The 109,993-nt window shown below is 61.7% G+C and carries 114 protein-coding genes and 1 pseudogene (2 of these 115 cut by a window edge); 60 read left to right on the top strand and 55 right to left on the bottom strand.

Annotated features, from left to right (window positions below):
* From narH to moaC, 12 genes are all read left to right on the top strand, one after another.
* Positions 1–902, top strand: partial view of a nitrate reductase subunit beta gene (gene narH / locus ACYVHK_RS13380; protein ID WP_460532727.1) — the 3' portion only. Its footprint begins 667 nt before the window's first position; 902 of the gene's 1,569 nt are visible here — the last part of the coding sequence; the start codon falls outside the window, past its left edge; the stop codon is at positions 900–902.
* Between the two features lie 73 nt (positions 903–975).
* Entirely contained in the window at positions 976–1,617 is a 642-nt protein-coding gene (gene narJ / locus ACYVHK_RS13375; protein ID WP_460532724.1) for a nitrate reductase molybdenum cofactor assembly chaperone, read from the top strand.
* 18 nt (positions 1,618–1,635) lie between these two features.
* Positions 1,636–2,319: a respiratory nitrate reductase subunit gamma gene (gene narI, locus ACYVHK_RS13370; RefSeq protein WP_460532721.1), complete on the top strand. Its 684-nt coding sequence runs from the start codon at positions 1,636–1,638 to the stop codon at positions 2,317–2,319.
* Between the two features lie 94 nt (positions 2,320–2,413).
* Entirely contained in the window at positions 2,414–3,160 is a 747-nt protein-coding gene (locus ACYVHK_RS13365; protein ID WP_460532718.1) for a peptidylprolyl isomerase, read from the top strand.
* 103 nt (positions 3,161–3,263) lie between these two features.
* The gene (locus ACYVHK_RS13360) at positions 3,264–3,671 is read left to right on the top strand and encodes a ribonucleotide reductase subunit alpha (protein ID WP_460532715.1); all 408 of its coding nucleotides are present in this window, start codon (positions 3,264–3,266) and stop codon (positions 3,669–3,671) included.
* 184 nt (positions 3,672–3,855) lie between these two features.
* A complete protein-coding gene (gene moaA, locus ACYVHK_RS13355; RefSeq protein WP_460532712.1) occupies positions 3,856–4,854 on the top strand; it encodes a GTP 3',8-cyclase MoaA in 999 nt (332 codons plus the stop codon).
* A gap of 1 nt (position 4,855) precedes the next feature.
* Positions 4,856–5,512, top strand: coding sequence for a carbonic anhydrase (locus ACYVHK_RS13350; protein ID WP_460532709.1), 657 nt, complete (start codon positions 4,856–4,858; stop codon positions 5,510–5,512).
* Positions 5,509–6,009, top strand: coding sequence for a molybdopterin-guanine dinucleotide biosynthesis protein B (gene mobB, locus ACYVHK_RS13345; RefSeq protein WP_460532706.1), 501 nt, complete (start codon positions 5,509–5,511; stop codon positions 6,007–6,009). Before ACYVHK_RS13350 ends, mobB begins: the two co-directional genes overlap by 4 nt.
* Positions 6,002–7,201, top strand: coding sequence for a molybdopterin molybdotransferase MoeA (locus ACYVHK_RS13340; RefSeq protein WP_460532703.1), 1,200 nt, complete (start codon positions 6,002–6,004; stop codon positions 7,199–7,201). Before mobB ends, ACYVHK_RS13340 begins: the two co-directional genes overlap by 8 nt.
* Before the next feature lie 21 nt (positions 7,202–7,222).
* A complete protein-coding gene (moaD, locus tag ACYVHK_RS13335; RefSeq protein ID WP_460532700.1) occupies positions 7,223–7,480 on the top strand; it encodes a MoaD/ThiS family protein in 258 nt (85 codons plus the stop codon).
* 2 nt (positions 7,481–7,482) lie between these two features.
* Positions 7,483–7,953 carry a molybdenum cofactor biosynthesis protein MoaE gene (locus ACYVHK_RS13330; RefSeq protein ID WP_460532697.1) on the top strand — a complete coding sequence of 157 codons (471 nt, stop codon included), beginning with the start codon at positions 7,483–7,485 and terminating at the stop codon, positions 7,951–7,953.
* 130 nt (positions 7,954–8,083) lie between these two features.
* Entirely contained in the window at positions 8,084–8,563 is a 480-nt protein-coding gene (gene moaC, locus ACYVHK_RS13325; protein ID WP_460532694.1) for a cyclic pyranopterin monophosphate synthase, read from the top strand.
* A gap of 6 nt (positions 8,564–8,569) precedes the next feature.
* Here the strand turns inward: moaC and ACYVHK_RS13320 are convergent, their stop codons facing one another.
* Complete coding sequence (locus tag ACYVHK_RS13320; protein WP_460532691.1) at positions 8,570–8,950, bottom strand: SirB2 family protein; 381 nt, start codon at positions 8,948–8,950, stop codon at positions 8,570–8,572.
* Between the two features lie 87 nt (positions 8,951–9,037).
* On the opposite strand from ACYVHK_RS13320, the gene ACYVHK_RS13315 reads away from it, so the two are divergent.
* Both ACYVHK_RS13315 and ACYVHK_RS13310 read left to right on the top strand, forming a co-directional pair.
* Positions 9,038–10,978 (top strand): type IV pili methyl-accepting chemotaxis transducer N-terminal domain-containing protein, encoded by a 1,941-nt coding sequence (locus tag ACYVHK_RS13315; RefSeq protein WP_460532688.1) that lies wholly within the window; start codon positions 9,038–9,040, stop codon positions 10,976–10,978.
* 175 nt (positions 10,979–11,153) lie between these two features.
* A complete protein-coding gene (locus tag ACYVHK_RS13310) occupies positions 11,154–11,819 on the top strand; it encodes a transcriptional regulator (RefSeq protein WP_460532685.1) in 666 nt (221 codons plus the stop codon).
* A gap of 173 nt (positions 11,820–11,992) precedes the next feature.
* On the opposite strand, the gene ACYVHK_RS13305 is transcribed toward ACYVHK_RS13310, so the two are convergent.
* Positions 11,993–12,619 (bottom strand): YitT family protein, encoded by a 627-nt coding sequence (locus ACYVHK_RS13305; RefSeq protein ID WP_460532682.1) that lies wholly within the window; start codon positions 12,617–12,619, stop codon positions 11,993–11,995.
* A 188-nt stretch (positions 12,620–12,807) separates the two neighbouring features.
* On the opposite strand from ACYVHK_RS13305, the gene ACYVHK_RS13300 reads away from it, so the two are divergent.
* Positions 12,808–13,245: a hemerythrin domain-containing protein gene (locus ACYVHK_RS13300; RefSeq protein WP_460532679.1), complete on the top strand. Its 438-nt coding sequence runs from the start codon at positions 12,808–12,810 to the stop codon at positions 13,243–13,245.
* Positions 13,245–14,525, top strand: a complete 1,281-nt coding sequence (locus tag ACYVHK_RS13295) for a hypothetical protein (RefSeq protein WP_460532676.1) — start codon at positions 13,245–13,247, stop codon at positions 14,523–14,525. The genes ACYVHK_RS13300 and ACYVHK_RS13295 overlap by 1 nt, the downstream gene beginning before the upstream one ends.
* Positions 14,526–14,567: 42 nt before the next feature.
* Here ACYVHK_RS13295 and ACYVHK_RS13290 read toward each other — a convergent pair whose 3' ends face one another.
* Positions 14,568–15,140 carry a hypothetical protein gene (locus ACYVHK_RS13290; RefSeq protein ID WP_460532673.1) on the bottom strand — a complete coding sequence of 191 codons (573 nt, stop codon included), beginning with the start codon at positions 15,138–15,140 and terminating at the stop codon, positions 14,568–14,570.
* Between the two features lie 201 nt (positions 15,141–15,341).
* Here ACYVHK_RS13290 and ubiU point away from each other — a divergent pair, with 201 nt between their 5' ends.
* The 8 genes from ubiU (at position 15,342) to ACYVHK_RS13250 (ending at position 22,621) form a co-directional block, all read left to right on the top strand.
* Positions 15,342–16,358, top strand: coding sequence for a ubiquinone anaerobic biosynthesis protein UbiU (ubiU, locus tag ACYVHK_RS13285; RefSeq protein WP_460532670.1), 1,017 nt, complete (start codon positions 15,342–15,344; stop codon positions 16,356–16,358).
* Positions 16,349–17,236 carry a U32 family peptidase gene (locus ACYVHK_RS13280; RefSeq protein ID WP_460532667.1) on the top strand — a complete coding sequence of 296 codons (888 nt, stop codon included), beginning with the start codon at positions 16,349–16,351 and terminating at the stop codon, positions 17,234–17,236. The genes ubiU and ACYVHK_RS13280 overlap by 10 nt, the downstream gene beginning before the upstream one ends.
* 2 nt (positions 17,237–17,238) lie before the next feature.
* On the top strand, positions 17,239–17,670 hold the full coding sequence (gene ubiT / locus ACYVHK_RS13275; protein WP_460532664.1) for an SCP2 sterol-binding domain-containing protein: 432 nt from the start codon (positions 17,239–17,241) through the stop codon (positions 17,668–17,670).
* A gap of 14 nt (positions 17,671–17,684) precedes the next feature.
* Positions 17,685–18,092, top strand: a complete 408-nt coding sequence (locus ACYVHK_RS13270) for a putative zinc-binding protein (protein WP_460532661.1) — start codon at positions 17,685–17,687, stop codon at positions 18,090–18,092.
* Between the two features lie 145 nt (positions 18,093–18,237).
* On the top strand, positions 18,238–19,416 hold the full coding sequence (locus tag ACYVHK_RS13265; protein ID WP_460532658.1) for an NAD(P)H-dependent flavin oxidoreductase: 1,179 nt from the start codon (positions 18,238–18,240) through the stop codon (positions 19,414–19,416).
* A gap of 81 nt (positions 19,417–19,497) precedes the next feature.
* Positions 19,498–19,827: a DUF2249 domain-containing protein gene (locus ACYVHK_RS13260; RefSeq protein WP_460532655.1), complete on the top strand. Its 330-nt coding sequence runs from the start codon at positions 19,498–19,500 to the stop codon at positions 19,825–19,827.
* Positions 19,827–21,179 (top strand): aldehyde dehydrogenase family protein, encoded by a 1,353-nt coding sequence (locus tag ACYVHK_RS13255; RefSeq protein WP_460532652.1) that lies wholly within the window; start codon positions 19,827–19,829, stop codon positions 21,177–21,179. Before ACYVHK_RS13260 ends, ACYVHK_RS13255 begins: the two co-directional genes overlap by 1 nt.
* 44 nt (positions 21,180–21,223) lie before the next feature.
* Positions 21,224–22,621, top strand: a complete 1,398-nt coding sequence (locus ACYVHK_RS13250; protein WP_460532649.1) for an FAD-binding oxidoreductase — start codon at positions 21,224–21,226, stop codon at positions 22,619–22,621.
* Positions 22,622–22,637: 16 nt separating this feature from the next.
* Here the strand turns inward: ACYVHK_RS13250 and ACYVHK_RS13245 are convergent, their stop codons facing one another.
* The 10 genes from ACYVHK_RS13245 to ACYVHK_RS13200 form a co-directional block, all read right to left on the bottom strand.
* A complete protein-coding gene (locus ACYVHK_RS13245) occupies positions 22,638–23,315 on the bottom strand; it encodes a Crp/Fnr family transcriptional regulator (protein WP_460532646.1) in 678 nt (225 codons plus the stop codon).
* A gap of 168 nt (positions 23,316–23,483) precedes the next feature.
* A complete protein-coding gene (locus ACYVHK_RS13240) occupies positions 23,484–24,194 on the bottom strand; it encodes an anaerobic ribonucleoside-triphosphate reductase activating protein (protein WP_460532643.1) in 711 nt (236 codons plus the stop codon).
* A 10-nt stretch (positions 24,195–24,204) separates the two neighbouring features.
* On the bottom strand, positions 24,205–24,375 hold the full coding sequence (nrdD, locus tag ACYVHK_RS13235; RefSeq protein WP_460532640.1) for an anaerobic ribonucleoside-triphosphate reductase: 171 nt from the start codon (positions 24,373–24,375) through the stop codon (positions 24,205–24,207).
* A 28-nt stretch (positions 24,376–24,403) separates the two neighbouring features.
* On the bottom strand, positions 24,404–26,389 hold the full coding sequence (locus ACYVHK_RS13230) for an anaerobic ribonucleoside-triphosphate reductase (protein ID WP_460532637.1): 1,986 nt from the start codon (positions 26,387–26,389) through the stop codon (positions 24,404–24,406).
* 287 nt (positions 26,390–26,676) lie between these two features.
* Positions 26,677–28,128: an oxygen-independent coproporphyrinogen III oxidase gene (gene hemN, locus ACYVHK_RS13225; RefSeq protein WP_460532634.1), complete on the bottom strand. Its 1,452-nt coding sequence runs from the start codon at positions 28,126–28,128 to the stop codon at positions 26,677–26,679.
* A gap of 113 nt (positions 28,129–28,241) precedes the next feature.
* Positions 28,242–28,676, bottom strand: coding sequence for an RrF2 family transcriptional regulator (locus ACYVHK_RS13220; RefSeq protein WP_460532631.1), 435 nt, complete (start codon positions 28,674–28,676; stop codon positions 28,242–28,244).
* Between the two features lie 65 nt (positions 28,677–28,741).
* Entirely contained in the window at positions 28,742–31,003 is a 2,262-nt protein-coding gene (locus ACYVHK_RS13215; RefSeq protein ID WP_460532628.1) for a nitric-oxide reductase large subunit, read from the bottom strand.
* 304 nt (positions 31,004–31,307) lie between these two features.
* Positions 31,308–32,498 (bottom strand): NnrS family protein, encoded by a 1,191-nt coding sequence (locus ACYVHK_RS13210; RefSeq protein WP_460532625.1) that lies wholly within the window; start codon positions 32,496–32,498, stop codon positions 31,308–31,310.
* Positions 32,495–33,013, bottom strand: a complete 519-nt coding sequence (locus ACYVHK_RS13205; protein WP_460532622.1) for a hemerythrin domain-containing protein — start codon at positions 33,011–33,013, stop codon at positions 32,495–32,497. Before ACYVHK_RS13205 ends, ACYVHK_RS13210 begins: the two co-directional genes overlap by 4 nt.
* A 174-nt stretch (positions 33,014–33,187) precedes the next feature.
* Positions 33,188–33,496 (bottom strand): LysR substrate-binding domain-containing protein, encoded by a 309-nt coding sequence (locus tag ACYVHK_RS13200; RefSeq protein ID WP_460532619.1) that lies wholly within the window; start codon positions 33,494–33,496, stop codon positions 33,188–33,190.
* 389 nt (positions 33,497–33,885) lie between these two features.
* On the opposite strand from ACYVHK_RS13200, the gene ACYVHK_RS13195 reads away from it, so the two are divergent.
* Positions 33,886–35,067, top strand: coding sequence for a thiolase family protein (locus ACYVHK_RS13195; RefSeq protein ID WP_460532616.1), 1,182 nt, complete (start codon positions 33,886–33,888; stop codon positions 35,065–35,067).
* A 61-nt stretch (positions 35,068–35,128) separates the two neighbouring features.
* On the opposite strand, the gene ACYVHK_RS13190 is transcribed toward ACYVHK_RS13195, so the two are convergent.
* The 4 genes from ACYVHK_RS13190 to ACYVHK_RS13175 form a co-directional block, all read right to left on the bottom strand.
* Positions 35,129–35,527, bottom strand: a complete 399-nt coding sequence (locus ACYVHK_RS13190) for a response regulator (RefSeq protein ID WP_460532613.1) — start codon at positions 35,525–35,527, stop codon at positions 35,129–35,131.
* 168 nt (positions 35,528–35,695) lie between these two features.
* Positions 35,696–36,466, bottom strand: coding sequence for an SDR family NAD(P)-dependent oxidoreductase (locus tag ACYVHK_RS13185; RefSeq protein WP_460532610.1), 771 nt, complete (start codon positions 36,464–36,466; stop codon positions 35,696–35,698).
* Between the two features lie 66 nt (positions 36,467–36,532).
* Entirely contained in the window at positions 36,533–37,102 is a 570-nt protein-coding gene (locus ACYVHK_RS13180; RefSeq protein WP_460532607.1) for a GNAT family N-acetyltransferase, read from the bottom strand.
* 33 nt (positions 37,103–37,135) lie between these two features.
* A complete protein-coding gene (locus ACYVHK_RS13175) occupies positions 37,136–38,062 on the bottom strand; it encodes a LysR substrate-binding domain-containing protein (protein ID WP_460532604.1) in 927 nt (308 codons plus the stop codon).
* 117 nt (positions 38,063–38,179) lie between these two features.
* Between ACYVHK_RS13175 and ACYVHK_RS13170 the strand changes: the two genes are divergently transcribed.
* Both ACYVHK_RS13170 and ACYVHK_RS13165 read left to right on the top strand, forming a co-directional pair.
* On the top strand, positions 38,180–39,205 hold the full coding sequence (locus tag ACYVHK_RS13170) for a zinc-dependent alcohol dehydrogenase family protein (RefSeq protein WP_460532601.1): 1,026 nt from the start codon (positions 38,180–38,182) through the stop codon (positions 39,203–39,205).
* 73 nt (positions 39,206–39,278) lie between these two features.
* A complete protein-coding gene (locus ACYVHK_RS13165; protein ID WP_460532598.1) occupies positions 39,279–40,046 on the top strand; it encodes an alpha/beta hydrolase family protein in 768 nt (255 codons plus the stop codon).
* A gap of 2 nt (positions 40,047–40,048) precedes the next feature.
* Here ACYVHK_RS13165 and ACYVHK_RS13160 read toward each other — a convergent pair whose 3' ends face one another.
* Complete coding sequence (locus ACYVHK_RS13160; protein ID WP_460532595.1) at positions 40,049–40,420, bottom strand: nuclear transport factor 2 family protein; 372 nt, start codon at positions 40,418–40,420, stop codon at positions 40,049–40,051.
* Positions 40,417–41,187, bottom strand: a complete 771-nt coding sequence (locus ACYVHK_RS13155) for a substrate-binding periplasmic protein (RefSeq protein WP_460532592.1) — start codon at positions 41,185–41,187, stop codon at positions 40,417–40,419. The genes ACYVHK_RS13160 and ACYVHK_RS13155 overlap by 4 nt, the downstream gene beginning before the upstream one ends.
* A 335-nt stretch (positions 41,188–41,522) precedes the next feature.
* On the opposite strand from ACYVHK_RS13155, the gene ACYVHK_RS13150 reads away from it, so the two are divergent.
* From ACYVHK_RS13150 to ACYVHK_RS13140, 3 genes are all read left to right on the top strand, one after another.
* Positions 41,523–42,125, top strand: coding sequence for a hypothetical protein (locus ACYVHK_RS13150; protein ID WP_460532589.1), 603 nt, complete (start codon positions 41,523–41,525; stop codon positions 42,123–42,125).
* 139 nt (positions 42,126–42,264) lie between these two features.
* Entirely contained in the window at positions 42,265–43,029 is a 765-nt protein-coding gene (locus tag ACYVHK_RS13145; protein ID WP_460532586.1) for an SDR family oxidoreductase, read from the top strand.
* Between the two features lie 109 nt (positions 43,030–43,138).
* The gene (locus tag ACYVHK_RS13140) at positions 43,139–43,645 is read left to right on the top strand and encodes a 2-thiouracil desulfurase family protein (protein ID WP_460532583.1); all 507 of its coding nucleotides are present in this window, start codon (positions 43,139–43,141) and stop codon (positions 43,643–43,645) included.
* Positions 43,646–43,687: 42 nt separating this feature from the next.
* Here ACYVHK_RS13140 and ACYVHK_RS13135 read toward each other — a convergent pair whose 3' ends face one another.
* Entirely contained in the window at positions 43,688–43,957 is a 270-nt protein-coding gene (locus ACYVHK_RS13135) for a hypothetical protein (RefSeq protein WP_460532580.1), read from the bottom strand.
* 42 nt (positions 43,958–43,999) lie between these two features.
* Positions 44,000–44,326, bottom strand: coding sequence for a nuclear transport factor 2-like protein (locus ACYVHK_RS13130; protein WP_460532577.1), 327 nt, complete (start codon positions 44,324–44,326; stop codon positions 44,000–44,002).
* Positions 44,327–44,739: 413 nt separating this feature from the next.
* Here ACYVHK_RS13130 and ACYVHK_RS13125 point away from each other — a divergent pair, with 413 nt between their 5' ends.
* The 4 genes from ACYVHK_RS13125 (at position 44,740) to ACYVHK_RS13110 (ending at position 49,084) form a co-directional block, all read left to right on the top strand.
* Positions 44,740–46,881 (top strand): catalase, encoded by a 2,142-nt coding sequence (locus tag ACYVHK_RS13125; protein ID WP_460532574.1) that lies wholly within the window; start codon positions 44,740–44,742, stop codon positions 46,879–46,881.
* A 266-nt stretch (positions 46,882–47,147) separates the two neighbouring features.
* Entirely contained in the window at positions 47,148–47,486 is a 339-nt protein-coding gene (locus tag ACYVHK_RS13120; protein WP_460532571.1) for a hypothetical protein, read from the top strand.
* Between the two features lie 205 nt (positions 47,487–47,691).
* Complete coding sequence (locus ACYVHK_RS13115; protein WP_460532568.1) at positions 47,692–48,207, top strand: hemerythrin domain-containing protein; 516 nt, start codon at positions 47,692–47,694, stop codon at positions 48,205–48,207.
* 421 nt (positions 48,208–48,628) lie between these two features.
* Positions 48,629–49,084, top strand: coding sequence for a sensor histidine kinase (locus ACYVHK_RS13110; RefSeq protein WP_460532565.1), 456 nt, complete (start codon positions 48,629–48,631; stop codon positions 49,082–49,084).
* A gap of 514 nt (positions 49,085–49,598) precedes the next feature.
* On the opposite strand, the gene ACYVHK_RS13105 is transcribed toward ACYVHK_RS13110, so the two are convergent.
* The 3 genes from ACYVHK_RS13105 to ACYVHK_RS13095 form a co-directional block, all read right to left on the bottom strand.
* Positions 49,599–50,123, bottom strand: coding sequence for a hypothetical protein (locus tag ACYVHK_RS13105; RefSeq protein WP_460532562.1), 525 nt, complete (start codon positions 50,121–50,123; stop codon positions 49,599–49,601).
* A gap of 385 nt (positions 50,124–50,508) precedes the next feature.
* Positions 50,509–50,883 (bottom strand): hypothetical protein, encoded by a 375-nt coding sequence (locus ACYVHK_RS13100; protein ID WP_460532559.1) that lies wholly within the window; start codon positions 50,881–50,883, stop codon positions 50,509–50,511.
* Positions 50,884–50,929: 46 nt separating this feature from the next.
* On the bottom strand, positions 50,930–51,469 hold the full coding sequence (locus ACYVHK_RS13095; RefSeq protein WP_460532556.1) for a carboxymuconolactone decarboxylase family protein: 540 nt from the start codon (positions 51,467–51,469) through the stop codon (positions 50,930–50,932).
* A 135-nt stretch (positions 51,470–51,604) separates the two neighbouring features.
* Between ACYVHK_RS13095 and ACYVHK_RS13090 the strand changes: the two genes are divergently transcribed.
* Positions 51,605–52,528 (top strand): LysR family transcriptional regulator, encoded by a 924-nt coding sequence (locus tag ACYVHK_RS13090; RefSeq protein ID WP_460532553.1) that lies wholly within the window; start codon positions 51,605–51,607, stop codon positions 52,526–52,528.
* Positions 52,529–52,562: 34 nt separating this feature from the next.
* Here the strand turns inward: ACYVHK_RS13090 and ACYVHK_RS13085 are convergent, their stop codons facing one another.
* Both ACYVHK_RS13085 and ACYVHK_RS13080 read right to left on the bottom strand, forming a co-directional pair.
* Complete coding sequence (locus ACYVHK_RS13085; protein ID WP_460532550.1) at positions 52,563–53,822, bottom strand: putative Na+/H+ antiporter; 1,260 nt, start codon at positions 53,820–53,822, stop codon at positions 52,563–52,565.
* A 256-nt stretch (positions 53,823–54,078) separates the two neighbouring features.
* Positions 54,079–55,410: a chloride channel protein gene (locus ACYVHK_RS13080; protein ID WP_460532547.1), complete on the bottom strand. Its 1,332-nt coding sequence runs from the start codon at positions 55,408–55,410 to the stop codon at positions 54,079–54,081.
* A gap of 160 nt (positions 55,411–55,570) precedes the next feature.
* On the opposite strand from ACYVHK_RS13080, the gene ACYVHK_RS13075 reads away from it, so the two are divergent.
* Positions 55,571–55,942 (top strand): hypothetical protein, encoded by a 372-nt coding sequence (locus ACYVHK_RS13075; RefSeq protein WP_460532544.1) that lies wholly within the window; start codon positions 55,571–55,573, stop codon positions 55,940–55,942.
* A gap of 92 nt (positions 55,943–56,034) precedes the next feature.
* Here ACYVHK_RS13075 and ACYVHK_RS13070 read toward each other — a convergent pair whose 3' ends face one another.
* Positions 56,035–56,628 (bottom strand): TetR/AcrR family transcriptional regulator, encoded by a 594-nt coding sequence (locus ACYVHK_RS13070; RefSeq protein WP_460532541.1) that lies wholly within the window; start codon positions 56,626–56,628, stop codon positions 56,035–56,037.
* A gap of 169 nt (positions 56,629–56,797) precedes the next feature.
* Between ACYVHK_RS13070 and ACYVHK_RS13065 the strand changes: the two genes are divergently transcribed.
* Positions 56,798–57,190, top strand: coding sequence for a RidA family protein (locus tag ACYVHK_RS13065; protein ID WP_460532538.1), 393 nt, complete (start codon positions 56,798–56,800; stop codon positions 57,188–57,190).
* Between the two features lie 161 nt (positions 57,191–57,351).
* Here ACYVHK_RS13065 and ACYVHK_RS13060 read toward each other — a convergent pair whose 3' ends face one another.
* A complete protein-coding gene (locus ACYVHK_RS13060) occupies positions 57,352–58,752 on the bottom strand; it encodes a hypothetical protein (protein WP_460532535.1) in 1,401 nt (466 codons plus the stop codon).
* Positions 58,753–58,942: 190 nt separating this feature from the next.
* On the bottom strand, positions 58,943–59,839 hold the full coding sequence (locus tag ACYVHK_RS13055; protein ID WP_460532532.1) for a LysR family transcriptional regulator: 897 nt from the start codon (positions 59,837–59,839) through the stop codon (positions 58,943–58,945).
* A 257-nt stretch (positions 59,840–60,096) separates the two neighbouring features.
* Here ACYVHK_RS13055 and ACYVHK_RS13050 point away from each other — a divergent pair, with 257 nt between their 5' ends.
* The 4 genes from ACYVHK_RS13050 to ACYVHK_RS13035 are packed head-to-tail and all read left to right on the top strand — an operon-like array spanning position 60,097 to position 63,632.
* A complete protein-coding gene (locus tag ACYVHK_RS13050) occupies positions 60,097–60,723 on the top strand; it encodes a paraquat-inducible protein A (protein ID WP_460532529.1) in 627 nt (208 codons plus the stop codon).
* Positions 60,720–61,352, top strand: coding sequence for a paraquat-inducible protein A (locus ACYVHK_RS13045; protein ID WP_460532526.1), 633 nt, complete (start codon positions 60,720–60,722; stop codon positions 61,350–61,352). The genes ACYVHK_RS13050 and ACYVHK_RS13045 overlap by 4 nt, the downstream gene beginning before the upstream one ends.
* Positions 61,345–63,015 (top strand): PqiB family protein, encoded by a 1,671-nt coding sequence (locus tag ACYVHK_RS13040; protein ID WP_460532523.1) that lies wholly within the window; start codon positions 61,345–61,347, stop codon positions 63,013–63,015. The genes ACYVHK_RS13045 and ACYVHK_RS13040 overlap by 8 nt, the downstream gene beginning before the upstream one ends.
* The gene (locus ACYVHK_RS13035; RefSeq protein ID WP_460532520.1) at positions 63,012–63,632 is read left to right on the top strand and encodes a PqiC family protein; all 621 of its coding nucleotides are present in this window, start codon (positions 63,012–63,014) and stop codon (positions 63,630–63,632) included. The genes ACYVHK_RS13040 and ACYVHK_RS13035 overlap by 4 nt, the downstream gene beginning before the upstream one ends.
* 62 nt (positions 63,633–63,694) lie before the next feature.
* Here ACYVHK_RS13035 and ACYVHK_RS13030 read toward each other — a convergent pair whose 3' ends face one another.
* Positions 63,695–64,588, bottom strand: coding sequence for an SDR family oxidoreductase (locus tag ACYVHK_RS13030; protein WP_460532517.1), 894 nt, complete (start codon positions 64,586–64,588; stop codon positions 63,695–63,697).
* 154 nt (positions 64,589–64,742) lie between these two features.
* Complete coding sequence (locus tag ACYVHK_RS13025) at positions 64,743–65,480, bottom strand: SDR family oxidoreductase (protein ID WP_460532514.1); 738 nt, start codon at positions 65,478–65,480, stop codon at positions 64,743–64,745.
* Between the two features lie 281 nt (positions 65,481–65,761).
* Here ACYVHK_RS13025 and ACYVHK_RS13020 point away from each other — a divergent pair, with 281 nt between their 5' ends.
* The 3 genes from ACYVHK_RS13020 to ACYVHK_RS13010 all read left to right on the top strand — a co-directional run bounded on the left by ACYVHK_RS13020 (position 65,762) and on the right by ACYVHK_RS13010 (position 67,905).
* On the top strand, positions 65,762–66,496 hold the full coding sequence (locus ACYVHK_RS13020; RefSeq protein WP_460532511.1) for a substrate-binding periplasmic protein: 735 nt from the start codon (positions 65,762–65,764) through the stop codon (positions 66,494–66,496).
* 165 nt (positions 66,497–66,661) lie between these two features.
* Complete coding sequence (locus ACYVHK_RS13015; RefSeq protein ID WP_460532508.1) at positions 66,662–67,447, top strand: 3-hydroxybutyrate dehydrogenase; 786 nt, start codon at positions 66,662–66,664, stop codon at positions 67,445–67,447.
* 80 nt (positions 67,448–67,527) lie between these two features.
* A complete protein-coding gene (locus ACYVHK_RS13010; protein WP_460532505.1) occupies positions 67,528–67,905 on the top strand; it encodes a VOC family protein in 378 nt (125 codons plus the stop codon).
* 38 nt (positions 67,906–67,943) lie between these two features.
* Here the strand turns inward: ACYVHK_RS13010 and ACYVHK_RS13005 are convergent, their stop codons facing one another.
* Positions 67,944–68,702, bottom strand: a complete 759-nt coding sequence (locus ACYVHK_RS13005) for a hypothetical protein (protein ID WP_460532502.1) — start codon at positions 68,700–68,702, stop codon at positions 67,944–67,946.
* A 220-nt stretch (positions 68,703–68,922) separates the two neighbouring features.
* Here ACYVHK_RS13005 and ACYVHK_RS13000 point away from each other — a divergent pair, with 220 nt between their 5' ends.
* Positions 68,923–71,004 (top strand): diguanylate cyclase, encoded by a 2,082-nt coding sequence (locus tag ACYVHK_RS13000; protein WP_460532499.1) that lies wholly within the window; start codon positions 68,923–68,925, stop codon positions 71,002–71,004.
* Positions 71,005–71,020: 16 nt separating this feature from the next.
* Here ACYVHK_RS13000 and ACYVHK_RS12995 read toward each other — a convergent pair whose 3' ends face one another.
* Genes ACYVHK_RS12995 through ACYVHK_RS12980 form a run of 4 tightly spaced genes read right to left on the bottom strand, consistent with a single transcriptional unit; the run spans position 71,021 to position 73,331 of the window.
* Complete coding sequence (locus tag ACYVHK_RS12995; RefSeq protein WP_460532496.1) at positions 71,021–71,551, bottom strand: GNAT family N-acetyltransferase; 531 nt, start codon at positions 71,549–71,551, stop codon at positions 71,021–71,023.
* A complete protein-coding gene (locus ACYVHK_RS12990; protein ID WP_460532493.1) occupies positions 71,548–72,168 on the bottom strand; it encodes a helix-turn-helix domain-containing protein in 621 nt (206 codons plus the stop codon). Before ACYVHK_RS12990 ends, ACYVHK_RS12995 begins: the two co-directional genes overlap by 4 nt.
* A 49-nt stretch (positions 72,169–72,217) precedes the next feature.
* Positions 72,218–72,886 carry a glutathione S-transferase family protein gene (locus tag ACYVHK_RS12985; protein WP_460532490.1) on the bottom strand — a complete coding sequence of 223 codons (669 nt, stop codon included), beginning with the start codon at positions 72,884–72,886 and terminating at the stop codon, positions 72,218–72,220.
* A 22-nt stretch (positions 72,887–72,908) separates the two neighbouring features.
* Entirely contained in the window at positions 72,909–73,331 is a 423-nt protein-coding gene (locus ACYVHK_RS12980; protein WP_460532487.1) for a DoxX family protein, read from the bottom strand.
* A gap of 109 nt (positions 73,332–73,440) precedes the next feature.
* Between ACYVHK_RS12980 and ACYVHK_RS12975 the strand changes: the two genes are divergently transcribed.
* From ACYVHK_RS12975 to ACYVHK_RS12965, 3 genes are all read left to right on the top strand, one after another.
* The gene (locus ACYVHK_RS12975; protein ID WP_460532484.1) at positions 73,441–74,328 is read left to right on the top strand and encodes a LysR family transcriptional regulator; all 888 of its coding nucleotides are present in this window, start codon (positions 73,441–73,443) and stop codon (positions 74,326–74,328) included.
* A gap of 204 nt (positions 74,329–74,532) precedes the next feature.
* Positions 74,533–75,867, top strand: a complete 1,335-nt coding sequence (locus tag ACYVHK_RS12970) for a methyl-accepting chemotaxis protein (RefSeq protein ID WP_460532481.1) — start codon at positions 74,533–74,535, stop codon at positions 75,865–75,867.
* 272 nt (positions 75,868–76,139) lie between these two features.
* Positions 76,140–76,334, top strand: a complete 195-nt coding sequence (locus ACYVHK_RS12965; protein ID WP_460532478.1) for a hypothetical protein — start codon at positions 76,140–76,142, stop codon at positions 76,332–76,334.
* A 66-nt stretch (positions 76,335–76,400) separates the two neighbouring features.
* Here the strand turns inward: ACYVHK_RS12965 and ACYVHK_RS12960 are convergent, their stop codons facing one another.
* The 6 genes from ACYVHK_RS12960 to ACYVHK_RS12935 form a co-directional block, all read right to left on the bottom strand.
* The gene (locus tag ACYVHK_RS12960) at positions 76,401–77,003 is read right to left on the bottom strand and encodes a hypothetical protein (RefSeq protein WP_460532475.1); all 603 of its coding nucleotides are present in this window, start codon (positions 77,001–77,003) and stop codon (positions 76,401–76,403) included.
* Positions 77,004–77,043: 40 nt separating this feature from the next.
* Positions 77,044–77,358: a BON domain-containing protein gene (locus ACYVHK_RS12955; protein ID WP_460532472.1), complete on the bottom strand. Its 315-nt coding sequence runs from the start codon at positions 77,356–77,358 to the stop codon at positions 77,044–77,046.
* A gap of 11 nt (positions 77,359–77,369) precedes the next feature.
* A complete protein-coding gene (locus ACYVHK_RS12950) occupies positions 77,370–77,777 on the bottom strand; it encodes a DUF4398 domain-containing protein (RefSeq protein WP_460532469.1) in 408 nt (135 codons plus the stop codon).
* Between the two features lie 17 nt (positions 77,778–77,794).
* A complete protein-coding gene (locus ACYVHK_RS12945; protein WP_460532466.1) occupies positions 77,795–78,166 on the bottom strand; it encodes a DUF4398 domain-containing protein in 372 nt (123 codons plus the stop codon).
* Positions 78,167–78,358: 192 nt separating this feature from the next.
* The gene (locus ACYVHK_RS12940) at positions 78,359–78,544 is read right to left on the bottom strand and encodes a CsbD family protein (protein WP_460532463.1); all 186 of its coding nucleotides are present in this window, start codon (positions 78,542–78,544) and stop codon (positions 78,359–78,361) included.
* On the bottom strand, positions 78,541–78,810 hold the full coding sequence (locus tag ACYVHK_RS12935) for a hypothetical protein (RefSeq protein WP_460532460.1): 270 nt from the start codon (positions 78,808–78,810) through the stop codon (positions 78,541–78,543). Before ACYVHK_RS12935 ends, ACYVHK_RS12940 begins: the two co-directional genes overlap by 4 nt.
* Before the next feature lie 282 nt (positions 78,811–79,092).
* Here ACYVHK_RS12935 and ACYVHK_RS12930 point away from each other — a divergent pair, with 282 nt between their 5' ends.
* The 7 genes and pseudogenes from ACYVHK_RS12930 to ACYVHK_RS12900 all read left to right on the top strand — a co-directional run bounded on the left by ACYVHK_RS12930 (position 79,093) and on the right by ACYVHK_RS12900 (position 83,243).
* The gene (locus ACYVHK_RS12930; RefSeq protein WP_460532457.1) at positions 79,093–79,560 is read left to right on the top strand and encodes a DUF1003 domain-containing protein; all 468 of its coding nucleotides are present in this window, start codon (positions 79,093–79,095) and stop codon (positions 79,558–79,560) included.
* Positions 79,561–79,655: 95 nt separating this feature from the next.
* The gene (locus ACYVHK_RS12925) at positions 79,656–80,198 is read left to right on the top strand and encodes a GbsR/MarR family transcriptional regulator (protein WP_460532454.1); all 543 of its coding nucleotides are present in this window, start codon (positions 79,656–79,658) and stop codon (positions 80,196–80,198) included.
* Entirely contained in the window at positions 80,195–80,587 is a 393-nt protein-coding gene (locus ACYVHK_RS12920) for a thiol-disulfide oxidoreductase DCC family protein (RefSeq protein WP_460532451.1), read from the top strand. The genes ACYVHK_RS12925 and ACYVHK_RS12920 overlap by 4 nt, the downstream gene beginning before the upstream one ends.
* An 83-nt stretch (positions 80,588–80,670) precedes the next feature.
* Positions 80,671–82,110: pseudogene (locus tag ACYVHK_RS12915) on the top strand (TIGR01777 family oxidoreductase).
* 3 nt (positions 82,111–82,113) lie between these two features.
* Positions 82,114–82,311: a hypothetical protein gene (locus tag ACYVHK_RS12910; protein ID WP_460532447.1), complete on the top strand. Its 198-nt coding sequence runs from the start codon at positions 82,114–82,116 to the stop codon at positions 82,309–82,311.
* A 105-nt stretch (positions 82,312–82,416) separates the two neighbouring features.
* Positions 82,417–82,554, top strand: a complete 138-nt coding sequence (locus tag ACYVHK_RS12905) for a hypothetical protein (RefSeq protein ID WP_460532444.1) — start codon at positions 82,417–82,419, stop codon at positions 82,552–82,554.
* A 203-nt stretch (positions 82,555–82,757) separates the two neighbouring features.
* Complete coding sequence (locus tag ACYVHK_RS12900) at positions 82,758–83,243, top strand: nuclear transport factor 2 family protein (RefSeq protein ID WP_460532441.1); 486 nt, start codon at positions 82,758–82,760, stop codon at positions 83,241–83,243.
* A gap of 89 nt (positions 83,244–83,332) precedes the next feature.
* Here the strand turns inward: ACYVHK_RS12900 and ACYVHK_RS12895 are convergent, their stop codons facing one another.
* Positions 83,333–84,385 carry an ABC transporter substrate-binding protein gene (locus tag ACYVHK_RS12895; RefSeq protein WP_460532438.1) on the bottom strand — a complete coding sequence of 351 codons (1,053 nt, stop codon included), beginning with the start codon at positions 84,383–84,385 and terminating at the stop codon, positions 83,333–83,335.
* Between the two features lie 408 nt (positions 84,386–84,793).
* Here ACYVHK_RS12895 and ACYVHK_RS12890 point away from each other — a divergent pair, with 408 nt between their 5' ends.
* Positions 84,794–87,199, top strand: coding sequence for a TonB-dependent receptor (locus tag ACYVHK_RS12890; protein ID WP_460532434.1), 2,406 nt, complete (start codon positions 84,794–84,796; stop codon positions 87,197–87,199).
* Positions 87,200–87,272: 73 nt separating this feature from the next.
* Complete coding sequence (gene ssuE, locus ACYVHK_RS12885) at positions 87,273–87,854, top strand: NADPH-dependent FMN reductase family protein (RefSeq protein ID WP_460532431.1); 582 nt, start codon at positions 87,273–87,275, stop codon at positions 87,852–87,854.
* Positions 87,855–87,858: 4 nt separating this feature from the next.
* Here the strand turns inward: ssuE and ACYVHK_RS12880 are convergent, their stop codons facing one another.
* Positions 87,859–88,323 (bottom strand): GyrI-like domain-containing protein, encoded by a 465-nt coding sequence (locus ACYVHK_RS12880; protein ID WP_460532428.1) that lies wholly within the window; start codon positions 88,321–88,323, stop codon positions 87,859–87,861.
* Positions 88,324–88,612: 289 nt separating this feature from the next.
* On the opposite strand from ACYVHK_RS12880, the gene ACYVHK_RS12875 reads away from it, so the two are divergent.
* The 3 genes from ACYVHK_RS12875 (at position 88,613) to ACYVHK_RS12865 (ending at position 90,174) form a co-directional block, all read left to right on the top strand.
* On the top strand, positions 88,613–89,101 hold the full coding sequence (locus tag ACYVHK_RS12875; RefSeq protein WP_460532425.1) for a hypothetical protein: 489 nt from the start codon (positions 88,613–88,615) through the stop codon (positions 89,099–89,101).
* Between the two features lie 81 nt (positions 89,102–89,182).
* Positions 89,183–89,764: a flavodoxin family protein gene (locus tag ACYVHK_RS12870; protein WP_460532422.1), complete on the top strand. Its 582-nt coding sequence runs from the start codon at positions 89,183–89,185 to the stop codon at positions 89,762–89,764.
* Positions 89,761–90,174 (top strand): VOC family protein, encoded by a 414-nt coding sequence (locus ACYVHK_RS12865; RefSeq protein ID WP_460532419.1) that lies wholly within the window; start codon positions 89,761–89,763, stop codon positions 90,172–90,174. The genes ACYVHK_RS12870 and ACYVHK_RS12865 overlap by 4 nt, the downstream gene beginning before the upstream one ends.
* A gap of 54 nt (positions 90,175–90,228) precedes the next feature.
* On the opposite strand, the gene ACYVHK_RS12860 is transcribed toward ACYVHK_RS12865, so the two are convergent.
* From ACYVHK_RS12860 to ACYVHK_RS12810, 11 genes are all read right to left on the bottom strand, one after another.
* The gene (locus tag ACYVHK_RS12860) at positions 90,229–94,038 is read right to left on the bottom strand and encodes a M48 family metallopeptidase (protein WP_460532416.1); all 3,810 of its coding nucleotides are present in this window, start codon (positions 94,036–94,038) and stop codon (positions 90,229–90,231) included.
* 341 nt (positions 94,039–94,379) lie between these two features.
* Positions 94,380–95,702 carry an LLM class flavin-dependent oxidoreductase gene (locus tag ACYVHK_RS12855; protein WP_460532413.1) on the bottom strand — a complete coding sequence of 441 codons (1,323 nt, stop codon included), beginning with the start codon at positions 95,700–95,702 and terminating at the stop codon, positions 94,380–94,382.
* Positions 95,703–95,732: 30 nt separating this feature from the next.
* On the bottom strand, positions 95,733–97,496 hold the full coding sequence (locus ACYVHK_RS12850; protein ID WP_460532410.1) for an ABC transporter ATP-binding protein: 1,764 nt from the start codon (positions 97,494–97,496) through the stop codon (positions 95,733–95,735).
* Positions 97,497–97,578: 82 nt separating this feature from the next.
* A complete protein-coding gene (locus ACYVHK_RS12845) occupies positions 97,579–99,483 on the bottom strand; it encodes an extracellular solute-binding protein (protein WP_460532407.1) in 1,905 nt (634 codons plus the stop codon).
* Positions 99,480–101,108 carry an ABC transporter ATP-binding protein gene (locus ACYVHK_RS12840; protein ID WP_460532404.1) on the bottom strand — a complete coding sequence of 543 codons (1,629 nt, stop codon included), beginning with the start codon at positions 101,106–101,108 and terminating at the stop codon, positions 99,480–99,482. The genes ACYVHK_RS12845 and ACYVHK_RS12840 overlap by 4 nt, the downstream gene beginning before the upstream one ends.
* Before the next feature lie 170 nt (positions 101,109–101,278).
* On the bottom strand, positions 101,279–102,475 hold the full coding sequence (locus tag ACYVHK_RS12835; protein WP_460532401.1) for an ABC transporter permease: 1,197 nt from the start codon (positions 102,473–102,475) through the stop codon (positions 101,279–101,281).
* Between the two features lie 2 nt (positions 102,476–102,477).
* Positions 102,478–103,542, bottom strand: coding sequence for a microcin C ABC transporter permease YejB (locus ACYVHK_RS12830; protein WP_460532398.1), 1,065 nt, complete (start codon positions 103,540–103,542; stop codon positions 102,478–102,480).
* A 271-nt stretch (positions 103,543–103,813) separates the two neighbouring features.
* The gene (locus tag ACYVHK_RS12825) at positions 103,814–104,488 is read right to left on the bottom strand and encodes a class II aldolase/adducin family protein (protein ID WP_460532395.1); all 675 of its coding nucleotides are present in this window, start codon (positions 104,486–104,488) and stop codon (positions 103,814–103,816) included.
* Between the two features lie 50 nt (positions 104,489–104,538).
* Positions 104,539–105,609 (bottom strand): ABC transporter substrate-binding protein, encoded by a 1,071-nt coding sequence (locus ACYVHK_RS12820; protein ID WP_460532392.1) that lies wholly within the window; start codon positions 105,607–105,609, stop codon positions 104,539–104,541.
* A gap of 337 nt (positions 105,610–105,946) precedes the next feature.
* Entirely contained in the window at positions 105,947–109,069 is a 3,123-nt protein-coding gene (locus ACYVHK_RS12815; RefSeq protein WP_460532389.1) for a transglycosylase domain-containing protein, read from the bottom strand.
* A gap of 407 nt (positions 109,070–109,476) precedes the next feature.
* Positions 109,477–109,993, bottom strand: the end of a protein-coding gene (locus ACYVHK_RS12810; RefSeq protein WP_460532386.1) for an LLM class flavin-dependent oxidoreductase. It continues 863 nt past the right edge of the window; 517 of the gene's 1,380 nt are visible here — the last part of the coding sequence; its start codon lies beyond the right edge, outside the window — the gene reads right to left on this strand; it ends in the stop codon at positions 109,477–109,479.

The raw sequence follows: 109,993 nt of genomic DNA, 5'->3' as shown, positions 1-109,993 counted from the left end.
TCTCCGGCTGCCCCTACAAGAAGATCTATTACAACTGGCAAAGCGGCAAGGCGGAGAAATGTACCTTCTGCTTCCCCCGAATAGAGGCGGGCCAACCTACCGTCTGTTCGGAAACCTGCGTGGGGCGCATTCGCTACCTCGGCGTACTGCTATACGACGCCGACCTGATCGAGCAGGCTGCTTCGACGCCGAATGAGCAGGATCTTTACGACGCGCAGCTCAAGGTCTTCCTGGATCCCCATTCTCCGGCGGTCATCGCCGAAGCACGCAAGCAGGGTATTCCTGAGAGCTGGCTGGAAGCGGCACGGCGGTCGCCGGTATACAAGATGGCCTGCCAATGGAAAGTGGCATTCCCCCTGCATCCGGAGTACCGCACGCTGCCCATGGTCTGGTACATCCCGCCGCTGTCGCCCATACAAAGCGCGGCGGAAGCCGGCCGCATGCCGCACAGCACGGTCGGTGACAGCATTATTCCCGACGTGAAATCCCTGCGGATTCCGGTCCGCTACCTGGCCAATCTCCTGACGGCGGGCAAGGAGCAGCCGGTGGTCCATGCGCTGGATCGCATGCTGGCGATGCGTGCATATAAACGTTCGGAAGTGATTCATGGCGCAGGAGATGCCTCGTTACTGCGTCGGGTCGGGCTGGACCACGACACGGTCGAAGACATGTACCAGACCATGGCGATCGCCAACTATGAAGATCGCTTCGTGATTCCGAGCAGCCACAAAGAGATGGTGGAAGACAGCTTCAATGACAAAGGCAGCTGTGGCTTCACCTTCGGGAATGGCTGTTCAGGTGGTACTTCCGATGGATCGCTGTTCGGTAAGAAACCGCAAGGCAGCGTGATCTTTGTTGACATGCCCAAGTCACGCAAAAAGCCCGTGACAGCGCAAGAGTAAGCGAATGGAGGAGGAGGGTGGTCTTCCGGGAAGCTGAACCACCCCCCTTTTCCAATCGCTTCAGGAGAATGCCATGAGTCTGTACCGTATTTTGTCGGCCCTGCTGACCTACCCCGAGCAGGACATGCTCGATGCACTACCCGAGATCGATGCCGCCCTGGGCGAGTTCGAGGATGCGCAAGCTTTGCTGCAACCCTTGCTCACGTTCCTGCGGGAGCATGATCTGATCGCGCTCCAGGAAAACTATGTGGCGACCTTTGACCGCAACCCCGCGCATTCACTGCACTTGTTCGAGCATGTGCACGGTGAGAGCCGTGACCGGGGGCAGGCGATGGTCGACCTGCTTGAAGAGTACAAAGGCCAGGGCTTCGAGCCCGGCGCGGCCGAGCTGCCGGACCATGTGCCGCTGTTCCTGGAATACCTGAGCCTTGTCTCACCGGACCATGCCGAGAGGCTGCTGGGGGATGCGATCCATGTCCTGGCCGCCGTCGGGCAGCGCCTGGGCAGGAACGAGAGCCCTTATGCAACGGTATTCGCGGTGCTTTGCGAAATGACCGATGTCGTTCCCCAGGAGCAAACCGAGCCGCCGGTGCGCGACATGGACGAGGCCATGGAGACCTTTGGCCCCGGTGCTGACGGGATTGAGCCGCTGCTGAAACCCCAGCTTGGCGGCACGCATACCGTCCAGTTTTTCCCGCGCAATGCGGCTCACTGACCATCAAGGGATACGACCATGAGCTACTTACATCAGTTTCTCTTCGGAATTTATCCGTATATCGCCTTGGCGATCTTCCTGCTGGGAAGTCTGGCCCGATTCGAGCGTGAGCAGTACACCTGGAAGAGCGACAGCTCGCAAATGTTGCACCGGGGTAATTTGCGCCTGGGCAACATCCTCTTTCATATCGGCATCATCGGCTTGTTCTTCGGGCATCTGGCAGGTTTGCTGACCCCGGTGGCGGTGTGGGATGCCCTCGGTGTCAGCCATACCTTCAAGCAGGGCTTCGCGATGGCTGCCGGTGGCGTCATGGGCACCCTCTGCCTGCTGGGTCTTGCCATCCTGCTGCATCGCCGGCTGACGGACCCCCGTATCGCCGCTGTTACCAGGACCGGTGACAAGGTATTGCTGGCGTGGATACTGATCACGCTCTGCCTTGGCTTGTCGACCATCGTGATCTCTTCCGGGCATATGGACGGGCACATGATGGTGCTGCTGATGACCTGGGCGCAGCACATCGTCACCTTGCGAGGGGACGCTGCGGCCTACATTGCCGGAGCCCACTGGCTGTTCAAGCTGCACCTGTTCATGGGTATGAGCCTGTTTGTGATCTTCCCCTTCACCCGCTTGGTCCACGTATGGAGTGGCTTTGGCTCGGTGACCTATCTGGGCCGCGCCTGGCAACTGGTGCGACCGCGTTGAACGTTCGGTGCCCTTACCTTGGGCACCCGCATCGAGCGGTGGTAAACCCGCCGCTCGGTCCGTGCCCGGCTTGTTTGATGTTCAGGAGAGCAACATGGCAGTGCTGATCAATGGTGTCGAACTCAGCGATGCGGATATGGAACGGGAAATGCCGCATCACGCGGACGCGGATAACCCTATGAAAAGGGCGATGACCGCCTTGGTGCTGAAGCAGGTTCTGCTTGATGAAGCGAAGCGGTTGCAGCTCCCCGTAGCAGATGAGGAGGAGGCCATCGAGGCACTGCTCCGGGCCGAAGTGAAGGTCCCGGTTCCCGATACCGCGAGCTGCCGACGGCATTACGAGCAGCATCCCCAGCGCTTTACCGTCGGGGAGCTGGTAGAGGCAGACCATATCCTGTTCCAGGTCACTCCCAAGGTTCCGCTGGCCTTGCTGCGAAGTTTGGCGGAAGAAACGCTGGCCGAGCTGACCGCCAATCCCGCGCTGTTTGCGGAGCGCGCGAAGGCCTTGTCCAACTGCCCATCCGGTGCGGTAGGCGGGAGCCTGGGACAGATTGCACGTGGTGATACGGTGCCTGAGTTTGAGAAGGCCCTGTTTTCCCTGAAGTCCGGCCAGATGATGCCGAGCCTGCTTGAGACCCGCTTTGGGCTGCACATTGTTCGGGTTGTGCGATACGTCGAAGGCCGGGTGCTTCCTTTCGAAATGGTCGAGGAGGCCATCGGTGATGCATTGCGGGCCGCCAGTGAGGCGGCTGCGTGGCGCCAGTATCTCAAGCTGCTTGTGGGCAAGGCCGACATCACCGGGGTGGAATTGGAGGGGGCTGACAGCCCCTTGGTCCAGTAGCCCGTTTCCCCGCCCAGGGCCTGTCTGATTGCAGTCCGCGCATACCGACGGCGCGATGGATTGCGCTTGTTTGACTGATGATTCGTGCGCCTGTGGAGGCACCATGTTGATCACTTCCTTTGCCGACCTTCTTGCTGCAGCCAAAGCTGAACCGGAGCCGCAGCGGCTGCTGTTTGTCTTTGCCGAGACACAACTGCCGGATGGCGCCAATGCCACCCAACGTAGTGCTTATGCCGCAGGCAGCGGTGGGGCGATTGTTCCTGTCATGTGTGTGGACAAGGCACCCTCGGAGCTGAGCAGCTTTGCAGCGCTGCGTGAGGAGTCGCTGCAAATGACGAACGCCTGGCAACTGGTCATTGTGGCGAGCCTTGGGGGCCGGGGAGGGCAGATGCCGAGCGGCGCCGACGCCGCGCCCCACCTGGACCGCATGATCGAGTCGATCAAGCAGGGAAGAATGCAGAATTTCCTGGTATTTGACCGGAGCGGCGACTTGCTCGCGCTGAAGGCCTAAGCCGCATACCTGCTGGGTCTGTACGGCAGCGCGAACTACGCCTGAAGGGGCTGGCCAGCGCGGCTATGGAGGCCCGGCATCGCGCACCAACTGCGGCTTATCCGAAGTATCTAGTCCGATATGAGAATGGTTTGGCCCCCTGTCTTTCCGCAGAATGGGTGTGAGACATACTAGGGCTGCCGCCATGATCGCCGTTCCATACGATCCCGTTCTGATTGACCCGTTTCAGCGTCGCATCGACTACCTGCGCGTGTCCGTGACGGATCGTTGTGACCTGCGTTGTACCTACTGCCTGCCCAAAGGGTTCAAGGGGTTTGAAGAGCCCGAGAACTGGTTGAACCATGCCGAGATGAGCCGTCTGATCGGCCTGTTCGTCAAGCTGGGGGTCAGGAAGGTCCGCCTGACGGGGGGGGAGCCCCTGTTGCGGCGAGGTGTCGAGACCCTGGCCACCCAGGTGGCACAGCTCCCCGGTCTGAAGGATCTCTCGCTTTCCAGCAATGGTACGCAACTCGCGCAAAAGGCCGCTGCCCTGAAGGCGGCGGGTGTTGGCCGGCTCAACATCAGTCTTGATACGCTCAATCCCTCCTGCTTCTCACGCATCACCGGCCGAGACTGCCTCAATGACGTCCTTGCCGGGCTGGAGGAGGCACGCCGGGTCGGGTTTGATCCCATCAAGCTGAATATGGTGGTGCAGGCCGGCGTCAACGAAGCCGATGTACAGAGCATGGTGTCCTTCGCCATCGAAAATGGCTTTGTGCTGCGATTGATCGAGGCGATGCCTATCGGCGATACCGGGCGTAGCGCCGGGGTGGTGAATCTCACGGCGCTGGGCTCACGCCTGGCTCGCGAGTTCCAGCTGGTGCCCGAGTTGAAGAACGATGGGGCGGGCCCGGCGCGCTACTGGAAAATGCCTGGTGGCAGCATGAGTCTGGGGGTCATTACCCCCATGTCCCGGCACTTCTGCGCGGCCTGCAACCGGGTACGCCTGGGTGTGGATGGCACGCTTTACCTGTGCTTGGGTCAGGACGACAAAGTAGCCTTGGGCGTGCAGCTGCGTGCGGGGGCTTCCGATACCGAGCTGATGGCGGCCATCGTGCAGGCTATTGCGCATAAGCCGGAACGGCATGAGTTCACCAGCAACCCCAGCAAGATCATCCGCTTCATGTCGCAGACGGGGGGTTGAGATGCACGATCTCGAGCGCTTTATCGGTGGGTTCCAGCGCTTTCAGCGGCAGTATTTTGAGAGCTCCCCTGGCCTGTTCAAGGACCTGCAACAGGGGCAACGCCCCAGCACCCTCCTGATAGGGTGCTCGGATTCCCGGGTGAACCCGGCGCTGCTACTGGGATGCGATCCGGGCGATATCTTCACCGTGCGGAACGTTGCCAACCTGGTGCCGCCCTGCAATCGCAGGACCAGCCATCAAGGGGTATCGTCTGCCATCCAGTTCGCCGTGGATCAGCTGGAGGTGGCCCGCATCATCGTGCTTGGGCACTCGCAATGCGGCGGTATACGCGCTTTGGTGGATCAATACCTGCCCAAGGAGGGTGAGACCGACTTCATCGGGCGCTGGGTTGGCATCGCGGAGGAGGCCAGGCTCAAGGTGGTCCAGCAGATGCCGAATGCAAGCTATGCGGAACAGCGTCGCGCTTGTGAGCTGGGTGCAATACTGGTGTCACTCAACAACCTGCGCACCTTTCCCTGGGTACAGCAGCATCTTGCATCGGGTCGTCTGACCCTGCATGGGTGGTACTTTGACCTGGATGCGGGCGCCTTGCTGGCCTATTCGGAACGCTCCGATGCTTTCCTGCCCATGGTCTGCCCCTTGGTGAGTTCAACATGACGGCAGTGTTTGGCTTGATTGGGCGCTCAGGTAGCGGCAAGACCACCTTGATCGAGGCATTGCTGCCCGTCTTTGCAAGCCATGGCTTGAAGGTCAACGTGATCAAGCATAGTCACCATGACCTCGACTTTGAACCGCCGACCAAGGATAGCGCGCGGTTCCGCCGTGCTGGCGCGGCCGAAGTGCTGGTGGCCTCGCCTTATCGGTTTGCGGTGCTCCATGAGCTGCGTGGCGAGCCCGAGCCTACGCTGGCAGAGCAGATTGCACGCCTGGCACCCGCGGACCTGACCTTGGTGGAAGGGTTCAAGTCATTCTCCATTCCACGCATTGAGGTCTATCGGCCGTCAACGGCAGTGGCGCCTTTGTATCCCCATACCCCCGGCATACTCGCCGTTGCGAGCGACCAGGCTTTTCCGCTGTCCTTGCCCTTGCTGGATTTGAATACGCCCAACTCCATTGCCCGGTTCATCCTGCAGGCGCTTGAACTCGATGTTTAGCAAGGATGATGTATTGCGCGTGCTGGAACGTCACCCACTTCCAGCACCCCAGCGCGAACGGGTTGGCCTGCAGGATGCCGTAGGCCGGGCGAGTTCGGATTATGTGCTGGCCAGCTACGACCTTCCCCTGTTTGATGCCAGTGCGATGGATGGCTTTGCGATAGCCGTTGATCCTGATGCGCCTAGAGGGCCTTATCGCCTAGCCGGTTGCGTGGGCGTGGGCGATGCCGTTCCCCGGCAATTGGCTGCCGGGGAGGCGTTGCGCGTGGTAATGGGGGCCATGCTGCCCGAGGGATGCCGTAGTGTTGTCCCGCATGAGCAGGTCACCTTGCAGGGGGACCATCTCTGGCTCAATGCCCCGGTGCCTTACGGCGCCCATATGCGGCCACGCGGGAGCGAGCTGTCGGCCGGTACGGTGCTGCTTGAACACGGCACCAGGATCGGTGTCTGGCACGTTGGTGTGCTTGCATCCCAGGGTATACGCGAGGTGGAAGTATTCAGGAAGCTCAGGGTGGGGGTGATCTCGTCGGGCAATGAGATTGTCGATGCTGGCCAGCGGCTGGGCCCCGGGCAGGTCTTTGACGTAAACCGCCCCCAGATACTGGCACTGCTGCGGACACTGGACGTGGAGGCCATCGATATGGGCTGCCTGCCGGATGATGGCGTCGCGAGCCTGGCGCTGCTGAGGGCTGCGGCCGAGGCGTGCGACATGATGATCTCCACCGGGGGATTGTCGGCCGACGATTCGGATCATGTCCGGACGGCAGCCCAGTTGCTCGGTACCGTTAGCCAATGGCGGGTAGCGATTGCGCCCGGCAGGCCGTTCGCCTTTGGACATATCACCGGCAAACCGTTCCTGGCCTTGCCTGGCAATCCGGTAGCCGCTGCCGTCATGTTTCTTACCCTGGTCAAACCCTTTGTCCAGCGTGCCTCGGGGCAGTGCTGTCCTGACGCCGGCGCCATCTGGCTACCCTTGGCCCGCGATCTCCCCGAGCGTGATCGCCACCGCCGCTACCTCTCGGGCCGGCTGGTCATGCACGACGGACGGCATTGCGTGGAGGCGTTGGAGTCCCTGGGCGCCGGCACCTTGTTCAACCTTGCAGAAGCCGACCTGTTGTTCGAAGTGCCCGAAGAAACCCGGGTCGGAGCGAAAGATCATGTCCGATGCCATTTGCTGCATCGGGCGCCGTGAGTCTTATGGGAAGAAGAATCGATGCAGATTGAATTGCTTTACTTCGCCAGGCTTCGTGAACGCCTTGGTGTCGGGGCCGAAAGCCTGAGTTTGCCCAGCCATTGCCAGGATATTGAAGGCTTGCTGCGTCTCCTGCGGGAGCGAGGGGGAGCCTGGGCGGAGGAGCTCGCACCCGGCCGTATTTTCCGGGTGTCGATCAATCAAGAGTTGGTGCAGGGCAACGCTGCCATTCCGGCTGGCGCGGAGGTTGCGATTTTTCCGCCGGTGACGGGGGGCTGACGGTGTCGCTGTTCCGAATCGCGGTACAGCGCGAGGACTTTGATCGGGAGACCGAGATGCGGTGGATTGAAAGCCAGTCATCCGGCCTGGGGGCTGTCGGCAGTTTTACCGGTTACGTCAGGAATGACTGCCTCAATGATGCTGACCTGACTTCAATGGAACTTGAACACTATGAGGGAATGACTGAGAAATCGATCCATAAAATCGCTCAGGAAGCGGCGCTGCGATTCAATCTGGTAGCCCTTACCGTGATTCATCGATTTGGCCGGCTGGTCCCCGGCGATCGGATTGTTCTGGTACTGGCAGCGGCAGCGCACCGCAAGCAGGCGCTGGGGGCGGTGGATTTCATGATGGATCATCTGAAATCAACGGTGCCATTCTGGAAACAGGAAACGCATGGCGCCAGGCAAACCTGGGTCGAGGCCAAGGCCTCCGACGCCCATGCCTTGGCACATTGGTCCCACGTAGTCTGATCGGGCTGGTCCGGTGCAATGCCTGGCTCAGCGGGGTGCAGCTGACGCCAGTCTGCCGCGCTGGGTTTGAAGCCAGGCTTCTCCCGCCAAATCATGGTTGGCCTTTGGCATGGGATTGAGGAGTTGTTGAGTGAGCGATCTGACGCACTTTAATGAGCGGGGACAGGCGCATATGGTTGATGTCGGTCAGAAGCCCGGTACCGTGCGGCGCGCAATCGCCAGGGGGTTCTTATCCGCCAGCGCCGAATGTCTCTCGAAAATACGGTTGGGCCAGCATGGCAAGGGGGATGTGCTGGGGGTGGCCAGGATTGCCGGCATCATGGCGGCAAAGCGTTGCAGCAGCTTGATTCCGCTGTGCCATCCGGTTGCGCTTACCCACACGGCCGTGGATTTCCAGCTAAGCGACGACGGCGTTGCGGTCAGTGCCACCGTGGAATGCGTGGGTCAGACCGGCGTTGAAATGGAAGCGTTGACCGCGGCGAGCATCGCCCTGCTGACCATCTACGATATGTGCAAGGCGATTGATAAGGGCATGTGCCTGCATTCGCTACATCTGGTAGAGAAGCGAGGCGGAAAGTCCGGCCTCTGGCAGGCCGCGCCCAGGCCCTGAGCCGGCTTACAGGCCCGGCAGGATGCTACGGGTGCGCGCAACGGCAACGATATAGCCAACGCTGCACAAGGCCAGCCCGAACCAGACAGCGCGCCTGGCGCGTGGCATTTCCGGCTTCAATGCCTGCTTGCCAAGCAGGATATACAGCACAAGCACGACCAGTTTTGCGGTTAGCCAGGGCTGGAAAAAGGGGTATTGACCGCTCATCCATGCCAACATGATGGCGGCGCACAATAAGGTAGTGTCTACTGCATGAGGTAACCATCGCAATACGCGGATGTGGCGCCATGGCTTTCCCCACAGGGCGAGACTACCCCGTAGAATGAACAGGCTGATACTGAGTGTGGCACACGTGACGTGCAGGTATTTGATGGTGAGATAGTTCATGGGCAAACAGGCAGATCAGAAAGACAGGCAGGCGGCCGAAAAGCGGCGCTGCGGGGATTCTATACCGACCTGCCCTGGAGTAGGTCGATGACGACAAATCAGGAAGTTATGCCGACTTCCGTGGACTTCCCCTCCTTTCGCGACCGGTTGTCGACGCGCATCATCGTGAGCTCGCTTGTTGCGCTTGCCGTGGTGTTCAGCATGGTGTGCTGGACGCTCTGGCTGTCCTGGCAGCTGGAAGGTGCCGGCGCGGCGATCAACGACACGGGCAGCCTGCGTATGCGGGCGAACCGGGTAGGGGTTGAGCTGCTGCAGATCGAGCACCGGATGGATCAGACGGCTGCCCGGGCTGAACTGCAGGCGCAGGAAGATACGCTGGAGCGCTTACGGCGAGGCATGCCTTCCCGCCCCCTCTTCCTGCCCAGCGATCCGGCGATCCGCTTGCAGATGCAAAAGGTGCGGAATGTCTGGCATGGGCAGTTGCTTCCCGCAGCCGAGACGGCGCTGGCAGGGCAGGGGGCTGAGCGCTATCTGCAGCGACTCTCTGCGTTTGTTGAGCAGGCAGATCAACTTGTCCGCATGATCGAAACAGACAATGCGGGCAAGACAACCATGTTGCGCAGCTCCCAGGCCATCTTGCTCGTCATCGCGTGCATCGGCACGGTCGCCATGATTTATCTGCTGTTCATCTGGATCATTTCTCCGGTACTCCGATTGCAAGACGGATTACGGCAGATGGCGGAGCGTGACCTGAGTGTCCGCCTGCCGGTCGAGAGCGCGGACGAGTTTGGCGTGCTTGCGCAGGGATTCAACCGGATGGCGGACGAGCTGGAAAGCTCGTACCGGGTGCTGGAAGAACGGGTAGAACAGAAGACACAGCAGTTGGCCCAGCAGAATCGGGAACTGGGGGCGCTGTATGACATGGCGGCCTTTCTGAACCAGCCCGGCGATATCGAGGCCTTGTGTCGTGGATTTCTCAAGCGCGTAATGAGCCAGTTCAACGCCGACGGCGGCAGCATCCGCGTGATCGATCCCCTGGGCGAGAAGTTGCACCTGGTCGTGTCGGAGGGTCTGTCCTCGGAGCTGGAAGAGGCGGAGCACTGCATGAAGGTGGATGCCTGTTTTTGTGGTGAGGCCACCAAGCAAGGTGTGATTGTCATCCGTGATTTCCGGAAACTGCCCCAGCCCGAGGCCTTTCACTGCTCCAAGGATGGTTTCAAGGGCTTGGCGGTCTTCCGTGTCCTGACCCAGGATGAGGTCCTCGGTTCTTTCTCCCTGCACTTCCAGAATATTCACGAAGTACCGGCAGCAGAGGCCCAGTTGCTGGAAACGCTGGGGCAACATCTCGGCGTGGCCCTGGATAACCGCCGGCTGGGTGCCAAAGCACGCCAATTGGCCGTAGCGGAGGAGCGCAATCTGGTTGCACAGGGCCTGCATGACAGCATCGCCCAGGGCCTGAATTTTCTGAACCTGCAGGTGCAGATGCTGGATCAGGCCGTCAACCGTGCTGACCTGGCCGAGATAAAGGAAATTACGCCCTTGTTGCGCACGGGTATCGACGAGAGTTATCAAGACGTCCGTGAGCTGCTGGTCAATTTCCGAAGCAAGCTGGATCAGGGTGAGCTATATGTGGCGGTGGACGATACCGTGGCACGTTTCAAGCGCCAATCCGGCGTCGCCGTGTCGCTGAGCTTCCAGGAGGAAGACGGCCCCCCCTTACCCCCTGAGCAGCAGTTGCAGGTGCTGTTCATCCTGCAGGAAGCCCTGTCCAATGTGCGCAAGCATGCCAGGGCCAGCCGCGTGGATATCGAGATCAGCAATAAACGTGATTTCGAGATGACGATCCGCGACAACGGCGAGGGGTTTGAAATGCAGGAAATGGCAGAAAGCAGCGAGCAGCATGTCGGCATGCATATCATGCAGGAACGCGCTCGCCGCTTGAATGCTTCGTTGAAGTTGGATTCACATCCGGGCGCAGGAACCCGTGTGAATCTGCTATTGCAGCGGGCAGAACGACAGGCGGCCTAGCCTGTTCACACCGTTGGCATCGGCGCCGGACTGGTGAGGGGGCAGGCCCTGTTGGCTCGCCCGGGGACGCATGGGATCGATGCCTTTGCTCGCGGCCCCGGAGAGTTACCACCTTGCCGGCGAATGCCAATGCGAAAATAGTGTGAACAGCGGCCAGTGGATTTGGAAAAGTGAAATGACGATACGTGTGTTGCTAGTTGATGATCATGGCCTGTTTCGGTCCGGTGTCCGACAGTTGTTGCAGCGGGAGACGGATATCGAGGTTGTTGCCGAAGCCGCCGATGGGGTGGAGGGCATCAAGCGCGCCAAGGAATACCGTCCCGACGTGATACTCCTGGATCTCAACATGCCGGGCTTGTCAGGACTGGAGACCTTGCAGCTGCTGGTTCAGGATCTTCCCGAGGCGGCGGTGGTGATTCTGACCGTCTCGGAAGAGGCGGACGAGCTTGGGCAGGCGCTGCGCGATGGGGCGAAGGGCTACCTGATCAAGAATATCGAGGCGGAAGCCCTTACGGCCGCTGTTCGTCGCGCGGCCAAGGGTGAGCCGGTCATTGCGGACAGCATGACCGCAAAGCTGATTGCGCAGTTCCGGGCTCAGCCGTCAGGCGCGCCGGCCAGCCCGGCAACGGCGGAGCGGGACAAGCTGACCGGCAGGGAGCGCGAAATCGTGCAGTGCCTGGCGCGGGGGGAGAGCAATAAGGAGATCGCCAGACGCCTGGAGGTCGCCGAGAGCACCGTGAAGATCCATGTTCAGAACATACTGAAGAAATTGAATCTGACGAGCCGTGTCCAGGTCGCCGTCTATGCCGTGGAACATGGCATGAATACGGACGCACCTTAGCGCGCCTGTTGCCGCATTCCAGGCCGCTTGCGGCGTTCGTCCAGCCACACCTTGCATTTCATCCGGCGCGGCGACGTATACCGCAGCGGAAAGCCTTATCTGCAAGGCGCTGGCCCGCCTCAACCGCTTGGCATGCCGACAGCGCCCCCATCTACACCGTGTGCAGGGACTGCCTAGAAGGCGGCATAACGGCCGGGTTTTTGATTGATGGCAATGACTGCGTTCATGGCAATCGCTCCCAGTACGGATAGCACCATATGGCGTAGGTCCAGCAGGGATATGGCGCCGAATATGATGCAGGTATCACAGGCCAATTGCGTTTTCCCCGCCCGTAGGCCGTGCTTTTCCTGCAAATAGATCGCCATTACGCCGAGCCCGCCCAGGCTTGCCTGGTGCCGTATCAGCATGAGCAGGCCTGTACCGGCCAGCAGCCCCCCCAGCAAGGCGGCAAATAGCGGGTCCAGTTGCTGGATGTTGATCAAGGAAGGAAGACATTCCGTAAACAGGGACAGCAGGCTGACGGCCGCCAGCGTCTTCATGGTGAAACGCCTGCCCAGGCTCAGGTAGGCAAAGACATAAAATGGCAGGTTGATTAAAAAGAAGAGTACGCCAAAAGGTAAGCCGCTCGCATAGTGGCCCAGAAAGGCGAGCCCTGCAGTGCCCCCCGTGAGTACATGCGCTTGCCTCAGCAGCAGTACGGAGAGGGCGACAAACAGGCAGCCTATCAAGAGCGCCTGCACATCCTCCAGCACGGAATGTGACGAGACGAGGCGAGAGCTGGTCAGGTGTACGACTGCCATGGACGGGCTCGGGTTGGTGGAATATTGAAGTATCGCGCTTATGCGTTGTGGTGACGGCGCTTCCCCGGAATTGATTGATCTGGGTCAAGCAGGCGTACCGACCTCGGACGGGAATAACTTATCGGCCGTCAAGGCCGCTCAGGAAGCATCTCACTAACATGGATGCACCCTATTCCTGGTTTGCTGCCATGTCTGACGCCATTTTCCGCCTGCTTCATGAACACAAAGAGTTTGATACCTTGCTGGCCCGTATAGAGGAGCGGGTGAGGTCAGGCGATTGGGCCAAGGCCCAGCAATATTTCTATGAAGCAGAGCAGGCCATCTATGGTCACTTCGAGCTCGAGGAAGGACAGCTGTTCCCCGCTTTCGAGAAGGCGACTGGCATCCTGCAGGGGCCGACCGAAGTCATGCGGGAAGAGCACCATGCAATTCGGGAGCTGTTTGAAGATTGCCGGGCCAGCCTGTTTGCCCAAGAGGCCCAGAACCTGCTGTCGGAGCTGGATACATTGCTGATTCTGGTCCAGCAGCACAATGTAAAGGAGGAGTACGTCCTCTACCCCATGTGCCGGATGCGGATTCCTGACCTGGACGTGCTGCTCGCAGGTGCCGTACCGGCAGCGCACTGATGCCTGCCCCGCCCAATCTTTCTTTCGATCAGGCGCCTAATCCGGGCATGGTCTTTGGCTGCCTCATGCCGGCACCGTGGGTAGGCGCGGCGGCAGGTATCTGGCTCGCTCTCGGGCCGGTGGCGGGCTTGCCGTCAAGGTTTGCGCCGCTGGCGTTGAGCCTGGTCCATTTGCTCGCCATCGGCATGTTGATGCCCGTCATGGTGGGGGCCTTGTTTCAAATGATGCCGGTGCTGGGCGGTGTTGTCGTTCCAAGAGCCCGCCACATCGCACCCTGGTTGGCACTGGGCTGCCTGACGATCGCCATCTCGTTGAGCCGCGGATTCCTCAAAGGGGAGGCATTCGGCTTTGCCTTGGCGGCGACGCTGGTGCTGGCGGGGCTCTGCCCGGTAGCGATGGCCATTGCCAAGGCAGGGGCCGGCGTCGTCCCAGTCAATGCAAGCACCCGGGTACTGGCAGTTATCGCCTGGGCGCTGCTGATGACCATCTGTCTGGGTGCCGCGCTGGCACTTGCCCTGGGGTTTGGCGTCTCCATGCCCATTTCGGCCATACTGGACCTGCACGTTGCCTGGGGTTTGGGAGGCTGGATTGCCACCTTGATAGTCGGCGTTGCCACGACGGTCCTGCCCATGTTCTGGCAGACACCGCGATTGCCAGACTTCCTGGCCGGGAGCCTGCCCGGCGTCATGTGGCTCCCGCTTGTGCTCGGCGCGTTTGAACTCGGGGGCCTCCATTTGCCGTGGCGATGGCTGGCGATGGCGTGCCTGTTGCTGTTCGCCATCATCGGGCTCTACGGAGTGCTTCGCGCAAAGCGGCACCATGACCCAGCCTGGCCATTGTGGGTATGTGCGCTACTGTCCTGGGTCTGTGCGCTGGTGCTGGGCATGACGCAGGATTACCTGCCAACCGCCTGGCCTGTGGCCTGGTGGATAGGCGCACTGGTTCTGGTGGGGGGCTGTGTACTTCCGGTGAACGCCATGCTGGGAAAGATCGTGCCTTTCCTGGTATGGCTGCGCCTGAGAAAGTGCCTGCCCGCACGGGTCAAGGTGCCCGCCATGCAGACGCTGCTCAGACCCGCCTTGCTACGCGTGCAAACCGGCCTCGTGCTGCTTGCGCTCACGCTGTTGCTTATCCTGCCGGTGGAGCCGGTGCTATGTGCCAGATTGGCCGGTGCGACCTTTGCGCTTTCGCAAGCATGGCTGGGTGTGCTGCTGTTGCGCGTGGTGTACCGGTTTCTTGTGGTGCAGGCCGCGAGCCTTGCCCCTTCCCAGCCCCGTTGAAAGCCGGGCGCAGGGCTTGCCCCTGCTGGCCTGGCATAAGTACTACAGGCCCAGCAGGGGTACCAGGATCAAGCCTGCCAACAACGCCCACAGCAGCCCACCCAGGGAAATGATGGCGTAGCCGACGTCTTCCGCTTCAATACCTTCCTCAACCTGCAATAACTTGGGTATGCCGTGGACCACCAGCAGTAAGGCCGCACACAGGCCGAGCAATCCACACAGCAGGTTGAACCCCATATGGGGAACAGCCAGGGTCAGCGAGGAGAGCCACATCGGGATGGGCGCAATACTGGCCATCAGATAGGCGCGCTGGAAGGGGAGCGGTTTCTCCCGGTTGCCGAGCATGGCCTTGATGGCGAGCCCCATGATGGGGACCGTCAGCAGCTCGGCAAGCAGAAAGACGAGTGCAATGCCGGGATAGCGGGCTGCGGGAACCAAGGCTGAGTAGTAAGTGGCGTGGTCCGCCGCAACGAAGGCGATCATGGCGGCGGGCAGCAGGGCAAAGGGCAGCACGAGGAACAGTGTCAGCTGCGCTACCGAAATCGTCGCTTCACTGAGATCATCCCAGCCTGCATGGTAGGAAAAGAACATTTTGGGGTAGCTGGAAATCTTCATGATGCTGCTCCGTGGCAACGGCTTGTGCTTCAAACACTAGTTGTTGCCCGCGCAGTTTTGCAGCGCGACCCGCAATTTTCTTGATCTGGATCAAGGTGCGTTTCTGCGTACCGGCGGGTGCCAGGCCAGTGCGTTTCTTGGCTGCCGTTCGCTTGATGTCGGATAAGGTGATCCCGTTTGACACTCGCTAGACTTTCGAGCATGAAAAACGCCCTTTCTCCCATGGAACTTGTCGCACCTGCGGGAAGCTTGCTCGCACTCAAGGCCGCCCTGCAGGCGGGTGCCGATTCGGTCTATCTTGGATTGCAGAACTCAACCAATGCGCGCAATTTCGCTGGACTGAATTTCTGCGACGACGATATACGCAAAGGTGTGGCCATCGCCCACGGCATGGGCCGCAAGGTGCTCTTTGCCATCAATACCTTTCCCCAGTCCGGCCGTACCCAGGAGTGGCGGGCAGCCGTCGATACCGCCCATGATCTGGGTGCCGATGCCGTGATATTGGCAGACCCTGGCTTGCTGGTTTATGCCAGGGAACGTTACCCGCACCTGCGCTTGCATCTTTCCGTGCAAGGGTCTGCGACGCATGCAGACGCAATCGAGCTGATGCGCGAGCAGTTTGCCATTCAACGGGTGGTTCTGCCGCGGGTGCTGACGCTCGCCGAGATTGAAAAGCTTATCCGACAGACCAGCGTGGAAATCGAGGTATTCGGCTTTGGTAGCCTGTGTGTCATGGCGGAGGGGCGCTGCCTGCTGTCGAGTTATGTGACGGGCGAATCGCCGAACAACCGGGGGGTGTGCTCACCCGCCAAGTCGGTGCAATGGACCGAGATGGAAGGAAGGCTCGAAGCCAGGCTCGGTGGGGTGTTGATTGATCGCTATGGTCCGGGGGAGTCCGCCGCCTATCCGACCCTCTGCAAAGGGCGATTCGAAGTGGAAGGTAACTTCGATCACGCCCTGGAGGAACCCACCAGTCTGAATGCCCTGGCGCTGCTCCCCCGGCTGGCCGCCGTGGGGGTAAGGGCGATCAAGGTGGAGGGACGCCAGCGTAGCCCGGCTTATGTCGCCCAGGTAGTGGCCGCGCTACGCGCAGCGATCGATGCTGCGCATGCCATGCCGGCCCGCTACGTGGTACGCCCTGAATGGCAGTCAACGCTTGCAAAGCATGCCGAAGGTTCACAGACCACCCAGGGAGCCTTTGACCGACCATGGAAATGAACACCTTCAAGATTGCCGTTGGCCCGCTGCTCTATTACTGGCCACGGCAGACGACGCTGGACTTCTACCAGCAAGTGAGCGCAAGCCCGGCAGATATCGTCTACCTGGGAGAAACCGTCTGCAGCCGGCGACATGAGCTGCGCCTGCCGGATTGGCTCGCATTGGCCGCCGAGCTGACACAGGCGGGCAAGGTCGTCATCCTCTCCTCGCCCACCCTGGTGGAGTCCGGTGCCGAGATTAGCATCCTCAAGCGCTTGGGCGAGCAGCGCGACTACATGGTCGAAGCGAGCGAGCTGGGTATCGTCCGTCAGCTGCAGGGGCGCCCCTTTGTCGCGGGGCCGCATCTGAATGCCTATCACGCGGCCACGCTGGCCTGGCTGGCCAAGCAAGGCGCCACCCGCTTCGTAGCACCGTTGGAGATGGGGTGTGCCGACCTGGGTATTTTGCTTCAGGAAAAGCCCCTTGGCCTCGCCTGCGAGGTCATGGTGTGGGGACGCATGCCGCTCGCGTTTTCTTCCCGCTGCTTCACCGCGCGGTATTTCCACCTGAAGAAAGATGAATGTGGATTCCGCTGTATTGATTATCCCGATGGCCTGCCCTTACGCACGCAGGAATCCTGCGATTTTCTGACCATCAACGGTATACAGACGCAATCCGCCAAATGCCTGGATCTGATCAAGCAGGTCCCGGAGCTCGTGAGGATGGGCGTTGATGTCGTCCGGGTCAGCCCGCAGTCCGCGGGCACGCAGGATGTCCTGCAGGCACTGGATTACCTGCGGAATGGTGCCGCCATCATGCCGCCGGCGCCGCCGCCGGGTATAGACCGTTGCAATGGCTATTGGTATGGCTTGACGGGCAACACCTGGATGGAAGGATAGCAATGGACCTGACTCTCCCTCGACTGCCGGCCGGCCTTGCGCGTGTGGGACAGCGCATACCCGGACCGATTCTGTCACTACATGCTGCCCTGGGGCTGGAGTTGGCGCGCAAGCACCTGTGGTTGACCCCGCCGGCAAAGCTCGATGGCCGCAGCTTCGCCATCACGGTCAATGACCTGGGGCTGCGATTTGCCTTCAGTTGTGAGGCGGGAAGATTCCGACCCCATCTGCCGCCGCGAGTAGATCTGGAGATCAGCGCATCCGCCGCCGACTTCCTGAGTCTGCTGCGCGGTACCACCGATGCAGACACCTTGTTCTTTCAACGACGGCTGCAGATTGCCGGGGACACGGAACTCGGCCTGATCGTAAAGAACTGGCTGGATGCAGCAGAGAGGCCTGCCTGGTTAGGCGGGCAGGTTGGTCAGTTGATGTAGGCCAGGAGACCTAGATGAATCCGCAACATCGCCCTATCGTGTACGCCTGTTCGGGCTGCTCCAGCGTCGCGCAGCTTGCCAATGACTTTGCCATCGCACTGGACCGGCAGAATGAAGCCGAGATGTCGTGCATCAGCGGTGTAGGCGGTGGAGTCCCTGCCTTGGTCAAGTTGGCGAGAAGTGGCCGACCCATACTGGCGCTGGATGGCTGTGCCCTGGCCTGCGTCAGTGCCTGCCTGGGCAATGCCGGTGTGGTGCCCGATGTGCATCTGGTCCTGAACAAACTGGGCGCCAAGAAGCGCTATCACTCGGATTGTCAGGTGGAAGAACGCCAGGTGGTCTGGTTGGTTGTCAGTACCGCCGCGCGTGAATTGCGAGAGAAGGCCGAATCCGCGGACCGTATCGCGGCCCCCCTGGGCTGAAAGATGTTCTTATCCTGCGCTAAAAATTAAAGCAAGCGATTGAATTAAAAGAATAAATTTCCTTCTTGCTGGTGTGTGCTTGACCGTGCTCAAGGTAAATCACACCTGGACCTCTTAGTCTGCCCTCTGGTCAAAACGAAGGTGGATGCACATGTGGTTCAGTACATTGAGGCTTGCTGGCAAGGAACTTGTTCCGGTGGTGCAGGGCGGCATGGGGGTAGGTATTTCGGCCCACCGTCTGGCGGGCGCTGTAGCCGCCGAGAATGCCGTGGGTACGATCGCCAGCGTTGACCTGAGGCATCACCATCCCGATTTGCTGGCGTCGACGCATCGTTGCAGGGATCGGCAACAAATCGATTCAGCCAATCTGGTGGCCCTGGATCGAGAGATCAAGGCGGCCAGAGTGCTGTCGGGCGGTAGGGGCTTGCTTGCCGTGAATGTCATGAAGGCGGTACGGGAGCATCCCGCCCTGGTCCGGCAAGCTTGCGAGAGCGGCGCGGATGCCATCGTGATGGGCGCCGGTTTGCCGCTGGACCTCCCGGAGATGACCGCCGAACACCCCCAGGTTGCCTTGATCCCCATCCTGTCCGACATACGAGGTATGGCGATCGTTCTCAAGAAATGGCTCAAGAAGGGCCGCTGCGCAGCGGCGGTTGTCATCGAGCACCCCGGCTTAGCTGGCGGGCACCTGGGGGCAACGCGTATCGAGGAGTTGAACGACGGGCGCTTTGACTTTGAGCGAGTATTGGCGGAAAGCAGGGCACTTTTTCAAGAGCTGGGGCTGGGGGGTGACGCGCCCAAGCTGATCCTGGCCGGTGGCATAGACAGCCATGAGAAGGTCCGGCATTGGTTGAGCCATGGTGCGGATGCCGTACAGCTCGGTACGGCGTTTGCGGTGGCCGAGGAAGGGGACGCGCATCTGTCTTTCAAACAGGTGCTTGCCCAGGCTGACCCCGCCGCCCTGGTGGAGTTTGTCAGCGTGGCAGGCTTGCCGGCACGGGCGGTGGCCACCCCCTGGCTAAAACAATACCTGCGTAGGGAGGCCGGGCTGCAGGCGGCAGCCAAGGCGGATGTCCGTCGTTGTACTCAAAGGATGGATTGCCTCAGCCAGTGTGGGTTGCGTGATGGTTTGAGCCGCATCGGTCAGTTCTGCATCGACCTCAAGCTCGCCGCCGCGCTGCGGGGCGAAGTCGAAAAGGGCCTCTTCTTCCGGGGAACCAGCCGGTTGCCTTTCGGCAACGCCATCCGGCCGGTACGCGAGCTGCTGGCCTATCTGCTGCATGGTGCCTACCCAGAGGGGCTCGAACTGTGCCAGGGCAACTGAAAAGCTTATCGGTGCTCAAGGAATGCTCTCCGGGCCTGCTTTAGCATGGTCTGGTCTTTAACTGAATCGAAGCGACCTGCCATGAACTCCCCTGATACCAGCCCGACCTTTCTTTTCGATGCCCGGGGCGTAGCCAAACGCTTCCGTCATGCGGCCATCTTTGGGGCGCTTGAGTCGCTTCATGATGGCGAGACCATGCGCTTCGTCAACGACCATGATCCTCTACCGCTGCTGCAGCAGATCGGCGCACGTTACAGAGACCAGATACAGGTGCGTTACGTAGAAAGAAGCCCTGAGCAGGTCGTCATTGATTTTGCGGTGACCGTTCAGGACGCCGAAGATGCCGCGCCGGAGAAGCGGCAGGGCGGATGCGGTAGCCCCCAGGGCGGCTGCGGTTGTAGTGGCGGATAATGGGCGCCGCATTGCCGGCGGAGGGCTTTGTTTCCTGCTGTCCGCATGATGGCGCGCTGATCGGCACCCGGCCATTCTGGAATGCGTCCGACTTGGACAGCGCCTTGGCGCGGAGCAAGAAGGCGGCCGCCCAGTGGGCTGCGGTGTCGGTTGCCGGACGCAAGGCTGCCCTGCTTGCGCTTGCCTCGGCGTTGATCCTGGCGAGCTCGGCCTTGTCGGTTGCCACCCGCCGGGAGGTTGGCAAGCTGGCTGATGAGGCAGACGACGAGATTCTTCGCGCAGCCAAGTGGTGCCAGTTCCTGGCGGAGCGCGCGCCTGTCTGGTTGGAACCCGAGCTCAACGAGACCGGGTATATCCGTCGGCAGCCCCTGGGTGTCGTGTTGGCGGTCACGCCCTGGAACTACCCCGTCTGGCAGATATTCCGGCCGCTAGCCGCAGCACTCATGGCGGGCAATGCCGTAGCGATCAAGCCCGCGAACAACGTGCACCAGGTCAGTACACTGATTGAAACGCTATGTGGGCGCGTGTTGCCGGAGGGCTTGGTACAGTGTCTCTGGCTGGATGACCTTGGTACCCGCCAGGCGGTTGCGCACGATGCGGTTGCCATGCTGGTCTGTACGGGTAGTGAAGCCACCGGACGGCAGCTGGGTGCGCTGGCCGGCCATCACCTCAAACCCGCCGTGCTGGAACTGGGTGGTAACAATACCTTCCTGGTGCTGGATGATGCCGATCTCGCCGCCGCAGCAAAAGCGGCGGCAGTCAGCCGCTGCCTGAATGCCGGACAAGCCTGTACGGCGGCAAAACGCTTTATCGTGCATCACGCGGTGGCGGATGAGTTCACCGCACTGCTGGTCGAGGAGATGAACCGCTTCGTCTACCGCGATACGCTGGCTCCGATTGCGCGCCCCGACCTGCGCCGCAAGCTACAGTCCCAGATTGATACCAGTGTGGCACGGGGCGCCAGGGCGGCCTTGGGCGGCTATATGCCAGAAGGCCCGGGCAGCTACTTTCCGGCGACGGTGTTAACTGATGTTGCCCCGGGTATGCCCGCATTTGATGAGGAACTCTTCGGGCCGGTGGCGGCTGTTACAGTCGGCAGGAACGACGAGGCGATGCTGGCCTTGGCGCTTGCGGCCCGGCAGCGCCTGGTGGCCAGTATCTGGAGCCCGGATTGGGGGCGCGCCGTCGGCTTGGCGAATCGGCTCCCCGAAGGATTGATTTGTTTCAATTGCCGCCCCAGCAGCCGTTTTGAACTGCCGTTTGCGGGAAGTGGTAGTTCGGGTTACGGCAGCACCTTGGGGCGCGATGGTTTCCTGGCATTCACCCGCGCGCAGGGCTGGCTGGGTGAGTGATGCTGCACGCCATCATGTCGCCACTTACTGAAAGAAACCTTGAGATGTCATTGTCGTCCCCACATCCACTGCTTGCTGATCTCGCAGCGGTACTGCCGGCCGCTAGCCTGATAACGGACCCGGACAAGCTGGCGCCACGGCTGATGGATGCAAGAAAGCGATTGCAGGGCCAGGCCTTGGGAATGGCGTTGCCTGCCTGCACGGATGACGTTGTGCAGATTGTGTACCGCTGCCGCCAGCATGGTGTTGCCATCGTTCCCCAGGCTGGGAATACCAGCCTGGTGGGCGGTGCGACACCGGTACAGGAAAACACCTTGATACTGGGGTGCGACAAACTCAATCGCGTACTCGGTGTCGACCCCATGGGCTATACGCTTACCGCCCAGGCCGGTTGCATTCTGGATGACGTCAGAAGCGCTGCCGAGGCGGCAGGAAGGCTATTCCCGCTCTGGTTGGGCTCGTCCGGAAGTGCCAGGATCGGTGGCTTAATCGGTACCAATGCGGGTGGTCTGCAGGTACAGCGCTATGGGAACATGCGTGAGCTGACGCTGGGCATCGAAGCAGTGCTGCCTGATGGCAGTGTATTCAGGGGTTTGCATACCTTACGCAAGCGCAATGCCGGCTATGACTTGAAGCAGCTCTTTATCGGGGCGGAGGGTACCTTGGGCTTTGTGACGGCCGCGACGCTGCGCCTGTTCCCGGCTGAACATGGCCATGCCACCGCGGTGATCGCTGTCCAGACGGCTGCGGAAGCATTGCAGCTGTTCTCGCAGGCCAAGACAGCGCTGGGCGAAGTGCTGACCGCGTTTGAGCTGATGAATCACGCTTCGCTCTGTCTCATGAAGTCACACTTCCCGGCAATCGGCCAGCCTTTCCATGACACGCCGCCCTATGCGGTGTTGATTGGGATCAGCGGTGGCGAACCGGATGCGGTGCTGCAGGAGCGGCTCCTGGCCGTACTGTTGCAGTCTGGCCAGGAGGATGCCGCCATTGCGCAGGATATGAACCAGAGCAAGGCGCTGTGGGCGCTGCGTGGACATATACCGGCAGCACAAACGCGGCAGGGGCCGTCGATCAAGCATGACCTCGCCTTACCCATCAGCGCCATTCCCGCGTTCATTGCGGAGGCGGAAGCGCAGCTTGCGCTGCAGTTTCCTGCTGCGCGCCCGGTGGTGTTTGGTCACGTGGGCGACGGCAACCTCCACTTCAATTTGAGCCTGCCAGACAGTACCGGTTTCGCGAGCCTGGAGCAGGCTGCCAACACGCTGCTTTTCGACCTGGTCGGCAAATACGGCGGAGATATCAGCGCGGAACATGGCATCGGTCGATTGCGAATTGCGGCCGCCGACAAGGGGCACGATCCGATCGAGCGGGCCTTGATGCGACAGATCAAGGCGGCACTGGATCCTGAAGGGCTGTTTAACCCCGGCGTGCTGGTCTAGGTCGAACGCTCACGGCCTAACCGGGGTATAGCCGGCGCTCAAGCTCTGCCGCGTCGTGGATCACGACATCCCGTCCTTCAACCGTGATCAAGCCGGCGAGGGACAGCTGATTGAGCAGGCGGGACAGGGTCTCCGGCGTGAGACCCAGTTTCGAGGCAATGACATTTTTGTTGAACGGCAGATGCATGCGCCCCCCTTCGCGAGGGGTATTCAGCAGGTAACTGACGACCCGTTGCGAGGCGTTCTGCAGGTTGATGGTTTCAATGTCCTGGACGAGGGCATGCAGGCGTAGTGACAGGCCAGCCAACATGCGTCGCGCAAAGAGTGGGTCGTGATCGATCGCTGCGTAGATATCCTGCTTGTCTATCCAGATCAGCAGCGTGTCCTCCAGCGCTTGCGCCTGCACCATATAAGGCTTGTCGAGAAACATGACCGCTTCCCCGAAGGCCTGTCCCGGGGCAAAAAATTCGATGACCTTTTCCTGGCCCGTCGGTGAAGGAATGGCGAGTTTGATTGCCCCGACTGCAACCACATAGAGCCCATTGGCAGGGTCGCCGCGGTGGAAGACATAGTCGTGCTTCGGGATCCGGACCTGTTGGCTGGCCTTGGCCATCAGTGCCAATTGGGATGCATCCAGATTGCGGAACAGGGGCAGGCATCCCAGCAGGGCCTCGATGTCGAGCTTGGTGGCCATCGTCGTACTCCTCAACAAAGTGTGTTGAGAAATACTATGCGCGGAATATACCGACGGTAATCCGCCAAAATGGCTAGACCTTCTGGGTGGGGCTGGCATCCGCGCGCACGATTTTCGCATTGGCGTTCGCCGGCAAGGAGCACCCGCTGTCTTGGTGGTGGGGCTACCCTAGCGATAGTCAAATTCCGCGAACCAGGATCTGAGTTGCTGACGCGCCGCTTCGCTCAGCTGTGCCTCTGGCATCTGTTCGGGGGCGGCACGGAAATTCTGGACTGAATACCGCTGTACACCGCGCTTGGCCAGCATCTCGGCAAGCCTTAGTAGGTCTGGCTCGCTGAGCCAGCATGGGCTCCAGGTCGTGCGGCATTCAAAGGAACAGGCTGCGTCCAGTATCAGCTCAAGGCTTTGCATGGCAGGCGTATGGCTGTTTCTTACCCCGGTGAGGGCATCGTATCCTGTTGCATCGGTTTTGATATCCAGCCCTATCCAGTCCAGCTGCGGCAGCAGCGCGGCAAGCCGCTTGGGATAGATGCCGGCGGTGTGCAGGCCTATCCGGTACCCCATCGCCCTGGCCATGCCGATCATGGCGGGTAGTGCGGGTTCGCTCAATGGCTCCCCTCCCGAGAAAACGACGGCATCGAGCAGGTTTTTCCGGGACGAAAGAAAGTTTTCGATCTGCACCCAGCTATAGACCGTATGCCGATGCTGCAGATGGGGATTGTGGCAGTAGCTGCAGCGCCATGGGCACCCGGAAATAAAGAGGACCGCAGCAAACTGACCTGGCCAGTCAACGCTCGAGAACGGTACCAAGCCGCCGATGGCGGGGGTACCGTGCCCGGCGGTGACCTGCCTGATAGCGACAGGTGGCACCTTGGGCATGGGCGGCTGATCAGTGCGTACTGTTTTCGGTGAAGAACTGGCGCTCGTTGAACTCCCCCTGTTTGCCGGTATTGAAGGAGCTCACAGGGCGGTGATAGCCCATGACACGGGTCCAGATCTCGCAACGGGTGCGTAGTGCGTTGTCCAGTGCGGGTGCGGCTTGAATTGGCGTTTCAGTCATCATGGGTCCTTGGTGGTTGGGGGATGGGTCAGCAGCAGCTGGCTGTCTGGGAGAGCAGGGCCTGGTCGCACTTGGGGCAATATTCGTGTCGGCCCGACAGATAGCCATGTTTGGGGCATATCGAAAAAGTCGGCGTTACAGTGATGTAGGGCAGTCGGAAATTGGCCAGCGCACGCTTGACCAGCTCCTTGCAGGCGCGGGCACTGGAGACCGACTCATTCATATAGAGGTGCAGGACCGTGCCACCGGTGTATTTCCCCTGCAGTTCTTCCTGGCGGGCCAATGCCTCAAATGGGTCGTCCGTGTAACCGACCGGCAGTTGGCTGGAGTTGGTGTAGTAGGGTTGTTCCTTGCTGCCCGCCTGCAGGATGTCCGGCCAGCGCTTTCGGTCCTCACGGGCAAAGCGATAGGTGGTGCCCTCGGCGGGCGTTGCCTCCAGGTTGTAGAGGTGTCCTGTGCTCTCCTGATATTCCGCCATCCGGGTACGGACGTGATCCAGCAGGCGTACCGCCAGGGCGTGCCCTTCGGGAGCGGTGAGGTCGTATTTGTCCTGGCTGAAGTTGCGTACCATCTCATTGATGCCGTTTACGCCCAAGGTGCTGAAGTGGTTGCGCAGGCTGCCGAGATAGCGCTTGGTGTAGGGATACAGGCCCTGGTCCATATAGCGCTGAACCACCTTGCGCTTGACCTCCAGCACATCGCGACCAAGGTCCAGGAGTCGATCCAGCGAAGCGAGCAGCGCCGCTTCGTCACCAGCATGGCGGTACCCCAACCTGGCACAGTTGACCGTCACCACCCCGACCGACCCTGTCTGCTCCGCGGAACCGAACAAGCCGTTACCTCTTTTCAGCAGCTCCCGCAGATCCAGCTGCAGGCGGCAACACATGGAACGCACCATGTGTGGTTCAAGATCCGAATTCAGGAAATTCTGGAAGTAGGGCAGGCCGTACTTGGCGGTCATCTCAAACAGCAGCTCGGTGTTGGGATGCTCCCAGCCAAAGTCGTGGGTGATGTTGTAGGTTGGAATGGGGAAGGTAAATGCCCGTCCTTTGGCGTCCCCCGCCATCATCACCTCGATATAGGCGCGATTGATGGCATCCATTTCAAGCTGCAGCTCGCCGTAGCTGAACCGCATTTCCTGCCCACCTATGTAGGGAATCTGCGTTTTCAGATCGTCCGGGCAGGTCCAGTCAAAGGTCAGATTGGTGAAGGGTGTCTGGGTCCCCCAGCGGCTGGGTACGTTGAGGTTGTAGATCAATTCCTGCATGGCCTGCTTCACCTCTGCGTAGCTCATGCTGTCGCGCCGAACAAAGGGGGCCATATAGGTATCGAAGGAGGAGAAGGCCTGCGCTCCCGCCCATTCGTTCTGCAAGGTGCCGAGGAAATTGACAATCTGCCCGATCGCGGCAGACATATGCTTGGGGGGCGTCGCCTCGACCTTGCCCGGTACGCCGTTGAATCCTTCGGTGAGCAACTGACGCAGTGACCAGCCGGCGCAGTAGCCGCTCAGCATGTCGAGATCGTGAATATGCAGGTCTCCGGCGCGGTGTGCCTTGCCAGCCTCTGCGCTGTACACATGGGATAACCAGTAATTCGCGGTCACCTTGCCTGCAACGTTGAGTATCAGGCCACCCAGGCTATAGCCCTGGTTGGCGTTGGCATTGACGCGCCAGTCACGCAGGTGAAGGTATTCCTCCATGGCGCTTTCCACGTCGACCAGGGTGTGCTGCAGGCTACGGAGGCGTGCGTGCTGCTCCCGGTAGACGATGTAGGCCCGAGCGGTCTTCCACCAGCCCGCCGCGACGAGGGCGGCCTCCACCTGGTTTTGTATGAGTTCAATACTGGGGCAGGGCTGGTCTGCCAGGTAAGGCAGCACGCGCTCGGTCAGCAGGGCTGCCTCGGCGGCCTCGAATTCACCAGTTGCCCTGCCTGCGGCAGTGATGGCGCGGACGATCTTCTCACCGTCGAAAACGGCGATCGAACCGTCACGTTTCATGACTTGTTGGGGATGCATGGACACTCCATCTAGTGATTTTTTTGAAGACTAACACTAGATATTGTGTTTTTACCCTCAGTGGCCTCGTTTGTTGGAAAGGCTTGATCACCGTCAAGCAAGCGTGTGGATAGGTCAGAATTTGCCTTGTCCGGCCCCATCGTATCGCGCCGGTGCCGCCCGCTTTTCGGTCCGGCGCGTACCATTCAAGGGAGCTTGTGCTTATGTCGGATGAGCCCACGCCCATGCAAACGTGAGCCGCATGCAGGGCGTGGGCCTGACAGAATCCCTCCAGGGGTGAGGTGGGCTTAGATGACCTTGGAGTAGCGGGTCAGGGGTTGCCCCTGCTGAAGGTAGCGGTCGAATATCATGGCGACGTTGCGTATCAGCAGCCTGCCACGTGGCAGTACGCGCAGCTGGTCCGGCGTTAGCACCAGCAGGCCATCCTGAACCAACTGCCCCAGTTTCTCGATTTCCCGCGCGAAATAGCTTGAGAAATCCAGGTCCCAGCGCTGGCTGAATGCCTGAATGTCCAGCGCGAACTCACAGGTCAGTTGCTGGATCAGGTTGCGACGGATCTCGTCATCGCGGTTCAGTTGCAGGCCTCGGAAGACGGGCAGGCGATCCGCATCGAGCAGGGCATAGTACTCGTCGGTGGTCCGCACATTCTGGCTATAGCTCGCACCAATCTTGCCTATGCCCGACACCCCCAGTGCGAGAAGGTCGATGTCGTCCCGGGTTGAGTAGCCTTGGAAGTTCCGATGCAGGCTTCCCTCCCGTTGTGCAACCGCCAGCTCGTCATCCGGCAAGGCGAAATGGTCCATGCCGATATAGACATAGCCGGCCTGCGTGAGCTTGTCGATTGCCAGGCTCAGGATATCGAGCTTGGTTTCTGGCGAGGGAAGATCGGCCTCGTTGATCTGGCGCTGAGTCTTGAACAGGTGGGGGAGGTGGGCATAGTTGTAGATCGACAGCCGGTCTGGGCGCAGGCGGATAACGGTGTCCAGGGTGGTCGCAAAGCCGTCCAATGTCTGCTTGGGCAGGCCGTAGATAAGATCAATCGAGATGGACCGAAAGCCGTACTGGCGTGCGGCGTCGACCACGACTTTTGTTTCCTCCACCGTCTGTATCCGGTTCACCGCCTCTTGCACCGCCGGGTCGAAGTCCTGCACGCCCAGGCTCATGCGGTTGAATCCCAGCTCGCCTAGCTTTGCAACCGTGCTTGCCTGCACTTTCCTTGGGTCTATCTCGATCGAGTATTCGCCTTCGTCCTTGTCGACGAATTCGAAATGCTGCTTGAGGCAGGTAACCAGCCGGGTCAGTTGTGCATCGGATAAAAAGGTGGGTGTCCCGCCCCCCAAGTGCAGTTGCTCGACTTTGACCTGGCCCTTGAACAAGGCGGCCTGCATGGCGATCTCCCGCTCCAGGTAGTCGAGGTAGACCTCGGCCTTGGCGCGGTTCTTCGTGATGATCTTGTTGCAGCCGCAGTAATAGCAGATGGTGTTGCAGAACGGGATGTGCACATAGAGCGAGAGCGGACGTGCCTCCGAGCCATCGAACCGTTCCATTGCCTGGGCCTGGTAGGCTTGGTCATCGAAGCCCGCCTGGAACCGGTCCGCCGTTGGGTAGGAGGTATAGCGGGGGCCGTTGCCGGCCAGGCGCGTGATCAGTGCTTTATCAAATTGAAGGTCCTGTACGCTGAAGTTGCCCCCTGCCGGTACGGTGCAAGGTGAGGGTAGGGTAGTTGCGGAGGCGTTCATGGTGCGACCTAAAGGGGAATCGTTATATGCCGTCAGTGTGCAAACCAATTGGAAAAGTGCATTTGATCTGCATCAATGGGGGAGCTTACGCTGGTCTACATTCGTCGGCGGGCTCAGGCGGCTTGCAGTAGCAAGGCCCGGAACATTTGCGGGCTTTGGGTCAGATCGGACAGCGTGTACCGATCCAGGTCGTCATAGAAACGATCCAGTGCCTCGTTGAGAATGTCGCCGAATTTGCATAGTGGCGAGATCTTGCAGCCGTTGTGGCAAGACCGGCATTCGACGCTGGGCACCTGGCCTTCCGCATGCCTGACGACACTGCCCAGGCGAATGTCTGAAGGGGCTTGGGCAAGCCGCATGCCGCCTCGCTGGCCCCTTAGGGTAGTGATCGTGCCGTTCCTCGATAGATGGCTGACAACCTTCATCAGATGATTTTCCGAGATGGCGTAGGCTGTTGCGATCCTGTGTATCGTGACCACCTCTTCCGGATTGATCGCCAGATAGATGAGAGTTCGCAACGTGTAGTCTGTAAAGCTGGTAAGTCGCATGGGATCTCCGCATATTCCGCAGGATGTTTCTCAAGGCCCGCCGGGGCAGGCCCTGAGAAGGAGGATCAGGCGCGAACAGTCTTCAACGTAGCGGCGGGTTGCTTACCCAGAAGCCGTACAGCAAAGGCGGCGAGCGCAACCGCGCCCACGGAAAAGACGATGTCACCTGGCACGCGCAGCCAGACCAGCAGCGTCATCAACGGGGAGTGCATGATCTCCGGGGAGCGGGCATACCAAAGACCGTGGCTGACGCTTGCCCAGGCCTGGTAGACCCCGGCGGGCAGCAGCGAGATGAAAACCATCATGGCCAGGCCGATGTTCAGACACCAGAACGCTACCTGGACCAGCTTGTCGCTCCAGGCTGCACCTGGCGATAGACCACGCAGGCAGAACAGCATCAGGCCGATACCCAGCATGCCGTACACGCCGAACAGGGCGGCATGACCATGGGCGGCGGTCATGTTCAGACCTTGCAGGTAATAGAGGGCAATGGGCGGGTTGATGGCAAAGCCAAGCAGACCTGCACCCACGGTGTTCCAGAAGCCGACTGCGATAAAGAACAGGATGGGCCATTTATACGTGGCGACCCAGGGGGCGGCTTTGCTGCGCTGGTGGTTCCGATAGCCTTCCATGCCTACCAGGGCGAGCGGCACTACTTCCAGCGCCGAAAACATGGCGCCGATAGCGATGACGGAAGTGGGTGTCCCGGTGAAGTAGAGGTGATGGAGCGTGCCCAGAATGCCGCCAAACAGGAAGACAATGGTCTCCAGCACGATGGCGCTATTGGCCGTGGCGGCGCGTAACAGGCCCAGACGAGTCAGTATCAAGGCAATGACGGCGGTCGCGAATACTTCAAAGAAGCCCTCTACCCAGAGGTGTACCAGCCACCAGCGCCAGTACTCGATCATCGAGTAGTGGCTATGCTGTCCCCACATGAGCGAGCTGGCATAGAAGCCACCGATACAGGTCGCCGACAGGAAGACCATGGCGATCAGACCGCGGCTTTCTGCGGGCCGTTTTAGTGCTGGCCAGAGCGCCCTGCCCATGAGGGCCAGCCAGATCATCAGTCCAACAAAGAGCAGGTACTGCCAGATACGCCCCATGCTGGTGTATTCGAGGCCTTGGTTACCGAGCCAGAAGCTGAAGTTGGTACCGAGATGCTGCAGCGTGCCTAGCCAGCCACAGGCGATGGACCCGACGACAATCAGCAGCAGCGCATAAAACAGCAGGTTTACCCCCAGCTTTTGGAACTTGGGTTCATGTCCGGACAGGGCTGGCGAGATATATAGACCGGTGGCAAGCCAGGCCGTGGCAATCCAAAGCACGCCAAGCTGGGTATGTATGGTCCGGCTGACGACAAAGGGAAGGACCTCTGCCAGTGGCATGCCGAAGAAGCCTTGTCCCTCGACGGCATAGTGTGCCGATATGGCACCCATGCCGATCTGCGCCAGCAGCAAGCCAATGACAACGTAGAAGTACTTCCGGGTTGCCTTCATGGAGGGCGTGGGCTTGAGGTCGAAGAGCGGGTCCGATTTTGGGGGCGTGGGGTCGGATTCTTCCTCATGGGCCATATGGAACCAGACCATGGCTGCGATACCGGCGATAAGCAGGATCACGCTGGCGATCGACCAGATGCCGTTGGCCGTGGTGGGTACATTATCGACCAGTGGTTCGTGCGGCCAATTGCTGGTGTACGAGAGATGATCTTCGCCAGGCCGATTGGTCGTCGCTGCCCAGGCAGACCAGAAAAAGAACGCTGGCAGTGCGTCGAGGTCTTCTGGCGCTTTCAGGGAGTTGGCGACCATGGCGTATTGCTCGCGCAGGCCATTCATGGCGGGTTCCGTGCCGAACAAGCCCTTGTAGTGGGCGGCAAGATCCCTGATCGCGGTGGCGCGTTCCTCGCTGACGGTGAGGATGCCGCTGACGGGGTCGTAGGTATTGCGCCTCATCTCGGCCTTCAGGCGCGAAGTCACGATGGCTTGCTCATCGGCGGAGAGCCGGTCAAAAGGGCGGTGATTCTGCTGCAGTGCCAGTACGTCGCGCAGCGCAAGGGTTTCGCGATGCAACCAGTCGGCGGACCAATCGGGAGCGACATAGCTGCCGTGCCCCCAGACCGAGCCCAGTTGTTGCCCGCCCGCAGAGAGCCAGGCCTCTTGCCCGTGTTGTACTTGTTCCCCGCTGAAAAGCAGTGTCCCGTTGGTGCTGACGATCTTGGTGGGGATGGGCGGTGCTGATAAGTAGATCTCCCTACCTATCCATCCCAGGACAGCGAATGACAGCAGGAATATAACCGCGAGCAGACGCCAGAGGCGGTGCGAGCTATTCATGATTGCTTTCCTATTAAGGTGGAGTGACTCGCCTGGTGGTCCTTGCTCCCGTTTGGCAAGTATTTGTTGCATTTCAAATTAAACATTTAATGCAAACCGATGCCTTGGTTTGCACCGCCAGACGCCTCGATGCTGACGGGGCCCGGAGCGTGATCTAAATACCTATTTAAAATGCACCTTAATACTAAGCCTGTGCCGCCCAACCTTCCTTGATGCCAATCAACTTGATCAAGGAAGGCGATGTGGCGGGTTGCAGCGGTGCACCTGGGGTGACAAGCGGCGGGGGCTATTGAGGCCGCAGCGCTCAGCCTGGCTTGCCATCAAGCCTGGGGCGCCAGTAGATAGGCAGCACTCGGGCTGCCCAGGCAAGCAGGAGCACCAGCCAGATGCCTGAGGCGATATGGAGCATTGCCGTTGGGAGTATCGCCAAGGCGACGGCAACCCGCACGACGGCCACGCCGTGCAAGCCCAGATAGATGGCCCAGTAGGTGTTGTCGGCACTGAGGGCGCGCCCGCCATGGCCCAACGTTACCCGGGTGACAAAGCCGACCAGCATGGTGCAACAGAACCCCAGTGCCAGGGCATGCGCGGGTGCAGCGCCCACCTGTACGCCCAACAGCGACAGCCCCTGAAGGGCAAGTGCGGGGGAAAGCCAGGCAAAGGACAGGTGCAGCATGGCAAGCAGGCGGTTACCGAGGCTGGCACGCAAACCCCAGCGCCAACTGGTATAGGCCAGGCTGATCGACAGCAGGAAGGCGATGGCCGCGCCGGCGAGGGGCATGTCCCAGGTGCAGCTTATGGCTAGCAACAGGCAGCCGGCCAACCAGAGGTTGAGCAGTGCTTTGGGGCGCCATGCCGCAATAGCCGGCAGGGCGGATTGCGTGAAGAATGGGATCATCCGGTGCGATACGGTCAGGAAGACCGGCAGCAGGAAGGCCCATAGCGAGAAGCTGCGTGCAGCCAACCATAGCATGCCCTCGCCCGACCTGGCCCAGAGCAGCGCCACCATCAACGTCACTGCCCCCATGGTCATGGCGACCATCAGGCAGATGGCGTGGTATTTGACCGCGGCCTTGCTCTGGCGTATGCACGCTAGCCACTTCAACGTGGCGACGCTCCATATGAGCTGCATGGTTAGCAGGCCCAGCGCGGGCCAGCCGCCACCTGCCGCGAAGCCGGCGAGTGACAGCAGCACGCCGAGCAGGTAACCCGCGGCCAGCGGCAGGTTGCCCCCGGGGGCCGTCACGTTCAACCACTTCGGGCCGGCGGTAAAGATGAAGCCCAGCATGAAGAGTGGAAAGATACCCAGCGGCATCATGAGGGCATGCACCAGCATGGACGGATAGGCGTTGTTGGCAGGGTGCATCAATAAGGACGACCACCAGGCGGCCAGGCTGAGGATGGCGAGTACGCCCGCCCCGAAGTAGGCGCGATGGGGGACCGAGAGCAGGCGCTGCCAGGCCGAGTCCTCCGCCGTATGTACGATCAGGCTCATAGGGCTGGCGCCCGTCGTTGGCTCATACGCAGGCCCAGCGCCTGTATCACTGCCGGCGACAGGCTGCGCGCATCGGGATAGATCTCCCGCTCTTCACGGTTGGCATGCGCGATGTAGCGGCTTGCGAACTCATTCACAAGCGGTGGGCGTACCGTGGCGCGCTGGTGGGCGATGGCCTCCAGCCATGGGCGGACGGCGAGCCATAGCTTGGCGAGCGCATCGTGCTCGTTTTCAAGGTCGTCTATGGCATTCGTCAGTTGCGGTTTGCCTAACACCCGTAAGGCAGGAAACAGGTCCGCTTCCTCATCGGCGTGATGGAGCGGCGCCGCGACATCGAAGTACCGCAGAATATTGCCCGCAGCCGCACGGGCTTCATCATCGATTCCGTACGTCGTGAGGTGCTTATCCAGGCGGACTGTCAGGTCTGCGAAGCGCCGTACCTTTTCATGGCAGGCCAGCAGCAGCGCGATCGGGTTTTCAAAGCTGGGTATGGTGCCTTGGTACGAGTCCAGCATCGGAGTGCTCCAGTAACAAGTCTCACCGCCCATTTTTGCATTCCCAAGCCCGGACGTAACTGATCCATATCAAGCATTTGCGCGAGACTGACCGCCGGCTTTACGCCGCTTGTCGGGGCGGGGAGGAGCAGGAACGATGCGTTTCTTGTCTGTCATGGGCCTGTCGCCGCCCTGCTAGGTCGCGCAGGTCAATATCCAGTCAAACATGGCCTTGACCATGGGTGAACGGGTGTCGCCGGTCACCCGCGACAGCCACCATGTAGTGCCTGCCACCCTGGGGTAGTCGGGCAGAATATGTAGCCGGTCCAGGCTCAAGTGCTCGTCGGCCAACAGGCGTGGCACACAGGCAATGCCGCGGCCGCGCAGGGTGGCATCCAGCAGCAATCGACCGTCATCGTAGATCGCCTGCTTGCGGAAGGCCCCCAGCTCTTCGCGGAACAGGGCGGCGGTGTCGTCGCGGGTGAAGCTTTCTTCCAAGTACATAAATATTTCCGACCAGACTTGGAAGTGACTGAACAAAGGGCACCGTTTGGTGCCCTTTTGTTAGCTCAAAAGTCGTGGTCATGCGTCGGCCTGTAACGGCCGCCCTACAAGCCTTGGCTGAGGTGAAGCAGCTGAGCCGTTAAAGTAGTTCGGGGGCCGCATAGGGCCCCCGAAAATTACTGACTTTGATAATTCATTACTGACTTTAATCTTTCAGAACACGGTGGCGGGATAGGCGGTATGGATTGCCTACCTTCCGGATGGTAGGATTATGATCATCATATGAAATGAGGCGGCGGGTGCTGCTGGCTACCGATGGGTAGTGGTGGTGAGCACGCCGTCTTGTCTTTACCTGCACCGGCCTGCCTGGGCCGTATTTGGAGAACGCGATGCGCACAGAAGTGGTGATTTGCAGCCCGGTTCGTACCGGCATAGGCGGGTTTGCCGGTTCCCTGAAATCTGTACCGACCAGCGAGCTGGGCGCGCATGTGGTTGCGGCCACGCTCAAGCGTAGCGGGCTTGATCCGGCCAAGGTAGATACGGTGGTACTGGGGAACGTGATCCAGGCCGGCAACGGCATGAACGTGGCGCGGCAGGCGGCGGTGAAGGGTGGCTTGCCGGTGACGGTGCCTGCCATGACGGTGAACCGTGTTTGTGGATCGGGCGCGCAGGCGGTGGTGACGGCTTATGGCGAGGTGCTGGCGGGGCTGGCTAGTATCGCCATCGCCGGTGGGGTGGAGAATATGGACCGCGCGCCGTATCTCTTGCCTGGCATGCGCCACGGTGCCCGCATGGGCAATGCGGAGTGCATCGACTCCATGCTGTTCGACGGTTTGCATGATGCTTTCTCGACCAAGCACTCCGGCTGGCATAGCGAGGATCTGGTGACCAAGCTGGGTCTGAGCCGGGCTCCTCAGGATGCCTACGCAGCGCAGAGCCAGCAGCGCTTTGCGGCGGCCCAGGAGGCGGGGTATTTCAAGGACGAGATCGAGCCCTTGCTGATCGAGGGCAAGAAGGGGGCGGTCAGCTTTGCGGCGGATGAGGGCAACCGGCCCGATACCACGGCCGAGACACTGGCACGGCTCAAGCCGGCATTCCGGCCCGATGGCACGATCACCGCCGGCAATGCGCCGGGCGTGAATGCGGGTGCTGCGGCGATGGTGGTGGCGGAGCGCGCCGCCGCGCTGGCGGCGGGCTTGACGCCGCTGGCGGTGATCCGTGGTGTGGCGGTGACGGGCGTGGAGCCCGGCATGTTCGGCTTAGGGCCAATTACTGCCATTCCCAAGGCGCTGGCGGCAGCTGGGTGGCAGTTGGGCGAGGTGGATCGCTTCGAGGTCAACGAGGCGTTTGCGGCGATTGCGCTGGCGGTGCGGGATGAGCTGAAGATCGACCCGGCGCGTTTCAATATCGACGGCGGCGCGATTGCCCATGGACATCCGATCGGGGCGACCGGGGCGATTTTGATCACCAAGGCGATCCATGCCTTGCAGCGTACGGGCGAGCGTCGTGCCGTGGTATCGCTGTGCATTGGCGGCGGGCAGGGGATTGCGGTTTGCCTGGAACGGGTGTGATGCGCTAGCTGGAAATGACAAAGGGGCCGCTTGGCCCCTTTTGTTTTTTCGCTGGCAGTGATCAGGCAGGGATCAGGCCGCGTTTGGCGAGCATGGTTGCCATCTTGGTCTGCAGCGTCTCGCCGTTGAATGGCTTGACGATATAGCTATCGGCACCGGCCTGGGCGGCCACCACGATGTTCTCGCGCTTGGCTTCCGCCGTGACCAGCATGACCGGCTTGTCCTTGAGGATGGGCGAGGCGCGGATGTGCTTGAGCAGTTCCAGCCCGTCCATCACCGGCATGTTCCAGTCGGTTAGTACGGCATGCACGGTCTGGCCGTTCAATACCTGCAGTGCCCGTTCACCGTTTTCGGCTTCGATAAAGCGCGAAAAACCCAATTCACGGAGCAGATTGATCACGATACGACGCATGGTCGGAAAGTCGTCGACGACGAGGATGGTGAACTTGTCTTTATTCATGCGGGAGGGATGGGTAAAGCAGGACAAACGAAGGGCGCGAGACTAACTGGTCTGAGGCAAGCGCTCAATCGGTTTTTTGTGAGATTGTGTAGGCGTGGGTCGCGATCCTGCCCGCAGGCGGCCGGCAGGGCGGGGGAGATGTCGGACCTGTGCCACACCCTGTCCCGATCAGGCTTCCAGCCCGCCGTCCACGACGAGGCTATGGCCCACGACATAGGACGAGGCGGGTGAACTCAGCCAGAGGATGGCGTTGGCGATTTCCTCGGCTTGCGCCAGCCGGCCGATGGGGATGGCCCCGGCGATCGCAGTCTGCTGCTCGGCCAGTTGTTCCGGCGTGAAATGGGCGGTGCGGCGCTGCCGGCGTGGGGTATCGGTCGGGCCGGGGCAGACGGCGTTGATGCGGATGCCGCGGGCGATGTATTCCTTGGCCGCGGAGCGGGTGAGGCCGATCACCGCGTGCTTGGCGGCACTGTAGACCGCTGCGTTCGGCGTGCCGGACAGGCCGTTGATGGAGGAGACATTGACGATGGTGCCGCCACCATGCTCAAGCATGCTGCCGATCTCGGCCTGCATGCTGTAGTAGACCCCGAAGAAATCGACATTCAGGTTTTGTTGAGCGTCTTCCGGCTTGCTCTCGTGCAAGGGGCCAAGCTGGGCCTCGCCGGCGGCGTTGTTGACTGCGCAGTCCAGCCGGCCATGCCTGGCCTGTACAAAGGCCAGCAAGGAGGCGACCGAGGCGGGATCGCTGACATCGCAGGCATGAAAGACGGCATCGCCACCCTGGTCGCGCAACAGTTGCTCGGCCGCCTGGCCGCGTTCGGCATCACGGGCGGTGATCACCACCTTGGCGCCCTGGGCGACAAAGGCTTGCGCGGTAGCGAGGCCGATGCCGGTGCTGCCACCGGTAATCAGGGCGATTTTGTTCTGGAGGTTGAGCATGTGGGCGGGTCAGAGGTTGTGGGTCGGTCAGTCAAATACGGCGCAATGCCCTTCGGGGATTGCGCCCTACGGTGCTTGATCCTTGGTGGCAGGGATGCGGGAATAGACACGGGTATTTCTCAAGTTACCTTGAAGATCGTAGCGTTCGTTACGCAGGGTGCCTTCCAGTACAAAGCCGGCCCGTTCTGCCAGTCGCCAGCTGGCGATGTTGCGATCGTCGGTGGTCAGGAATACGCGGTTGGCGGCCAGTACGTCGAGTGCGTGATCGCTGAGCGTGCGCACACCTTCCGTGATCAGGCCTTTTCCGCCCCAGCCCTTGCGGCACCAGTAGCCGACCTCGAACTGCCGCAGCGGCCAGTTGGCCTTGTGCAAGCCACTGCCACCGACCAATTGGCCGCTGGCCTTGTCGATAAAGAAGGCCATCAGGTCCTCGTTCATCAGGAAGCGGGCGTGGGCGCGGCGTACGTCGCGTTCGGATGCTTCCGGCGTGGGGGCGGGGTAGACCCAGCCCAGCCAGTGTTTGAGGTCCTCGCTGGATTCGGCAATGGCCTGATTGAACATGGCGCCATCACCTGGGCGGGCGACGCGGATGATCAGGCGGGCGGATTCGAGCTGTTCGGGGAGCTGGTTCTGCATAGAGACATTCTAGCGACTTGTTTTTACCTCGCCTCAACCACCAAAAGGCGGCCGGTTGAGAATGGGGGGTATGACTTCGGCCAGGGCGTCGATCACGACCCGGACCTTGGGGGCGAGGTGGCGGGTCTGGGGCCAGAGCAGGTGGACGGCGAAAGTCAGGCTGGTTTCCTGCGGCAGCAGCCGTACCAGCGCGCCTTCCCGCAAGGACTGGTTGGTCAGCCAGTCGGGCAGGCGGGCGATGCCGAGGCCGGCCTTGGCGGCGTCCAGCAGGGCTTCCAGATCGTCAAAGGCCAGTCTGGGCTGAATGGTGGCGTTGATCTGACCGCCATCCGGGCCGCGGAACTGCCATTCGCCCAGGCGGCCGGCGCGACCGTAGAGGATGCCGTCGTGGCTGGCGAGATCGGTCAGGCTTTGGGGTGTGCCGCGCTGGGTGAGATAGCCGGGGGCGGCGACCACCAGCATCTGGTGCTCGCCCAGCTTGCGGACCTTGAGGCCGGGCGTATCCGCCACCGTGCCGCTGCGTACCGCCAGGTCGTAGCCTTCCTCGACCACGTCGGAGCGTCGGTCGCTAAAGCTCGCTTCGATCTGCAGGCGGGGATAGCGCCGGGCGAGATCGAGCAATACCGGGGCGATGCAATGGCGGCCGAACAGCACCGGCATGGTGATGCGCAGCTTGCCGGATGGTGCCTGCTGGCCTTGCGCCAGTTCGTCCTCGGCCTGTTCCAGCTCTGCCAATGCGCGCACGCAGCGGGCGTAGAAGGCCTGGCCTTCGTCGGTCAGGCTCTGGCTGCGGGTGGTGCGATGAAACAGCCGAACGCCAACCCGTTCCTCCAGCCGCGCCACGCTCTTGCCCACGGCGGAGCGGGAGAGGTTGAGCCGCTCCGCTGCGGCGCTGAAGCTGCCGGCCTCCACCGCGCTGACAAAGGCGGCGATGCCGCCAAGGCGATCTGCAGTTGCCATGTTATTGGTTCCGGTTTGTATTCATTGATGCGAAATATCGCCGCAACTGGTGCGAATTGATCGTCAATATCATAGCGCTTACTGACCCCACGGGGTTGCCTTTACAAGGAACGCGAGATGACTACGACGACGCAACAATGGCAGATGCAGGGTCTGGGTGTGGATGCCCTGCAACTGGTGGAAACGGCGGTTCGCCAGCCCGGCCCTGGCGAGGTGCTGGTCAAGGTGGCGGCGGTATCGCTCAATTATCGCGATCTGGCGATGGTGCAGTCCGGCATGGGTTCCAAGCTGGATTTCCCGCTGGTGCCGGGATCGGACATGGCGGGAACGGTGGTGGCCACTGGTGCCGGTGTGAGCCGGGTGACCAGGGGGCAGCGGGTGATCAGCACTTTCTGGAGTACCTGGTTCGACGGTGAAGTGCCACCGCGCAGCACCAACGGCACCGCGCTGGGCGGCCCCCTGCCGGGTGTGCTGAGCCGCTACCTGACCGTGCCGGAAGACTGGCTGGTCCGCGCCCCGGAAACGCTGGACGACCTTGCCGCCAGCACGTTGACTTGCGCGGGGCTGACTGCCTGGTTTGCGTTGGTCGAGTCCGGTGGGGTGCAGGCAGGCCAGACCGTGCTGGTGCAGGGCACCGGCGGCGTGGCGCTGTTTGCCGCACAGATCGCGCTGGCGCGTGGCGCCACGGTGATCATGACCAGTGCGAGCGACAGCAAGCTGGAGAAGGCTAAGGCGCTGGGGGTGCAGCATGTCGTCAACCGTCTTACCCAGCCGGACTGGCCGGCGGCGGTGCGGGAGATGACGGGTGGTCTCGGTGTGGACCATGCACTGGAACTGGTGGGTGGGAGCAATATCAAGCAGACCCTGGCCGCGCTGAAGATAGGCGGGCGGGTATCCGTCATCGGCGTGCTGGAAGGCTTTGAGATGACGGTACCGGCTGCGCTGATGTTCTCGATCCGGCCGGTGATCCAGGGCATAGGTGTGGGGCATCGCGCGGCTTTGCATCGGCTGGCCCAGGCGGTGGACAGCAAGGGCATCTCGCCAGTTATCGATGCCGTCTATGACTTTGCCGATCTGAAGGCGGCGCTGGCGCACGTGGAGCGTGGGGCGTTCGGCAAGGTCGTGGTCAGGCTGGCCGATTGAGGCGAAGGTGGACAGGGCCGGCCTATCCAATCGTTACCTGGATAGTACGGCCCCTCATTAAGGGGGAATTCTGATGGGCAAGGCGCAAGCTCCCCTGAGGGTGGGCACCTATCGTTATGGAGAAGCCGACAGCCAGGCCGGCGATCTTTATCTGCCCGCCGCGACCATGCCACCGGTCGTGGTGTTATTGCATGGTGGCTATTGGCGCATGCCCTGGGGGCGCGAACAATGGTTACCGGTGGTGGATGACCTGCTGGCGCGGGGCTACGCCGTCTGGAATCTGGGCTACCGTCGTGTGGGAGAGCCGGGCGGTGGCTGGCCCGGCACGTTCCAGGATGTGGCGGCGGGCGTCGCGTATCTGGCGCAGATCCAGGCCGCCGGGGTGGGGATCGATCTGACTCGTCTGGTGCTGGTGGGACATTCCGCCGGCGCGCAGCTGGCACTCTGGGCGGCGCGTCCAGATAACGGCGCCCTGCTGAGGCCGAAGGCGGTGGCCGCGCTGGCCCCGGCGCTGGATCTGGTTTCTCTGGCAGAAAGCGGAGAAGGCCGGCTTGCCCTGTCGGCATTGCTGGGTGGCCCACCCGAAGTGGTCCCCGAGCGTTACCAGGCAGCATCGCCGCTGGCGCGGCTACCGTTGGGTGTCGTGCAGCTGGTAGTCTACGGCAGCCGGGATACCGATATTCCGCTTGCGCACTCCCGGCACTACGTCGCGCTGGCCCAGGCGCTGGGGGATACCGCAAGGCTGCGAGTCGTGACCGAGGCAGACCATATGGACTGCCTCGATCCGGCCGGCGGAATGCATGCGGCGCTGTGCGAGTGGCTGGCGGCGCTGCTGGACTGAGTTCAGCTTGCCTGCAGTACCTTCTGGCCCAGAGCCACCGATGCGTTCTGGATGAGTCCGTCGCGCACCTCGTAGATGGCGACCATCTCGATGGTGCCCGGGCCTTCGGGGAAGGTGCGGGTGACGATTTCCTGGTCGATCACGATATGGCCCATGACCGAGCGCTGGATCAGGTGGGCGTGCAGGTTGGGTTCCTGCAGGCGGGCGGTGAGGCGCTCGCGCAGGGCCGGGTGGCCGGTGGCGAGGAGCTTGCCGGGGTGTTCGTACTGGCTGGCGTCAAAAGCATAGGTGGCCAGCAGGGCTTCGACGTCACGGGCGTTGTAGGCGTCGAGCTGGCGCTGGACGACGGCGGCGGGCGAGCGGGGGTCGATCATGGTGTCTTGGATGAACCTTGCGTGTATTGACGGATCAGGGCCTCGATCTTGCCATTGCTACGGAGGGTTTCCAGTGCTTTTTGCAGCTTGGCGACCAGGGCAGGATCGGACTTCAGGTTGAGGGCAAAGTAGTAGGCGCCCTCATCCGTCAGCTTCAGCAATTTCACGACATTGCTGTCAGGCAGGTTGGCATTGCGCAGGTTCCAGGCCATGCCGATCTCGGTATCGACCACGGCGTCCACCATGCCGCCGCTCAGGAGCTTGAGCACGTCGGCGTTTGATTTCTCCGGCATCAGCACATTGCCGGGGACGCCGGCGTTCTGCAGATCCTGCGAGGCCGCTTCACCGCGTACCACGCCGATCTTGTGCTTTGAGAGGTCCTTGAAGTCGTGGATGGTGCCATCCATGCCCCTGCGACCGAATACCCAGGTGGTACGCGGCAGGATGGGGCCTAGCCAGATGAATTCCTTCTCGCGCGCAGGTTTGCGGGCGGTGGTGTAGACCAGGGTGTTGGGGACCGCCTGGGCGGTGGCGTAGGCGCGGGCCCAGGGAACGATGTTGAAGGCACAGTCGAGCTTGGCGGCTTCGCAGGTGGCGTAGAGCAGCTCGGTGGCGATGCCTTTGACCTGGCCGTTGAGGCTGAAATTGTAGGGAGGCCATTCCTCGGTGTAGGCGGTCAGGTCCGCCGCCTGCAGCGGCATGGCGACGCTCAGGGAGGAGGCCAGAAACAGGGTGTAAAGCTTATTGGTGGCTGGTTGTGAGAACATTAGCAAATCCTACTATATGTACTCTAATTGTAGTGTACGAAATTTGCGCCAATCGGTGCGGCGTGTCTCCTTCATGCTGTGCTGTGGGTTGCCGGCCACAGTCCAGGCTTGCGCCTGCCTTGGCGCCTGGCCCGTTACCTGTATGTTCGGCGGAGCGCGGTTGCCGGCCTACCTAAGTAGGGTAGGACAAAGCGGCGAACGATGCCGATCCGGCAGGATTTCCCTTTTGGATCAAATATATACTTGGAGTGGTGGGGCGGATTTCGTTATGCTCGGACAAGACGTCGACTCGCCCGGTTCATTGCCAGGTGCCGGGCCCACACAAGGGCAGACTCATGACGCCAGAGCAGGATGCAGTGGACATTGTCCGGCAGGGCCTTGCCAGTGGGACGCGTGAGCGTGGCTACGCCGATTTCTTTTGCTGGACCCGCAACCGGGACGTGGAAGAGTGGGGTGTGGCGATCACCCTGGCCGATACACTGGCACTGGATGGTCGTGGCTTCTACTCGGAGATACTGAGTCGCGGACGCGGCAATGATCCCCCCGACTGCGAAGCGCGAGACCACCGGGGCCGGCGCGTTGCGCTGGAGGTGACGGAGCTGGTTGATGGCCGGGTGATCCAGCAACTGAAGTATGCCGAACGCGCCTGCGAGCCGTCCGACTGGGCCGACTGGCAGCGTGATACCTTCCTGTCCCAGCTTGGTGAGCGCATTGCCGCTAAGGACAAGCGCTATCCGGAACTGAAAGCCCCGCCCTACGCGGGGGGCTATGTCGTGGTGGTCTACACCGACGAACCCAAACTGGACCGAGACACCGTGGCCGCCTACCTGGACGGCCATTGTTTTTCCCGCCCCCGCTTTATCGACCGGGCCTTCCTGCTGCTCTCCTATGATCCGGTCGTGGTGCGTTGCCCCTACTTTGAACTGCGCTGGGACTGACGCACCGATCAGGCCCGTTCACGCCCCGTTGTCGTGGGCGATCCCTCCTTAATTTGACCGCAAGAAGCGGAGCGCGGCGCGCCCGGGCATCGACGACAGTAGCGAGATTCATCAACGTTACTGAAAGTGCGAGGCTCACATGAAGCAATTGTCCGGCAAAGTTGCCATCGTTACCGGCGCGAGCTCCGGGATAGGGTATGAAGCGGCCCGTCTGTTTGCGCGGGAAGGGGCGAAGTTGGTGGTCACGGCGCGCCGCGAGACGGAGCTGGCGGCCCTGGTGGCCGAGATCGAACACGAAGGCGGTAGCGCCATTGCGCTAGCTGGCGACGTGCGCGACGAACAGCTCGCCAGCGCACTGGTGGAGACGGCGGTGGGCCGGTTCGGTGGGCTCGACATTGCCTTCAACAATGCGGGCACGCTGGGCGAGACATCGCCGGTGGCCGATCTCTCTCGTGCTGCCTGGAACGAGACCCTGGAAATCAACCTCACCAGCGCCTTCCTTGGGGCCAAGTACCAGTTGCCCGCATTGGTTGCGCGCGGTGGCGGGTCGCTGATCTTTACCTCGACCATTGTCGGCTACACGGTCGGCTTGCCAGGTATGGGCGCCTATGCGGCCAGCAAGGCGGGGCTGATCGGCCTGGCGAAGGTCATCGCCGCTGAATACGGGACCCGAGGCGTACGCGCCAACGCCTTGTTGCCAGGCGGCACCGATACCCCCATGGGGCGGGCGGCGGCCAGTACGCCTGAAGCCCGCACCTTCGTGGAAGGGCTGCATGCCCTCAAGCGCTTGGCGACGCCGCAGGAGATCGCCCGGTCTGCACTGTATCTGGCGTCCGATGCGTCGGCCTTCATGACCGGGGCGGCGCTGGTGGTGGACGGTGGGGTGTCCATCAATCGCACCTGATCCTGCTTGGGGGCAAGGCGCGGCATAATAGGAAGTACTGCCAGAAACCGAGGCTTCTGGTAGCGCCCCAAGGGGCCGGATTGAACGGGTAAAACGATGGGAGGGCAGCATGTCGGCGAATGAAATGGCGTATGTGTTGGTCAGCTCCTGTCTCCTGGGCAACCCGGTCCGCTATAACGGGCAAGGCAAGGAGAGCGGGCATCCGGTCCTGGCGCGCTGGCTGGCCGAAGGCCGGGTGGTGGCGGTCTGCCCCGAGGTGGCGGGCGGCCTGCCCACGCCGCGGCCGCCGGCCGAGATCCGCGCGGGCCTTGGTGGCCTGGCGGTGTTGCGGGGTGAGGCGCCGGTCATCGATAACAAGGGCGAAGATGTGACCCTGGCCTTTGTGCACGGGGCGGAACAGGCGCTGGCCGTGGCGCAGGCCCGTGGCATACGCTTGGCGGTGCTCAAGGAGGGCAGCCCCTCCTGTGGCAGCCGTTATATCTACGACGGCAGTTTCAATGGTACCCGGGTGGACCAACACGGCGTGGCCACCGCCTGCTTGCAGGCAGCGGGGATCAAGGTGTTCAGCGAGAATGAGTTTGATCTGGCTGCGGCCCATCTCCTGACCCTGGCCTAGTCGCATCCGCTTCTGGTCCTACGGGCTACGGGTGGCCAGCCATCAACCGGCGCTAGGCCCCCTCCACCACAGCAAAGCTGCAGCGATGGCGGGAACCAGGAAGATCACCAGGAAGATGGGTGCTTCTTCCGCGACCGAGTAGCCGGCCTGGCTGACCCCTACCCACATATTGGCTGCTGCCACCAAAAGCCAGAGTGGAATAAAACACTTGGCTGCGAGTGCGGCGGGTGTGGCACTGCCGGTGAGACGGGCGACCAGCATGAAGATGGCCAGCAGCAACAGGCCGCCGAGGATGATCCATAGGGTGCGCATGGTGTATTCCCTTGCAATGGTCAGTGTTCGCGACGGTTGGTTTCAATGCGTCGTGATGCGCATCTCTCGCACCTTGTCGTTCTCAAAGTCCAGCACAAACCGGCTCGGCCCGGTATAGCCCCGGCCGCCGACATCGGCAAGGATGCTGAATTCCGAACCCTGCTGGCTGATGCTGGTGACCTGCAGGTTCACGTTCGCGCCGATGAACTCGCGCGCACTCCAGCCAAGAATGCTGGCGTGGCCCTGGTAGCGTGTACCCCAATCATCGACTACGCCGTTGGCGGGAAAGTGGGCGAGGAAGGCCTGGGTATCGTTGCGGTTGATCGCATCGAGAAAGGTGGTGAGCGGGTGGGGTAGGGGGCTGTTCATGGCGGGCTCCTTGGGCAAGTGGGTATGGCTTGCAGTTTAGGGAGCTTCGCGATTCAGATAATTGCCTGGAAATTGCCGTGATTGTGCAATTTCGAATAATAAATGGCCCCGGGCGGGTACGGCATGGGATGCCGATCTGTTCTCGTGGCCCGTTGGCCTGCGAGGATTTTGCCTTGGGCTTGCGCCGCCGCTCGCAAGCTCTGTTTTTCTCTGGTGGCGAATCACCTGTCTCCGACATTTACGACGCAATCCTGGCGCGTTGTGTGCGCCAGCGCACCGACGCATTTGCCACGCCTCCCCATTGTTGCCAGCTCCAGGCCGATAAACCGGCGTACGGCTACCTACATTGAACCCTCACCGATTGGACCGCTTGGCTATGCCTTGGCACTGGTTGGCGAGCCGAGGAGATTACGTTGAAAAAGAACACTCAAAGCGACACCAAAGACGCTGATCTGGCGCGCTTTCGCCAGGATGCCACCGGCCAATTCCTCACTACCGATCAAGGCGTACGCATCAACGACGACCAGAATTCGCTGAAGGCGGGCGAACGCGGCCCCAGCTTGCTGGAAGACTTTATTCTGCGGGAGAAGATCACCCATTTTGATCATGAACGTATTCCCGAGCGGGTTGTACATGCCCGCGGCTCGGGAGCGCATGGGTACTTTCAGGTCTACACCTCGCAATCGGCGCTGACCAAGGCAGGCTTCCTGCAGGACCCGACGGTGAAGACACCGGTATTTGCCCGTTTTTCCACGGTGGCGGGTTCACGCGGTTCTTCTGATCTTGCACGGGATGTGCGTGGATTTGCGGTGAAGTTCTACACCGAGGACGGCAACTATGATCTGGTCGGCAATAACATTCCGGTGTTCTTCATCCAGGATGCGATCAAGTTTCCCGATCTGATCCATGCGGTCAAGCCGGAAGCCCCGAACGAAATACCGCAGGCGGCATCGGCACACGACACCTTCTGGGATTTCATCTCCCTGATGCCGGAATCCATGCACATGATCATGTGGGTGATGTCTGATCGGGCCATCCCACGCTCCCTGCGCATGATGGAGGGGTTCGGTGTGCATACCTTCCGGTTTGTCAGTGCCAATGGCAAATCCCGCTTCGTGAAGTTCCACTGGAAGCCACTGCTGGGTGTGCATTCGGTCGCCTGGAGTGAAGCGCAGACGATCTCCGGCCAAGACCCGGACTTTCACCGGCGAGACTTGTGGGATGCGATTGAGGCGGGCCATTTTCCCGAATGGGAACTCGGCGTACAGATTGTGGAGGAAGAGGACGAACATGCGTTCTACTTTGACCTGCTTGACCCTACCAAACTCATCCCGGAAGAGCTTGTTCCCGTGATACGGATAGGCAAGATGGTGCTGAACCGGAATCCGGACAACTTCTTTGCCGAAACCGAGCAGGTCGCATTTCATGCGGGGCATGTCGTGCCGGGCATCGATTTCAGCAATGATGCCCTGCTACAGGGGCGTCTTTTTTCCTACACCGACACCCAGCTGATCCGACTGGGCGGACCTAATTTTCATGAGATTCCGATCAACCGGGCCGTCTCGGGAGTCAGCAACAATCAGCGTGATGGCCATATGCGCCAGGGGATCGATACCGGCCGTGCCAACTATGCCCCCAATACCTTAGGGGGTGGCTGCCCCATGCAGGCCGGTGCTGATATGCAGGGTTTTGTCAGCCACTCTGAAGCTATCGATGGGGCAAAGGTACGCGCTAAAAGCGAGAAGTTCTTCGACCATTTCAGTCAGGCCGCCATGTTCTTTCGCAGCCAGGCCGATTGGGAGCAGACGCATATCGTGAAGGCGCTGCAGTTCGAATTGGGAAAACTGACCGTAGCTGCGATACGTGAGCGGATGGTGGGGATGCTGGCCCAGGTGGACATCGCCTTGGCCGAGCGAGTCGCCAAGGGACTCGGTATCGATATCCCTGAGCATCTGGCCTTGCCTTTGAACATGAGCGTACCGGCGGATGCCGACCCGGCCGAATACCAGCCCTTGCCGGTGGACTCCAGCCTGGCGGACTCGCCCGCAACCAGCATGGCCGATAAGCCATCGTGCGGGATTGCGACCCGCAAGATTGGCATGCTGGTCGCCGACGGGGTGGACGAGCGGGCGTTGGCTGCCATGCAGCAGGCCCTGCTTGCCGCGGGCGCGCAATGCAAGATCATCGCCCCACATGGCGGCACGCTAAAAGGAGAAGGCGGTACGGTGATCGAGGTTGATCATAGCCTGTTGACGACCAGCTCCGTCTTGTTCGATGCCGTCTATATCCCTGGCGGCGCAAAGAGTATCGAAACACTCCTTCAGCACCCGGATACCTTGCGGTTTGTGAGAGAGGCCTTCATGCATTGCAAGGCCATTGCCGCAGAAGGCGATGGTGGCCGGCTGTTCCAGCGGGCATGTAATGATTTGCCCTGGGGGAAGGTATCCGCGCTTGCGCCGGGCATCGTGCTGGAGACACCGGGCGACAAACTGACCGACAAGTTTATCGAGGCGATCGCTGCACACCGTCATTGGAGCCGAGAAGCGGCGGCGTGAGTGAAAGAAAGGTAATGCGCGCAAGGCACTGGTGGGGTGTCTTGCCTCTGCCGGTAAATGTTGCGCGGAGCCTTTGCCGTTTGTACCTGCCAGTCGGTAGCGTTTACATTGCGTCGGGGCAAATTCGGAGAGGTTCCTAGGTTGCCCCGCCTTTACGCTTGGACGGCACACGCCTTGCCAGGGAGATAGCGTCTCTTGGCGTCAGCCGCATTGACCCAGCCCAGGGACACAATGGGTCAATGAAATTGCAGGTAAAGGATGTATTCATGTCTTCCAACCATACCCCCGATAGCAACACACCCCTCAACCCCGATTTTGATGCAGAGGAAGTGGGAGAAACCGACCGTCCGCCTGGAGTAGCTCATCCGGGCGTGAACCGTGATACGACCACCGCCGACTCCCAGGTGGAGAAAGAGGATCATCGATTGGACCAGGATGAAGGTGCTACTTCAGCCGATCCATCTCCTGGCGAGGCCTCACGGTCGACCGCAACGGACAGCCAAAGGGATTCGGGTCGTCAGGCTGAACCCAGCGACGGCGAGACCCAGAGCGGGAATACCGAGCAATTTCCCAAAACCGGCCAACAGAGCCTGAAGAACACCTGACCAGCTTTTTCAGGCGGGGCCACGCCCGCTTGTTTCTGCGAAGTTGCCTGCACGCTTCTGCCCTCCCCCTATCGGTCTGCTACCGGCCATCTGGGTACGTTTGCCCGCCCTGACGACGTCACCGCGCCGAAATGATCATAGGCGCGCCGGTTGCTACTCCTACTACACGACACTCACCGAATGTCGTCCTAACTGGGGTATTGCAATGACTACTGTTCAACCGAAAAAGACCCAATCCACCTCCGGCCGCAAGGATACGGCACCCAACGCCGTCGATATGCTCAAGGCCGATCACAAGAAGGTCCAGAAGATGTTCAAGGACTACGACAAGTTGATCGGCAAGGGGGATACCACCGAACGTTCTGCGCTGGCTGGTCAGATATGTGAGGAGCTTCGGGTTCATACCGAGCTGGAAGAGACGCTCTTCTATCCGGCCATGCGTCTAGACGAAGAAAGCGACAGGCTGATTGATGAGGCTACGGTGGAGCATGCGAGTGCGAAGGAATTGATCGCACAACTCTCGGCCATGAAGCCGAACGACCCACTCTACGACGCCAAGGTGACGGTGCTGGGGGAGTACATCAACCACCACGTCAAAGAGGAAGAGGAAGAGATGTTTCCGCTGGCCAAAGCGAGGAAGCTCGACCTGATCGAGATCGGTGAGGCAATGAGCGTCAAGAAGGCTGCGCTGACCGCCGGCAAGGTCAACAAGCCCTCATGAGATGAGGGGGCCTGGCTTGCCTAGCTGGGGGGCTATCCGTCTTTCCTCCGCCCTGCCGGGCGTAGTAGCCGGATAGGCCCGCCGTCATCGCGAAGCTGGCCTCAGTCTGCCATCAGTCAGAGGCGTGGAGGGGAAGCCGCACAGTCCCCCACCCACCGCCCTCTGATTGGGGGTTTCTGTCCTGCTTGGCAGGCCGCTGCCACTTGCCATGCGGGCGATCCGGCAGGAATGAGATTGCCACCCCAGCGCGGTCTGATACTTGTGTGCGCTGCCGTACAGACTTTGCGTCGCCATTTCCCCATGCTCGCGTATCTGTATTTAATGACCAGCAACGTTGACTGATGCGCTGATAGCTCATCGAAGGGGCTCCGACTTGTCATGCGGAGAATTGGATTCAGGGGTTCAGATCAAGCCGACTGCGATGGAATTTCTAGCCGATGCACTTCATGCGGTTATCGCCGACTGGAAGATGTTGCGTCCGGACCGCGAGATCGATGCGGTTATCTGGATATCGCGGAGCGTCCATTGCGACCTGCTGCGAGTCCAGCAGCTACTCTCGAACCTGTTGGATAATGCGCTCACCTACGGCGCTTCCGAATCGCAGGTGACGGTGAACTGCCTGACCGAGGGTCAATGGCTGACTCTGTCGGTACACAACTTCGGCGCGCCATTTGATCTGGATCGACTCCCGGAAATCTTTCAGTCAGGTGTACGTTTTCTTGACGGCCTGCAACTGGGTGGATTGGGCCGGGGGCTCTACCTTTGCCATGAGATTGCAAAGGCCCACGGGGGTTCGCTGGAGATATCCTCGAACCAGATCGAGGGCACCTTGTTTCGCGTGAATTTGCCCCTGCTTTCTCAGCAGGGCCTCAGCTAGCACTGCCGTCCCCTGTGGCGAGTCGGGATGCGGGCAAGTCTGAATCTCCAATTCGTCTATGCGCTGTGCGCCCCGTGCGTACCCCGTATGACGCTGCATGAGCCGCGGCGAGGTTGGGCCGGGTCTTCTGCGGACCGTTCCGATTCTGTGAGCAGGCGTGGCATCGCATCGAAATCATCCCAGACTTCATTGAGCCATCCATCCCAGGCGTCCTGTACTTCTCCGCCAAATTCCCATTTCGCAGACTTGTTGGCTTGCGGGTTCATGTGACCCATGGCGTGTTTCCTATCTTGGTGATCAGTGGTGATATACAGAAAGGGGCAAGCGTCGTACCTGGGACCGTACGGTCAGAAATCCATGATCGCGGCCTTAATCGGGTGCTTGATCCTGCCCGGAAGCGAGGAGGCGGAAGACAAAAAGATCCAGCCAGCGTGTCTTTCGAAAGAACTGCAAACGCATGGCTGGATTAAATGCCAATCAATGATTCATCCTCGCTTTATCTGGCTAACCGCAACTAGCGCATGGGGCGGTTTGAGCGCTGGTCATCGTGCAGATTGTTGCTCGAGCGAAGCGATGGGGCCGAGAAGGACCGGTTTTCACGCAATTGCGATTGATTCGCGCGGGCGGTGTCTTCGATGTTCTCTGCTACTGCAGTGAAATTCTGCTGGAACGATTCGATGTACGCGCTGATTGCACGATAGAAGCGCATGGTGGTCCGTTCAGAAGTTGCCCAATACAGATGGATTGCCTCTCCGGTAGCCACCCCAAAGGCTTCTGGATAGGAGAGGGCTCGTCCGGTGTTGCGGGTCAGACCGGAGGGCGCCGATTGTCGCTGCGCGTTCTGGTCCCGCATCCGCGAATCCATCTCATCCCTGGTCATGTCTTGCTGCCTGTTCTCGACTTCGCGGTTGGGCTGCATGTTTCCCGTTTCATCCTCGACGGGCGAGGGGCGCGGTGGGTCACCGGCTGGTGGCTTGCTGGTGGGGCCATCGGTACGGGGCGGGTTGGTATTGGGCTGCTGCTGATTGGGTATGTTCATGTAGACCTCATGTGAGTAAGTCGAATCGGAGACGACGGTGATAAGTCGTCCGTGGCTTCATCACAGTGGTGTCTTTTCAATCAGGTGTCAGTGCGCTGTCGCACGTACGCGGGATAGCCGTCGCCGCCCGTTCGCGGGAGAAGGCTTTTTCCGGTTTGGTCTACGGTGTTGTGTATTTGTACCGGCCTGCCTGCTGCGGATTCCGGCGAACTTGACCGGCAATTCCGGTGCTCATTGACTACCGGCACCTAGCTGTGCCGGTGCTGATTGTTCGGATGGTGCAAGCAAAACTAATTCAAAAGACGCCTTGGTAGGCCTGCTAGCAAATAGAAAATGCCCGGAGCGATGCTCAGGGCATTTATTGCACGCCAATAGTAAGGACGGCTTACTTAGTCATGTCGACGTCGTACCAAGGCGTGACATTGATTGGGCAGCGGTAACGAAAGCCGTCAGCGGTTACCGTGACACGGGCCGACTTGGTTTCGTTTGGCTTTAGCCCAAACCCACCCAGCAGTTCATGCGTTTTTTGATCCTGTACATTGAAGCCCACAAACTTACCGGCTTTGTTGGTGACCACGAAATCGTACTCACCCGGTTTCAAGTCGGTCAGGGTTTCCTTCGCGGCGAAGTAACCGTTGTACTCCGTAAGGTGGATGGTGGTCACTCCATCCTTGGTGACGGGCGAGGCCGCCAGTGCGGGGGCAATCATGGCGACAGCCAAAGTCAGTTGGGCAGCAAGCTTGGTAATAGCGATACTCATATTGGCTCCGAGGTAAAGTCGTTGGAACGTTAGCTGCGTGGGCTGTTTACTTGGCCGAAACCTTCGGGAAATCGATATCGGTTTGGGCGACGTTATTGACATAGTTGGTCAGTACATTCAGCGCGACCACCAATACGATTTCGATAACATCCGCTTCATCAAAGCCAGCCTGATGCAGGGCGCTCAAATCGGAATCACTCACACGGCCACGGTCAGCAGCGACACGATAAGCAAACTGCAAAGCAACAGCAGTCTTGGTGTCGCTGCTACGGTGGTCACGCGCCGCAGCAATTTCTGCTTCGCTCAGTTTGGCGACATTCAAGCCCAGATAGGTGTGGGCGGAAAGGCAGTAGTCGCAGCCGTTATATTCTGCAATCGCCAGCGCAATTCGCTCACGAAGCGCGGCATCCAGTTTGCCCTTGTTCAGCGCGCCGTTCAGCGACAGATAGCCTTCCAGCGCAGCAGGGCTGTGTCCTACTAGCTTCATGAGGTTTGGAACAATGCCCAGCTGTTGCTTAACGGCGGCCAAGAGAGGCTTGCTGGCTTCGACGGATTGTTCGATGGTGGGGATGCTGATGCGGCTCATGATGATTTCCTTGGCTAAGTAAATTTCCAGTTCGCATCGCCCAGTGCGTTGCGAGTGACGACACTTTGCCAAAATGCACCAAGCTGAAGAATAGTCGTATTATGCAATTAATTATTCCACCTGAAGGAATTCAAGATGGACAGACTGCACTTGATGGCCGTGTTCGTGGCGGTGGGCGAGGAAGAGAGTTTTTCCGCCGGGGCACGACGCATGGGCATGTCGCCACCTGCCGTGACGCGCGCCATTTCGGCACTGGAAGACAAACTGGGTGTAAAGCTGCTTCTTCGGACGACCCGCTATGTACGGGTCACCGAGGCTGGTCAGCGCTATCTAGATGACGCGCGTCGTATCCTTGAGGAGGTAGATGTGGCTGATGAAGCGGCCGCTGGTATCAATGCTGCACCACGAGGGCATTTAACGGTCACCGCGCCAGTGCTGTTTGGCAAGATGTTCGTTATGCCCGGCATTCTCGAATACCTGAATCGCAACCCGGATGCTGACGTCTCGGCATTATTTCTTGATCGCGTCGTCAACCTGTTAGAGGAAGGCGTAGATGTGGCGGTTCGGATTGGACCGCTGCCTGATTCAAGTATGCGTGCCATCAGGGTAGGCCAGGTCAGGCGCATTCTCTGTGCCTCACCAGGCTATCTCGATCGACATGGTGAGCCCCGAACTCCAGAGGAACTCATCGGAAGAACAATCATTGCTGCCAGCAGTGTTTCGCCGACGGTGGAATGGAAATTCGGGCCGGAGCAAAGCCCTTGTGTGATCAAGTTGAAACCCCGCCTGACCGTAACCAGCAATGACGCCGCGATTGACGCTGCGAGCAGTGGCATGGGAGTTACCCGTTTGATGTCCTATCAGATCGGACCGCAACTGGAAGCGGGTAGGCTGAAGATCGTGCTTTCAGAGTACGAGAACGCACCTCTCCCAATTCATATCGTGCATCGAGAGAGCAAATATGGCTCAGCTAAGGTGCGAAGCTTTATCGATCTGATGGCCGATCGTTTGCGTGCAGACAAGCATCTAAATAAAGGCTTGCGCGCTGGTGCTTATTAGCCGGCCATAGATGATTTAGGTTCTCACGTTCTGATCAAAGTATACGGAATGCCAGGATAGCAACGATGGTTGGTGGCAATGCCGCCGCGAGCAGGCCGATTGGATGCACGGCACCATCAGTGAACTTGTCACGCAAAATTGCGATGCCCGCAGGATTTGGCGCGTTGGCGATGATGGTCAGCCCGCCTCCTGTCACTGCGCCGGCAACCAGGGCGTACTTGAAGTCATCACTCAAGCCTTCTACCAGCGAACCCAGGTATGTCAGTGCGGCGTTGTCGGTCAGCGCCGTCAGTGCCGTCGCGCCGAAGTAGACCGCATCGGCGTTCATTTTCATCAGTAGTGGCTGCAGCCACCATTGCTGCTGCCCTCCCAATACCACCAGTCCCGCGAGGAAGAAGGCCACCAGCAGGCCCTCGCGCAGGATTAGCCTGTCCTGGTGCCGCTCGTAAGCGTTAGCGACACCGAGGAAGAACAGGAACAGGCCCATGAAGATAGCTGGATGATGGGCGAAGATCACAACCCCGAGCATGAAGAGCAGGTGGACCGCAATCAGGGTTTTGGGCACTGCATTGGCTTGTTCGCCGGTAGATTGCGCTGCAAGATCAAGCAGCTCCTTGCGGAACAGCAGGGCCGCACCCAGAGCATTGATGATGACTGCCACGGCCGCTTTCCAACCAAAGGTCGACATCATGAACAGGATGTCCCAGTTCCACTTGGTGGCCACCATGAGGACTGGTGGAGCCGCAAAGGGCGTCAAGGTCCCGCCGATGGAGATGTTGACGAACAGCACCCCCAGTGTGGCGTATTTGAACCGTGTCGAGATCCCGGCACCGAGGTAGCGGTCGCGCAAGACCAGTGCTGCTAGTGTCATGGCAGCCGGTTCGGTGATGAACGACCCCAGCATCGGCACGAAGGCTAGAACGACAAAGTAATGGGCGATGTTGGCAGGCAACGGGATGACTTTGGCCACCATCTTGACGCTGGCCATGGCGAACTGCAGCACCGGTTTGGTACCGGCAATCACCATGATTGCGAACACAAACAGGGGTTCCGTGAAATTGCGGGTATCAATGTATTCCGTCGCCGCCGCTTTGCCTTGCAAGGCGAACATCACCAGCATCAGCACCATGGCCCAGAAACCAAAGACCACCTCTACTTCGCCGAGCAGATGCCAGACGCCTGCATGGCGGGGGCGACTGTGTGCCAGATGCTCAAAGAATTTGGTCGAGAAGGTGTGGATTAGCGCAACGGCGAATAGCGCTGCGCCGACGATTTCGATGGTTGTGGCGTGCATAGTTATCAGTATTTATTTTGGTGATTGGCACAAGCGGTCCGAACAAATTGTTAATCTGGACCGTGAGAGCGAGATATTAGCGCAGGCAAGCTGCGCTCACCTCGCGAGTACTTTGGGGTCTTGCTGACGTCGGTGAGCTCAGAGTTATCCGATAAGTGCATTTGTTCAAATGCATTTGATCGTGGTACTTTGGTGGCCAAGCTTCATCGTAGGCCGGCGACCGACATTACCGACCAGTGCGATTAAGGCAGCGCCTCTATGGCGCTGTCTTTTTGTCAGCTTCCGCCGTTGCATTATTCAACTGGCATGCCGCAAGCGTGTGGTAGAGCGCCGGACTGAAGAGCTTGCTTATCAGCGATGCAATCAGAGTAGCAGCCATGAGGCTGAGTACCATTTCATGCCCGTCGATCATCTCCATCACAATGATGAAAGCGGTGATGGGCGCCTGGGTCACCGCCCCGAGAAAAGCGGCCATGCAAAGTGCGTAGATGCTGGCGCTTGGCACACTGGCGTTGAATAGCGGAACCAGATCATGGCCAATGCCAGCACCGACTGCCAAGCTCGGGGCAAAGATGCCGCCGGGGATTCCGCTAAAATAGGACACCAAAGTGGCAACCAGCTTGGATGGTGCAAAAAACCATGAAGCGCCATCGGGGCTCGCCAGCATGGCCCGAGTGGCTTCGTAGCCAGAGCCAAATGTTGCACCGTTGGTCGCATAACCTAGCAGGGCGACGATCAAACCGCACAACCCCGCAAACTGCACAGGTCGTATTGCCCTCAGTCGCCCCAGCGCACCCGGCCAAGGCCTTGTGGCCCAAAGCAACGCTCTACTGAACAACCCGCCAACGACGCCACAGGTCAGACCGCATACCATCACAGGTAAGACAATGGCGCTATCTACACCCGATACGGCGAAATGGCCAAAGTACAGGTAATTGCCCTGCAAAGAGATTGATACCATCCCGGCAAGTACTATCGCCGTAAGCAATACACCGTTGGTCTTTTGCTCAAATTTTCGGGACAGCTCCTCGATCGCGAATACGATCCCTGCCAACGGCGTATTGAAGGCTGCGGCGATCCCAGCAGCGCCACCAGCAAGGATAAGATGGCTATGCACTACCGTATGATCCCTAGGTAGGAAACGACGTAGCGAATACATGATACTGGCGCCGACCTGTACCGATGGACCCTCTCTGCCGGTTGAAAATCCTATGCCAACTGCTATAGACCCAAGCCCTATCTTGGCAAGGGCGATGCGGACCGAGAGAAAACGCCCCACGTCGGCACCTGCATCTTCTGCATGCAAGGCGGCAATCGTTTGGGGAATGCCGCTCCCTTCCGCCCCACGAAACCAACGTCTGAGCACGTAAACAACCAGCATACCCCCCAATGGAGTTAGCAGCAGCGGTACCCAGTTGGTCTGAACATACAGGTGACGAAACGGATGCCCAAACTGTTCAGTCAGGCGGGCAAACAAAACAGTGACAAGGCCGAGCCCAGCGGCGCCACCCCAGATCACAACCCGCCCCAACCACGGTCCAGGCTCATGCAGTCGATGTTGCCTCAGTGCTTGAATGACGTCTTGCATGGGGAGGGGCACTTTGCATTTGAATAAATGCAATTGTATACCCCCGAGGCTTAACTCTCCCTAAACCGCGACGGTTCTATAGCCATCGCCAAAGTGAACCACGGTGGCACCGTCTCAGGATTGAGCCGAAGTCAGTGAAGGAAAGCGAGGCGACTGGCGCATGAAGTTGATGAAGGACAGTGGCGTCAGGGTGGATGAAGCGGTGACCCACGCGATGAGCATGAAGCTGGTGATACATGGCCGCATTCAACTCGTCGTGCTATCCGATATGGAATTGAAGATGAATACGGACGCGGCCGGCTTAGCGGTGAATCGCCTGGCGCCAGCGTTTGTCATCTCGGAAGCCCCGGCTTTCATGGCGTTCTCCAGGGGGACGCCCGAGGCAACCGTCAACCGATGGTGGCAAGCATTCTCTGACTTCCAGGCTTCAGATGTCCCCGCAACGCTAGCAAAGAAGTGGGGGGACGTTCTGGGCGAGCCAATGGCCTATGCGCCTGACAAGGGTTTTTACCTGACCAGAATAAGCAAGTGAAGTAGAGAGGGAGCGTTGGTGGACAGACGACATACAAGATCTGCCCCTGGCAAGTGTGGCGGCTGTCGCTGACTTTCTCTGGATAGTGTGGTTTATGCAGGTCTCAAAAGGCCCTTGGCCAGGCATTGAAAAGCCTCAATGGCTTTGGGCAATGCATGCTTGGCATCGTCACTTGCAGCCACCCAAAGTGCAGCATTGAGTGCGGCGCCGCTCAATAGCCGGGCGGCGGCTTCGGGATCAACGGGTTCGAGGGTGCCTTGTGCAATGAGGCGCTCCACGGCTTGTTGGGTTACTTGAAGGCAACTGCTCTGGCTGGGCCATCGCGATGGGTCGCCTAGTACTGCGGGGCCGTCGAGCAGGACGATACGCTGTACTTCCGGATCCACCGCCATCTCGATATAGGCCGCGCCTTCCGCAAGTAGCCCCGCCCAGCCGTCGCCGGTTGCGGCGCCAGCCTCCCGGGCACGGTTCGCCATCTCGCCATCCACCTGGGCTACCACGGCGGCAAACAGCCCCTGCTTGTTGCCAAAGTTATGGTACAGCGCCCCGCGCGTTAGCCCTGCGTCTGCGGTCAGTTCGTCCATGGATGCTTCCGCGAAACCCTTTTCGGCAAATGCCTTGCGAGCCGCTGCGATCAGCTTGGCCCGGTTTTCTTCCATTGTGTCGATACGACGTCTTGCAACCATAGCTCACCTAAATCTCAGATACGGTGCGTATCTGAATTGACATACGAAGTGTATGTGGCATCATTCCACATACGAGCCGTATATTAAATCACGTTGCTTCCCTTGGCGGCCCAACTGTCAGCATCAGTTGGATCCTGGCCTGGGTGGCGACATCTGAAAGGATCAAGACATGTCAAAGCGCGATGCCGTTTTTCCTGCAAATCGCCACGCCCTCTATGAGGCGCACGGCTATTCTGCAGCAATCCGCTCCGGCGATCTGCTGTTTGTCTCCGGGCAGGTTGGTAGCCGTCCCGACGGCTCGCCGGAACCGGATTTTGCGGCTCAGGTCCGGCTGGCTTTCGCCAATTTGAAAGCGGTGCTGGAGGCGGGGGGCTGCACCCTGGATGACATCGTCGATGTGACGACTTTCCACACCGACCCAGAGAAGCAGTTCGAAACCATCATGGTGGTGAAGGGCGAGGTGTTTCCGACGGCGCCTTATCCGAACTGGACTGCGATCGGCGTCAACTGGCTTGCCGGTTTTGATTTTGAAATCAAGGTCATTGCTCGTATTCCTGACTGAATGGCGTCATGGGCGCTTTACTTGCCGATCTGCGCAACGGATACGGCCTGGCAGGCTTTCAATACGGCGCAATGCCCTGCGGGGATTCGCCCTACGAGGCTGAGGGACGGGCATTGCATTGGCATGGAGGAAGGCAACGCTTTACCCGATGCATAAGCCCCTCACGCTCCCTGGTCGTTCTCTTCCTTCCACGCCAGCAGGGCTTCGATCACGTCATCTACGCCTGAGGAGAGCAGGGCATCCAGCGTGTCGTAGTCGCCGGGTGTTTCGTCCGCCATCAGCGCTTTCAGGCTGGTGTAGAGGTTGTCCCACTCGTCCTGGTTGTAGTACAGCGCCCCGAACCGGCCCGCGCGGGTGAAGTAGTAGTGGGTGTGGGCGTTGCTGTCGTGCAGGTAGGCGCCAAAGCAGAAGAAGCGCTGGTTGATGTCGTCGATTTCCGATGGCTTGAAGTAGTCCTCAAACTCCGGTCTTCCGCCCCAGACGTGGTCGATCGACGCGGCCAGGCCGGCCGCCGTGGGCATATAGCCGCCGTCGACATTGCTATACAGCGTAATCGAACCCCATTCTTCGCTATCGCGCATCTGGAGCGCGCCGGTGTTGCAGAGCAGGTCGCGCAGTGATGCGGGGATCGGGCAGTTTATCTGCGACTCGATTTCGGCCAGGTGGGCCTCGGTTTCCCGAGCGTTGATAGTGAGCTGGTTCCAGTCGTAGTCGTCTTCATCCTCCGGCGCTACCTTGAGCAGCTTGTGCATGGCCTTGAAGCGCGCAATGGCTTGCTGCCAGGTTTCGCCTGCCTTGCCGTGACGTAGCTTCTCGATCGGAGCGCCTTGCTTGAATGCCTGATAGTCCGGGGATGCAATGGCCGCCTGCAATGCGGGATTGGTGATGCTGACGTAGTACTCGTCCTCCGCCTTCTTCTCCAGTTTCAGCAGGGCTTCGAAGTACTTCTTGCCGTACTTGGCCGGATCTTGCAGGTAAGCTGCCTGATACACCGTTGCGCTGGTCTCGTAGTAGTCGATGTAGGGGTCCAGGTATTCGCTGTAACCGGACTTGATCTTGAAGCACCGTTCGATCTCGGCCACTGCCAGTTTCAGATCGCCAGCGCAGAGTGCTTCCAGCGACAGCAGGGCATGGCTGGACCGGAACAGGGCGCGCAGGCTGATATAGCAGCTGCTATAGAGCAAGTCCTTGTCTTTGGTCATGAAGGTGTCGAGTACCGTGCGTACGGTCTTCAACAGCACCTGATGTAGCGCCAGCGAGCTGACCGTTTGCTGATGTCCCAGGTAGTACCAGGCCCAACCCAGGTACTCGGGGCCATTCACGGCATTGGGTGGAACGCCTAGATGCTCGATGGCGATACGTTGTTTCAGGAGCAGGACGTACTGCTTGTAAAAGTATCCCCAGCCGTCGTAATAGTCGTTCTTGAGCTCGTTGAAGCTGGTTTGTTCGAGCTTGGCTCTCGTCTGCTCCAGCAGCGCCTCGCACTGGTCGAATTGATGCGCCGCGGTCTTCTTGTCGGCGGCGATGAGGAGGTCGAGTATGGCTTCGTAGGTCTTGTGCATGATGTGATGTGGGCCGGGCCCGTGCAGTACAACCAGCGTGCGCTCTTGATTCAAGGCGCTGGTGCCGGGTAAAGCAGGGGTGGTTGGCGCTATCGGCAGGCTGTTTGCCGAGATGATAGCAGCAGGTAAAGGGCCTGAACGATACAACCACCATGCCGCTGGGACAGTCGTGGGTGGTGTTCTTCAGCCATTAGCGCACAGGCTTGAAAACCTCCGCCAACCAATCCACAAATACCCGCACCCGTGGCGAGAGCTGGCGGTGGTGGGGATAGAGCACCGATACCGGCATCGGTGCAGGGCGCCAGTCGGCCAGTACCTCGCATAGCTCGCCGGAGTTCAACTGCGCTTCAAGATGGTAACGCGGTGCCTGGATCAGGCCCAGGCCGGCGATGCAGCAGCCGGTGTAGGCCTCGGCATTGTTGACGGCGGTGGCGCCCTTCATGAGCACCAGCCGGTTGACGCCATCGACGATGAACTCGAAGGGGTAGGACTTGCCGGTGACGTTGGAAAAGTAGTTCACCGCCGTGTGGTCCTTGAGGGCTTCCAGCGTGGTCGGCTCACCGTGCTTGTCCAGATAGCCGCGGCTGGCGACGGTGACCTGATCCAGTTGGGCGATGCGCTTTGCCACCATGCTGGAATCGCGCAGCTCACCGGCGCGCAGTACGCAATCCACGCCTTCGCGTATCAGGTCGATGGTGCGATCACCCATGCCGATATCGAGCTCCATTCGTGGGTAGCGGGCGTAGAACTCCGGCAGGCGGGGGATGACGAAGTGGTTGGCGAGGGTGGGCTGCATGTCCAGCCGCAGCTTGCCTTTGGGATTGGCCGCCATGTCGCTGAAGACCGATTCGGCTTCTTCCAGATCCGCCAGCAGGCGTATGCAACGCTGGTAGTAAGCGTCGCCATCCAGCGTGGTGCTGACGCTACGCGTGGTTCGTTGTAGCAACCGCACCCCCAGCCGCAGTTCCAGTTGCTTGATAGTGTAGGTGACGGTGGCGCGGGGCAGGTCCAGATCGTCTGCGGCGCGGGTAAAGCTGCCGAGTTCGACGATGCGGGTAAAGACCTGCATGGCTTGGTAGCGGTCCATGGGCGGGGATGCTGGATTGTTGTGGATGGTAGAATAAATAGAATGAAACTTGCCGGCTTGTCTAATTTGTTGCTAACAAATGCGCCGGACGTTGCAGGCATGTTGTGGGGCGGGAACGAATTATCCCGGGCCGGCCAAGTCGAACCCCAAAGCGCAAAAGGCGTTTCAAGGCCGCTGGCTGGTTTATAAAGGGACAGCCGGTCCTGCAATTGACGCATCACCCTATACGGCAGAGGCCGAGCTGTTGAAAACAATGAATGACTACACGCTCGATTAAAACCTTCCCCGATCTGATCGCCTGCGAGCACTGCGATCGGGTCTATCAGCGCGCCGATCTTGCGCCGCATGAGGTTGCGCGCTGCGAAGGGTGCGAGGCGGTGTTGTACCGTGCCGAGCGTTTCAATATCGACCAGTGGCTGGCGCTGACTTTGACCGCCGCCATCGTGTTCATCCTCGCCAATACTTATCCGGTCATCCGGATCAGCATGCAGGGCCAGCATAACGAGGCCACGCTGTGGCAGTCGGTCGAGGCGCTGGGGCGCGGGCCGACGGCGCTGATCGCGGTTCCGGCAGCATTGACGGTGATCGTGGTGCCTTTCCTGCAGATTGCGCTACTGGGCTGGGTGTTGATCCACGCCCGGCTGGGCCTGCGCTCGCCGGGTTTTGCCTTGTCCATGCGCGCGCTCAGTGCGCTGCGGCCTTGGGGCATGGTGGAGGTCTGCCTGGTGGGCACGCTGGTTGCTATCGTCAAGCTGTCGAGCTATCTCTCCGTCGTGGGGGGGCCGGGCATCTGGGCGACGGCAACCCTGACGGTGTTGCTGGTGATCATCGCCAACCGCGATACCCATTGGTTGTGGGATATTAGCGCGCGGGAGTTGCCATGAGCCGGCCGCCCTATGCCCGTGAGCTGAAGGTGACGAGCTGCCGCGCCTGCGGGCTGGTCTGCGAAGACGTGCTGCCGAAGGATGGGGCCGCGATGCGTTGCCCGCGCTGCGACGCGTCGCTCTACCGGCGCCAGCCCAATAGCCTTGCCCGTTCTGCGGCCTATCTGATTGCGGGCATGGTGTTCTACATCCCCGCCAACGTGCTACCGGTGATGTACACCAGCAAGTTCGGGCAGGGGACCGACAGTACGATCCTGACCGGTGTGATGGAGTTCTACCACGACGGCGCCTGGGATATTGCGCTGATCATCTTTGTCGCCAGCATTGTGGTGCCGTGCACCAAGTTCCTGGCGATGGGTGTGCTGTTGCTGACCAGCTACCGGCGCAGTACCTGGGCGATGCGCGAGCGGGCGAGGCTGTACCGCATGGTCGAATTCATCGGCTACTGGTCCATGCTGGATGTGCTGGTCGTGGCGCTTGTCGCGGCGCTGGTGCAGTTCAAGGCACTGAGCTATGTGGAGCCGCGCATCGGCATCCTGTTCTTTGGCGTCGTGGTGATTCTCACCATGCTGGCCACCCTGAGTTTCGACCCCCGTTTGATTTGGGACGGCGAGGATACTAATGAGTGACACCCCCGAGCAGCCATCCAGCCAGGTGCCTGGCAAACCGCAGGTCGTCAGGCCGCGCTGGCGTTTTTCGCCGATCTGGCTGGTACCCATCATTGCGGGGCTGGTCGGGCTCTCCATGCTGTTCCAGACCTGGTATTCGGCCGGCCCCAAGATCACCATCAGCTTCCAGAGTGCGGCCGGGCTGGAAGTAGGCAAGACGCAGGTGCGCTACAAGAACGTGATCATCGGCCATGTGGTCGGCATACGGTTGAGCGAGGACCATGCGCAGGTCAGGGTCAAGGTGGCGCTGAACAAGGATGCCGAGAGCTTTGCGCGCACCGATTCGCGCTTCTGGGTGGTGCGGCCGCGCATTGGCGTGGGCGGGATATCGGGTATCGATACGGTGCTGTCCGGCGCCTATATCGAGGTGGATTCCGGCAGCTCTACCGAGACGCTCAAGGATTTCACCGGGCTGGAGAACCCGCCGACGGTGACCCACGGCACGCCGGGCAAGGGCTTTGCGCTGCATGCTGCGGATATCGGCTCGCTCGATATCGGTTCACCGGTCTACTACCGGCGGATACCGGTCGGGCAGGTGGCGTCCTATCAGCTCGATGCCGACGGCAAAGGCGTGACGGTGCAGGTGTTCATCTATGCGCCGAACGATCGTTTTGTCACTGCGGATTCCCGGTTCTGGAATGCCAGCGGGCTGGATGTCTCGCTCAGCGCTGATGGCTTCAAGCTCAACACCCAATCGGTCGCGACCGTGCTGGCCGGCGGTATTGCCTTTGCGACGCCGGACTACAGCCGCACGGCCGCACCGGAGAACACCCGCTTTGATCTGGCGTCGGACGAGAAGCTGGCCATGGCCGGGCCGGATGGCCCGCCGCAATACCTGCGCATGCGTTTTGATCAGTCCCTGCGTGGCCTTGCGCCGGATGCGCCGGTCGAGTTCCTGGGCATCAATATCGGTCGGGTGGAGGCGGTGTATGTGGATTACGATCCGGTCAAGCAGCGCTTCCCGGTGATTGTGGATGCGGTGGTCTATCCGCGTCGGCTGGGCCATGTGCATGAAAAGACGGTGAACATGGATGGCGACGAGCAACTGCAGACTGCCCAGTTCGTGCGCACCATGGTTGATCAGGGACTGCGGGCGCAGGCGCGTACCGGAAACCTGCTGACCGGTCAGTTGTTCATCTCCTTCGACTTTGTGCCCAATGCCCCCAAGGTACCGTTCGACGTGAAGGCCGATCCGCTGATCATGCCGACGGTGCGCGGCAGCTTCGACAAGCTGCAGGAACAATTTGCCAGCATCGTGGCTAAGGTCGACAAGATTCCGCTGGATGCGATCGGCCGGCATCTGGATGACAACCTGCAGGAGCTGAACAAGACGCTGAAGCAGGTGAACGGCCAGGTCCTGCCCGAGGCCAGGACGACCATGCAGGAAGCCCAGAGCACGATGAAGGAGGCCAAGCGCACCTTCAATACCGTCAGCGAGGCGCTGGGCGAGGATGCCCCGCTGCAGCAGGACCTGGGCCAGACGCTGCAGGAACTGCAACGCAGCGCACGGTCGCTGCGTACGCTGACCGACATGCTAGGCCGGCATCCTGAAGCCTTGCTACGCGGCAGGCCGGCGGGCAGTAGCCCACCGCCTGCAATCCAACCCCAGGAGCCCGCCCGATGAGTCGCTCAATCCGCCTTGGCGCCGGCCTGGCATTCGCCACCTTGCTGGCCGCCTGTGCTACCTCCACCCCGGTGCACTACTACACGCTGACCCCGCCGGATGGCGGCGATGACATCGCCAGCACGGCACCTTTCCTGCTCGACCTGCTGTCGGTGACGGTGCCGGTGGAGGTGGATCGGCAGGAGCTGGTGGTGAGGCAGGGCACCGGTACGCTGGACCTGCTGGATGGCGAACGCTGGGCGGCGCCCCTCGGCGACGAGATCCACGCCGCGCTGGCCACTAGTCTCGCCCGCAAGCTGGGTGCGCAGAACGTGGGTGCGCTGCCGAAGTCTGCGGACAAACCGGTGTTGCGCGTGAAGCTGGCGGTGCGCCGTTTCGATGCGGCGCCGGGCCAGTACGCCGCGCTGGAAGCCGACTGGAGCCTGGTCTGGGCGGATGCAACGGACAAGCGCCGGCTGCTGTGCGGTAGCCGGCTGCGTACCCCCGTGAGCGCGGGCTATGCGGGGGTGGTGCAGGGCTACCAGCAACTGCTGCATACCTTGTCCGGGCAGATCGCCGCGGCGGCCGCTAGCTGGGCCAACGGGCAGGCCGGGCAGTGCCCGCCCGGTAAACCATAAAGGGATGAACCAACAAAAAAAGCAGGCCGTGAGCCTGCTCTTTTTTGTTGCATCGTGTCGACTTAACGCCGGACGGCCGGCACCAGCAGGTCGGCGATGCCGATCCGCTCGGCGAAGTCGATGCGTACCTGTTCCGCCAGTTCGGTCACTTCCTTGGCGCCGTCACCGACAAAGTCGATTACCGAACGGGCCGGCCGCTGGCCGTGCGGCAGGCTGACGATGCGGGTGATCTCGTCGGCCACGGCTTGTGGGTCCGCATGGTCCGGTGTGAGGGCGCTTAGGCGGGCGCCGACCTGGTCCATCAGGCCGTCGTAGCGGCCGTAGGCGGCTTGGTTGGACTCATCGGCCGGGCGCCCGGCGCTGGGGAAGTGATCGGTCCCCCGGGTGAAGGCGCCTGGTACGACGATGCTGGTTTCGATACCGAAGCGGGCCAGCTCGTACGACAGGGTGACGGCCAGGGAGTCCATCGCGGCCTTGGCGGCGGCATAGGGACCGAGGAAGGGTGGGAAGCCGCCACGGACGGTGGTGCTGCTCACCCACAGGACCAGGCCGGATTCCTGTCGGCGCAATACCGGCAAGGCGGCACGGTTGACGCGCTGGGTACCGAGGAGGTTGGTATCGAACACCTTGAAGATTTCTTCCGGGGTAAAGGCTTCGGTCGGGCCGATCACCAGGTGGCCGGCGTTGTGCATGACCACGTCGAGACGGCCCTGTTCGGCGACGATGGTCTGGACCGCCTGATCGGCCGAAGCTTGCGACAGTACATCCAGTTCCACGGCGTGGAGCGTGGCGCCATGTTCGGCGGCGTAGGCTTTCAGCTCGGCCACCTTGCCGGCATTGCGCCCATGGATGTCGCGCAGGCTGGCGTAGACGATATGACCAGCCCGGGCCAGGGTCTGGGCGCTGAGCTTGCCGATGCCGGTGCCTGCACCGGTGACGAGGACGACGGATTTCATGGTGGTTCCTTTTCGGTTTTCAACGTGCCGAGGGTGCTGGGTGGCACCTGGCGGGGCTGGCCCAAGCTGTGAGGGAGCGCGAGCATTGATTCTGTGAACGGCCGAGCGTAGCGAGGCTTCTTCGCGGCGGCGCGGCAAGCTTCGCTAAGGCGATTCAGACCATGCCGCCATTGGCGCGCAGGGTCTGGCCGTTGATCCAGCCGCCGTCCGGGCCGACCAGGAAGGCGACGGTGTTGGCGATGTCTTCCGGCTTGCCTAGGCGTTCCAGCGGGTTCAGCTTGGCGAGCCGGTCTATGGTTTCGTCGTTCTTGCCATTGAGGAACAGGTCTGTCGCGGTAGGGCCGGGGGCGACGGCGTTGACGGTGATCTGCTTGCCGCGCAGCTCCTTGGCGAGGATGTTGGTCATGACTTCGATCGCACCCTTGGTGGCGGCGTAGATTGCGTAGCCGGGCAGGGCCACGCCGATGACGCTGGTCGAGAAGTTGACGATACGGCCACCGTGTTCGAGGCGCCGGGCGGCCTCGCGCAAGGTGTTGAAGCTGCCCTTCACATTGATGGCGAACAGCCGGTCGAAGGTGTCGTCGTCGGTATCGGCCAGCGTGGGCAGGTGGGAAGGCAGGATGCCGGCGTTGTTGACGAGGATATCGACCTTGCCGAAGGCGGCGAGGGTGGCGTCGAACAAGTTGCGGACGGCGGCGGGATCGGCCACATCCCCTTTGACTGCGATGGCGCGGCCGCCTTCGGCACTGATCCGGGCGACCAGGGCCTCGGCCTCGGCACTGCTGCTGGCGTAGTTGATGACGACGGCCATGCCGTCCTTGGCGAGCCGCTGGGCGATGGCGGCGCCGATACCGCGGGAAGCACCGGTGATGATGGCGACGGGCTGGTTCATGGTCTTGCTCCTGTGTAGGTTGGGCGATCTGGATGGAGACCGCTGTCGGTCTCGCTTCAGTGGTTGCCATTCTTCACTAGGCAGGCATTCGGATAAATCGACGTAATTTGCGAATACTGTGCAAATTTCATTAACAATGTGGGCGTTTCTTCTGGCGTAATCGGGCGTGAAATCCTTCGGCCCAGGCACTAGTATCAATAGCGATTCACCGGTTCCCCACGGCCCCTGGCCGGCACAGGAACGGTGCCCCTGTCGAAGCCAGCCCTGATGTGCGATTACCCATGCCCCTGTACCACTCTCTTTGTCGCCTGCTTGTCGTGCCGGGGCTCTGCTGCCTCGCGGTGGCTGGCTGGGCGCAAGACACGCTGACCTTCTATTATCTTGAGCGGCCACCTTATGTCAGCAGCAATGCGCAGGGCGTGGTCAGTGGTGTGACGGTGGCGCCGGTCGAGCGGGCGCTGCGGGCGGCGAACATTGCCATCAAGTGGGTCAAGGTGCCCTGGAACCGGCAGGTGGCCCTGATCCAGGCCGACAAGGACCGGGTGTGCGGCACCCTGTTCTACAAGACGCCGGAGCGGCAGCGCTTTGCCAAGTTCTCCATCCCGTTCTACCAGGACCAGCCGCTGGTGTTCATCACCCGGGACGACTATATGCTGCCGGAAGGCACCTTTATCGGCGTGATGCGCAATAAGGCACATCGTTTCATCATGAAGGAGCGGGTGGCCAGTGCACCAGGCGCGAGAGCGGCGATCGACGAGGCGCGTTCGCACACCGTGTTCACCTATTATGAATCGGCCGAGATCATGGACATGCTGCTGCGTGGTCTGGGTGATGTGATCCTGTTGCCGGGCGAAGAGGCGCGCTACCTGGTGGAGCAGCGCAGCGGCCCCGGTAGCGGGCTGCGTATCTGGCAACCGGACGGTATGCCGGAAGGTGCGCAGCGGCACGTCATGTGCAGCCTGTCCGTACCGGACGAATGGATGCAGCGCATCAATACCCACCTCGCCAAGCCCTGAGCCGTCTCGCCGGCATCAGGTGGCAACGCCCGACAAATAGGCAAATCAGCCGGGAACCCATTGTGCATCGGCAGCACGAAGCTATTCGTACTACGCTGCATTGCAGCATGGCGACGATGCTGATCGTGGCCATCTCCCCATCATTCCATTGCAGGAGGACACCCCATGGCACGACTCGACGGCAAGGTGGCATTCATTACTGGCGCGGCCAGCGGTATCGGCAAGGAGATTGCGATCGAATTCGCCCGGGAAGGGGCCAAGATCGTGATTGCCGACTTGAACAAGGAAGCCGCCGATGCGGCGGCGGTCGAGATTGCCAAGTTCGGCAGCATGGCGATCGGCGTGGGCGTGGACGTGACCAGCGAGGAGCAGGTGGATACCGCCGTGCAGACCGCCGTGCAGGCGCTGGGCAATGTCGACATCCTGATCAGCAACGCCGGCATCCAGATCGTCCATCCCATTCAGGAGTTCAGCTTTGCTGACTGGAAGAAGATGCTGGCCATCCATCTGGACGGTGCCTTCCTGACCACCCGCGCCTGTGTGAAGCAGATGATCGCCAGTGGCAAGGGCGGCAGCATCATCTATATGGGCTCGGTCCACTCCAAGGAAGCGTCCTTGCTCAAGGCACCTTATGTGACGGCCAAGCACGGCCTGATCGGCCTGGCCAAGACGGTGGCCAAGGAAGGCGCCGAGCACAATATCCGCGCCAATGTGATCTGTCCGGGCTTCGTGCGCACGCCGCTGGTCGAGAAGCAGATCCCGGAGCAGGCCAAGACGCTGGGCATCAGCGAGCAGGAAGTGATCAAGAACGTGATGCTCAAGGAGACGGTGGATGGCGAGTTCACCACCACGGCGGATGTCGCCCAGGTGGCGCTGATGTTTGCATCCTTCCCCACCAATGCGCTGACGGGTCAATCGCTGGTGGTCAGCCACGGCTGGTTCATGCAATAGGCCGACATACACGGAGAGGGTGAACGTCTATGTTGATGATCACCGGGCGTATGTGCACGGCGACACGATGGAGCTCAGCGATGGCCACCCTTGATCACCTTATCCTGCGCGTCAATGATCTGGCGGAGAGCCTGGCGTTCTACACCCAGGTGCTGGGGTTCACCGTGGACGGGACGGCCGGGCCGTTTACCTTGCTCAGGGTCGGCCCGACCTTTGTGCTGCAGCTCGCGCCGTGGGGCACGCCGGGCCTGGAGCACTATGCGTTTGCGGTGTCCCGCGAGGAATTCGACGCCATCTATGCCCGTATCCGGGCGGCAAACGTGGGCCACGGCCCGAGCTTCGACACCGTCGGCGCGAACAGCGGCCCCGGTGAGGAGTGGGGAGCCTGCGGCATGGCGCCATCGCTCTACTTCAACGATCCGAACAAACACCTGCTGGAGATCCGGGTTTACGGGTAGTCGCCAGCCCGCCACCCGCTCGCGAGTGGGGATGCGGCCTAGGAGGGACGGGACGCGTTGCTGCGGCTATCGTGCAGGCTTTCCAGCCAGCTCAAGGCGGTGTCGTCCGGTCTATCGGGCGAGGGATAGTGGTAGGGAATGCCCAGGCTCTGGGACAGGTGACGGGCGACCTGCAGCATCACCGTGGATTCCTTGCAGTGGTGGGTCTGTTCGGCCGGATCGGTATCGAACCGCAGGTATTCGCCGGTAGCGATGCTGGCGAGCGGGATTTCGACCGGGGTCTCATCCAGCAGCATGTAGACGGACAATCTGAGGCGCCAGCTATTGGCGTCACCCTCCCATAACACTTGTACGCAGACGGGCCGGCCGGGCAGGTTGCCGATGCGTTCAAGCAGGCGGTCTTCGTGCAGGCTGGCCAGGTCGCGCGCGTGCTGGGTGGCGGCGGCGTCTGCCAGCAAGGGTTGCAGCCGCGACCATTCGGTACAGCAGAATTCCGGGTCCCAAGCCAGGGCCTCGCCGGCGTGCAGCAGGATGGCGATAAGCTGCAGGTCGTAGTGATGGTCCCAGGCCGGGCAGGGGTCACGGTCCTGCCAACTGAGCGTGAGCTGCGGGAAGTTCTGGCCATGGGGCGGAAAGGCGGCGGCCAGGAGCTCGCCGAACTTCCAGGCCTTGAGCATGGGATAGTCGTGCCGGACGCAGCGGTACAGCAGGGACGGGCGCGTGCCAGTGCGGACCAGACGCCCAAGGTAGGCGACGATTTCTGCCTGATCGGTACTGCTGAGCTGGGTGGGGAGCATGGTGCGATGAGGAGCGCGGGTCTTAATCCTGAAGCATTGCGCAGACCGGCGCGGTGCGCATCCTCCATATGGGGTAAGGCAGCCTGGGGATCAGGCGGCACAAGGCACCGGCTGATGGTTTGCCGATCAGCGGTCGTAGGCAGACAAGCCCCGTGCTGCTTCCTAAGATGAAGGAGCTGCCCGCCGCCCCTCATTGCGTGGGCCCCCTCTGGAGTGTTCCATGTTTAACGGCCTGCCCAAGGTCTTGTCCATCGGTTTCGTGATCGCACTGGCAACCTTGTTGCTTAATGCGCTGGTGCCGCACTATTTTGTCGAGACGCTGGTCAATACCAGCCAGCAGGCGGAGCGCTCCCAGCTACTGCTCGATACGCTGACGCAATTGCATGTGAGCCTGGTCGAGGCCGAGACCGGCCAGCGCGGCTACCTGCTGACCCGCAACCGGGCCTATCTGCAGCCGTACCTGGCATCGGTGAATGCGGTGCAGGAGAACCTCGATATCCTGCACACCTTGCTGCAGGACCGGCCAAACCGGCAGGACAAGCTCAAGCAGTTCGAAGTACTTGCCCAGCAGAAGCTCGATGAGCTGAAGCAGACGGTGGAACTGACCCAGCAGGGCAAGGCCGAGGAGGCACTGGAGCTGGTGACCACCGATCACGGCAACAGCATGATGCAGGCCTTGCGCATGCGCATCATCCGCATGGTGGATGAGGAGCGCATGCGGCGTGTCGAGCATGTCCACCATGCCAATGACAATGTCGAACGGGCGGTGCTGGTGTTCATCGCCATCGCCCTGATCGATGCGGTGCTGTTCGGCCTGGTGTTTGCCTACTCCGTGCGCATCGTCCGCCAGCGTGGCCTGGCGGAGGCGACGGCCAGCGAGCAGTCGATCATCCTGCGAGGCGTGCTCAATAGCATGCACGAGGGGGTGATCGTGGTGGACCAGGCTGGCCTGCCCATGCTCTCCAATCCGGCTGCCGAACGCATCATCGGCAGCCGGTTAGCGACCTTCCGGCAAGCGGCCAATACGGGGTCAGCCAACTTGTTGCGCTTCGATGGCAGCCGCTACGGTGATGGCGAGCTGCCGCTGGAGCGGGCATTGAAGGGCGAGATGGTCGTGGGCGAGCGCTTGCAGCTGGTGAACCAGCATGGGGATGTGACCTGGCTGTCGTTCAACAGCATGCCCATCCTGACCGAGAAAGGTAACCAGACCGGCGCTGTCACGGTGTTCCGTGACATCACCCATGTCAAGCGCGATGCCGACAGCCTGCGGCTGCTCAACGACCAGTTGAGCAAAGGCATGACGGACCTGGCGTTCCGCAACCACGAGATATCGCTGCTGAGCGAGCTGATCAGCGTGCTGCAGTCCTGCCGGGACGAGGCCGAAGCCTGCCGGGTCTTGTCCACCTTCGCGCAACGGCTGTTCCATGGCGCGGCAGGGGCGCTCTATCTGCTGGTGTCCTCCAAGAACTATCTGGAGTTGAGCAGTTGCTGGGGCGAGACCGGTACCTTGCCGCGCATCATGTCGCCAGAGGATTGTTGGGCGATACGTCGCGGCAAGGGGCACCATGTCGCCGAGGTGCAGGAGGGGCTGCGTTGCGCCCATGTGCTGCAGCAATCGCAGCAGCCTGAGGCCTATCTCTGCGTACCCATGTTTGCGCAGGGTGAGACCATGGGGTTGATCTATCTCTCGCTCGATGGCGTGAATATCGAACAGGGGACAGAGGCGCTGGAGCTGTTTGCCCATACGGTGGCGGAACAGTGCGCACTGGCACTCTCCAACCTGCGCCTGCGCGAGCAACTACGCTACCAGTCCATGCACGACCCGCTGACCGGCCTGTTCAACCGGCGTTTCCTCGAGGCCTCGCTGGACCTGGAACTGAGCCGGGCGATCCGGTCCGAGCAGCCGCTCACCGTGGCAATGCTGGATGTCGACCATTTCAAGCGCTTCAACGATACCTTCGGCCACGATGCCGGCGACGTGCTGTTGCGCGAGTTCGGCGCGGTGCTGAAGGCGGCGTCCCGCGATAGCGATGTGGCCTGCCGTTATGGTGGTGAGGAGTTCATGCTGATCCTGCCGCAGACCGACCGGAAGATGGCCTGCGAGTGCGTGGAGCGGATACTGCAGGCGGTGCGGCAGATGGAAGTGGGTTACGCCGGCAAGCTGCTGGGTAGCATTACGGTGTCGGCCGGGCTGGCGACCTATACCCGGAACGACACCGCCGAGATTTTGGTCAAGCGGGCGGATACCGCGCTCTACCATGCCAAGATGGAAGGGCGGGACCGCCTGATCGTTGGTGAATAGCCCGCCTACCGCCGGCCTAGCTGGCGGCCAGCAGCTTGTACATGACGGTGGTGCTGCCCAGGCTGTCGTCGTGCTGACGGGCGTAGGCGGGAATCTGGCCAACGGTGACATAGCCCAGCCCGGCGTACAGCCGCTCGGCCGGGCTGCCGGTGTTGGTATCGAGCACCAGCAGGCTGCGCTGCCCGGCACGGGCGGCGGCTTCCACTGCCAGCATCAGGGCCTGGGCGGCGCCCTGCCGGCGAGCGTCGGGGTGGACCATGACCTTGCAGACTTCGGCACGGTGCAAGCCGTTGGCTGGCATGTCGAGCTGCAACTGGGCCGTGCCCACGATGCGGCCATCGACGATGGCGATCCATTGCAACTTGGCGCCGGCGCGCAGGGCCGAGATTTGGCCGCGCCAGTATTGCGCGGCGTGTTCCCGCGAGAACGGCTGGACAAAACCGATGCTGGCGCCGGCCGCGACAGAGGCGTGCAGGATATCGGCGAGTTCCGGCAGATGTTGCTCCAGCGCATCGGCGCTCAGTGCTTCGATGGTACAGGTGGTCATGGGCGTCCCATTGCGATCAGGTAGCGGGCCGGCGTGCTGCCGGGGTTGTGGAAGCGGGTGGCGCCAAACAGCCGGAAGCTCAGGCAGTCGCCTGCCTGCAGGGTGAAGGTCTGGTTGCCCAGGGTGTAGTCGAGCACGCCGCTCAGCATCCAGATGTGCTGCTCGACGCCCGGTACCGGCGCCGTGTCGTAGCGGATCACGGCGCCCGCCGGGATCTCGCCTTCGATCAGGTCCACCCGGTAGCCGGCGCTGGGAGGCGATACGCTGCGTCGGATGAAACCGCTGGCCGGGTCCACCCATACTGCCTGCCCGGCCTGCTGCGTGTGCTGCACCGGCGCGGCTTCCACCTCCGCCAGAAGGCGGGACATGGTCCGACCGTAGGCGGTGCAGAGTCGACCCAGCAAGGAAGCGGTCGGGCTGCTCTCGCAGCGCTCCATACGGGACAGGGTTGCCCGGCTGATGCCGCTTTTCTCGGCCAACTCATCAAGCGACCAGCCGTGTTCCTGCCGGAGGCTGGCGAGACGCAGGGCAAGACGACTGTCTATCTCGCTGGCATGTTGATCCGCGGTAGATGGGTCGTCACTGATGGCATGTTCACTCTGGGAAATTTTTCTCATATATGAGAAATTAGCGCAGCCATGGGAACGCGTCAAGCCGGTTCTGCGGTCACGATGGGCGCATCAGCCGGGCCAGCTCGCTCTCCCTTGCCGCCAGAAAATCCCAAAGTCGCGCGGCGTAGTCGGCCCCGACCGCTGCCCGTACCGAAGCACGGTCGGCCAATGCAGCCCGCCAGGCCTGGACCTTGGGAAGACCGTCGAGCATGCCGAAGTCGGCAATCTGGTCGAATACTTCCCAATAGCGAAAGACCGGACCGAATACCGCGTCGACCAGGCTGAAGCACGACCCGCCGAACCATGGTCCATCGCCCAGCGCGGCCTCCAGGGTCTCGAAGCGCTGGCGCAGTGTCCGGCAGGCCAGGGCCAGCGTGCTGGCATCCGGTGCGTTGTAGAAGCGGGCGATGTCGGCCAACACGGTGCTGCCGAACTCCATCCAGCCACGGTGCTGGGCGCGGGCGTGCGGTTGGGGCGGATGCAGGGGTGGTGACTGGGTATCGTCGAGGTATTCCAGGATGGCGGCGGATTCGAACAGCACGCCCTCCTGGCTGCGCAGCAGCGGCACCTTGCCCAGTGGCGAGAGCGCCAGGAACCAGTCCGGCTTGTGGGCGAGGTCGATATAGCGGCGCTCAAACCGGACCTGCTTCTCGGCCAGCGCGATGGCGGCACGCTGAACATAGGGGCAGAGCGCGTGGCTGACGAGTTCCAGTGCGGGTGTCATGGTCATGTCCTTTCTGCCTGGGTTAACGGCGGCGCAGGGCCAGGGGACCATCGCCCAGCAGGGTGTGGATCAGCGAGGCGGCGATCAGGAACAGCGGGTATTCCCAGCCACCGCCGGTATTGGAGAAGACCCAGCCGTTGCCACTATGGATCTGCAGCGCGCCGACGAGGATGGGCAGCAGCGCCAGCGATACCCAGCGACCGTAGATGCCAAGCAGGATGGCGATGCCGCCGATGACCTCGGCCAGGATCAATGGTGCGGCTGCCCAGGCCGGATAGCCGATGCCGCTCATCCAGTCGGCAAGGCCGCTGACCCCGAAGGTCAGGAACTTGAGCACAAAGCCATGGGTGAACCACATCAAGCCCAGCGCACTGCGCAGCAGTAGTTGTCCGATGGCCATCTGATCGAAATGGTTGTGGGTGGTGGCATGGATCTGGGTGGTCATGATGTCGGTCCTTTCCTGGTCTGCCGGCGGGGTGCCGGGATGCAGGGACACTGTACGTTTTGCGTTTTCGCCGTAACATTCCTGAATGTGGCTGAGGAGTTATGCATAAATGCAGAATATGGATTGGGACGACCTGAAGTGCTTTCTGGCGGTGCAGCAGGGCGGATCGCTGTCGGCTGCGGCTCGCAAGCTGGCGGTGAACCACAGCACTGTGCTGCGGCGATTGGGGCACCTGGAGGCCACGCTTGGGGTGCGCTTGTTCGAGCGCCTGGCAACGGGCTACCTGATCACCGCAGCGGGCGAGGCGCTGGTTGCCGAACTGGCCGGGCTCTCCGAACAGATAGAAGGCGCGCAGCGGCGCCTGATGGGGCAGGACCAGGCGATCCGTGGGCCGATAAGGCTGACGTCGACCGATACCTTGTTCGCCAGCTTGTTGACGCCGCTGCTGGCGGAGTTCCGGGCATTGCACCCGGAAGTCACGCTGGAGCTGGTCATGAACAACAGCTTTCTGAGCCTGACGCGGCGGGAGGCGGATGTCGCAGTACGGGGCACTAACCAGCCGCCGGAGCATCTGCTGGGGCGGCGCGTGGGTCGCATCCAGACGGCGCCCTACGCCAGTCACCGCTACCTCGCCGAGCTGGGCGACGGCCTGCCGTGGGCGGACTATCAATGGGTCGCGCCGGATGAAGGCCTGCGCCACCTGGAGCAGGCGCGCTGGTTGGCGGACAACGTGCCGACGGGCCGTATAGTGGCCCGCAGCGATAGCCTGGTGGGCATGCTGCACTGTGTGCGTGCCGATATGGGGGCCGCCATGTTGCTTTGCCCGCTGGGGGATGCCGAACCAGGGCTGAAGCGACTGGGCGAACCCAATCCAGCGCTGGATACCGAGATATGGGTGTTGACCCACCCGGATATGCGCCGGGTGGCGCGAGTCAGGGCGCTGACCGATTTTCTCTATGTGCGATTAAGCCAGGATGCGCATTTACAACATGGTTAAGTGCCTTATTCCACGCCGTCCGGCGGTTTTGGGCGTGGCATAGCAACGTTCGGTTATGTACGGAAGGCATGCCTGATCTATGTTTGATCAAGGGAATTATGTTCACCCATTGCTGGTGTAGACCAGGCGTCAAGCTGGTGCACTAATGTCTCTGATTTATATAAGAAAATTCTGGATCAAGTGACCGTTCAGGAGGGTGTAACCGTGTTCAATCAGAAGACGCAGTTGCAATTGCAGGAGCAAAAGAAATGCAATGCAGAGCAGCAGGCCGTGCTGAGTGCCTTGAGCCGCTCCATGGCTATCATCGAGTTCAGGCCTGACGGCACGATACTCAATGCCAATGACAACTTCCTCCATACCGTCGGTTATTCGCTGGATGAGGTGGTCGGCAAACATCACCGGATATTCTGCGAGCCGCAGCAGGTTGCATCCCCCGAATACGCTGCCTTCTGGGCCAAGTTACAGCGCGGAGAGCCTGTCACTGGCCAATTCAGGCGTATACATCATGATGGCTCGGTAATCTGGCTGGAAGCTTCTTATAACCCCGTTAATGGTTTGGACGGCAAGCTATGCCGGGTGATCAAGTTTGCCCAGGACATTACTGATCGCGTCAAAAAGGCACAGGAGCAACAGAACCAGGTGCAGGCGATCAATCGCGCCATGGCGGTGATCGAGTTTTCGCCGGATGGCATCATCCTGACTGCCAACAAGCATTTCCAGAATACAGTGGGCTATCCGCTTGAGTGGCTAAAGGGCAAGCATCATCGGGTATTGTGTGATGAGACCTATACCCAGACCCCGGAATATGCCCAATTCTGGCGTCGTCTCAATCAAGGCGAATATATCGCCGGTCAGTTTGAGAGGCGGGGGCAAGGCGGCCGGGTGATTTGGCTAGAGGCCTCCTACAACCCTTTATTTGATACGGATGGCAAGCTCTATAAGGTGGTGAAGTATGCGACTGACGTTACAGCGCGTGAAATGGGCATTCGTAGTGACATCGAACATGTGAAGGAGGCTTACCTGCTCTCTGAGCAAACCGAAAAGGTATCTCAGCAAGGCGCAAGCGTGATTGAGACCGCGGCGATGGAGATGCGCAGCATTGCCGATAGTGCCAAGACTTCTGCCCAATTGATTGCTGACCTGGGGGTCAAGTCTTCGAGCATTTCGTCCATCGTCAGTACGATCAAGGACATTGCCGAACAGACCAATTTGCTGGCGCTCAACGCGGCGATCGAGGCAGCCCGTGCCGGTGAACAGGGTCGCGGGTTTGCGGTCGTGGCGGACGAGGTGCGCAAGCTGGCGGAGCGGACTTCCAGCTCCACGCGGGAAATTTCTGCCATGATCGAGAGCATACGGACCGGTACGACCTCGGCGATCACCGGGGTGAACCAGATGTTGCAGCAGGCCGAGCTGGGGGTGGAGTACGCCAATAACGCGGGTATCGCCATCGGCAAGATCCGGGACAGCAGCAATCAGGTCGTCAACGTGATCAATACCTTCTCGGCCGTGGAGACATTCAAGCATCGACCGACGGCTTGATCAGTCATGAAAGGCCCCCGTATTTGGGGGCTTTTTTTGTGTGCGCTACCGCACAGACTGTCTGCCTTTGCACGCCTAGCATCACGCTCAGATGGCGCTGTAGAAGGATGGAGACGAGGAGTTTGCTGGTAGTGGCCTGGCAGAAAAACGCCAGGCCCGAGCCAGTGAGGCAGCGAAGTAATCGCCTGCGCCCTTGAGGTAGCGACGATTTCTGTACCACCGCAGACATGCCTGAATGAATTCCACAACGACTTCCTCAGCGAGGTATCCCCATGCAAAGCATTTTGTCCCCACGCGAACTCAAGGCCGAACGGCTGGCCAATGCCAATATGACGACCGATGGCGCGCCCGCACCCGAAGTGTCACCCACGCCTTTCGAGCCACCTGCTAACTGGAGTGCGAACCGCGCCTTTCCATCGGTACGCCGCTTATGGGCACGGCTGGTACGTAACGGCCGCATCTACTGACAGCAAGATTACCCTTTAGCAGCGTAGTAGCTTGGCGGGGCACCTGATGGGTGCTCCCGCCTTTTGTCATGATAGCGGGCGTCCATCCAGGGCGTTGCCGTCCTCACCCGATACCGCTTTAGGTTGCGCCGCTTCCGATACCTGTTGGGCCTGATCACTGCTGTGCTGGGCGCGATTGCTCGCTTCCTGTGCCGCTTCCGGCATGGCGGCCTCATGCATGGCGGCCGCCTCACGATGGTGCTGGGCTGCTGCCTCATGCTTGCCGGCAGCCTGCTTGTGCAGGCCACTGGCAGCGTAAAGGCGGTTCTGCTGGCGCGCTGCCGCCAGAGCGGCGATCTGCCGCAGCCGACGGACAGATACGGCAAAACGCCAGTAGTCAGGTCGGCTTGCCTGATGCCGACGGAAAGTCCAGGCCGCTACAGGCGGGAGAGAGGCGGGTTCGGCGGTGTTGAGCATGAGCTTGATCAGCACCTGGGTCATGGCCGTGGTCCGCTGGTATTGGTCGGTCACCAGCGCCATTAGCGCGGCTGCGTGGGCCATGATCCGTTGGGCATGATTTTGCTGACTGGCGATACTGTCTTCCACGGCGGCCTCGGCGTTTGCTGCGTCTCCATTCTGTGCCGGCGTCTTGCCATCGGATGGCTTGCTCCGGTCTTTCTGGGTCTTCATCAGGCTTCCTTTGACTGCGGCATGAGGGCGATGGGTAGCCTCACTGCAGGCGCAGTCCATTGGCGACGGCGCTCACACCTTCGATATTGCGTACCAGCCTCACAGCTAGCGCGATATTGGCCTGCAGGCTGACGATGCCACTGAGGTGGACTTTGCTGTTGATCGTGTCGACGGTGATATTCGATGCTTTGAGATTAGGGTCGTTGAGTACGGCTGCCTGAACCTTTGCAGTGAGAATGGCGTCATCCAGATCACTCGTGGCTTTATCGGCGAGTTGGTGCACTCTGGCTGTATCAGCACGCTGGTCATGGGCTACAGGGAGGTAGTTGGTGGCATGCGAGATGGGGGAGATCATGGCGTTTCCTTTCACTGAAGCGCGATGGGCCGCTGATCGTGCGTGAGCGGGGCGATCGGCAGGGGACTCATGTCATAACCGAGCAGTTGGTCGTGTGCCCGGCTATAAGCCTGGATGGCTTGCTCCGCCTGGTAGCGCAAAGTCAGTTCCCGGGCGATGGCGATACGTTGCATGGTCATGTAGGCCAGGTGATCTACCGTGGCGCTGTTGCTGCCGGTGGCCCAGCTTCGTTCGGCCATGCGCAGTGTCATGCCTGCCCGGGCCAGTTCATCGCTCGCCAGGCTGCCAAGGTGGGGTTGCCGTAGCGCGGTACCAAGGCTACTTCTGGCCTGGTCCAGCCCGCTATTGCGTTCCGGGATGCCGCTGCAGCCCATCAATATGAGCATCAGGGCGGTCAGCTTGGCGGCATGGATAGGCATGTACGGCTCCTGTTCGGTCACTGAGGGGTGCGATAGCCGGCTTTTTGCAGCTTGCCCTGGTCGGGCAGATACGCATTTTGTCTTGTTGCCGATCGGGCACGCAGTTCTGCCAGTCGGGCATCGAGTACGGCTTGTTCGGCGAGCTGTCCGGCGCGGAGATAGTCTTGGCTATTCAAGGCTTGCCGGGCATTCCCCACCTTGTCCATGGCGACATGCAACTCATTCGCGGCATGCGCGATCGTGTCCGGTGTGTTGGCATGCTGTACGGCGATCTCGGCCATGGCCATTTGCGCCCGCGGCATGGGGGTATAGGAACACCCGTTCAGCGCGAAGGCGGCAAAGGTTGTCAGTGTGGCGCCGGGCCAGCCGGTCAATTGCCGGGTGCGCATATGGTCTCCTTGGTATCCGATACCCTGCTCACCAAGCCGGACACGCCACAAACCACCAGCTGCAGTTTCGCTGGGCACGGCTAGGTCTGTCTGTCCGCTACCGCACGTTCGCGGGGGCTCCCAGAAACCTCGGTTTCTAAGCGAGCAACGCCGCATTCCGACGGAAATGGGGTTATTGGAGGGGCTCTGGGGCTAGGTCTTGTCGATCGCGTCCTTGATGACCTCTTTGGCATCCCCGAGCCGTTTCTCGGCCTTGCCTTCGACTTGTTTGAGCAGACCACGGGCTTGTTGCTCCTTGCTGCCAACCAACTTGCCCGTACTCTCCTGCAACTTGCCGGCCAAATCCTTGCTGGCCCCTTTGATCTGGTTCTTGTTCATGATCGTGTTTCCTTTGCGTGAGTGTGCCGTGCGAAAGCAGCGGAGGGCACTGTGGCGGCGCCCCAGTTGGGAATGGAAATGTGATGGCTTTCTGCGTCGCTGCTATCGGTGCCAAAGGCGCTAAGCAGAAAGGCGATCAGCGACATGGGACGGTAGGTTTCCACCAGGTACCGCTCCTCGACGCCCGCAATGCGCCAGGCTTCACGCTCTGACTCTGCCTGGCCAATGCGGTCCTTGAGGCCCGCGATATCTTCGTGGAACGTCATGCTGGCTCCTGCGCCATGTTCAGAGGCCACGATGCGCGATGTATCGCCGTGTCGTCTGTTCGCTGTCGCACCGAGATCGGCGTTGGGCGCAAGATCGGGTTGGCCGATGGGAATTGGCTCGGCGGGGTGGGCTGGTTTGCGCCCGAACGTGCATAGTGAGGGTTCTGACTTACTTTCATCATGCAGGGGACTGTCATGCAAACGCCTAATACGGGGGACGCGCCCGTAACATCTGGTGCAAGCCGGACCGATCATTTGCGGTTCCATCGACCTCATGCCCACTTGGCCTCGCCGTTTGGTAACGACTGGTTCGCGCTGAAAGCCGAGGCGTTTGCCCGCTTCTTCGGTACCCCTGTCTTTCTGGTAGGGCAGACGCTGATCGTGGCGGGATGGATAGGTATCAACGTAGCGGGCTGGACGCATTTCGACGTTTACCCGTTCATCCTGCTCAATCTCGCTTTCAGTCTGCAGGCCGCCTATGCCGCGCCGCTGATCCTGCTGGCCCAGACGCGACAAGCCGAGCGAGACAAGGTGCATGCAGATGCCGACGCGTTGCATAGAGAGGCGCTGGCGACAGCCGCCGAGCAGCGGCAGGCGATAGCTGCGGAGACGGCCGCGCAGATGTTGACGCTGCTGCGGCAGAACACCGAGCTGACTGAACTGACCAAGCAACTCACCGAGCGTATCGAGGTGCTGACGGTGGAGATGCACCAGCGGTTTCTGGCGCAGGGTGCCAAGCCGGCGGCGTGATCAGCCACGGGCTGGCAAATGCATCACAGGGCTTGACCTTTTGCCGTGTTGAGTCTTTAATTTCTGTAACGACAGAAATTAAAGAAGGTCATGCGATGAAACTCAGCCCCACCACCCAGAAGTACATCCTCCATTGGGGCGAGATGGGGACCCGCTGGGGCGTGAACCGCACCGTGGCGCAGATCCATGCCTTGCTGTTCCTGAGCAACCAGCCGCTGCATGCCGAGGCGATCAGCGAGACGCTCAATGTCGCACGCTCCAATGTCAGCACCAGCCTGAAGGAGCTGCAGAGCTGGGGGTTGATCCGCATCACCCATGTGCTGGGCGACAGGCGAGACCATTTCCTGGCCCATCAGGATGTATGGGAGATCTTCCGCATCATCATGGAGGAGCGCAAGAAGCGTGAACTGGACCCAACGCTGACCGTCCTGCGCGAATGCGCGCTGGAGGCCGATGGCGATGCTGAGCTGGACAAGGCCAGCCGCGCCCGCATGGATGAGGTGCTGGCTTTCCTCGAGATACTGATGCGCGCCTACGATGACTTCAAGCATCTGCCACCACCGACGCTGCAGCGATTCCTGAAAGCCGGCGGCAAGATCGCGCGCTTTCTGAGTACCGATGAGAAGGAGGAACCATGAGCGATCTCACACTGTTCTATGACAGCCACTGTCCATTGTGTGCGGCCGAAATGCGCCGCCTGGCAGGATGGGACAAGGAGGGCTGCCTGGCCTACATCGACATGCAGGGCGAAGGTTTTGATGCAGGGGTGTACGGCACCAGTTACGCCGCCATGGATACCGAACTCCATGGCCTGACCACGGATGGCCGAATGCTGGTAGGGACCGATGCCATCGCCGCTGCCTACACCGCTGTTGGTCTGGGATGGCTGGTCTGGCCGCTCAGGATTGCGCTGACCAAACCCTTGTGGGGTGCGGCCTACCGCTGGCTGGCCCGCCATCGTTACCGTGCCAGCCACTTATTGGGCTATGGCTGCACCGATGCGGTCTGCAGTGCCCGTTACCGCTGATTTTTTCGCCTGGTAATTTCTGTTTATACAGAAATAAATGAAAACCCATTCATTCGTTCATTCATTCTGATCGAGGACACACCATGACGACCACACCACTGGACTGGGCCTTGAACCTGTTACTGATCCAGGGCTTGCTGGGCGCTTTCGATACGCTCTATCACCACGAGCTGACCGAAGGTCTCGCCAACCGGTTTTCCGCACGGTGTGAGCTACGCATCCATGCCTTGCGGGCTGTGCTGTATGGCGCGGTGTTTGCCGGCATGGCCTGGCTGCAGTTCCGGGGAGTCTGGGCCATCGTCATTGCTGCGGTGATGCTGGTGGAGGTGGGCCTGACACTGTGGGATTTCGTCCAGGAAGATGCCAGCCGCAAGCTGCCGGCCAGCGAGCGGGTGCTGCACACCGTGCTGGCGATCAACGGTGGGGCGCTGTTTGGCTTTTACGGCTGGACCTTGCTGCAATGGTGGCCGCTGGCGAGCGGCTTGTCGGTGCAGGTTCCCGATTGGCGCAGCTGGGTGCTGACGGCCATGGCCCTGGGTGTAGCCCTCTCCGGTGTGCGTGATGCCTGGGCCGCGCAGCAGCTTGGCCGGCGCAGCAGCACCGTCAATCCCTTCCTGGCTGTGCCGCATCAACGGCTGTTAATCACCGGAGGGACCGGTTTTATCGGTGAGGCACTGGTTGGTCAGTTGTTGGCGGCCGGGCATGCGGTCACGGTGCTGGCGCGTGATCCGCTCAGAGCGGCGTATCAATTCCAGGGCAGGGCGAGCTGTATCCCCTCGCTGACGCAGCTGCATGGTGGGGAGCGTTTCGACGCCATCATCAACCTGGCCGGCGCGCCAGTCGTCGGACCGCGCTGGAGCAATCGCCGCAAGGCCTAACTCCTGGCAAGCCGTGTGGGCACGACCGAAGCCTTGCTGGACTGGCTGCGACGCGCCGAGCACCAGCCTGCGGTCTGGGTGCAGGCCTCGGCCATCGGCTACTACGGCGTGCGGCCGGCGGGCGAATCGCTGGACGAGCAGAGCGCGGCGGGGGAGGGTTTCATGAGCGAGCTGTGCGTTCGTTGGGAAACCAGTGCGCAGGCGGCGGCCGGACTGCGCTTGCGGCAGGTCGTCCTGCGGCTGGGCCTGGTATTTGGCCGTGGCGGCGCCCTGGCGCCTCTGCTGCTGCCCTTCCGCCTTGGCCTGGGTGGCCGCATGGGCAGTGGCAAGCAGATCATGAGCTGGATCCACCTGGATGACGTGCTGGCCTTGATCGCCCGTAGCCTGGCCGATAGCGGGATGCAAGGTACATATAATGCCGTCGCGCCGGAGGCGGTCGCCCAGGCGGAATTTGCCCGCAGGGTGGGGCAGGTGCTGCATCGCCCTGCCTGGCTGCCACTGCCTGCACAGCCCATCCGCCTGCTGCTGGGTGAGATGGCGCAGCTGTTTGTCGATGGCCAGCGAGTCAGGCCGGCGCGGCTCTTGGCGGCCCGGTTCGCCTATCGCTACCCCTCGCTCAACAGCGCCTTGCGCGATCTGGTCTGAACCATGCCCATCATTGAACACCGGACCCAGGTACGTACCACCCAGGACGCCGCCTTTCATGCTGCACAGGACTACGGGATCCGGGCGCAGTGGGACCCGTTCTTCGCCGGGCTGGCGGTGATCCCGGCAGGCGACGGCCCTCGTCGGACCAAGGTGACTGCCTGGCACCGCGCCAGCATGGACGTCGAGTTTGTCGCCTGATTTCCGCCTGAGCGGGCGGCCATCCGCATGGTGAGTGAATCGCGCTGGCTGGCCGTGTTTGCAGGCTGTTGGGCATTCTTGCCCAGGGAGCCTGGCAGGGTTGAAGTGCGCTTTCGCTATCAGGTCACGCCCAAGCCCCGTTGGGCCTGGCTGGGGCCGTTGATGCAGGCCTACTTCAGTTGGGAGACGCGGCGACGGTTATCGGCCTTGAAGCGCTACCTGGAGCGAACACCGGTGGCCTGAGGCCTCGCCGTACTGGTGCGAGTAGCGTTCACCCTGTTTTACGAAGCGCCTGGCCGGCAGGTATTCATGCCATGATGATGGCGGGCCGGGATAGGACTGGATACGCCATCCCGCCATTGACCAGCCGGGTTTGATCGCCCGTTCAGGCTTGCTCTGCTGCGATAAGCGGCTATCCGTCATCGCCAATTTTAGGGACATGCTTCATGCCTCGTTTTCTGCTCACGGTATTGTCAGTTCTTTCCATCACTGCAGGTGTGACAGCGGGTGCCGCGCAGACGGGAAAGGACGCTGCGCCGAAGGATGCGCTCTTTGGCACGATGGCGGCGCTGGATCAGCAGCTTTTCGATGCCTACAACCGGTGTGACCTGGACCGGTTTACCGATCTGTTCGTGCCGGACGTGGAGTTCTATCACGATCAGGGCGGTGTGACGCGGACCCGCGATGAGGTCGTGGCGAACACCAAGAAGTATATCTGCGGGAAGGTGCGGCGCGAGTTGGTAGCCGGTACCCTGGAGGTCTATCCGATCAAGGATTACGGCGCGGTGGAAGTCGGCGAGCACCGGTTCTGCGAGCTGGCGTCTGGCAAATGCGAGGGCATCGCCAAGTTTGTGATGGTGTGGCAGAACAATGACGGCACCTGGCGGGTTACCCGGGTACTGAGTTTTGGCCATCGGGCGGAGAAGAAGTAGGCCGGGCCTGTTGATCACCCTGATGCCGACACCTGGAAAAAAGAGCGTGCCTTGTGGGCAACGCTCCTTTTTTACGTGCGCTTGGTTGATCAGGCTGCCAGCACTTGTCGGGCGGCTTTGACCGCAGCGAGTGGTCGTGGGTCGATCCAGGCCCTGACGTCGAAATCCTGATCGATGAATCCCTGCTCCAGCAGGAACTGCTGGTACCCGGCCAGGGCCTGGATGGCCCAGTCATCGAGCGTGGTTTCCTGGTGCAGATGGGCGTCGTGGCCATAGGCCTGGCGCACCCATTCAATGGTGCTGCCGGATTCGCGGGCGATGAAGTCCAGGGTCTCGGCCGGGTGGGTGCGGGCCCAATCGGCAGCGTCCACCACGCGGGACAGGAAGCGGTTGACGAGGTCGGGCCGGGCTTCGAGCAGGGCGCGGTCCACGGTGATGGGGCGGGGCGCGCCATTGTTGGCGCGAACAGCCGGGTCCGGATGGTTGCGGATGTCGTAGACCAGGTGCGCGCCGATCTCATGCGTGGTGCTGAGGCCACGAGCCCCCTTGACGAAGACGGCATCGACCTCGCGGTTCTGCAAGGCGCTGATCACGGCCTTGTAGCCACCTGCGCCGCGTTGCGTACGGCCACCGCCGCCGGGCAGGCCACTGGGGCCGGCGTCGATATCGACCAACTGGACATCGGACTTGCCGAAGCCGGCGGTCTCCAGCGTGACCAGGATGCCACGCAGGGCGCTGGCACGGCCGTGGTCGATGCTGTTGTGGTGGACCGGCAGGGCGATGCGGCGGCCCTTCAGGTCGGCGGGGGTGCGGATGCCGGAGTCGGGCAGGCTCAGGATGCCCTGGAATTCATCGATCCAGTTGAGGCCGATCACCACGGTATCGGCGCCGCGTGCCTTGGCCCAGATCGCGGGCACATTGCCGCCCTGGCGGAAGGAGTGAGGCAGGTGATGGTCGTAGTGCGATTCTCGGATGGCCGGGTCGTCGCTTTCCTGCAGGGTGTTGAGGCTGATGCCGTCGTCCGAGAATTCGTCGTAGAACCAGCCTAACTGTACGGCGAGGCCCAGCGGGGTAGGGACCGGGCAGCGGGTGTACCAGAGTTCATTGACCGCCGTCCTGGCGGTGGAAATGGGGGTAGACATCATGTGCTCCGTGGAATGAGGTAATGGGGATTGCCCATTCCCTTTCAGCACAGCTTGTGCCACACGATGACCCTTGCCGGCGGGTATCTACTAAGCGTTTGATTATATGGATATTCGTCATGATAGCAGGGTGGTGCCATACACCATATGGGGGATGATACGGCTGCTGCCTAGCCAGCAGGGCAGGGGCAGGGGCTGCTGTCTATTGACCAGTTGGAACGGGTGCGCATGACCGCGTGCCATGGTCGGCAGGGTGGTGGTTGATACGCGCTAAGGCGCTGTTATGAAAGGAGGTTTGCGGGTGGTTGGGCGAGAGATCGATGGGCTGACGATTTGCTTGGCATGGCGGCTGCTATAGCACTGCCAGTGCTTTTCAAAACGAACGTCATAACCCGGAGTTTTATCGCAATGCGTCTTCGTCCTACCCCACTCAATCGGGCGGTGCTGCTTGCCCTGAGCAGCCTGGCCCTCGCACCTTATGTCTACGCCGATGCCGCAACCGGCACGCCCGCCGGCGCCAGCAACGAAGCCGCCACGCCGGTCGACGCACCGGCAGCCGGCCCGGAGGCCACACCCAGGACCAGCAAGCCCGGCGCGAAGGAAGAAGTCAGTGATCTGGGCGCGGTGGTGGTGACGGCGCAGCGCCGTGAGCAGAAGCTCAAGGATGTACCGCTGCCGATCACCGCTGTCTCGGGCGAGGCGATCCGCGACAAGCAGATCGCGACTTCGGCGGATATCGAGCGCCTGGTGCCCAACCTGTCCGGCCAGTCGTCCGGTGGTCGTGCCTCCAAGCCGCGCTGGTTCCTGCGCGGTATCGGTACCAATGACCCGAATGCCAACCAGGAAGGGCCATTGGGTGTGTACGTGGACGAAGTGGTGATCGGCCTGCAGGCCAACCAGAACTTCCCCATCTATGACCTGGACCGGGTAGAAGTATTGCGCGGCCCGCAACGCACGCTGTGGGGCAAGAACAATACCGGTGGTGCCATCCATTACGTCAGCCGCAAGCCGCAGTTCGGCAATGAGGGTTACTTCAAGCTGGGTTTAGGTAGCTATGGCAGCCGCAATATCGAAGCCGCCGGCAATACGCAGGTCGTGGAAGACACGGTGGCGGTGCGGGGATCGGTCAACTACGAGCGTGGCGATGGCTGGGCGCGCAATATCGCGACCAATGAGGACGGCCCGAGCCTGCAGGACTTTGCCGCGCGCTTCCAGGTGCTGAGCCTGCTGGGCGACGCTGGTGACATTCTGCTGAGCCTGCGTACCCGTGTGCGCGATGGCGGCAACCTGCCGACCTACCTGATCGGCGCCACCAGTACCAATAACGTGGCGACCAACAACCCCAACGGCGCCATCACCCAGGGTGGTGGCAGCTATATTCCACCCTATGGCGCCAACCCGGACAGCACCAGCGATTTCTGGGCCGGTGAGGGCTACAACAAGGACACCAGCAATGGGGGTACGGTCAAGATCAACCTTGCGGTCGGCACCAATACCCTGACGTCGATCTCGGCGGTGGATACCGGTAAGGCCAAGACGTATAGCGCGGTAGGTACACCGGCCGGCAGCCTGCTGGACCGGACCAGTTCCCGTACCAACGTCAACTTCCGGCAGGTCACGCAGGAGCTGAGGCTGACCTCGCCGGTCAACCAGCCACTGAGCTGGATTGCCGGTGCCTACTACTATCATCAGGATGCGGATTCCTTCAGCAACAGCGCCCGCTTTGCGGCCGGCACCACGCCCGAGCAGTACACCGAGAGTTCCTGGGACCAGAAGTCGCAAAGCGCGGCGATCTTCGGCAACCTGAAATTCAATCTCGATGCCGACAACGCCACCACCCTCGGCCTGCGCAGCACGCATGAGAAGAAGGACATTGTCGAGACGACGCTGACGGCGACCGATACCACCGCCAACAAAGGCATCGTGGACTTCCCGATCGGCAATGCCTGGTGGCAGCCTGGCGGCACGACCGGCACCGGCATCGTGGCGCCAGCCCGGCTGGCCAAGCAGAACAGCTGGTCCAAGATCAACTGGGATATCACCCAGGAGCATCGCTTCAACCCCGATGTGCTCGGCTTTGCACGGGTGGCGACGGGTTTTCGCTCGGGGGGCTTCAATCAGTCCATCGTCAACAACGACATCATCGAGACCAACCCGGAGACCCTGACCGACTACGAGCTGGGCCTGAAGACCAGTCTCTGGGGCGGCAGGGTGACCGCGAATGCGGCGCTGTTCTACTACGACATCAAGAACCTGCAGCTCAATATCCAGCAGCAGGTACCCGGTACCACCATCACCAGCGCGGCGGGTAGCTCCAACGGCAATATCACCGGCTTCGAGCTGGAAGTGGATGCGCAACTGACCGATCGCCTGCGCTTGGGCAACTCGCTGGGCGTGCTGCATTCGGAGTACACCGACTTTGTCTACAAGGTCGGTCCCACCACGCTGGATGCGAGCGGGAACACCTTCTATCGCACGCCCAAGCTCTCCTACCGGCTGGATGCAGAGTACCGGCTGCCGCTGAATGGTGGCGGTGCGCTGGTGTTTGGTAGCGACTGGTCCTATCGCAGCAAGATCTACCACAACGCCACTGTGCAGGGCGACCCTATCCAGCAGACCCCGGGCTACTGGAACGGCAACCTGCGCGTGGCCTACCTCAGTGCGCAGAAGAAGCTGCAGGTGAACGCCTACGTTACCAATGTCACCAACCAGTCCAACAAGGTCCTGTCGCAGATCGTGACCACGCGCGGGGTTTACCCGACTTCCTACGCTGCACCGCGCCAGTACGGCATCAACCTGATCAGCCGCTGGTAACAGGCCGGGTCGTCCGCCTTGCGGGCGGCCCGACCGGTATTCCTATCCCCGATATTCCCGAACAGGATTTGTCATGAACATTCTTCTGCTTTCCGGCAGCCCCAGCGTGCAGTCCCGTTCCGCCGCCGTATTGCGACATAGCGGCCAATTGCTGGAAGGCCATGGCTTTGCGGTGCAGGCGCTCGGCGTACGGGACTTTCCCAGCGACGATCTGGTGCAGGCACGTTTTGACCAGCCCAGCATCCGTCGCCTGCATGAACTGGTCGCCCAGGCCGATGGACTGGTGATCGCCACCCCGGTCTACAAGGCAGCCTATGCCGGCACCTTGAAGCTGATCCTCGACGTGCTGCCCGAGCGCGCGCTGCTGGGCAAGGTGGTGCTGCCCATCGCCACCGGCGGCACGCTGGCGCATATGCTGGCCATTGATTACGCGCTCAAGCCGGTACTGTCAGCGCTGAGCGTGAAGGAGGTGCAGCAGGGGGTGTATGGCCTCGACAAGCAGATTGCCCTGCAGGCGGATGGCAGCGCCTTGCTGGAGGACGAACTGGCTGCGCGCCTCGATGGTGCCGTGCGCAGCCTGGTACAGAGCCTGGGCGCCCTGCGGCAGCCGGAGCCTGTCCGGCAGGCCGGCTTGCGGCTGGTGCAATCGCGCTAGGCTGTCAAGTCAGCAGGGGGCGGTTGAGTTCGGTCCGCCAGTTGGCCGGTTCCGGGCTCGATTCTGGCCCCACGACGTAGCACTCCCACAGATCGGGGGCGCTCTTGTGGCCGTTGATGGTGATCCAGGCTTCGAACTCGCCCCAGGCGGGGCCGAGGCCTTCATAGGCGCCGTGGTAGACGGTACGGGCGACGGTGGCGGCGCGCAGCTCGCTGCCCTTGACCCTGCCGGTGGGCTGGACCGCCGCAGCCACCGGCACGCCGATCTCGAAGTCGAACGTCTGCGGGTCCATCCTGAAATGGTGGCAGAACCAGGCCCCGGCGGTGGCGATGCCCTGGGCCGCTACGGTGGACATCAGCTCGCCGATGCCCGGCCCCATGACGTTGCGGATTTCCTCGCGCGGGATGGTGAGATGAATGACGGCGGTGAGCTGCCGGCTGGTCTGGGTGATCCGGGGTGTCTCTATCATGGCCTCGCTCCGCTGGATGGGGTGTAAGGGTGCGCTCAGAAATCCCAACTCGCCGCGATACGGCTCGCTCGCCTTGAAGCCGGGCTTCCGGATGTACCCGTGGCATTCAAGCCCCTGGAACCCATGAGCGCAAGGGCATGACCGACCGTTCGGCAGATTGCCGGTCATCGGTCCTGGCCGTGTATTGCCTAAGTCGGGTACCCGATCTAGCTTGAGGAGGCATGGGGCGCCAGCACCGGTTGCCCCTGGGGCGTGTTGCCCCTCAGGTAGACCGGAAAGGAAATGCATCATGCTGACGCTCGCCGAGGTGGCCGCGCTGGTCACCGCGACCAAGGGCACCATCGAGATCTTTGACAAGATTGCCGGGCAGATCAAGGCCGTGTTGACCAAGCGCCCCAAGGAGGCCGAGGCGGAAGACGACCATTGGCGCTTCAAGATCCAGCCGGACGGGCGCGAGATTGTCGTCAAGCAGCAGGACAGGACGGTACAGGTGGTCACCGCGGACCAATTGGCGCATGTCTTGAGCCCGGCCGACCTGGAACTGGTGCAGACCTTTGAAGCCAGCATGCAGAAGTACTTTGGCCGCTGGAAGGCGGTCTACGCGAAAAAGGATGCCTCGCAGGACCCGCTGGTCAATGCCATCACCGAGGAGCAACTGAATGAGCAGGTGGCAAAGATGAAGGCCGAGCTGATAGGCATACTGAGTTTTCTGGAGCGGGCCGGCGTGCAGCTGGACGACCACTACCTGCATATCCGCCACCTGGTGGAACGGGTCTGAAGTTAATTCCGACGAGTGCTTGACCTCAAGTCGACTTGAATTTTCATACTGTCAGCCATCACTTCAAAGGATGACTGACTCATGACCCATACCCTCATTGTCTACCACTCCGGCACCGGTACGACGGCACAACTGGCGGAGGCGGCCCGACAGGGCGCCGTGGAGATCGGCACGGCGTCCGTGTTGTGCATCGACGGTGCGGATATCGTCGACGGCCGCTTCCGGCGCGAGGGCCTGCTGGCGCAACTGGACGAGGCCGACGCCATCCTGTTCGGCAGCCCCACCTATATGGGCGGGCCGTCATCACAGTTCAAGGCCTTTGCCGATGCCACCGGCGAGCGCTGGAGCCGGCAGGCGCTGGCGGGCAAGCTGGCAGGGGGCTTTACCATCGGCTCCACGCTCAATGGTGACCAGCTCCATACGCTGAGCTATTTCAACATACTGGCCGCACAACACGGCATGCTCTGGTGCAGCCTGGCCGTCGCGGCTGGCCGGGATGCGCTGGGACGCAACCCCTTGGGTACCCATCTGGGCGTGACGGCGCAGAGCGTAGAGGGCAGGGTGGCCGATGCCTACCTGGAGACGGCGCGCTACCTGGGCCGACGTATCGCCCGCATGGCCAGCCGCTATGTCGCGGAACTGGAAACGGAGCAATCAGCATGATCCCCAGCCTTGATCGCGTTGACCATATCCATGTCTACGTCACCGACCGTACCGCCGCCGAGCAGTGGTACGGCAGGGTGATGGGCCTGCAGCGGCTGCCGGCGCTGGCTTTCTGGGCACCGGGTGGTGGCCCGCTGACGCTGGGCAATGCCAGCGATACGGTCCATCTGGCCTTGTTCGAACGACCGCCGGCAAAGAACCACGCCACCGTGGCGCTGGCGGTCTCGGCGGATGGCTTTCTTGCCTGGCAGCGGCATCTGGCGGTCGAGCTGGGTCAGAAGCTGAAGGCCATCGATCATGCTGTTTCCTGGTCGATGTACTTCTGTGATCCGGACGGTAATCCGTTCGAGATCACCTCGTATGCGCATGCCGAGCTGGCGCAGGCATTGGCGGAGCAGGCGGCGCCATAGAAAAAGGAGGGGAAGCCCCCTCCTTGTTCAAGTCTCTCCCTTTAGCGCCTGCGCTCAGGAGAAGTAAGGACGCTCCGATGGAAAGAGCAGTTGCTTGGCCGTGGTACGCCACGCATCGGGCGCGCGCTTGCCGAGCAGGATCAGACCCATGGCGTAGGCACTGGCGCGGGTTTCGATGCTGACGCCCACGAGGCGCTTCTCGGCCTCTGCCGGTGCTGCCCCGCTTGCGACCGCGTCGGCAAAGGCGATCATCGCCTTGGCGCTTTCGCTATCGGCTTCATCCAGGACCTTGCGGTAGGCGGTGGTATCCGCTTTCTCCCGCAGCCCCAGGGCGAGCATGGCCCAGGCGGTCTCGTTGTCGAGCCCGTGCTTCGGATCGAGTGCCAACGCCTGCATGATGCGTTGCGTGGAGGCGCCGTCCGATGCCGCAGCGAAGCGCAACAAGCGGTCCGCCAAGGGTGATCGCGGCCCGGCATGTGACAAGGCGGCATCGAACTCACCGCGGCCCAGCTCCGTGTAGGCGATCATCGGCGAGGACTTGTCCACACCTTCACCGCTTTCCAGCGCCATCAACTGGCGTGCCGATGCGGTCCGTTCCAGCAGGTCTGCCGGTACTGGCTTGCCTAGCAGGCGGTAGATGCGTACTACGTCCAGGCCCACGAAGTCGGCCAGCACTGGCGTCTGCTTGCGTGCGCGGTCCATGCGTTCCAGTGCGGCAGGCCAGTCCATGCGTTCGGCGTAGGTATAGCCGGCTGCCATGGTGAACCAGGCATTGTTTGGCCAGCGTTGCGCGCCAGCGAGGAAGGCCTGGTTCCGTTCACTGATGTTGCTGATGCAACGGGCCGCCACATACTGCAGATCCGGATTGTCGGGCGCTTGCTCGGCTTGATGCCGCTGCCGCTGGCAGACGGCATCGCGTTGCTCGCCGGCGTTATCTTGTTCGGTACGCAAGGTAATGACGTCGGCAGGCTGGTCCTTGAGGCGTGCCGCCATCAGATCCTTCGCCTCGGGCATTTTGCGGGCGCTATAGAGCCAGTGGGCGGCATAGGTCGAATTGCCGCTATCCCAGCGAGCGTGCGCGAGTATGACCTGCCGGCTGGCGGCAGCGTCATCCAGGTCGCCCAGTTGCTCGCCCGGCGACAGATCGCCAAGCCCGCTCAATACCGTGCGCGTACCGCCGCCGCTCTTGGTGCTGATGGACCGTGGTGGTTCCTCGAACAATATCTCGGCCGGGGTGACCATCCAGCGCGGCGCACCCTGCTTGCGCGGTGCGACAGGCGCGTAGCTGCCGTAGGTCGCGGTCCATTCCACCAGGGGGCTGGCACCGGCGATGTTGTAGACATAGCGCGATGCACCACCGTCCAGCGTGACGGGGAAGGATTCGATGGGATGCCCATCCTGGGTGCGTGCTGCGATCTTGAGCTGGCCATCGGTCGGTACTTCGACGGTATCGTGACCGAACTCGGGCAGTTCGACGGATTGCTCATTGACCTGCACCACCACGGCGCGGGCCAGACCGTTGTAGATGACGACATGTGCCATGCCGGCGCTGCCACCAAAGCCGAGCACGGTACCGACGATGCCCAGCGATACCGCCAGGCGGCCTACGGTTGCGACCGGGCCATCGGCGCGTTGGAAACGTGCCCACCAGCCGAGTTTGGTCTGGCGCTTGCGTTCCTGGCGGGGCAGTAGGGTGGCATACCGTTGCGGTACCGTACTGGCGGCGCTTGCTTCGCCACTGGCCTGGCCTTCGCGAAACTCGCGAGCGAGCTTTGCTTCCGTGCTCAGCAACTGGCACAAGGCGGCGCGGCGCAGGGAAGACAAGGTGCCGGCCATGCTGTTGACCCAACCATCGATGACCTTGACCCAGTCATTGATATTGTCTTTGCTGGCCGGTACCAGATCGAACTTGCCCAGCGCGTCCGACCAGTTGTCGACCTCCATGCGAGCCAGCACCGTTGGGTCGGGCTGGACCGCTTCACGGTGCTGGTCGATCTCCGACATGACGGCATGCAATTGATTGGCGGCAGCCACAACGCGCTTGACCCCATCCGAGCTGACCTTGCCGGTCGCCGTCTCGACGGCCACGATGTTGGAGAAGAGGCCGTGCGCGTCGCGCAGGTCTGCCTCGGTGTGTTCGGCATAGTGCAGGGTACTGGCCAGGCCTAGCAGGTAGGACTCCCAGCCACCGCCCAGCTTGGCAGCGATAGTGCGATGCAGGCTGCGGCACTGGCGATCATGCGCGGCCAGCTTGGACTCGACCTCTGCCAGTTCCTTGCCCACTTGTTCGATCACCTGCGGGAGCTGACGCCGACGTAGTTGCTGGCCACGGTGGCGGATGACGCCGTCGGTGGCAGCCATAGTGCCGGCATGCAGCGATTCCAGCATGGCCTTTTCTTTTTCCAGATTGCGCAGTTGCTCCAGCTCCGGTGCCAGCGATTCTGGGTAGAGCGCCGCCAGGCTATCGGCCGTGACCTCGCCCATGGGCTGGTACAGCTCTTCCGGCCGCTGTACGCCACGTACGACGGACCGACCCAGATAAGCCCCGCGATAGAAGCGGTTCAGGTCCTCGCGCTGGAACAGCTCGTCAAGATGTTGCAGCGAGGTCTCAAGGGCGACCGCCTCCGGTTTTTCCTCGACATCCTTGATCAGGTGATCGCTGACCTGCTTGCGCAGCTCGGCCGGATGGGTGAACAGCGCCCAGGCGCTACGCGGATCGACCGGCGCGGCGAGATAGACGCGCTTGGCGTTCTGCTCGCGCTCGTGATTCAGCGGATGGGTGGCCCACATCTGCGGCGGGCGGGCGAAATCCACGCTGAACACGCGGTGCTGATCCGGGCTGCCGGTCGGGCCGGGGGGCTCCTTGCCATAACCGGGATCATTGAATACCACCCGCAGATGCGCGATCACGCGGGACTGGATGGCGAACAGGTCTTCGACCTTGCGGCCCTTGCCGAACTCGCCATTGGCGAAGCTCAGGGTACGGTCCCAGGCATCGTCCGCGGCTTCCATCTTGTGCAGGGCGTGGATCAGCGCATCGCTACCGGTCAGCGACACGGCGACCAGGTCTGCCTGCATTTCCATTTCGCGCGACAGTGCCCGCTGCGCCAGGACCACCAGGCGGAAGGCGGTTTCCAGCAGTGTCCGGATGGCCCAGACGATCAGCGACATCAGCCAGCCTATCCAGGCGATGCGGAAGTCGAAATTGGAGAGGGCCTGGAGAAATTTATCGAGCGCATCGCGCTTGGAGATGATCTGGCCGGCGATCTGCTGGGCGATATAGACCCAGCGGCCCACGGCCATCGAACGTTGGGCAAAATGCCCGAATTCATGGGCCAGTACGGCTTTCAGCTCACCCAAGGTGAGTACGTTGACCAGGGCCAGGCCGATTTCCAGGTTCTTCCTGGACGGCCACAGCAGGTTGAGGATGGACAGGTCGTAAAAGACCGAGGCGTTCACCCGGGCCGACAGGAATACCCGATGCGGCCGTGGTGCGCCGGCTTCGTCCGCCAGGCGGTGCAGGAATTCGAATAGCGTGGGTTCATCCTTGGCGGTGACCTCCACGTCATCGGATTTGCCGCCACCGTGCTTGATGAAAAACAGTGCCTTGAGCATGAAGACGGCCAGGAAGGCCGAGGCGCCACCGACGATGAAGGGTACGAAGCTATCGCCACCCGTACCCAGGATCGCGCCGCGCAACAGGCGCCAGGCCTGCCAGGCAAACCAGCCCGACAAGCAGCAATACAGCAAGACAAACAAACCCAGACCCGCCATGGCGAGCCAGGCTTTCTGCTTGTAACGGCGATTGGCCTTGGTCAGGTCCGCCGGCACATTGGCCGGCCCCGCTGGATAGATGCTATCCATATTTCCCCCTCGATCATTTTGTTACCGCGACCACCTCCCAAGGGGGCGCGGCGATGTGTCGTCCACCTCTCGGCCATATGCCGATAGCGAATCGAGGCAGAGGATACTGTTGCTCGCGAACAGTTCCAAGTGACTAATTACGTGGGGGAAATATTGTTGGTGCGAGGTGGGTGGCTGCTGGCGGGGTGTTACGGGGTCTCCCCTGAATGCGTTCACTCAGGGAGCCGCATTCCGCTGCGCTCTCTCGCAGTCTGCCGGGTTTGACGGCTACCCGTGTGGACAAGGAGGACCGGTCATACCGTGCCTCCTTGCCCTTCGTACTTGATTGCCTGCCCGGGGTATCAGCGAATGTGCTGGCTTACCGGCCGCTTCAGCCCCAGATTCTCCCGCAGCGTCGTGCCTTCGTATTCGGTGCGGAACAGGCCGCGACGCTGTAGCTCGGGTACGACCTCGGTCACGAAATCCTCGAAGCCGGTGGGGATTTGCGGCGGGATCAGGTTGAAGCCGTCGGCGCCTTCCTGGGTGAACCATTGCTCTATCGTATCGGCCACCGTTTTGGCCGAGCCCACCACCAGGTTGTGGCCGCGGAAGACGCTGAATTGCAGCACGGCCTGGCGGATGCTGAGGTTGTCGCGGCGGGCGCGGTCCAGGAGTTGTTGCAGGCGGCCCTTGCCGTTCTCGGTTTCGGGCAGGTCGGGCACCGGGCCGTCGAGCGGGTAGCCGGAGAGGTCGACGCCGCCCAGTTGTACCCCGTGCGAGAAATCCACCGCGTCCTGCAGGCGTTGCAGCTTCTCCTGCGCTTCTTCGTCGGTGCGGCCGATGATGGGTGAGAGCCCTGGGGTGATCACGATGTCCTCGGGTTCGCGGCCGTACTTGGCGAGGCGGCTTTTAACATCCCGATAGTATTCCTGCGCCACATCCAGCCGCTGGGCGGAGGCGTAGGTCATCTCGGCAAAGCGGGCGGCGAACTCGCGACCGGTGTCGGAGTTGCCGGCCTGGACCAGCACCGGGTAGCCCTGCAGGGGGCGGGCGACATCCAGTAGCGAATCGGAGCGGAAGTAGCGGCCCTCGTGCTTGACCGGCTTGGCGGCGGCGGGATCAAAGAACTGGCCGCTGACGGGATCGGCATGGTCGAAGGCGCCATCGTCCCAGCTGTCCCAGAGGGCGCGGGTCAGGTCGAGGAACTCGCCGGCGCGCTCATAGCGCTCGGCGTGGCTCAGGGTGTCGTCGAGGCCGAAGCTGCGGGCGGCACTATCCTGCAGCGAGGAGACGACGTTCCAGGCGGCGCGGCCACCGCTGATATGGTCCAGCGAGGCGAACTTGCGGGCGACGTTGTAGGGCTCGTTGAAGTTGGTGTTTACCGTGGCGACGAGGCCGATGTGCTGGGTGACGGCTGCCAGCGCCGACATGAAGGTGATGGGTTCGAAGTCGTAGCGCTTGTCGCTGCGGGCCTGCTTTTCAAGTGCTTCGGGCGAGCGGCCGACAAAGTCGGCGATGAAGACGCTGTCGAACTTGGCCTGCTCGGCCAGTTGCGCGAGGCGCAGCCAGTAGCGGAAATCCGGGTTGCCGGCGCGCGGGGCCTCCGGCTGGCGCCAGGCGGTGGGATGGTGGCCGAAGCGGGTGAAGAACACCCCGAGCTTGAGTTGGCGTTTGGCTTTGGACATGGTGGTGTCTCGTTGGGATGGTGAAAGGATTCAGGCGGCCAGTTGGGCCGGCTGGTCGCCGCGCTGCAGTGCAAACAGGCGGGCATAGAGGCCGCCCTGGCTGCGTAGCTGGTTGTGGGCACCTTGCTCCAGCACGCGGCCTTGCTGCATGACCAGGATCAGGCTGGCGTTCATGACGGTGCTCAGCCGGTGGGCGATGATCACCGAGCTGCGCCCGCTTACCAGTTGCGCCAGGCCTTGCTGGACCAGGTGTTCGGATTCGGAATCGAGCGCGCTGGTGGCTTCGTCGAGGATGATGAGCTGCGGGTCCTTGAGGATGGCGCGGGCGATGGCGACACGCTGCTTCTCGCCGCCGGAGAGCTTGATGCCGCGCTCGCCGACCAGGGTGTCGTACTGGGCATCCAGGTTGCGGATGAAGCTGTCGGCATGGGCGGCCGAGGCGGCGGCCTGCACATCGTCCCGGCTGGCGCCGGGGCGGGCGAAGGCGATGTTCTCGCCAATGCTGTCGTTGAACAGTGCTACGTCCTGCAGTACCACGCCCATCAGCGCGCGCACGCTGCGCTGCTGGTAGTCCCGCAGGTCGCGGCCGTTGATCAGGATGCGGCCTTCGGTCGGGTCATAGAAGCGCATCAGCAGCTTGACGATGGTGGTCTTGCCGCTGCCGCTGGTGCCGACCAGGGCCAGCGACTGGCCCTTGGGCAGGTGGAAGCTGATGTGCTGCAGTGCCGCGCCATCCTTGCCGGGATAGGTGAAGCTGACGTTCTCGAAGGTGATGGTGTCGAGTTCGGTCAGCGGGATGGCGTCCGGCTTGTCCGCCACCTCAGGCTGCACATCCAGCAGCTCCACCAGCCGCTCGGCCAGGCTTTCGATCTCGCCGGCCTGGTTGATCTGGCGGGCGATGGGCTGGATGGTGTTGATCAGGTTCTGGGTGAGGGTTAGTACCAGCAGGATGTCGCCGGTGCCGTAGTGGCCGGCCAGCGCGCCACGGGCGGTGATCAGCACGGCGGCGAACACGCCGAAGGTGTTGACGAGGTTCAGCGCCTGTTCGGTCCGCCATTCGGTCTTGTGCAGGTTGCCCCGCGTGACCATCCATTCGGCCTGGGTATCGTCATAGCGTTGCTTGACCGCTGCCTCGCCGCCAAAGCTGCGGACGGTGGCGATATTGCCGACCATCTCGGCCAGCAGGCCGGTCATGCGGCCCGCCAGCATCTGCCAGCCGCGCCGGTAGGCGTGGGTCCAGCCCACGGTACGGTAGGACAGGAAGAAATTGAACAGCAGCACGCCGGCCATGATCAGGCCGACGACGGGGGCCTTGACGAGCAGGACCACAATGATCAGTACCATCTGGATGGCGCTGGCGAGGATGCCCTCGGTCAGCGAGGACAGCCACATGGTGATCTGGGTGATGGCGCTGAAGCGATCCATGATCTCGCCGACCCGGGTCTTCTCGAAATAGTCGATCGACTTCTGGGTCATGTTGTCGAACACGCGCTGGCGGAAGGTGCTGACGGTATCGAGCCAGAGGTCGTCCGCCTGCTTGTTCTGCAAGGCACCGAACACCACCACGCCGATACGCAGCGCAAAGAACACCCCCAGCAGCAGGGTGATCTGCCAACTGGCGTCGGCATGGTCGAGCTTGCCGGTCAGCAGGTGGGAGATGACATCGACGACCGCCTTGTACAGATAGGGCGTGGCGGTGCCGATCAGGGCGATCAGCGTGCCGACGAGCGTGACGCCGATCACGCGGCCCCGGTATTCGGGGATGAACTGGATGGTGCGCCAGAGGTTTTTCATGGTGCAGGCCTATGGGTGGGCGTGACTCGGACCGGCTGCTGCAAGGCAGCGACCGGCGGGACAGGCGTGGATGGATAGGGGGCTAGCGCGGCTTGCCGCTACTGCCTGCCTGGGCGATGCGCTGCTTGTCCCTGGGCTTGCCGGCCTGCTGGGCGGTGCTGTCCCACCAGTTGCTGAGCACCCATTCGTTGGCACCGTAGTAGGAGGGCACGACCGCCGGCCTTTTGAGCCGCTGGTTGTAGAGCAGGTAGTGGTCGGTCAGGTAGCGCCAGGGGATGAAGTAGTGACCGTGGATCAGGACCCGGTCGAGCGCACGCGCCACGGTCTGTTGCTCTTCGGGACTGCTGGCGTCCTGCAGTTTCTCGATCAGAGCGTCGACCGCGGCGGACTTCACCCCGGTCAGGTTTTCCGAACCCGGTCGGTCGGCGTCCTTGCTGTTGAAGGTGCGCCAGAGCTCGCCCGCCGGCAGCCGTGCCTCGCGCAGGCTGACGGAGAGGTAGTCGAAGTCGAAGCGGTTGGTGCGTTCGCGGCTGGTGGCCGCGTCCGTCACGTTCTTGCGGACCACGATTCCGAGCTTGCTGAGGTTCAGGTAGATCGGCTCCATAAAGGGGCTCTGGCCACGGGAAGCGGCGATCTCGATCTCGAACGGTTCGCCCTTGGCATTGCGCAACACGCCGTCGCGGTTGTGCCAGCCGGCGGCGGCAAACAGGTCCAGTGCCTTGGTCAGGTTCTCGCGCAGGGTGTGCGGTGCGTGGGTGGTGGGTTGCTCGAACATGGGGCCGAACACGGCCGGCGGCAGATCTTTCTCATAGGGAGCCAGCAGCTTGCGCTCCGCCTCGCTCGGCAGGCCACGGGCCGCCAGCGGGGTGCCGCTGAAGTAGCTGTTCACACGCTTGAATTCGCTATCGAAGATCTTCTGGTTCACCCATTCGAAATCCATCGCGTAGTTCAGCGCTTCCCGCACGCGCGGGTCGCGGAAGCGCTCGCGCCGCAGGTTGACGATCCAGCCGTTCATGGAGGGGGGATTGGCGTGCGGCAGCTTTTCTTTCAGGAGCTCCTTGTTATCGAAGTGCTTGCCGATGTACTGGCAGCACCAGTAGCGCATCTGCGTCTCGCTGAAGAAGTCGTAGTCCAGCGCCCGCAGGCCGGCGACCTGGGTGTCGCGATCCTTGTAGAGCTTGTAGGTCACCTCGCCGAAGTTGTAGAAGCCGCGGCGTACGGCGATATCGCTACCCCAGTAGTCGGGATTGCGGCGATAGCGGATGTCCGAGCCGCTCTGGGCCTTGTCGATCACATAGGGGCCGCTGGCGATGGGCAGTTCCAGCCGCAGTTTGTCGAAATCCACCTTCCCCAGCGCACTGACGCCCCACTTGGGAGAGAACACGGGCAGGCTGCCGGCGACAAAGGGCAGGTCGCGGCCCTTGCGCTTGAAGTCGAAGCGGATGGTGCGCGGGTCGACCACCGTGACCTCGGCGATCTCGGCGAAGTAGGACTTGAAGCGCGGGCTGGCCTTGCGGCTGGTGAGGATGCCGAAGCTGTACTTCACGTCACGTGCGGTGACCGGGTCGCCATTGTTGAAGCGCGCCTTGGGGTTGAGGCGGAAGGTCACGCTGCTGAAGTCCGGCGCGACCGCGATGTCCTCGGCCAGCAGGCCGTACTGGGTGTTGGGCTCGTCCAGGCTCAGGGTGGTCAGGGTCTCGAACAGCAGTTCGTTCAGCCCGGGGGCGGGCTTGCCCTTGAGGCTGAAGGGATTGAACTTGTCGAAACTGCTGTTCTGGCTGGTGACCGAGAGCGTGATGTTGCCGCCGCGCGGTGCGGCCGGGTTGGCGTAGTCGAAGTGATCGAAGCCCGCCGGGTACTTGGGTTGGCCAAACTGGGCATAGGCGTGAGCCGCCAGGCTGGGTGCGGCAAGCAGGCTGGCGATGCCGGCCACCAGCCAGCGGGCGAGGGCGCGTTGCGTGGGGAGGAGGGCGCGTGGGTGGTTCATTGCGATGCCTGTACCAGTTGCTGGGTGTAGGGGTGCTGGGGGGACTGGATGACGGATTCGGTCTCGCCGGTCTCGACGATGGCGCCGTCCTTGATCACGTACAGCCGGTGGGAGAGGGCACGCACGACCGTCAGGTCATGGGTGATCAGTACATAGCTCAGGCCGTATTTCTGCTGCAGGCGGACCAGCAGCTTGAGCACCTGGTTCTGGATGGAGACATCCAGCGCGGAAGTTGGCTCGTCGAGCACCAGCACCTTGGGCTTGAGCACGATGGCGCGGGCGATGGCGATGCGTTGACGCTGGCCACCGGAGAACTGGTGCGGGTAGGCGCTGAGTGCGCTGGCCGGCAGGCCGACCTCGGCCAGCACCTGCACGATGGCCTCGCGCCGCTCGGCGACGGTCTGCTCGGGCTGATGCAGTGCCAGGCCCTCGCCGACGATCTGTTCGATGGTCTGGCGTGGTGATAGCGCGCCGAACGGGTCCTGGAACACCACCTGCAGCCTGGAGCGCAAGCGGCGTTGCTGTGGGCGGCTCAGTGCGGCGACGGGCGCCCCGTCGAACTGCAGGCTGCCCGCCTGGGTACGAACCAGCCCCAGGATGGCTTGTGCCAGCGTGGATTTACCGGAACCGGATTCACCGACGATGCCGATGGTTTCGCCGGCCTTGAGGCTGATCTCTGCCCCGGCCAGCGCCACGAATGATTCGCGTTGCCACCAGCCGCGCCAGCCGGCCAGCTTCTTGGGGTAGACGACCCGCAGGCCTTGGGTCTGCAGGAGCACCGCGGCATCGGTCGCGACGGGCTGGATATGCCGTTCCGGCAGGCTGTTGATAAGCTTGAGGGTGTAGGGGTGCTGCGGTTGCCGGAAGATGGCCTCGGTGGTGCCGGTCTCGATCAGGCGGCCGCGTTCCATGACGGCGACCCGCTGCGCAAACTGCCGTACCAGGTTCAGATCATGGGTGATCAGGAGGATGGCCATGCCGCTGCCGCCGGGCTTGGCTTCCTCGGCCTGCAGTTCCAGCAGCAGCTTGACGATGCGGGCGCGGACGGTGAGGTCCAGCGCGGTGGTGGGTTCATCTGCGATCAGCAGCTTGGGCCGGCAGGCCAGGGCCATGGCGATCATGGCGCGCTGGCGTTGGCCGCCGGAGAGCTGGTGGGCGTAGCTGTCCACGCGCCGCTCGGGTTCGCGCACGCCGGTACGGGCCAGCAGGCTGATGGCCTTGTCGCGGGCGTCGCGGCCACGCAGGCCTTCATGCAGTTGCAGGGTCTCGATGATCTGCTGGCCGATGGTGTACAGCGGGTTCAGGGCCGTCATCGGCTCCTGGAAGATGATGGCGATCTCGGCGCCACGCACCTCACGCAGTGCAGCTTCGTCCAGTGTTGCCAGATCGCGACCATCGAACTGCACCTGGCCGCTGATGCGGGCGTGTTCGAGCAGCCGCAGGATGGATAGCGCGGTCACGGTCTTGCCGGAGCCGGACTCCCCCACCAGCGCGACCCGCTCGCCAGCGTGGATCTCGAGGTTGAGCTGGTGGACGGCCTCCTTGCGGCCGAAGTGGATGGAGACGTCACGCAGGACCAGTAGTGGTGCTCCTCCGTGACGGTTTGAGCCGGCGGGATTACCCACAAGCGGTTCACCCGACGAGCCTGGGCGAGGCTCCCTCGCGGCGGCGAGGGCGGGGGGAGTGGGGCCCGATAGCGAGGCCTCGGCGAGTTCCAGTAGACCTGTAGCGCCCGGCTCTGCCGGGTGGTGAGCTGCGCTTTGGGGCGCGACTTCTCTTGTTAGTAGCGGCGCACTCATATGGCTAACTCCACGGGGCGAGTCAGGGGTTCGTAGTGGGGATAGGTGAAGACGGCTTCACCCTCGGTGTCTTCTTCATCCTGATCACGGTGGGCGATGCGGTTGTCCAGCGCGTTGCGCAGGGCCTCGCCCATGAAGGTCAGCAACAGCAGGGTGACGACCAGCACGCCAAAGCCGGAGACGGCGATCCACCAGGCGTCGAGGTTCTCCTTGCCTTGTTGCAGCAGGTGGCCAAGGCTGGGGGCTGGGGCGGTGACACCCAGGCCGAGGAAATCCAGGCTGGCCAGTGCCATGATGGCGGCGCTCATGCGGAAGGGCAGGAAGGTGATGACCGGGGTGAGGCTGTTGGGCAGGATGTGGCGCCAGATGATCTGCAGGTGCGACAGGCCCAATGCCCGGGCGGCCTTGACGTACTCGAGCTGGCGGTTGCGCAGGAACTCGGCGCGGACGTAGTCCGATAGGTGTATCCAGCCAAACAGCGCCAGCAGCCCGAACAGCAGCAGGAAGCTGTGCTGGAAGATGGAGGCGAAGATGATCAGCAGGTAGAGCTCGGGCATGGAGCCCCATATCTCGATCAGGCGCTGGGTGAAGAGGTCGACCCTGCCGGCGAAGTAGCCCTGCAGGGCACCGATGGCAATGCCCAGCACGGTGCCAGCGAGCGTCAGTGCCAGCGCGAAGGTGACGGAGACGCGAAAGCCGTACAGCAGCCGGGCGACGATGTCGTAGCCGGCGATGTCCGTCCCCAGCCAGTTGTCGGCAGTGGGCGGGCTGGGAAAGTGCGCGGCCTTGGAGAAGTAGTTGAGCGTGTCGTAGTAGTAGCTGTTCGGCGCATAGAGGGCGAAATTGCCGGGCTTGGCCAACTGGGCTCGGATGAAGGGATCGTGGTAGTCCGCCTTGATCGGTAGGCGGCCGCCGAAGACGGATTCCGGATACTGCTGGAACAGCGGGAAGTACCATTCATGCTGGTACTTCACCAGCAGCGGCTTGTCGTTGCTGAGCAGTTCGCCCGCCAGGCTGATGGCGTACAGGCTGGCAAACAGGATCAGGCTCCAGTAGCCCAGCCGGTTGCGCTTGAAGCGCAGCCAGATGCGGCGACCGGGCGAGGTGGCCCGGGCACGGCGCGCATGCCGTTCGTTGGCATCGGCCGGCTCCAGGGGTAGCGGGCCGTGGGTGGTGGCGATCACGGTGGTCATGGTCAGGCCCCTTGGGCGTCGAACTTGATGCGGGGGTCCACCAGCACGTAGGCGACATCGCCTACCAGCTTGGTAAAGAGCCCGATCAGGGTGAAGAGATAGAGCGTGCCCATCACCACCGGGTAGTCCCGGCTGTTGATGGATTCGTAGGAAAGCAGGCCCAGGCCATCGAGTGAGAACAGGGTCTCGATCAGCAGGCTGCCGGTGAAGAAGGCGGCGATGAAGGTGGCGGGAAAGCCGGTCACCAGCGGCAGCAGGGCGTTGCGGAACACATGCTTCCACAGCACCTGCCGCTCGCTCAGGCCCTTGGCACGGGCGGTGAGCACGTACTGGCGGCGGATTTCCTCGAGGAAGGTGTTCTTGGTCAGCAGGGTCTTCACGGCGAAGCTGCTGACTACGGCGGCGGTGACCGGCAGGGTGATATGCCAGAGGTAGTCGGTGATTTTGCCCCAGGCGCTCAACTGGTCCCAGTTTGGCGAGGTCAGCCCGCGCAGCGGGAAGACATCCCAGAACGAACCGCCGCCGAACAGCACGATCAGCAGCACACCCAGGACGAAGCCGGGCACGGCATAGCCGGCAAGGATGACGACGCTGCTGATCAGATCAAACGGCGTGCCGGCCCTTACCGCCTTGGCGACACCCAGCGGCACCGAGACGAGATAGGTCAGGACCAGGGTCCAGACGCCGAGCGAGACCGAGACCAGCAGCTTTTCCTTGATCAGGTTCCAGACCGGCTGGTTGCGGGCATAGCTGTCACCAAGTTCAAACTGTGCGTAGTGCTTGAGCATGCTGAAATAACGCTGCAGCGGCGGTTGGTCGAAACCGTACAACTGCCCCAGTTGTTTGATCTGCTGCGCATCCAGCCCCTGGCGGCCGTTGTAACCCCAACTGCCACTGCTGGCAGCGCCGCCTTCGCTACCGGTGCGGGCGCCTTCGCCGTCGATCTGTACCAGGGCCTGCTCGATCGGGCCGCCGGGCACGAGCTGGGTAATCAGGAAGGTCAGTGTCAGCACCCCCAGCAGGGTGGGGATCATGATCAGCAGGCGTTTGAGCAGGTAGGACAGCATGGTCTGGATTCAGCCTTGGTGACGGTGGTCGCGGCCGGCAGCGTTAGCGTGCCGGTGACTGACCTATAGCGGCTTTTGTGCCAGGCTGACGTTTGGCTGGATAAGCCTTTTGCTTCAGTGACTTGTGATGGCTTTTCTGCGCCGGATTACCCCGTGGCCTTGCTGCATACGCAGCAAACCTGGGTGGGGGTGTTGCTTGCCCATCAGCCTGCTGCGCAAACAAAAAGCCGGGCATTGCCCGGCTGGTGTGGATGAGTGGACGGGATGGGGACTAGCCGGTGTAGGCCTTGGCCTTGACGACATCGAGCAGGCCGGTGCGTTTCCATTGCAGCTCCAGCGCGCCCGGCGTGTATTCCTTGGCGCCGCCCAGTTGTTCGGCGATTGCCTGGTAGCGGGCGGCTTCTTCGATCAACAGGATGTTCTGCGCTGTCTTGAGAATGCCGCGACCCCAGAAGTTGGCGCCGCCGTTCGATTCCAGCAAGGCAGGTGGCGGGGCGAGTTCCGGGTGCTCGTCCAGTCGTTCGCGAATCACTTCCAGCACGCTGCGGGTACGCTCCAAGTGGTTGGGAATCTCCCGAGCCAGCAGATTACGCTGGGCGGCCACGTAGAGGATGGGGAAGGGCTTGTGCGCCAGCGACCAGGCCGACAGGAAGTTGGTATGGGCATGGATCAGGGTGTCGGCATCCAGGCGCTCTTCCTGCAGTACGTTCTGTTGTTGTTCCGAGAACGGGGTGATGCGGAAGGTCGGCTCGCGGCTGCGCTCCCAGGGTTGCGGAAAGCGTAGGTGCAAGAGTTTGTCGTGGCCGGGAATCTTGTGGCTGACGTGGAAGGTCCAGCTGGCGGACAGGGTCTGTGTCTCGCGCAGGAAATTGAAGGCGTGGATGGCATCAGCCTTGGCTTCGTCGATGTAGGAGACGAGGTCGATATCGGCGAGGGACTCGGACATGAACGGATTCCTTTAAAAGTATTGGTTAAAGTCGGGTTTAGCTATGTAGATCAGGCGGCGAGCGGCGTGAGGACGGCTTTTTCGGCGTCGACCAGTGCCTGTGCTTGTGCCAGCGGTGCACTGACGATCCAGTCGAGCACGTTGAAATCCGCTGCCAGGTAGCCCCAGTCGCGCAGGAAATTCTTCTGGGTTTCCAGCCCCAGGATGTAGGCCGGGCTGAGCTGGGGCTTGAAGGACTGGTGCACGTTGGCGCCATGTGCGGCATAGACATCCTCGTGGCTGATGCCGCCGCTTTCCGGCAGCAGCAGGTCGGCGACTTCCTCACGGTGTTGCTCGGCCCATTCGGCTGTGCGCAGCAGCACGGCCAGGTAGCGCACCACGACACCCGGGTGTTGTTCCAGGAAGGCGCGGTCGACGGTGATCGGGCGGGGCACGCCGTTGCCGACGCGCAGCAGCGGGTCGGTCAGGTCGTTGAGGTTGATGATCTGGCGATAGCGGGTATTGCGGGAGGCGCGGTAGCCTCGGGCGAAGCGGATGAACACGGCGTCGACGTCACCGGCATCGAGTGCCGCCAGCGCGACATCCGTCGGCTCACCGACGCGTGCCTGGCGCGGCCCGTCTTCGCTGTCGTAGTTCGGTGCCTCGACATCGACCAGGGTGACGTCTGCCACGGTGAGGCCGGCGGTGCTCAGTGCGCTCTGGTAGCCATGTTGGGCGGCGCCGCGCTGGAAGTCGATCAGCGAGCCCTGATGCAGGGGCACGGCCAGCCGCTTGCCACGCAGGTCGGCGACGGTGAGGATCGGGCTGCCGGCGCGCACCAGGATGCCCTGGTACTCGTCCAGCCAGGTGATGCCCAGTACCACCGTATCCGCGCCACCGGCCTTGGCCCAGATCGGCGGGATATTGCCACCTTCGCGGAACATGCCGGACTGCGAATGGTTGTAGTGCGAGTTACGCGTGGTGAGATTGTCGGCATCGCGCAGCGAGCGCAGATGCGTGCCGGCCTGGGCGAATTCCTGTTGCAACCACTGCTTGCGGATCGCAAGGCCGGATGCCGTGGCGGCGCCGCAGCGGGTGTACCAGAGTTCGACCGGGGCGGAAGGGGTAGAGGCAAGTGTCATTGCATGTCCTTTGCAGTAAGCGTTGGAAGCTGAGGCCACCGTGGGTGGCGAGCAGGATTGCCCGCTCCCTACAGCAGGCTCCGTGCCATGCGGCTATTTGAATGCAAGTGACTGTTTGTATTGAGTAAATGTGAGGTGTTGATTTTGGTGCAGTGATGCTTGTGCGCAGAATTCAACCGTCAGTACGGGGTGGATGTTGCGGGGGCAGCAACAGGAGGTGGTGGCGCAATGGCCTGCCGGAATGATTACGGAGATGCGATTCGTGTTCACTTGCGCGCCGTGTCGGGTATGTCTTTTCCAGCGCGTCCCTCGTCTGAGGCCGTTTCGGGTGATTGGACTAGCGAGCGGGCTGGAACGCGGCGGGCACTACCTGCAGCGAAGGTGACCTGGCGCTGAGGGCCGTATCGGTGGACTCGGGCGCTACCTGGACCGGTATGCGTGGTGGGTAGCGGGTATCGACGCCGGTATCGCGGCAGGCTTGCTGCGGGACGCGGCTGTCGGGGTCGATCTCCGGCATCAGGTCGGCAGCCAGTGACTTGAGCAACTGCACTGTCATGGAGCTGGTGAAGGTGTACTTCTCGGCGTAAGGCTCGCGCACGAAGGCGGTAATGGTGCCGTAGAAGCGGTCGCCCAGCATGAAGACGAAGGTGGCGGAGCGGTTGACCTTGCGGGATTCGATCAGGCCGCCGCCACGGGCGTAGACCTCGTAGCGATGGTCGCCGGTGCCGGTCTTGCCGCCGATATCGAGCACCGTGCCATCGGTGCGTACATAGGCGCCCTTGATGCGGATGGCGGTGCCGCCGTTGACCACCTGCAGCAGCAGTTCCCGTGCGAGGTCGGCGACTTCCTGCGGCATGACCCGCGTGGGGGCGGCGGGGGTGTGGTCGAAGCGGGTTTCGTACGGCGTGCCGTAGGCGAAGTTGAGGTGGGTAAGGCTTTGCACCGGCATGCGCACGCCGCCGTTGACGATGATGCCCATCAGTTCGGCCAGGGCGGCTGGTCTATCCCCCGCCGCGCCGATCGAACTGGCGTAGGAGGGGGTGATGGCGGCGAAGGGGTAGCCCACGGCGCGCCAGGCTTTGCCGATCTCCTGGTAGGCCTCCAGTTCCTGCATGTACTTGATGCGCTTGTCCTGTTTCTCGGCAGTACGGGTCTGCAGCAGCCAGGCGTAGGCCTGCTGGCGGGCATCGCGGCTGGCGGCCAGGGTCTCGGTCATCGTGGCCTGCGGATGGATGAGCAGGTACTGCACCAGCCACATTTCCAGCGGATGGACGCGGGCCAGGTAGCCGCGGTCGGCCAGCGAATACTTGTCCACGCCGTACTTGTCGTAAAGATCGCGCAGCGTGCTGTCCTTGTAGGCCTTGTTGGGCAGGTAGCGGTTCATCTGCTCGGCGAAGCGTTCGAACGGGGCCTCGGGCTCGATGCTGCGCAGCACGGTAGCAAAGCGGCTGGATTCCGGTCTGACCTGTTGCAGCAGTTGCTCCTTGATCTCCTGTGGGGATTTGCCGCGATAGTTGCGGTAGAAGCGCGCCATGAAGGTGGTGCCTTCCATATCGGCAAAGCGCGCGAGATAGGTCTGGCGGGCGACCGGATCGGCAAGGATCTGTTCTGTGGTGCCGGCGAACTTGGCCATGTGGTAGCGGACCATGTCGCGCATTACCCGCACGTAGACGAGATTGACCGAATGCTGCAGCGCCTCGCTGAGGTTGTAGCTGCGGTGGTCTTCGACCGGATCGAAGTTGGTGAAGCTCTGCGCGCCGCCGCCGGTGTAGAACACCTCGGACGGGTTACCGGAATAACTGCGCGCCAGCGCGGCTTCCAGCATGGGGCGCAGGCTTTTGTCCTCGGCCTGGCGCAGGTAGTCTACCGCCCATACGCGTAGAGCGTCCTGCCGGCCGGGCTTGATGCGGGCCAGTTCCTCGGGCGGGAGGGCGGCGTACTGGGCGTGCAGTTCGGCCATGATCTGCATGTAGTGCACGACGGTGCGCAGCTTGGCGGTGGAACCGAGGTTGAGCCGGGCGCCCTGGTTGATATCGAACGGCGCGTTGCCGCTGTCGGTCTGCACCCGCAGCAGGTTGGCGTGAGGGCCCCGCTCCAGCAGGGTGAAGCTGTACAACAGGCGCGAAGGATCGTCGCCGGACTTGAGCATGTTGTAGCCGAACATGCCGGCCGCCTTGGCCCCCTCTACCGTGCCGGCGCGACGCAGTTTCTCGCTGACTGCCTGCTGGATCGGGTCGTTCAGCGTGGTATGGGCGCTCAGGTCCAGCCGGTCCAGTGCGTACAGATCGGCCATGCCCAGCCAGCTGGAGAGCTGTACCCGGGTGACGGTGGCCGCCTTCTGGTTGACGAAGGACGGCGCAGCCCGGCTGACCGGCCCCAGCCGCAACTTGAGCGGCAGCTTGCGCGCAGCATCGCGCAGGGTGATGGGAATGACCTTGGCCTCTGCCAGCAGGTTCAGGTGGTAGGCGGTGAGTTTTTCCAGCTCCAGCGGACGGCCGCGCAGGTAGTAGGACGGTGCGCGTTGCGCCAGCATCAGCGAGAGCACCTCCTTGTAGACATGGACCTGCCGTGAAAACAGCTGGGTGGGGACCGGCGCGAATGGCTGTTGCAGCAGGGTGTTGACCTCGGCCAGGTCGCGGCCATACCAGGTCCACAGCCCGTCGCCCAGGCCGCTGATCTCGCCATAGCCGGCCTTGGCCGAGAGCGGCACGGTATTGAGGTAATCCACCACGATGCGCTGCCTTGCCGCCATGGTCTCCGGCCCGTCCTGATAGGCACGGACCGAGGCCGAGGCCATTTGCCGTAGTTTGTCGCTACGGGTACTGGTCTGGCCGCCGGGTGAATGGCGGAATTTCTCGATCTGAGTCGCCAGCGTGCTGGCGCCGGGGGTGGGGTGGGAGGGCCTGACGAGGCTGATCACCTGATCGCCGAGCACCCGTGCCAGCCGGCCCCAGGAGACCGCCGGATTCTGCTTGGGATGGTCGGCGTCCAGGAGTTCGTGGTTTTCGATGAACAGCAGGGTCTGCGAGATCAATGGCGGCACGGATTCAAACCGGTCGTACAGGCGTTCCGGCGAGCGGATGGCGTAAAAGGAGCGGGCATTGCAGTCGAACAATTCGAGCCCTGCACTGCTTTTTTCGCGATAGGTGGGGAACAGGCCTTCGTCGGTCAATTCGACCATGGTGGGCGACATGCGCGCCTGGGCGGTGATGGCAAAACCGCGGGTCTTGAGTGTCTGGGTGAAGCCCGGCAGCTTGCTGTAGCCGAAGCGGTCGTCGTAGGGACCGGTCTTGGGGAAACGGATGGCCGTGCTGGGGCCGGGTTCGACCTTGTAGCTGAGCTTGGGGCCAATCGCTGACAGGAAGCGCGCCTGCAGGGATGAGGTTTGCATCTCGTCTACGACCAGGAAGCCGACGAGCAGGAGCAGGAATACGAACCACACGATAAGCCAGCGACGCACAAGGCCTCCTTAGCCTGTCTGATTCTGTCTGACTGCGGTACGGGGGCTAGCTCTACGGAAGCTCTGCAAAAGTCCGAAGCACGAAACTTCGACTCACCGCCCGGCACAGCCGGGCGCTAACGGGTAGCGGAATATCGACGATTCTTCGCTGATTTATCCCACACCCCCCGCCCAGCGCGGCACACACAGGTTCTAGGCGCTTATGCGCCAAGAACTCTGAGCCTCGCCTAGGCTCGAAAGTGGACTTGTTCAGAGGTTCCTTGGGAAGTATAGGCATAGGCCCCCGGCTTGCTGTGGCAGTAGTGCCGGTTTGCTTGGACAGGGGAAATATGCAACGGATGCGGTCGCAAAAAAGCCGGCCGTTGTGGGGCCGGCAAGGATCACACTACAGGGTAAGACAGAGATCATCACGCAGTGGCGGGCTCCCGGTGTGGATGAAGGCCGGCTGCATCGGGTTGCAGGAACTGGTTGCCGGGGCGCTTGAGGCCGAGGTTCTCGCGGTAGGTGCGGCCGGTGTATTCCTTGCGGAACAAGCCACGCCGCTGTAGTTCGGGCACGACCAGGCGGACAAAGTCCTCGAAGCCGCTGGGCAGCAGCGGTGGCACCACATTGAAGCCATCTGCCGCGCGGCCCTCGAACCACTCCTGGATGATGTCGGCCACCTGACCGGGTGAACCGACGACCTGGATATGGCCCTTGGCGACGCTGAAACGCAAGGCCAGCTGGCGGACGGTGAGGTTCTCGCGCCGGGCCAGCTCGATCAGTTGCTGGGTACGACCGACGCCGTTGTCGTTCTTGCCCAGATAAGCGCTGAGGTCTTCCGGCAGGGGTTCGTCCAGCGGCAGGCCGGTGACGTCGAGCCCCATCAGGTGTACGCCACGGCTGAAATCTACGGCGTTCTGCAGTTCCTCGAACAATTCCTTC

The organism is Chitinimonas naiadis (assembly GCF_054780835.1).
Note: the sequence above shows the minus strand (reverse complement) of the source record. Positions and strands in the feature narration are given on the sequence as shown.

What these genes read in the sequence shown, in the direction of transcription:
- narJ (WP_460532724.1), top strand. Translation starts at nt 976, where the DNA reads ATGAGTCTGTACCGTATTTTGTCGGCCCTGCTGACCTACCCCGAGCAG.
- moaA (WP_460532712.1), top strand. Translation starts at nt 3,856, where the DNA reads ATGATCGCCGTTCCATACGATCCCGTTCTGATTGACCCGTTTCAGCGT.
- nrdD (WP_460532640.1), bottom strand. Translation starts at nt 24,375, where the DNA reads ATGACTGAAACGCCAATTCAAGCCGCACCCGCACTGGACAACGCACTA.
- ACYVHK_RS12995 (WP_460532496.1), bottom strand. Translation starts at nt 71,551, where the DNA reads ATGACCACCTGTACCATCGAAGCACTGAGCGCCGATGCGCTGGAGCAA.
- ACYVHK_RS13090 (WP_460532553.1), top strand. Translation starts at nt 51,605, where the DNA reads ATGGACAGACTGCACTTGATGGCCGTGTTCGTGGCGGTGGGCGAGGAA.
- ACYVHK_RS12910 (WP_460532447.1), top strand. Translation starts at nt 82,114, where the DNA reads ATGCCCATCATTGAACACCGGACCCAGGTACGTACCACCCAGGACGCC.
- ACYVHK_RS13105 (WP_460532562.1), bottom strand. Translation starts at nt 50,123, where the DNA reads ATGAACATACCCAATCAGCAGCAGCCCAATACCAACCCGCCCCGTACC.
- ACYVHK_RS13240 (WP_460532643.1), bottom strand. Translation starts at nt 24,194, where the DNA reads ATGCCCAAGGTGCCACCTGTCGCTATCAGGCAGGTCACCGCCGGGCAC.
- ACYVHK_RS13100 (WP_460532559.1), bottom strand. Translation starts at nt 50,883, where the DNA reads ATGAGTATCGCTATTACCAAGCTTGCTGCCCAACTGACTTTGGCTGTC.
- ACYVHK_RS13135 (WP_460532580.1), bottom strand. Translation starts at nt 43,957, where the DNA reads ATGCGCACCCTATGGATCATCCTCGGCGGCCTGTTGCTGCTGGCCATC.
- ACYVHK_RS13290 (WP_460532673.1), bottom strand. Translation starts at nt 15,140, where the DNA reads ATGAAGATTTCCAGCTACCCCAAAATGTTCTTTTCCTACCATGCAGGC.
- narI (WP_460532721.1), top strand. Translation starts at nt 1,636, where the DNA reads ATGAGCTACTTACATCAGTTTCTCTTCGGAATTTATCCGTATATCGCC.
- ACYVHK_RS13200 (WP_460532619.1), bottom strand. Translation starts at nt 33,496, where the DNA reads ATGTACTTGGAAGAAAGCTTCACCCGCGACGACACCGCCGCCCTGTTC.
- ACYVHK_RS12830 (WP_460532398.1), bottom strand. Translation starts at nt 103,542, where the DNA reads ATGCTGTCCTACCTGCTCAAACGCCTGCTGATCATGATCCCCACCCTG.
- ACYVHK_RS13130 (WP_460532577.1), bottom strand. Translation starts at nt 44,326, where the DNA reads ATGAACAGCCCCCTACCCCACCCGCTCACCACCTTTCTCGATGCGATC.
- ACYVHK_RS12850 (WP_460532410.1), bottom strand. Translation starts at nt 97,496, where the DNA reads ATGAAAAACCTCTGGCGCACCATCCAGTTCATCCCCGAATACCGGGGC.
- ACYVHK_RS12960 (WP_460532475.1), bottom strand. Translation starts at nt 77,003, where the DNA reads ATGAAGACCCAGAAAGACCGGAGCAAGCCATCCGATGGCAAGACGCCG.
- ACYVHK_RS13215 (WP_460532628.1), bottom strand. Translation starts at nt 31,003, where the DNA reads ATGAATAGCTCGCACCGCCTCTGGCGTCTGCTCGCGGTTATATTCCTG.
- ACYVHK_RS12920 (WP_460532451.1), top strand. Translation starts at nt 80,195, where the DNA reads ATGAGCGATCTCACACTGTTCTATGACAGCCACTGTCCATTGTGTGCG.
- ACYVHK_RS12870 (WP_460532422.1), top strand. Translation starts at nt 89,183, where the DNA reads ATGACCCATACCCTCATTGTCTACCACTCCGGCACCGGTACGACGGCA.
- ACYVHK_RS13310 (WP_460532685.1), top strand. Translation starts at nt 11,154, where the DNA reads ATGACGATACGTGTGTTGCTAGTTGATGATCATGGCCTGTTTCGGTCC.
- ACYVHK_RS12820 (WP_460532392.1), bottom strand. Translation starts at nt 105,609, where the DNA reads ATGACACTTGCCTCTACCCCTTCCGCCCCGGTCGAACTCTGGTACACC.
- ACYVHK_RS13095 (WP_460532556.1), bottom strand. Translation starts at nt 51,469, where the DNA reads ATGAGCCGCATCAGCATCCCCACCATCGAACAATCCGTCGAAGCCAGC.
- moaD (WP_460532700.1), top strand. Translation starts at nt 7,223, where the DNA reads ATGCAGATTGAATTGCTTTACTTCGCCAGGCTTCGTGAACGCCTTGGT.
- ACYVHK_RS12955 (WP_460532472.1), bottom strand. Translation starts at nt 77,358, where the DNA reads ATGATCTCCCCCATCTCGCATGCCACCAACTACCTCCCTGTAGCCCAT.
- ACYVHK_RS13010 (WP_460532505.1), top strand. Translation starts at nt 67,528, where the DNA reads ATGGCCACCCTTGATCACCTTATCCTGCGCGTCAATGATCTGGCGGAG.
- ACYVHK_RS13080 (WP_460532547.1), bottom strand. Translation starts at nt 55,410, where the DNA reads ATGCAAGACGTCATTCAAGCACTGAGGCAACATCGACTGCATGAGCCT.
- ACYVHK_RS13030 (WP_460532517.1), bottom strand. Translation starts at nt 64,588, where the DNA reads ATGAAATCCGTCGTCCTCGTCACCGGTGCAGGCACCGGCATCGGCAAG.
- ACYVHK_RS13020 (WP_460532511.1), top strand. Translation starts at nt 65,762, where the DNA reads ATGCCCCTGTACCACTCTCTTTGTCGCCTGCTTGTCGTGCCGGGGCTC.
- ACYVHK_RS13065 (WP_460532538.1), top strand. Translation starts at nt 56,798, where the DNA reads ATGTCAAAGCGCGATGCCGTTTTTCCTGCAAATCGCCACGCCCTCTAT.
- ACYVHK_RS13365 (WP_460532718.1), top strand. Translation starts at nt 2,414, where the DNA reads ATGGCAGTGCTGATCAATGGTGTCGAACTCAGCGATGCGGATATGGAA.
- ACYVHK_RS13190 (WP_460532613.1), bottom strand. Translation starts at nt 35,527, where the DNA reads ATGAATAAAGACAAGTTCACCATCCTCGTCGTCGACGACTTTCCGACC.
- ACYVHK_RS13060 (WP_460532535.1), bottom strand. Translation starts at nt 58,752, where the DNA reads ATGCACAAGACCTACGAAGCCATACTCGACCTCCTCATCGCCGCCGAC.
- ACYVHK_RS12855 (WP_460532413.1), bottom strand. Translation starts at nt 95,702, where the DNA reads ATGTCCAAAGCCAAACGCCAACTCAAGCTCGGGGTGTTCTTCACCCGC.
- ACYVHK_RS12875 (WP_460532425.1), top strand. Translation starts at nt 88,613, where the DNA reads ATGCTGACGCTCGCCGAGGTGGCCGCGCTGGTCACCGCGACCAAGGGC.
- ACYVHK_RS13300 (WP_460532679.1), top strand. Translation starts at nt 12,808, where the DNA reads ATGTCTGACGCCATTTTCCGCCTGCTTCATGAACACAAAGAGTTTGAT.
- ACYVHK_RS13085 (WP_460532550.1), bottom strand. Translation starts at nt 53,822, where the DNA reads ATGCACGCCACAACCATCGAAATCGTCGGCGCAGCGCTATTCGCCGTT.
- ACYVHK_RS12900 (WP_460532441.1), top strand. Translation starts at nt 82,758, where the DNA reads ATGCCTCGTTTTCTGCTCACGGTATTGTCAGTTCTTTCCATCACTGCA.
- ACYVHK_RS13110 (WP_460532565.1), top strand. Translation starts at nt 48,629, where the DNA reads ATGGAATTTCTAGCCGATGCACTTCATGCGGTTATCGCCGACTGGAAG.
- ACYVHK_RS13005 (WP_460532502.1), bottom strand. Translation starts at nt 68,702, where the DNA reads ATGCTCCCCACCCAGCTCAGCAGTACCGATCAGGCAGAAATCGTCGCC.
- ACYVHK_RS12950 (WP_460532469.1), bottom strand. Translation starts at nt 77,777, where the DNA reads ATGCCTATCCATGCCGCCAAGCTGACCGCCCTGATGCTCATATTGATG.
- ACYVHK_RS13015 (WP_460532508.1), top strand. Translation starts at nt 66,662, where the DNA reads ATGGCACGACTCGACGGCAAGGTGGCATTCATTACTGGCGCGGCCAGC.
- ACYVHK_RS12825 (WP_460532395.1), bottom strand. Translation starts at nt 104,488, where the DNA reads ATGTCCGAGTCCCTCGCCGATATCGACCTCGTCTCCTACATCGACGAA.
- ACYVHK_RS12940 (WP_460532463.1), bottom strand. Translation starts at nt 78,544, where the DNA reads ATGAACAAGAACCAGATCAAAGGGGCCAGCAAGGATTTGGCCGGCAAG.
- ACYVHK_RS12895 (WP_460532438.1), bottom strand. Translation starts at nt 84,385, where the DNA reads ATGTCTACCCCCATTTCCACCGCCAGGACGGCGGTCAATGAACTCTGG.
- ACYVHK_RS13155 (WP_460532592.1), bottom strand. Translation starts at nt 41,187, where the DNA reads ATGTTCTCACAACCAGCCACCAATAAGCTTTACACCCTGTTTCTGGCC.
- ACYVHK_RS13000 (WP_460532499.1), top strand. Translation starts at nt 68,923, where the DNA reads ATGTTTAACGGCCTGCCCAAGGTCTTGTCCATCGGTTTCGTGATCGCA.
- ACYVHK_RS13320 (WP_460532691.1), bottom strand. Translation starts at nt 8,950, where the DNA reads ATGAACTATCTCACCATCAAATACCTGCACGTCACGTGTGCCACACTC.
- ACYVHK_RS13195 (WP_460532616.1), top strand. Translation starts at nt 33,886, where the DNA reads ATGCGCACAGAAGTGGTGATTTGCAGCCCGGTTCGTACCGGCATAGGC.
- ACYVHK_RS12975 (WP_460532484.1), top strand. Translation starts at nt 73,441, where the DNA reads ATGCAGAATATGGATTGGGACGACCTGAAGTGCTTTCTGGCGGTGCAG.
- ACYVHK_RS13050 (WP_460532529.1), top strand. Translation starts at nt 60,097, where the DNA reads ATGACTACACGCTCGATTAAAACCTTCCCCGATCTGATCGCCTGCGAG.
- ACYVHK_RS13295 (WP_460532676.1), top strand. Translation starts at nt 13,245, where the DNA reads ATGCCTGCCCCGCCCAATCTTTCTTTCGATCAGGCGCCTAATCCGGGC.
- ACYVHK_RS13255 (WP_460532652.1), top strand. Translation starts at nt 19,827, where the DNA reads ATGGGCGCCGCATTGCCGGCGGAGGGCTTTGTTTCCTGCTGTCCGCAT.
- ACYVHK_RS13175 (WP_460532604.1), bottom strand. Translation starts at nt 38,062, where the DNA reads ATGGCAACTGCAGATCGCCTTGGCGGCATCGCCGCCTTTGTCAGCGCG.
- ACYVHK_RS13150 (WP_460532589.1), top strand. Translation starts at nt 41,523, where the DNA reads ATGACGCCAGAGCAGGATGCAGTGGACATTGTCCGGCAGGGCCTTGCC.
- ACYVHK_RS13160 (WP_460532595.1), bottom strand. Translation starts at nt 40,420, where the DNA reads ATGATCGACCCCCGCTCGCCCGCCGCCGTCGTCCAGCGCCAGCTCGAC.
- mobB (WP_460532706.1), top strand. Translation starts at nt 5,509, where the DNA reads ATGACGGCAGTGTTTGGCTTGATTGGGCGCTCAGGTAGCGGCAAGACC.
- ACYVHK_RS13270 (WP_460532661.1), top strand. Translation starts at nt 17,685, where the DNA reads ATGAATCCGCAACATCGCCCTATCGTGTACGCCTGTTCGGGCTGCTCC.
- ACYVHK_RS13180 (WP_460532607.1), bottom strand. Translation starts at nt 37,102, where the DNA reads ATGCAGAACCAGCTCCCCGAACAGCTCGAATCCGCCCGCCTGATCATC.
- ACYVHK_RS12945 (WP_460532466.1), bottom strand. Translation starts at nt 78,166, where the DNA reads ATGCGCACCCGGCAATTGACCGGCTGGCCCGGCGCCACACTGACAACC.
- ACYVHK_RS12925 (WP_460532454.1), top strand. Translation starts at nt 79,656, where the DNA reads ATGAAACTCAGCCCCACCACCCAGAAGTACATCCTCCATTGGGGCGAG.
- ACYVHK_RS13165 (WP_460532598.1), top strand. Translation starts at nt 39,279, where the DNA reads ATGGGCAAGGCGCAAGCTCCCCTGAGGGTGGGCACCTATCGTTATGGA.
- ACYVHK_RS13145 (WP_460532586.1), top strand. Translation starts at nt 42,265, where the DNA reads ATGAAGCAATTGTCCGGCAAAGTTGCCATCGTTACCGGCGCGAGCTCC.
- ACYVHK_RS13185 (WP_460532610.1), bottom strand. Translation starts at nt 36,466, where the DNA reads ATGCTCAACCTCCAGAACAAAATCGCCCTGATTACCGGTGGCAGCACC.
- ACYVHK_RS13360 (WP_460532715.1), top strand. Translation starts at nt 3,264, where the DNA reads ATGTTGATCACTTCCTTTGCCGACCTTCTTGCTGCAGCCAAAGCTGAA.
- ACYVHK_RS13120 (WP_460532571.1), top strand. Translation starts at nt 47,148, where the DNA reads ATGTCTTCCAACCATACCCCCGATAGCAACACACCCCTCAACCCCGAT.
- ACYVHK_RS12880 (WP_460532428.1), bottom strand. Translation starts at nt 88,323, where the DNA reads ATGATAGAGACACCCCGGATCACCCAGACCAGCCGGCAGCTCACCGCC.
- ACYVHK_RS13205 (WP_460532622.1), bottom strand. Translation starts at nt 33,013, where the DNA reads ATGCTGGACTCGTACCAAGGCACCATACCCAGCTTTGAAAACCCGATC.
- ACYVHK_RS13070 (WP_460532541.1), bottom strand. Translation starts at nt 56,628, where the DNA reads ATGGTTGCAAGACGTCGTATCGACACAATGGAAGAAAACCGGGCCAAG.
- ubiT (WP_460532664.1), top strand. Translation starts at nt 17,239, where the DNA reads ATGGACCTGACTCTCCCTCGACTGCCGGCCGGCCTTGCGCGTGTGGGA.
- ACYVHK_RS13315 (WP_460532688.1), top strand. Translation starts at nt 9,038, where the DNA reads ATGACGACAAATCAGGAAGTTATGCCGACTTCCGTGGACTTCCCCTCC.
- ACYVHK_RS13075 (WP_460532544.1), top strand. Translation starts at nt 55,571, where the DNA reads ATGAAGTTGATGAAGGACAGTGGCGTCAGGGTGGATGAAGCGGTGACC.
- ACYVHK_RS13115 (WP_460532568.1), top strand. Translation starts at nt 47,692, where the DNA reads ATGACTACTGTTCAACCGAAAAAGACCCAATCCACCTCCGGCCGCAAG.
- ACYVHK_RS12845 (WP_460532407.1), bottom strand. Translation starts at nt 99,483, where the DNA reads ATGAACCACCCACGCGCCCTCCTCCCCACGCAACGCGCCCTCGCCCGC.
- ACYVHK_RS13210 (WP_460532625.1), bottom strand. Translation starts at nt 32,498, where the DNA reads ATGAGCCTGATCGTACATACGGCGGAGGACTCGGCCTGGCAGCGCCTG.
- ACYVHK_RS13055 (WP_460532532.1), bottom strand. Translation starts at nt 59,839, where the DNA reads ATGGACCGCTACCAAGCCATGCAGGTCTTTACCCGCATCGTCGAACTC.
- ACYVHK_RS13040 (WP_460532523.1), top strand. Translation starts at nt 61,345, where the DNA reads ATGAGTGACACCCCCGAGCAGCCATCCAGCCAGGTGCCTGGCAAACCG.
- ACYVHK_RS13140 (WP_460532583.1), top strand. Translation starts at nt 43,139, where the DNA reads ATGTCGGCGAATGAAATGGCGTATGTGTTGGTCAGCTCCTGTCTCCTG.
- ACYVHK_RS12860 (WP_460532416.1), bottom strand. Translation starts at nt 94,038, where the DNA reads ATGGATAGCATCTATCCAGCGGGGCCGGCCAATGTGCCGGCGGACCTG.
- ACYVHK_RS13025 (WP_460532514.1), bottom strand. Translation starts at nt 65,480, where the DNA reads ATGAACCAGCCCGTCGCCATCATCACCGGTGCTTCCCGCGGTATCGGC.
- hemN (WP_460532634.1), bottom strand. Translation starts at nt 28,128, where the DNA reads ATGAACGCCTCCGCAACTACCCTACCCTCACCTTGCACCGTACCGGCA.
- ACYVHK_RS12935 (WP_460532460.1), bottom strand. Translation starts at nt 78,810, where the DNA reads ATGACGTTCCACGAAGATATCGCGGGCCTCAAGGACCGCATTGGCCAG.
- ssuE (WP_460532431.1), top strand. Translation starts at nt 87,273, where the DNA reads ATGAACATTCTTCTGCTTTCCGGCAGCCCCAGCGTGCAGTCCCGTTCC.
- ACYVHK_RS13260 (WP_460532655.1), top strand. Translation starts at nt 19,498, where the DNA reads ATGAACTCCCCTGATACCAGCCCGACCTTTCTTTTCGATGCCCGGGGC.
- ACYVHK_RS13220 (WP_460532631.1), bottom strand. Translation starts at nt 28,676, where the DNA reads ATGCGACTTACCAGCTTTACAGACTACACGTTGCGAACTCTCATCTAT.
- ACYVHK_RS13280 (WP_460532667.1), top strand. Translation starts at nt 16,349, where the DNA reads ATGGAAATGAACACCTTCAAGATTGCCGTTGGCCCGCTGCTCTATTAC.
- ACYVHK_RS13230 (WP_460532637.1), bottom strand. Translation starts at nt 26,389, where the DNA reads ATGCATCCCCAACAAGTCATGAAACGTGACGGTTCGATCGCCGTTTTC.
- ACYVHK_RS13245 (WP_460532646.1), bottom strand. Translation starts at nt 23,315, where the DNA reads ATGGCCACCAAGCTCGACATCGAGGCCCTGCTGGGATGCCTGCCCCTG.
- ACYVHK_RS13045 (WP_460532526.1), top strand. Translation starts at nt 60,720, where the DNA reads ATGAGCCGGCCGCCCTATGCCCGTGAGCTGAAGGTGACGAGCTGCCGC.
- ACYVHK_RS12980 (WP_460532487.1), bottom strand. Translation starts at nt 73,331, where the DNA reads ATGACCACCCAGATCCATGCCACCACCCACAACCATTTCGATCAGATG.
- ACYVHK_RS13350 (WP_460532709.1), top strand. Translation starts at nt 4,856, where the DNA reads ATGCACGATCTCGAGCGCTTTATCGGTGGGTTCCAGCGCTTTCAGCGG.
- ACYVHK_RS12990 (WP_460532493.1), bottom strand. Translation starts at nt 72,168, where the DNA reads ATGAGAAAAATTTCCCAGAGTGAACATGCCATCAGTGACGACCCATCT.
- ACYVHK_RS12865 (WP_460532419.1), top strand. Translation starts at nt 89,761, where the DNA reads ATGATCCCCAGCCTTGATCGCGTTGACCATATCCATGTCTACGTCACC.
- ACYVHK_RS13250 (WP_460532649.1), top strand. Translation starts at nt 21,224, where the DNA reads ATGTCATTGTCGTCCCCACATCCACTGCTTGCTGATCTCGCAGCGGTA.
- ACYVHK_RS12890 (WP_460532434.1), top strand. Translation starts at nt 84,794, where the DNA reads ATGCGTCTTCGTCCTACCCCACTCAATCGGGCGGTGCTGCTTGCCCTG.
- ACYVHK_RS13170 (WP_460532601.1), top strand. Translation starts at nt 38,180, where the DNA reads ATGACTACGACGACGCAACAATGGCAGATGCAGGGTCTGGGTGTGGAT.
- ACYVHK_RS12965 (WP_460532478.1), top strand. Translation starts at nt 76,140, where the DNA reads ATGCAAAGCATTTTGTCCCCACGCGAACTCAAGGCCGAACGGCTGGCC.
- ACYVHK_RS13035 (WP_460532520.1), top strand. Translation starts at nt 63,012, where the DNA reads ATGAGTCGCTCAATCCGCCTTGGCGCCGGCCTGGCATTCGCCACCTTG.
- ACYVHK_RS13305 (WP_460532682.1), bottom strand. Translation starts at nt 12,619, where the DNA reads ATGGCAGTCGTACACCTGACCAGCTCTCGCCTCGTCTCGTCACATTCC.
- ACYVHK_RS12835 (WP_460532401.1), bottom strand. Translation starts at nt 102,475, where the DNA reads ATGACCACCGTGATCGCCACCACCCACGGCCCGCTACCCCTGGAGCCG.
- ACYVHK_RS13265 (WP_460532658.1), top strand. Translation starts at nt 18,238, where the DNA reads ATGCACATGTGGTTCAGTACATTGAGGCTTGCTGGCAAGGAACTTGTT.
- ubiU (WP_460532670.1), top strand. Translation starts at nt 15,342, where the DNA reads ATGAAAAACGCCCTTTCTCCCATGGAACTTGTCGCACCTGCGGGAAGC.
- ACYVHK_RS13340 (WP_460532703.1), top strand. Translation starts at nt 6,002, where the DNA reads ATGTTTAGCAAGGATGATGTATTGCGCGTGCTGGAACGTCACCCACTT.
- ACYVHK_RS12985 (WP_460532490.1), bottom strand. Translation starts at nt 72,886, where the DNA reads ATGACACCCGCACTGGAACTCGTCAGCCACGCGCTCTGCCCCTATGTT.